Origin of the sequence: Micrococcus sp., assembly GCF_034179925.1 — a bacterium.
Taxonomy (GTDB): Bacteria; Actinomycetota; Actinomycetes; order Actinomycetales; family Micrococcaceae; genus Micrococcus.
Map to the genome: position 1 here is coordinate 1 of NZ_JAXFPG010000020.1, position 113,901 is coordinate 113,901.

Below are 113,901 nucleotides of genomic sequence, written 5' to 3' on the forward strand. Positions count from 1 at the left end.
GGGGGGGGGTCCCCCGCCCCCGGGCCCCCCCCGCCCCCCCCCCCCGGCCCCACCCCCGGCGCCCGCCCCGGTTGCACTGGCCCCGGGGCGCTGTTTTTCTGCGGCGGGTGCCTCGTGGATGCGCCCCTCTCGCGACGGGCAGGCGCGGACACGCGAGGCCCCCACCAACGACGGCGGCAGGTTGACCCACGTCACATTCCGCGCCGATACTGGCTCCCGAACGATCGGTCGGTAATCCCGCCGCACAGTCCGCCACCACACGGTCCACCACGCACCCCGCCGAACAGTCCGCCACACATCTCACCCCACACCCCACACCCCGCCCGCCCATCACACCCCACCCCACCCGTCCATCACGCAAGGAGTCCCGCATGACCGCCCAGCCCCAGGCCCTGCTCGTCGGAGGGCGCCGCACCCCGGTCGGCCGCTACGGCGGCGCGCTGTCCTCGGTGCGGCCGGACGATCTCGCCGCCCTCACCATCAGGGCCCTGCTCGAGGACACCGGCCTCGACCCCTCCGCCGTGGACGAGGTCATCCTCGGCAACGCGAACGGCGCCGGCGAGGAGAACCGCAACGTCGCCCGCATGGTCTGGTTGCTCGCCGGCTTCCCGGACACCGTCCCCGGCATCACCGTGAACCGCCTCTGCGCCTCGGGTATGTCCGCGATCGGCATGGCCACCGCGCTCGTGCGCGCGGGCATGGCCGACGTCGTGGTGGCCGGCGGCGTGGAGTCGATGTCCCGCGCCCCCTGGGTCATGGAGAAGCCGACGACGGCGTTCGCCAAGCCCGGTGCGGCGTTCGACACCTCCATCGGCTGGCGCTTCGTGAACCCCCGCTTCGGGTCGGGCGAGTTCGGCGAGAAGTTCACCTTCTCCATGCCCGAGACCGCGGAGGAAGTCGCCCGCGTGGACGGCATCACCCGGGAGGACGCCGACGCCTTCGCAGTGCGCTCCCACGAGCGGGCCCTGGCGGCAATCGAGGCCGGGCGCTTCGCCGAGGAGATCGTCCCGGTGACCGTGCGCAGCCGCAAGGGCGCCGAGACCGTCGTGGACACGGACGAGGGCCCGCGCCCGGGCACCACTGCGGAGGTCCTGGCCGGGCTGCGCCCGATCGTCACGGAGGGCGGGGTGGTCACCGCGGGCAACTCGTCGTCCCTGAACGACGGCGCCTCCGCCGTGCTGGTGGTGTCCGAGGCCGCCGCGGAGAGGTACGGGCTGACGCCGCGGGCGCGTGTCGTGGAGTCCACCTCGGCCGGGCTCGCCCCGGAGATCATGGGCCTGGGCCCGGTGCCGGCCACCGAGAAGGCCCTTGCCCGGGCCGGGTGGACCGTGGCGGACCTGGGTGCCGTGGAGCTCAACGAGGCCTTCGCCTCGCAGTCGCTGGCGTGCCTGCGGCGCCTCAACCTGGACCCGGAGACCGTCAACGCCGACGGCGGCGCGATCGCCCTCGGGCACCCGCTGGGCTCGTCCGGGTCGCGGATCGTGGTGACCCTGCTCGGCCGCATGGAGCGTGAGGGCGCGGACCGGGGCCTGGCCACGATGTGCGTGGGTGTGGGTCAGGGCACCGCGATGCTCCTGGAGCGGGTGTGATCGCCGTGGACGAGAACGTCTTCCCCGGACTGGCGGCCACGACGGCGGGCTTCACCGCCGTGCGTATCGAGGCCGACCCTGAGCGCCCGGACCGTGTGACGGCGGTGATGGACCGCCCGGAGGTCCTCAATGCGATCGACCAGACGATGGTGGACGAGTTCCATGCCCTCTGCGGGTGGCTGGAGCGGGACCCGCGGATGCTGATCCTCACCGGCACCCGGGTGGAGGATCGCCGGCGCGGCGGCACGAAGGGTGTGTTCGCTTCCGGGGCGGACATCGCCCAGCTGCGGCAGCGCCGGCGCGACGACGCCCTGCGCGGGGTGAACTCGCAGCTGTTCGACCGCATCCACCGTCTGCCGATGCCGGTGATCGCCGCGATCGACGGGGTGGCCTTGGGCGGTGGTGCGGAGCTGGCGTGGGCGGCGGACTTCCGGATCGCCACGGATGCGGTGCGGATCGGCCAACCCGAGGTGGGTCTGGGCATCACCGCGGCGGCGGGGGCCCAGTGGCGCCTCAAGGAGCTGGTGGGTGAGCCGGTGGCGTTGGAGATCCTGCTGGCCGGGCGTGTGCTCGACGCGCGGGAGGCGCTCGAGCTCCGACTGGTCACTGAGGTGCATCCGGCGGAGGAGCTGATGGACGCCGCCCACGCCCTCGCGGACCGGATCGGCCGGAACGACCCCCTGGCGGTGCGTCTGTCCAAGAGGGTCTTCCACCTGCCGAGGGAGGCCCACCCGCATGTGGACGAGATCGCCCAGGCCGTGCTGTTCGAATCCGAGGCGAAGGCAGAGCGCATGCAGGCCTTCCTGGACCGCAGGAAGAAGGGGTAGGGGGCTGGGGTCAGGAGTTCGAGTGCCACAGCCCCGGAGGCCGGGCTCCTGAACGCAGAGCACCCCCGGACCGTGATGGTCCGGGGGTGCTCTGTTCAGTGCGAGCTGACGCGCGGGGCTCGCCGCGCAGGTGTCAGCCGTGGCGCGGCGGCCGGTCGGGCCGCCGCCGGCAGATCAGGCCGCGACGCCCTCGTGGGCGCAGGTGCCGCAGGAGCAGTCCTTGCAGGTGCAGGTGGCGCAGGCGTCGTCACAGTTGGTGCAGGAGCAGGTGTCGCACTCCTCGACGTGGTCGCCGTGGATGTGGTGCAGGTGACCGTCGTGCTTGTAGTCCACGTGGTCGCCGTGCTGCACAGCCTCGTGGCCGCAGTCCGGGCCGTGGGCGTGGTCGTGCTCGGGGTGGACGGCGTGGGTGGAGTGGTCAGTGGTCGTCATGGCGGTGCTCCTCTGCTGCATGGTGGACAGCGTCCCGGATGATGTGGGACACGTGGTCGTCAGTGAGCGAGTACCTGCGGGTCCGGCCGTCGAGGTCGGAGCGCACGAGTCCGCTCATTCGGAGCACACGCAGATGCTGGGACATCAGCGTGTGCGTGACGCCGAGGTTCTCGGCCAGATCGCTGACACTGACAGGCCCCTCGGTGAGCCCCAACAGCACGGCGACGCGCACTGGAGAGGCGAGGACCTTGAACAGCTCGGCTGCCTGGACGATCTCCGGCTTCACGTTCATCACTATACCTGCACATCTGCTCATATGTCCACCCGATGGGATGGAGCGGCGGTCATGGGTCACCCGCAGTGTAGGCACCCCGGCTGCGACACCCGTGTCGACGACGTCCTGCCGGCTCCACCACCCCAGCCCTCAGGCCCAGGGCCTAGGACTCGAGGCTCCGATCTCAGAACTCAGAGCTCAGCCTGCGCCTCGTCCCAGTGACGGGAATGCGGGGGGCGGGCGACGCCGTCGAGCAGACCCTCGGCCGGGTCCACGCCCAGCTCCACGATCCGGTTCTGCTCGTCCACATGCACGACCTTCGGGGAGAAGGTGCGGGCCTCGTCGTCGTCCATCTGGGCGTAGGCGATGAGGATGACCACGTCGCCGGGGTGCACCAGGTGCGCGGCGGCCCCGTTGATGCCGACGACGCCGGTGCCACGCTCGCCCGGGATCGTGTAGGTCTCGAGGCGGGCACCGTTGGTGACGTCCACGATGGACACGAGCTCACCGGGGAGGATGCCCGCGGCGTCTAGGAGGTCCTGGTCGACGGTCACGGAGCCCACATAGTGCAGGTCTGCCTGGGTCACGGTGGCCCGATGGATCTTGGCATGGAACATGGTGCGCAGCATGCGGTCGGTCGTCTCCAGGGTGGGGTCGGGTGTCCGAGCGGACTGCACCATCCTATGCATGAGCACCGGGAGGGTGAGGAGGGCGGACCCGCCGTCGCCAGCTCAGCCCGCCCTCTTTGAGGACCGTGATCAGAAGTCGGTCATCGGGACGAGACGACGTAGGTGCCGGCGATCTTGTCGTGCCAGCCCTGCCGTCGTCCGCTGTTGTCGAAGGTGGCAGACAGGAAACAGAGGATGGTTCCCAGGAAGCCGACGAAGGGGATGAGGGAGCACAGGCCGGGGATCAGGTACCGGACGAATGCTGCGCCGATATTGGGCGTCTTGCCGTTCGACGCGCGGACCACCTTGATCTTCATGATCATCTTGCCCAGTGTCTGGCCCCACAGGCCGACCATCACCGTCTCGTAGGCATAGGCGAGCAGCATGCCCGCGACGACCGATCCGAGCATCGCCCCCATGCCGGCAAGGACGCCGCTGCCCCCGTCGCTGAACGAGCCGGAATAAGCGTCGTAAGAGCTGGTGCTGGAAGCGACGCCCGCGGCCGCCATCGCCGTGCCGATGGCGATGCAGATGCCGACAATGAGCCCGACGATGATGCCATCCAGGACACGCGCGATCGCCCTCTGACCCGTGTCCGCAAGCTTGACGGCACCCCGCCCCGCGATGTGCACGTACTCCGCCAGTCCGGCCGCGACGGAACCGGCAGCCACCATGCCGGGCGCACCCGGGGCGCCGACAGTCGCGTGCGGATCATGGCCGCTCTGGTGCTCGCTAGTGGGCTGACCTTCGGTGGGGGGGGGTGGGGGACTGAGGCGAGGACGACATAGGGGGCCTTTCTGTGGCGGTGGTGAAGACGACTGACCCCATGCTTCAACACCAGTCAGCCTGTCGAGCACGGGATGCATTAAGCGGCGGCCACCGGGAGAGGAGGGACCGCACCAGCACACATGGGGTCGCATGCGGCAGCTGGTGGGGACCCCCAAGGGCTCTGACAGAACCGTAGTGATGATTCACCCTGTGACCGTCGCCCATATCATACACACAGATTAGGGAATACCGAGACTTGGATCGCGTGCAGTCCTCGCCCGAGTCGGGCATCGGTCTCGCAGGTCGAGCCCACGCAGACACCCGGAGGAGGGCGGGCGGTGCGCGGGACGCGGGGGCCGCCAGCGGGCAGCCGGCGGGACGCGGGGGCCCCGACGACGACGCGCCCCCTCCCCTCCCGCGTGACGTGCGTCTCGGCTAGGGTGAGATCCAATAACCGACCGATCGGTCGGGACTCGTCCTCGCCCCCGACGTCAGGAGCCCCCGTGACCGCCACCGCCGAACGCCCCGGCACCGAGCAGACCGCCCCCGAGATCCTCCCGAGCTTCGTCGCCGGCTCCTGGTGGACGCCGGAGGACCCCCAGAAGGTCACCGACGTCCTCGACGCCAACACCGGCGAGCTGGTGGCGCGCGTCTCCACGGACGGCATCGACACGGCCGCCGTCATCGAGCACGGCCGCACCGTGGGCCAGCGCAGCCTCGGCGAGCTGACCATCCACGAGCGCGCGCTCAAGCTCAAGGAGCTCGCCCTCTACCTGAACTCCCGCATCCAGGAGCTCTACGACCTCTCCTTCGCCACCGGCGCCACGCAGCGTGACCACGCCTTCGACGTCGACGGCGGCATCGGCACCCTCTTCACCTTCTCCGGGAAGGGCCGCCGCGAGCTGCCGAACGCCAACGTGATCGTCGACGGCCCCGTGGAGCCGCTCTCGAAGGACGGCTCCTTCCTCGGCGAGCACATCTACCAGCGCATCCCGGGCGTGGCGGTGCAGATCAACGCGTTCAACTTCCCGGTGTGGGGCATGCTGGAGAAGTTCGCGCCCGCGTTCGTCGCCGGTGTGCCGACCGTCGTGAAGCCGGCCACCCCCACGGGCTACGTCACCGAGGCGTGCGTGCGCATGATGCTCGAGTCCGGCGTGCTGCCGGAGGGCTCCCTGCAGCTCATCTCCGGCTCCGCCCGGGACCTGCTGGACCACCTGGACTACCGGGACCACGTGGCCTTCACCGGCTCCGCCGCCACCGCGGCCACCCTCAAGCGCCACCCCCACGTCCAGGAGGGCGGGGTGCGCTTCACCGCGGAGACCGACTCGCTCAACGCCGCGATCCTCGGCCCGGACGCGGGCCCGGACACCCCCGAGTTCGAGGCGTTCGTGAAGGTCGTCTTCCAGGAGATGACCGTCAAGGCGGGCCAGAAGTGCACCGCGATCCGCCGCGTGATCGTCCCGGAGGCCATGGTCGAGGACGTCACCGCGGCCCTCACCGAGCGCCTGTCCGCGAAGGTCGTCCTCGGCGACCCGCGCACAGAGGGCACCACCATGGGCGCCCTGGCCTCCAAGGAGCAGCAGTCCGAGGTCCGCAGGGCGGTGCAGACGCTCGTCGACGCCGGCGGCCGGGTCCGCCTGGGCGGCCCGGAGGGCTCCACGGGCGACGCCGACGCCGAGGCCGGCGCGTTCTTCGCCCCCACCGTGCTCTCCTTCGCGGACGCCCGCACCCCCGCGGTGCACGAGGTCGAGGCCTTCGGCCCCGTCACCTCGGTGATCGGGTACACGGATGTGGACGACGCCGTCGCGCTCGCCGCGCTGGGCTCCGGCTCGCTGGTGGCCACGGTGGCCACGAACGACGGCGACACCGCCCGCGCGTTCGCCGCCGGGATCGGCGCGCACCACGGCCGCGTGCACTTCCTGAACCGCCAGACCGCCAAGACCACCACCGGCCACGGCGCCCCCGTGCCGGTCCTGGTGCACGGCGGTCCGGGCCGCGCCGGCGGCGGCGAGGAGCTCGGCGGCGTGCGCGCCGTCAAGCACTACATGCAGCGCACCGCCGTGCAGGGGTCGCCGGACATGCTGACGGCGGTCACCGGGGTGTGGCATGTGGGGGCGTCCGCGCAGACCGTGACCCGCGCGGAGGTGGAGTCCGGGGAGAAGGAGCACCCGTTCCGCAAGTCCCTGGAGACGCTGCGGATCGGCGACCAGTTCGTCTCCGACCTGCGGACCGTGCGGCTGGAGGACATCCTCGAGTTCGCCGAGCGGACCGGGGACACGTTCTACGCCCACACGGACGAGGAGGCTGCCTCCGCCAACCCGTTCTTCCCGCGACGGGTGGCGCACGGGTACCTGCTGGTCTCCTGGGCGGCGGGGCTGTTCGTGGAGCCTGCCCCGGGGCCGGTCCTGGCGAACTACGGGCTGGAGTCGTTGCGGTTCCTCACGCCGGTCACCTACGACGACGCGATCCGCGTGACCCTGACCGCCAAGCGGATCACCCCCCGCGTGACCGACGACTACGGCGAGGTGGCCTGGGACTGCCGGATCCACAACCAGCACGATGAGCTGTGCGCCCAGTACGAGGTGCTCACCCTCGTGGCGAAGACCCGCCCCTGACCTCCCCCAGCGCTCCCGTGTACGAAACGGGAGGTTCCTGAAGCGCTTCCGTTCGGGAAACGGGAGGTGCTGGGCTCCTTCCGGCGGGCGAAACGGAGCGCCTGAGCGCCGGCCCGTTTCACACACCGGAGCTCCCTGAGGAGCTCCCGTTTCTCGAACGGGAGCGCCCTGGGGAGCTCCCGTTTCTCGAACGGAAGTGCCAGGGGTCAGCCGCGCAGGCCGCCCAGGGCGACGCCGGTCACGGCCTCGATCATCTCCTCGGTGGTCTTGTGGCCGGGGGTGCCGTCGTCGGCCCGGTACCAGTCCACGATCGAGTTGATCATCCCGAGGGTGAGGCGGGCCAGGTTGTGGGGCGTGACGTCGTCGCGCACCGCACCGGCGGCCTGCGCCGCAGCGATCATCTCCCCCAGCCGGCGGGTGATCTCCCGGCGCCGGGCCATGGCGGCCCGCTCCACGTCCGAGTTGCCGCGCAGGCGCAGCAGCAGGGTCACCTGGGGCATGCATCGGGCGAGCACACCCAGGGTGCCGCGCACTGCCGCCTCCACCTGCGCGGCGGGCGGGGCACCCGAGGCGGCGACGTCGTCGAAGGCGGATTCGAGCGCGTCCAGGGCGTCGTCGAGGGCCTCCCCGAGGATCGCCTCCTTGGACTCCACATGGTGGTAGATCGCCGACTTCGAGATCCCCAGGTGGGCGGCCAGCATGCCCATGGAGGTGGCCTCGTAGCCGTGGCGGTTGAACAGCTCCACGCAGGCGGCCAGCAGTGTGGGCTTGTCGTAGCCGGGGCGGCCGCGACGGGGGGCGGCGGCCGTGCGGGGTGCCTCGGTCTCAGTCACGGTGTCCTCCCTGCACAGCACGGGCCCGGCGCGTGTGCACCGGGCCCGTCCACTCTATCGAGTGGTGGGCCTGACGCCTCCGGTCAGCCCTTGTCCCGGAGGTCGTAGACGCGCTTGAGCTTGCCGGAGGAGCGGGCCAGGGTGTCCGGCTCCACGACATTCACCGTGCAGGAGGAGCCGATCCGCGTCTTGATCTCCTTCTGCAGCAGCCGCGCCCCCTCCTGGGCGGTCTCGGGGGCGACGTCGGGGCGGCGCTCGATGTTCACGGCCATCTGGTCCATGCGCTCCGGGCGGGTGAGTTCCAGGGTGAAGTGCGGGGAGAGCGAGGGGATCTGCAGGGCGAGCTCCTCGATCTGCGAGGGGAACAGGTTCACGCCGCGCAGGATGATCATGTCGTCCGAGCGGCCGGTGATCCGGCCCATGCGGCGGTGCCCTGGGTGTGTGGTGCCCGGCAGCAGGCGGGTGAGGTCGTGCGTGCGGTAGCGGATGATCGGCAGCGCCTGCTTGGTGAGCGAGGTGAACACGAGTTCGCCGGGGCGGCCGGTCTCGAGCACCTCGTCCGTGAAGGGGTCGATGATCTCGGGGCGGAAGTGGTCCTCCCACACGTGGGAGCCGTCCTTGGTCTCCACGGATTCACCGGCGACGCCGGGGCCCATCACCTCGGAGAGCCCGTAGATGTCGACGGCGTCGATCTCGAAGGTCTGCTCGATCTCGCGGCGCATCTGGTCGGTCCAGGGCTCGGCGCCGAGCACGGCCCGCTGGAGGGAGGTCCGGCGGGGGTCCAGGCCGAGCTTGCGGAAGCCGTCGGCGATGGTCAACAGGTAGGTGGGGGTGGAGAGGATGGTGGTGGGCTCGAAGTCGTGGATCAGTTGGACCTGCTTCTCGGTCTGCCCGCCGGACATCGGGATGACGGCGGCGCCGAGGCGTTCGACGCCGGCGTGGGCGCCGAGGCCGCCGGTGAACAGGCCGTAGCCGTAGGCGTTGTGCACGCGGTCGCCGGGGCGCACGCCTGCGGCGCGGAGGCATCGGGCGACCAGGCCTGCCCAGGTGGAGAGGTCGTCGTCGGTGTAGCCGACGACGGTGGGCTGGCCGGTGGTGCCGGAGGAGGCGTGGATGCGACGCAGCTCGGGCCCTGTGGCGGCGAAGGCCTTGAAGGGGTAGTTCCTGCGCAGGAACTCCTTGTCCGTGTAGGGGAACTTGGCGAGGTCGGCGAGCTCGGTGAAGTCGGAGGGGTGCACGCCGTGGGCGTCGAAGTGTTCGGTGTAGGCGGGGACGTTCTCGTAGGCGTGGTGCAGGCTCCAGCGCAGGCGTTCGGTCTGCAGGGCCTCGATCTGGTCCCGGCTCATCGTCTCTTCGGGGTCCTTCGCGCCGCGGGCCTGGGGGTCGGCGGGGACGGGGGCCGGCGTGTAGGGGTTGGGGATCGAGGCCTCGAGCATGGCGTTCCTCCTGGGTCGGGCGGCCGGGGGGCGGGTGGGCCGGGGGTGTCCGCGTGCCGGCGACGACGGCGGTCGGCGGGGTGGCGACGACGGCACGGGAATTACTGAACGATCATTAGGTAACGCGCTCAATGTGATCTGCGTCAAGTCCGAGGGGCCATCGGATGCGCGCCGGACGCCCCGCCGCGGGCACAGGGGAGCCTTAACGCGTCCGCCCCTCCTGCCTAGGGTGGGGCCATGGTGAAGATCCTCGACGACGGCGCGACCACCCTGCTCAGCCCCTCCGACATCACGGCCGCCGCCACCTGCGAGTACGGCTGGTTCCGGGACCGTGTGGACCCGGCCCTGGGGCGCTCGCCCCGCCGGCCCGACGCCGAGGACGCCTTCTCCGAGCGCGTGTCCGGCCTCGGGGACACCCACGAGGCCCGGGTGCTCGAGGGCCTGGTGGCCGAGCACGGGGCGGAGCAGGTGGCCGTGCTCTCCCGGCCCGCCGCATGGACCCCGCAGGGGATCGCCGCAGCCCGCGAGGCCACGGCGCGGGCACTCGAGGCGAGGGCCGCCGTCGTCTTCCAGGCGATGCTGCACGACGGCGCCTTCGGCGGTCTGGCGGACTTCCTGGTGTGGACCGCGGACGCGGAGCACCCAGAGGGCGCCTACGAGGTGGTGGACACCAAGCTGGCCCGGCATGCCCGGGTGACGGCGCTGCTGCAGATCGCCGCCTACGCGGACCTGCTGGACGGCATGGGGGTGCCCCGGGCGCGCACGGGGGCGCTGTGGCTGGGGGACCACACCCGCCACGAGGTGGACCTCACCGAGGTGATCCCCGTGTACCGGCGGCAGCGGGCACGCCTGGAGCGGCGGCTGCACGCGCACATCGAGGCGGGGCTGCCTGTCGACTGGCAGGACCCCACGCTCACGATCTGCGGCGCCTGCGGGGCGTGCGAGGACGCGATCGCCGCCCACCGGGACGTGCTGCTCACCGCGGGGTCCACACGGACGCAGCGGGTGCGGCTGCGGGAGGCCGGGATCACCACCATCGAGCAGTTGGCCGCGTCCACGTCGAGCCCGGAGGGTATGACGGAGCGCACCTGGCGCGGCCTGCGGGATCAGGCGGCCATGCAGCTGGGCGAGCCCCTGCCGGACGGCCGGCCGCCGTTCGTGGTGGTGGACGCCGAGCCGATCCGCCGCCTACCCACCCCGGACCCCGGGGACATGTTCTTCGACTTCGAGGGCGACCCGCTGTGGACCGCCCCCTCCGGTGCCATGGAGGGGCTCGAGTACCTGTGGGGCTGGGTGGAGGCCCCGAGCGGGGACACCACGGCGACGGCGTTCGGCGAGTTCGCGTTCACCGGCCTGTGGGCGGATTCGCGGGCGGAGGAGCGGGCGGCGCTCGAGGAGTTCGTGCGCGTCGTGGAGGCCCGGCGGGCCGCCCATCCGGGCATGCGGATCTACCACTACGCCGCCTACGAGGTGACCGCGCTCAAGCGCCTGACGGTGCGGCACGGCGTCGGGGAGGCGGAGCTGGACGACTGGCTGCGGGCCGGGCTGTTCGTGGACCTGTACTCCACGGTGCGGGCCTGCCTGCGGGCCGGCGTGCCGAGCTACTCCATCAAGAAGCTCGAGCCCCTGTACATGGGTGCGGACCACCGCTCCGAGGACGGCGTGACCACCGCCGCCGACTCCGTGACCGAGTACCACCGGTACGTGGAGGCCCGGAGCGCCGGAGACGAGGACGAGGCCCGGCGGGTGCGCGCGGGCATCGAGGACTACAACCGGTACGACTGCGTCTCCACCGCCCGCCTGCGGGACTGGCTGCGGGGGCAGGCCGGTGCCGCCGCCCAGACGGTGGCCGGGCAGGAGCCGGAGCACACGGTCGGGGCCGCCGAGGGCTCCGAGGGGCCGGGTGAGGCCCCCGGGCTGGACGCCGCGGAGGCCTCGCTCGAGCAGGAGCTGCTGGCCCTGGCCGGCACCGGGTACGCGGACGCCGAGCTCGACGACGAGCACCGCGGCCTGGCCATGCTCGCCGCCGGCCTGGGGTACTACCAGCGCGAGGACAAGCCCATGTGGTGGGCTTTCTTCGACCGCGGCGTCTCTCCCGTGGACGAGTGGCAGAACCCCCGGGCCAACGTGCTGTTCGACCGGGTGGACGTCGCCGAGGACTGGCACCGTCCGACGCCCCGTGCCCGGACCCAGCAGCGGGTGCTGCGCGTCAGCGGCCGCCTGGAGCCGGGCACGGAGCTGACGCCGGAGGCGGAGGCGATGACCGTCTACGAGGACGTGCCGGCCGGGCGCCTGGAGTGCCTGCAGCCCAATGCCGTCCGGTGGGTGGGGTGCAAGGCCGTCGTGGAGGACGTCGAGGACCTCCCGGACGGGACCAGCGTGCTCACCATCCGCGAGCGCATCGCCCTGGAGGCCGAGCCCCACGGCGAGCTGCCGATGGCGGCGTTCGCCCACACGGTGATCCAGAGCGCAGCCCTGGAGGGTCGGATCCTGCAGCACGGGATGGCGGCCCGCGCGGCCGGGACCCTGCCGACGGGAGCGGCATCGGACGTGCTGGCCCGGCGTTCCCCGGCCGCCGGGGGCCGCCCGCTGGCACAGATCAGCGCCGAGGCCCGGGCCGCGGGGGCCGAGGGCGCCCGTGAGGGCTGGGAGGCGCTCGTGGAGGCCCTGGAGTCCGCGCGCGGTTCCTATGTGGCCGTGCAGGGGCCTCCCGGCACGGGCAAGACCCATGTGGGCAGCCACGCGGTGAAGGCCCTGCTGGACCGGGGATGGAGCGTGGGGGTCACGGCACAGTCCCATGCCGTGGTGGAGAACTTCCTGGGCAAACTCTCCTCGCTGGGAGTGCCGCCGGAGCGGATCGTCAAGCAGGGCAGGCGCAAGCAGCCGCAGGAGGACCCGCGCTGGACCAGCGTCGCCGGCGGCGCGGGGGCCGCCGCCTCCACCGGGCAGCCCGGCCTGGTGGTCGGGGGCACCGCGTGGGCCTTCGCCCATCAGAATGCGAACCGGTTCGACCTGCTGGTGATCGACGAGGCCGGGCAGTTCTCTCTGGCGCACACGCTGGCCGCCGCGGCCATGGCGGACACCGTGCTGCTGCTCGGGGATCCGCAGCAGCTGCCGCAGGTCAGCCAGGGCACGCATCCGCAGCCGGTGGACCAGGCCGCCCTGGGCTGGCTGGTCGAGGGCGCCCCGGTGCTGGCCCCCGAGCGCGGGTTCTTCCTGGACACCACGTGGCGGATGCACTCGGCGCTGACGGCGGCGGTCTCCGAGCTCTCCTACGGCGGGCAGCTGCGGGCGAAGGAGGACGTCACGGACACCCGCCTGCTGGAGGGTGTGGCCCCGGGCCTGCACCCGGTTCCTGTGTCCCACGCCGGCAATGCGGTGTCCTCCCCGGAGGAGGCCGCGCAGGTGGTGCGGATCCTGCGGGAGGAGCTCGGCATCGGGACCCCGACGGCGCGGATGTGGTCCGGTTCGGCCGGGAGCGCTCCGCGGCCGCTCACGGACGAGGACGTGATCGTCGTCGCGCCCTACAACGCGCAGGTGGCCACCGTGCGGAAGGCGCTCGACGCCGCCGGGTTCACGGGCACCACCGTGGGCACCGTGGACAAGTTCCAGGGCAGGGAGGCGCCGGTGGCGATCCTCACGATGGCCGCGTCCTCCCCGCAGGACGTGCCCCGCGGGCTGGACTTCCTGCTGAACCGGAACCGGCTGAACGTGTCCATCTCCCGCGGCAAGTGGGCCGCCTACCTGGTGCACTCCCCCGCCCTCGCGGACGCCCTGCCCACGAACCCGGCGGACCTGCCGATGGTCGGCGCGTTCCTGCGGCTCGTGCAGCCCGGCTGACCGGCCGGGCCGGCGCGGCCGGTCAGCCCCGACCGGGAGTCGCTGCACACTCATGTTGCCTCCGCACCTCGGCCCGCCGCCCAGGCCCCTACGAGCCCCCTCGCGCCGAGATGAACGCCTTGACCGCGTCCCCGCCTGGATTCCGGTTCCAGCGTTCATCTCGGCGGGAGTGCCAGCGCAATCCGCAGCTGCCGCAGGAACAGCTCCCGGTGAGGCTCGCGGAACACGTCCGCGGTCACCCGGATCACGGTCCAGCCCTCCGCCCGCAGACCGGCGTCCCGCTCCCGGTCCTCCCGCCACTGGCGCTGGTCCGTGCGGTGATGGTCGCCGTCATACTCCACAGCCACCCGCTCCTGTGCCCAGACAAGGTCGACCCGCAGCCGCTGCCCCGTCTCCAACCGCACGGCGGGGTTGACCTCCGGCTCGGTCAGCCCGGCCTCGTGCACCAGCAGGCGCAACCGCGTCTCCTGGGGCGAGTCCGACCCCGGGCGCACCAGTTCCGCGGCCTGCCGCGCCCGGACGACCCCTCGCGCTCCCCGCTGTGCGGCGACCCTCGCCACCAGCTCCTCCCGCCGCACGGCGCCCACCGGCTGGCGCTGCCGACGACGCCGGCCCCGGTCCCGCTCGTCCAGCAGCATCCCGTCGCCCACCACCACGAGATCCTCCAGCGATGCCCCAGCCGCCGCGAGGTCCAGGACCGCGCTGGGCCCGTCCACCACCCGCACCCCCTCCACCTCGAGAGTCACCCTCTCGCCGGCCCGCCGGTGCACGCGCACCCCCGATCGACGCGCTGCCACCGGCGCGCTGGCCGGCAGGGTCAGGTGCACGGCTTCATCGGTGTCCCACCGAGCGGGCAGCTTCACCCCGAGCACGCGCAGCGCCGTGGTGTGGGAGAACGCCGCCGTGGGGTGGATGTCCTGCAGGGCGCGGAGCCGGTCCAGCAGCTCGGGCTCCCGGTCCCTGCGCCGCCACAGGCCCCGCCCCTCGGAGACGAGGTCCGCGCGGCGCAGCCGGTGGGCGGGCACCCCCGCCCGCCGGGCCGCGACCGTGGAGAAGACGCTGGGCTCGCGCAGGAGGCCGTCGAGCCCGCAGGGCATCAGCGGCAGAGGCGACGGTGGACGAGCCATGAGGCGAGTGTGCCCGATTCGGGCACGCCGGCGTCGTCGCCTGTGGACAACCGGGCCGGACGGGCGGCCACGCGTCCAGCCCTGCTCCTCACCCAGTGCCCCCACACACACACGCGCACCCCTCCCCTCACGCTGCCCCCTCACGCCGAGTTGAACGCTGTGACCGCTACCCCGCTCGGATTCCGGTCCTGGCGTTCGTTTGGGCAGGGACGAGGCACCCGCGCCGAGGCCTTCACCTTCTACGATGCCTCCATGGAATCCAACGGGTTGCCCGACGTCGCGCTCAGACCCGTCACCGAGGATGACGAACCATTCCTCTGGCACTGGATGCACGGCACCCCCGACCCGGAGTGGAAGCGGTGGGACGCCCCCTACTTCCACGCCGCCGACGGCCCCGCCCCGGACCGGTCTCGGTTCCAGACCGCCCACGCCCGCCGCGTCGCGTCCGGGAACTCCCGCATCGTGCAGGTTGACCGCACCCCCGCGGGCCTCGTCACCCGCCATGAGGAGGACCCGACCGGGTCCGGGTGGTGGGAACTGGGGATCCTGCTGTTCGACCCGGCCGTCTGGGGTCGCGGCATCGGCACGCGGGCTCTGGATCTCTGGCTGGAGGACACCTTTGCCGCGACCGACGCTCACCTGGTCACCCTGACCACCTGGTCCGGCAACACGCGGATGACCGCCGCGGCACACCGGGCCGGCTTCCGGGAGGTCGCCCGCATCCCGGAGGCCCGACGGTGGGAAGGGCGTCAGTGGGACTCGGTCCGACTGGCGGTGCTCCGCCGTGAGCGGTGCACGACGCCGGCCGCCCCGCCGCGGGACGGGGTCGCCTACCACGAGGGGCGCCTCCCCGCACCTGGGCCGCTGCGGGATCTGTACGACTCGGTCGGCTGGTCGGCGTACACGGACGCGATGCCGGCACTGGAAGCGGGCCTCGTCGGTTCAGCGCACGTGGTCACAGCCTGGGAGGGGGACGTGCTGGTGGGGCTGGCCCGAATCGTCTCCGACGGGCACACGATCGCCTACCTGCAGGACGTGCTCGTGCGCCCGAGCCATCACCGGCGCGGCATCGCCTCCGAGCTGCTGCGCCGGGCCTTCGCGCCCTTCGCCCAGGTGCGGCAGCATGTCCTGCTCACGGACGCCGAGCCCGGGCAGCGCGCCTTCTATGAGTCGGTGGGGTTCACGGAGGTGCATGAGCTGGCCCACGGCGGCGGGCGGGCCTTCGTCCGGTTCCAGCGCTGAGCCGGACGGGCGGGCACCCGGCTCGCCCAGGGACGCACTGCGGACACCCCGTCCGCTGTTCCTTCACCACCCCGCCCCCTCACACCGAGACGAACGTTGTGACCGCTACCCCACCCGGATTCCGGTCACAGCGTTCATCTCGACGTGGGCGGGGCCGGCAGCAGGGGCCGGCGCGGGGAGGGGCCGGCGCGGAAGGCCCGTCAGCCCGCCTGGGAGGCGACGCCGGCCGCCCAGGTCCGGTAGCCGCCGTCGAGGTTGCGCACGGCCCGGCCGTGCTCGGCCAGGATCCACGCGGCGATGTGCCCGCGCACGCCCACCGCGCAGTGCACGATCAGCGCACCCTCGGGCAGCTCGTCGAGCCGGTCGCGCAGCTCGTCTACCGGGATGTTCACGGCACCCGGGATGGCGCCGGCGGCGAACTCCGCCGGGCCGCGCACGTCGATCAGCGACGCCCCGGCGGCCATCGCGTCCGCCAGCTCGTGCCACTGCACGGTCGGCGTCACGCCGGTGAGCGTGTTCTGGTCCACGTAGCCGAGCATGTTCACCGGGTCCTTGGCCGAGCCGAACGCCGGCGCGTACGCCAGCTCCAGATCCGCGAGGTCCACCGCCCGCAGCCGCTTCTCGTTCCAGCCCGTCGAGGCCACCTGCAGCCCGAACACGCCCACGATCGCAGTGCCCAGCACGGGCCGGTCCTCGCCGGGGCGCCCGGTGAGGACGTCGGCCAGCACACGCCCCTGCCGGTTGGCCGTGTTGGCCAGCGGCACCAGCGTGGTCTCCGCGGTGAGCCCGTCGACCTTCTCGACGGCGTCGCCCACCGCGTGGATGTGCGGGTCCGAGGTGCGCAGCCGCTCGTCGACCGAACCCGGCGGACCTGCCGATGATCGGCGCCTTCCTGCGGCTGATCGAGTCCCGCCCTGCCGGGTGAGGCAGCGGTACAGGGCCATGGAACCGACACCCTCCACCACCGATGCCAGAATGGACCCCATGAGCTCGCAGCCCTCCGCCACGTCCGCCGCATCCACCGCCGACCGCCGCCCGCTCGGGGCCGCAGGCCTCAGCCTCGGTCCCCTCGACGGCCGTTACCGGTCCGCCGTGGAGCCCCTCGTGGACCACCTCTCCGAGGCCGCCCTGAACCGCAACCGCGTGCACGTGGAGGTCGAGTGGTTCATCCACCTGGCTGAGCACCGCGTGTTGGCCGGCCTGGACCCGCTCACGGACGAGCAGAAGGCCGGTCTGCGCCGCATCGTCACGGACTTCGACGCCGACTCCGTGGCCGAGCTCGCCGAGACCGAGCGCGTCACCGTGCACGACGTCAAGGCTGTGGAGTACTTCATCGCCGCCCGCCTCGAGGGCCTCGGCCTGGGTCGGCTCAAGCCGCTCGTGCACTTCGCGTGCACCTCGGAGGACATCAACAACCTCGCCTACGCGGTGGGCGTGCGCGACGCCGTCGAGCTGGTGTGGCTGCCCGCCGCCCGGGCCGCGGTGGAGGCCGTCTCCGCGATGGCGCAGGCCGGGGCGGACACCCCGATGCTCTCCCGCACGCACGGCCAGCCGGCCACCCCCACCACCCTGGGCAAGGAGATGGCGGTGTTCGTGCACCGTCTGGGCCGTCAGATCCGCCGGATCGAGCAGCAGGAGTTCCTGGGCAAGATCAACGGCGCCACCGGCACCTACGCCGCGCACCTGGCCGCGGCCCCGGGGGCGGACTGGCAGCAGATCTCCCGTGACTTCGTGGAGCACCTGGGCCTGACCTGGAACCCGCTGACCACGCAGATCGAGTCCCACGACTGGCAGGCGGAGCTGTACGCCGACGTCGCCCGGTTCAACCGGATCCTGCACGGCTTCTGCGTGGACGTGTGGAGCTACATCTCCATTGGCTTCTTCGCGCAGATCCCCGTGGCCGGTGCCACCGGCTCCTCCACGATGCCGCACAAGGTGAACCCGATCCGGTTCGAGAACGCCGAGTCCAACCTGGAGCTCTCCTGCGCCCTGCTGGACTCGCTCGGTGCCACGCTGATCGAGTCCCGCTGGCAGCGGGACCTCACGGACTCCACCTCGCAGCGCAACATCGGTGTGGCCCTGGGCCACTCGGTGCTCGCACTGTCCAACGTGACCAAGGGCATGGGGCAGCTGCAGATCGCTGAGCCCGTGCTCGCGGACGACCTCGACCGCAACTGGGAGGTCCTCGGCGAGGCCGTGCAGACCGTGATGCGCGCCGAGGCCATCGCCGGGGTGCCGGGCATGGACAACCCCTATGAGCGTCTCAAGGAGCTCACCCGCGGGCACCGGGTGGACGGTGCGCGCATGCGTGAGTTCGTGCAGGGCCTGGGCCTGTCCGACGACGCCGAGGCGCGCCTTCTCGAGCTCACGCCCGCCGGGTACACGGGGCTGGCAGCGCAGCTGGCCGCCGAGTTCGGCCGCGCCTGACGGAGAACAAAAACAACAAATACGATTCGCCCATGTCCCGTGCGGGCGTCGTCGAGGTCTCCCGGCGGCGCCCGCACGGCGTTCCGAGGCAGGTCGGCGGCCCCTCCGCGGCCCGGTGCGGGGCGGCATCACGAACCGGGCACGGATCCGTGAAGGTTCTGCCATGGTGCTGGCCGGGGCATGGAAGCGGGTGGAGACTGTCAACGCGAACTGCCACCCGGCACCCCTCGCATCCGCAGTGCCCCCAGGAGAACCTGATGCCCTCTCGTCCCTCGTCCCGCCGCGCCCTGACCGCCGTCCTCCCCGCCGCCGTGCTGATCGGCGGTCTGGGCCTCGCCTCCCCTGCCCTCGCTGTGCCTGCCCCCACCGACGACGGCCAGACCGCCGGGTACTTCGTGGTCGGCGACTCCTCCACGGTCCGCTTCTACACGGAGCACGCGGTGCAGGAGGCCACCGTCACCGTGGCCCCGTACACGGTCTCCCCGGACTCCCCCGAGGGCTTCTACGCCGGCCAGGCCGGCACCCCCACCACCGTGGACTCCTCCTACGACGCCGAGCTCGAGCGGGGCGCTGTGGACCTCGTGGCCCAGCGCCGCGTCCTGGGTGAGGCGGGCACCGGGTATGTCGCCTTCTCCCTGGATGTGGACGGCCGGCCCGCCGCGCAGATCATTGTGGGCCCGGACGCGAACCTTGCCGACGCCACCGGCGGCGAGATCCTCCGCGTGATGGGTCCGCAGGAGTACAGCACCGCGGACCGTCCGACCGTGGACCACCGCACCCTGCTCGCCGCCCCGGGTTCCCGCATGGTGTACCTGCAGGGCAACGCCGAGGGTGACGCCCCCGGCAACGCCTCCCTGACGGTGGTGACCGCCCCCGTGCACGGCCGGCTGGTGTCCGTGCCTGCCCAGGGCACCCCCCAGGTCTCAGATCCGTCCGGGGGCCAGGACCGTTTCGGCTCCACCGTGTACGTGGCAGATGCCGGCTTCACGGGCACCGACCAGGCCGTCTTCCAGGTGGCTGACGACACCACGGGCCAGGTCAAGACCCTCGTGGTGACCTATGCGATCGGTGACCAGCGCGCCGACGACATGCCCCTGGACCCGGAGGCCGGCGGCCTGCCCTTCGACGAGTCCGTGGTGTGGGCGCTGCTGCCAGCCGACGCCGGCTCCTCAGCCTCCCCGACGGCCGCGCCCTCCGCGTCCGAGCCGGCCCAGCCGAGCACCACGGCCGCCCCCGCCGCGCAGCCGACCGCTCCCGCTCCGAGCGCCTCGGAGACCACGGGTGAGCACGCCGTCCCGGAGAGGGTGCAGACCGGCCCTGAGCCGGTCTCCGGCTGGACCCTCCTGCTGCTGGGGGCCGCCGGCGTCGGCCTGTTCGCGGCGGCTCGGCACCTGATTCGCCGGGCCTGAGGCTCCCCCAGCACGCCTCAGAGGCCTGCACACCGCAGAGGCCGGCACGTCTCAGCGGCCTGTGTGCCCGGCGGGCCTGGGAGAATGGCTCCGGCCCGCGCCCGGCGGGCCCTGACCCCACGGGCCGGGCAGGTGCCTGGCCCCGCAGCTGAAGGAGCCCGGTGGATCTGCAGTCGTTCCTCTCGAGCCTGGCGGACCTGCCCTGGTTCGTCACGGCATTGGACCTCGTGGGCATCTTCTTCTTCGCGGTGTCGGGGGCGCTGCTGGCCGCCCGCAAGGACTTCGACTTCGTCGGCTCGTTGACGTTGTCCGTGCTGGCCGGCCTGGGCGGGGGCTTCACCCGGGACATCCTGCTGGACCGGGGTGTGCCGGCGTCGTTGGAGAACCCGCTGTACCTGGCGCCGCCGGCGCTGGTGTCCCTGCTGGTGTACGTGAAGGCGCTGCACCCGAACCGACTGAACCTGACCATCACCGTGTTCGACGCCGCCGGGCTCGCCCTGTTCGCGGTGTCCGGTGTGATGATCGCCCACGGGATGGGGCTGCACCCGGTGTCCGTGGTGGTGGTCGCCTCGGTGGCGGCTCTGGGCGGCGGGGTGCTGCGGGACATCGTGGCGAACGAGGTGCCCTCGATCTTCGACCCCCGCGGCATCTACGTGGTGCCGGCGGTGCTGGGGGCGGCTCTGGCGGAGTTCGCGGCCACGCATGGGGGCCTCAATGCGCTCTCGGGCACGCTGATCGCCGCACTGATCTTCACGGTGCGCATGGTGGCGTACAGGCGCGGGTGGCGGTTCGTGGGCGCGGACATCTCCCAGGACGCCGAGTCCTTGGCCCGGCTGCGGCGGCTGGCCCGCCAGGCGCAGGTGGCGGCCGCGCGCCGGGCCGTGCCCATCCGTGGCAGGGGCACCCGTCTGCGGGCCGGGCGCCGGGACCGGGGCCCGGCGGCGTTCGGGCCGCGGGAGGAGTTCGAGGACCAGGTGGTGGTGGAGGACTACAACCCGGACACGCAGGCGATCACGGTGGTGGACCCGGCCTCGCACCAGTCGGTGACGCTGCACCCGGCGACGGGCGTCATGGATGTCACGGACATCCGCACCGGGCGCACCCGCTCCTTCGACGAGCCTGAGGAGGGGTGAACGGGTAGGCTGGAGGTCCATGACCGGCACCGCTGACAGCTCCCGCACCATGGCCCCCGAGAACGCCCCCGCGCCGCGGGCGAGCCGCCCGATCGGTTTCGACCGGGAGCGGTACATCGAGCTGCAGTCCCAGCACATCCAGGAGCGCCGCCGTCAGATCGGCGGCAAGCTCTACCTGGAGATGGGCGGCAAGCTCTTCGACGACTTCCATGCCTCCCGTGTGCTGCCCGGGTTCGCCCCGGACAACAAGATCGCGATGCTGGACCGCATCAAGGACGAGACCGAGATCCTGGTGTGCTTCAACGCGAAGGACCTGGAGCGGAACAAGGTCCGCGCGGATCTGGGCATCACGTACGAGGAGGACGTGCTGCGCCTCGTGGACGTGTTCCGGGAGCGCGGCTTCCTCGTGGAGCATGTGGTGGTGACCCAGCTGGAGGATTCCAACCACCTGGCCCTGGCGTTCCTGGACAAGCTTGAGCGGCTTGGCCTGCGCGTGGCCCGGCACCGGATGATCCCCGGGTACCCGCACGCGATGGCGACGATCGTCTCGGAGCAGGGCTTCGGCCGGAACGAGTGGTCGGAGACCACGCGGGACCTCGTCGTCGTGACGGCGCCGGGCCCGGGCTCCGGCAAGCTGGCCACCTGCCTGAGCCAGGTGTACCACGACCGGCAGCGGGGCATCCCGGCCGGCTACGCGAAGTTCGAGACCTTCCCCATCTGGAACCTGCCGCTCGAGCACCCCGTGAACGCCGCCTACGAGGCCGCCACGGTGGACCTGGACGACATCAACCTGATTGACCCGTTCCACCTGGCTGCCTACGGGGAGCATGTGACCTCCTACAACCGGGATGTGGAGGTGTTCCCGCTGCTGTCCGCGCTGCTGGAGAAGGTGACGGGTGAGTCTCCGTACAAGTCCCCCACGGACATGGGCGTGAACATGGCTGGCGCGGCGATTGTGGACGACGCGGTGTGCCGGCGGGCGGCCGAGCAGGAGATCGTGCGCCGTTACTACAAGGCGCAGGTGAAGGAGGCCATCGAGGGCGCGGACAGCACCGAGTCCGAGCGGGTGGCGCTGGTGATGTCCAAGCTGGGGCTGACCTCTGAGGATCGCCCCGTGGTGGGCGCGGCGCAGCTGGTGGCCGAGCGTACCGGGGAGCCGGGGGCCGCCGTCGAGCTGGCGGACGGCACCCTGGTGACGGGCAAGACCTCCGAGCTGCTGGGCTGCTCGGCGGCGATGCTGCTGAACGCGCTGAAGGTGCTGGCCGGCATCGAGGACGGGGTGCACCTGCTCTCCCCTGCGGCGATCGAGCCGATCCAGACGCTCAAGACCGTGCACCTGGGGTCGAGGAACCCGCGCCTGCACACGGACGAGGTGCTGATCGCACTGTCCGTATCCGCCGCGACCGACGCGAACGCACGCCGCGCGATGGACTCCCTGGCCGAGCTGGCCGGCTGTGACGTACACACGACGACGATCCTCGGCTCCGTGGACGAGGGCATCTTCCGCTCCCTGGGCATGCTGGTGACGAGCGACCCGGTGTTCCAGAAGAAGGGCCTGTACCGCAAGCGCTGACCCCCAGCACTTCCGTTCGAGAAACGGGAGGTGCCGGGAACACTCCCGTTCGAGAAACGGGAGATCCACCGGACGCTTCCGTTCGGGAAACGAGACGATGGGAGGGACCGCATGACGAGCGAGACCCCTCAGGCCACGTCCGCCACCGTCGCCGTGAGGAAGCGTTCGTATGCCCAGGCGAGCTTCTCGTTGTCGGGCCGGTCCCGCCGCGCCTTGGGCACCATCATGAGCGGCTTGCCGTGCAAGTCCTGGAGGCCGTGGCGCAGCATCGGGCCGTCCACCTCATCGAGAAGGTCTTGGCGAATCTCGACGACGGGCGTGCGGGCGGTCGGACGAATCCCCAGGAACCGCCGGTCGAACGCCGCATGGTGAATCTTGCACAGAGCCATGCCGTTGCCGACGGTCGGAGTACCCAGCTCGTGATTGTCGCCCACGATGTGTGCCGCATCCAGCAGCTCAGGATGCGCCAGGTTGCACACCGCGCAGTGGTTTTCGTAAGCCAGCAGCACGGTGGAGCGGAATACCGGCTGATGCAACCGCACCTTCGTCTGGCGCATGAGATAACGCTTGAGGGCAGGAACCGCCAGCCCCTCGTCAAACTCCTCCACGGCGAAATCTTCATCCGCCACCGGGGCCATGACGAACTGCTGATGCTCGGGTTCCTCAGCGAGCAGGTAGACAGGTGCCACCACCTGGTACTCCGGCGGCTTCCCACCAATGCCGATGAACCAGATGATGGGCAGTCTCAACTGCATGGCCCGCCGAAGCCCCACATTCTCGGCATGCTGCGGATTATCCCCACGCCACTTGTAGCGGATCAGTCCGTCGGCGCCGACTTCGTCCTCATAGGGACGCTTTTGCCCGGGTGCGCGATAGGTCGTCACGATGGACAACGTCGCCTCGAAGCCCCGCGGCTTCCAGATTCCCTGCATCGACGGGATCAGCCGGAACGGGCCGCCCTCCCACCGAAACTCCGCGATGTCGTCCCGCGTCAAGGGGATCTGACGGTCGAAGCTGCGCTGCTCCAACCACGTGATTGCCGCGTGCCGCAGACCCAACGGTTCGGCCATGACACCCCCTTGTTTGCTGGGGCCTCACTCACTGGCCGCCTCCTGGACCGCAGGCTATCAACACCTCACCCGTACTCCGCCCACACCCGCCGCTCCACACCGTCCACGGTCATCACCCCGCCGTGCGGGAGGATCCACTGCGGCCGGGTGTGGCCGAACGGCACCCCCACGCACACCACCGCGTCCGGGTTGTACGTCGCCACGGTCTCCACGACGACGTCCGCCTGCTCCATACGCAGGCGCGCCCGCTCGTCCGCCTCACGCGGGACTTCGAAGGAGCTCGTGGGCGGGCGGGCCGCCAGCACGGCGTCCACGGCGCCGAGCACCCCGCGCTCCCCCAGGATGCGCAGCAGCCTCCGCACCTCCCCGGCCGAGGGCAGCTCCTCGCTCGTCTCGATCAGCAGCACGCCGCCTTCCAGCGCCGCTACATCCGCAGGCCCGCGCCCGGCAGCCATCACCCACGGCAGCACCTCGAGGCACCCTCCCCACGTCCGGCCGGTCACCGCGCGCTGCGGCCCGGCCCAACGCCACGGCGAGGCGCCCTCGCCGAGGCCGCCTGCGCCGTCGTCGTGCGGGCCCGGCACCGGCTCCCGCTCGCCGAACTCGCTCAGCGCCCGCGGGTCCAGCCAATCCACGCCGTGGTCCTCGGACTCTCCGGGCTCCGTGATCTCCAGCCGCTCCCCCGTGAGCAGCGCCGCCCGCAGGGATGCGGCGTGCACCGCATCCACCGTCGGCCCTGGCCCCAGGTGCACCTGCGTGGACCCGCCGTAGAAGCTCTGCACGCCGTTGCCCCACAGCCACTGGTGCAGGTTGGTGTTGTCGCTTTAGCCCAGGAACGGCTTGGGGTCCCGTCGGACGGCGTCGGCGTCCAGGTGGCCGATCACCGTGATTTGGTCCTCCCCGCCCACGCTCGCCAGCACCGCGCGGACCTGCGGGTCCGCGAACGCCGCGTTCAGGTCCCGCGCCCGGGCCTCGGGGCTGGCCCCGAGCTGCCGCGTGGTCGGGTACTCAACCGGCACCAGTCCGGTCACCTCGGTCAGTCGGCGCATCGCCTGCTCGTGCACGGCGGGCGCAAACCCAGGGGCCGCGAACGACGGCGACACCACCGCGACCCGGTCACCGGGCCGGGCCTTGGGCGGGGAGAGGAGAGGGCGTTCCATGTCGGCACCTTACTCACCGGCCACCCTCCGCCGCCCCCGCCAGCAGGCGTTCGAAGCGCCTCTCGTCCCTCTCCTCCTTCAGGTTCACCGTCTCCACGGCCATGCCGCGATGCAGCCCTTCAACGAGCGGCAACTGGGGCCACGGCCGGCGCTGGTTGTCAGGTAGACACATGGGTGACATCATGGATACGCGTCTCTGACGCATCAGTCGTGCCCAGCACGGCGAGTCCTACGGCCACCCTTGGGTGGCCGTAGTTGTATGGAGACATGGTCCACATGTGCTTCATCGACGAGTCCGGCGACGCCGCTGTCTGCAGTCCTGAGCACCCCGACGCCCCTCCAGTCTTCGTTCTCGCAGGCGTCACCGTGCCGGCTGACAAGGCGAAGTCGTTGACCTGGGGGTTCCTCCAGCTGAAGAAGGCCTTCGAGCCGAGCCTGGCCAGAGTGCAGTTCAGCGATCTGGTGCGGCATGAGATCAAGGGAGCCACGCTCCGCAAGGACCTGCGTGCGTCGGGGCGCAAGCGCCGCCGTCGCGCCGTGGGCATCCTGGACAAGACCCTGTCGCTCCTGGAAGCGAACGACTGCCTCCTCGCCGGCAAGGTCATCGTCAAGGAGACCGGGCGGCCCGTGAACGACACCTCCGTCTACGCGAAAGCCGTCCAGCATCTGGCAACAACGCTGGAAGCTTCCCTGGCGGCTTCCGGCACCGAAGGGATCCTCGTCCTGGACTCCCGCACCAAGGTGAAGAACGAAGGCAACGTCCACTCCATCACCACCCAGCGGTTCCGCACCGGCGGGGATGCCTTCCCGCACCTGCTGGAGGCACCCGTGTTCGGCCACAGCGACACCCACGTGCCACTTCAGATCGCCGATCTCGTGGCCAGCGCGCTCATCTTCCCGCTCGCCTGCCACGTCTACTGCGCAGAGCACACCTGGTGCCGGCATGTGGACGGCGCTGAGCACTTCGGGGCTCTTCGGGAACGCTTCGGGAGCCGGTTGCAGAACCTCGAGTACCGGTACATCGATCGCACGGGCCGGCGCGTCGGCGGGTTCCACGTCGAGGACCACCATGACCATCAGCCGACCCACCTGCTGTTCCGCCCGTGAACACACGCCCGGTGCCCCACAGGCGGGGTGCTCAGCGCGCATGCCGGCACAGCCACCCCCGGCGGGCCGGACGCCGGTCACCTCACCGCGCCGTCACCGCGTCACCGCGCCGCCACGCCTCCGCTCCCACCACGCGAGCAGCGGGAACAGCACCCCTCCGGCCACGGTCCACCACCCGGGGCCGTCACCCGGGGTGACCAGCTCCACCACCAGCTTCCCCACCCAGTACACGGCCACGGCGGTCAGCAGGATCCCCTGCCAGCGCATCGCTCGGTCCCGGTCCGGGCGGAACCGGGCGGCGTAGTCCTGCAGGGTGCCGAATTCCTCGGCCAGCGGACGGCCGGAGGCGGCCGCGTGCGCCCGGGCCTCGTCGGCGATCCCCTGGGCCCGCGCGTCGCCGTAGCTCAGCCGGCTGCGCAGGAGGCCGGCCACGGAGGACGCCCAGGCGTCGTCGTCCAGCGGCGCCGCGCCTCCGGCCGTCTCCCGCCCGCTCTGCTTCACCAACGTCCAGAACCCGAGCGCACCGAGACCCAGATGGCCGGCGACGACGGCCACCCACCACAGCGCGGAGCCCTCGAAGGCCGTCTGCGCGGACAGCCACGGCAGCAGCCAGGCCAGGCCGAACACCAGGGGCAGCACCACCGCCGCCGTCGCTGCCCCGGCACGCACGGTGGTCCACCGCTCCACGAACCTCTGCCAGGAGACGACCACCGTGGACATCAGCAGGCCCAGCAGCAGCGGCACCAGCAGCACGTCCCAGCTGAAGGCCTGCCTCCACCCGTCGGTGAACCCGAACACCAGTGCGACCGGGACGGAGAGGGCCGCGGCGAAGATCAGCCCGAACCCGGGGATCCCCCGCCAGGAGTAGGTGGGGGCGACGTCCTGCACCGGCTCCCCCGCTGCGCTCGCCTCCGCCGCGCGATCCCGCGCCCACTCCACGGCCGGACCGAACAGCTCCTCCGGCCCCTGCCCCGTGCTCTCGACGACGGCCAACGCCTCGGTCAGCTCACGCACCATGATCTCCTCCCGGACATCGTCCAGCAGGAAGCGGCCCACGGCCGTCGAGGCCCACTCGGAGTCCTCCGGAACGCCTCGGGCGTCGGCGAAGCGGTCGATCAGTTCCGGCAGCGGGGGTTCACGGCGGGTCATCACTGTCTTCCTTCATCAGTCCGGCCTGCGGCCGCGCGACGCACGCCCACCCAGGCGAGGACCGCAACCGCCACGGCACCGGCGGTCACCAGCCAGTGCCACCACTGGGCCTCACCCCTCGGCACGAGGACGCCGGCCATGGCGCCCACCACCGCAGCCGCTGCGACGGTGGTGAGCGCCGCCGTCATGCGCGCCCGATGGACGCGGTCCCGCGGCACCCGCGCGGCGTAGGACGCCGGGGAGCCGAACTCCTCGGCCAGGCTCGCACCGGCCTCGGCGGCGTGCGCGCGGGCCTCGGCCACCAGCTCATCCACCCGGTGCTCGGGCACGTCCGCCCGGGAGCGGAGCAGGAACGCGAGCCGGGCCGCCCATTCCTCGTCGGTGGCCGGTGTGGCCCCCTGATCCGCGTCCCGCTCCGGGATCACCCGGGCGGCCACCCCGGACAGCACGCCGCACACCGCGGCGACGCCGAGCCACACGAAGGAGCTAACGCCCGAGGCGAGCCCGGCATCGCCGAGGCCCAGCATGAGCAGGGCCAGGGCCGCGAGCAGCGCGCCGGCCAGGCAGACCGCCGCACCGGCGGCCGCCACCATGGGCACGTGCCGCTGCAGCCGCTCCCACGCCCACAGCACGCCCATTCCACCCACGCCGACCACCAGCGGCACCAGCAGCACGCCGAGGGAGAGGTCTGTGGTGAGTCCGTCCTTCAGGATGGTGAGCACGAAGGCCAGCAACGCCCCCGCACCGGCCAGGACCAGGCCCACCGTCAGCACATCCGCGCCGGTGGTGATGCGCGCATCCGTCAGGGGCTCACCGGCCTCGGCAGCATCCGCACACGCCCGCGCGGCCCACTCCTGGGGTGCACCGAAGAGCTCATCCGGATCCTCCTGGGACTGCACGACGACGGCCCGCGCCTCCGCCAGCAGGCGGCGGCGATGGGCCGGGGCGACCTCCTCGGCGGCCAGCGCGGCGTCGGCCGCGCGGAGCCAGTCGGCCTCGGCCGCACGGGCGGCGACCAGAGCGGTGGTGTCCTTCATCGGGCGACCTCCTGGGGAACGGAAGCGGTCAGGGTCTCTGCGGCGGCGCCGTCGGCCCCTGCACCCAGCCCCGCGAGCGCGGCGCCGAGGGCCTGGAAGGAGGCGACGGCGTCGGCGTACTCGGCGCGGCCGGCGTCGGTGAGGGCGTAGTCCTTGCGGCCGGGGCCGGCCTGGCCCTCGACCCAGTGGGAGGTGATGTGCCCGGCCTCCTCGAGGCGCGCGAGCACGGGGTAGAGCGAGCCGCCGCGGAGCGTGCCGAAGCCGCGGGCGGCGAGGGTCTGGGCGATCCCGTAGCCGTGCAGCGGTCCGCCCATGAGTGCGCCGAGGATCGCCGGCTCCAGCGCGGCGCGCACCCAGGCCGAGGGCCAGGGCGCAGCGGTTGGGACGTCGTCGCTCATGTACCTAGATATAACACGTACCTAGGTACGGGGACACCCCTGAGCGGATCAATCCCCCCAGGGTCAGTACCGCAGGGTCAGTGCCCCAGGATCAGCCCTCCACAGGGCCCGGGTGGGCCGCGGTGTCCTCCGCGCCGCCCGGGATGTGCAGCCACAGGCCCAGCAGCACAGCCGTCAGGATGCCCAGGATCACCCCGCCCACGGGCGAACCCTGCGTGAACATGCCGACCAGCAGGGCCACGAGGCCACCGGCCACCACCTGGGTGAGCTTGGGGCCCTCGTACTCCGGCAGCCACGGCTTCAGCAGGGACCCGCCACCCCGCACCTGGGCCTTGAACAGGGGTGCGGCCCACACGCCGGCCAGCAGCGCCACGGACCCTATGAGCGCGGCGACGAACGCGCCCACCCCGTTGCCACCTGCGGCCACCATGCGTGCGGTCAGGGTGAGCGTGAGCACCACGAGCACCCCCAGGGAGGCGAGGCGGGCGGGCGTGGGACGGAAGAAGGAGGACTCGGACACGTCGGTCATGCCCACATCCTCACACGCGAACGGCGCGGCCGCGCCTGATCAGCGCCCGCACCCGGCGGGCCGGCACGGCGGCGCAGCGGCACCCGTCTACTCGATGCCGCGGGCGGCGAGGGCGTCGCCGACGTCGTCCGCGTGCTTGAAGGTGAGCACCATCAGCGGCAGCACCCACGCCCACGGCGCCATCTTCACCCCCCGGCTGGCCTGGGCCTGCCGGATCTGCTCGGCCAGGGCCCGCAGGTGCCCGATGGAGGAGAGCACCAGACCCATCGCCAGGCCCACCCGCTCCGGGCGGACCCCCGCCCGCGCCAGCGCCGGGCCGAGCACGGGGATCCGCACCACCGGGGTGAGGATCGCCTCGGCGACGCCGGCCATCGCCGAGATCCGCGTGGTGCGGGTGAGCACCTGCGCGGAGAGCACCAGGCCCAGCACCCGCGCCACCATCAGGGCCGCCGAGGCCAGATCCGTGAAGACCCACTGCGCCACGAACAGCAGCGCGTAGAACAGCCACAGCGCCCGCAGGTCCGCCACGAGCATCCCCGCTCCGCGGCGCAGCCCGAACCCCACAAGGTATGCCGCGAGCGCCCCGGCGACGGCGGCACCGGCCGTCCACGGGGACAGCGGCAGCACCGTCAGGGTCAGCACCCAGAGGGCGAACACGGCCGTCTTGGGGCCGGCGGGTGTGCGGTGCAGGGGTGAGTGCCCGTCCACGTAGAGGGAGAGCATCAGGCGAGCTCCTCCGCCACGGCCTCCTCGAGGAAGGCCTCGTAGGCGTCCACCACCTCCGGGGCCGGGCCGGTGCGTTCCACCTGCCCGCCGTGGATCCACACGGCCTGGTCGCAGGCCCGGGCGAGGGGGAGGTCATGGGTGACGAGCAGCAGCTGGAAGCCGTCTGCGGCCAGGAGCCGGTCCGCGATGATCCGCCGGTGGCGGCCGTCCAGCAGGGAGGTGGGTTCGTCGGCCACCACGAGCGAGGGGTTGGCGGACATCACCGCGCACATGGCCAGGCGCTGCGCCTGCCCGGAGGACAGGGACAGGCAGGCCCGGTCCGCGAGCGCGGTGAGCCGGTGCTCGGCCAGGGCGGCGTCCACGCGCGCGGTGACCTCCTGCGCGCTGAGGCGGCGGCCGGTGCCATCCTTGAGGGACCTCACGGTGAGGGCGACGTCCTCCCGGACGGTGGGCATCACGGCTTGCGCGGCCGGGTTGGCGAACACCATCCCGACGACGCGGCGCAGCCCCTTGACGTCCCGGACGGCGTCCACGCCGTGCACGGTGATCTCCCCGGTGGGCACGTCCGCGAGGCCGGCGACGGCGCGGGCGAGCGTGGACTTGCCGGAGCCGTTCTCCCCCACCACGGCCACGCGCGGGGCGGTGAGGTCCAGGTCCACGCCGTCCAGCAGCACGGCCTCCCCTGTGGGCCCGGAGGCGGTGACCTGCACTCCGCGCAGGGTCACGGCCCTCTCGGCTGTGCTCATCTCACGTCACCTCCAGCAGCATCGTCATCCCGAGTCCTCCGGCCACCGCGCAGGCGACCACGGCCCGCTCGCCGGGGGCCTGGTCCTGCAGCCGGTGCACGGCCCGCACCACCGCGGCCGCCCCCGAGGCGCCCCAGGGGTGGCCGAGGGCGAGCGCCCCGCCGGCCGCGTTCACGCGCGGGTCCACACCCCAGCGGTCCGTGTCGGCGGCCCCGCCGGCGGCCGTCAGGCCGAGCCGGTCCAGAGTGGCGAGCGCCTGCACAGCGTAGGCCTCCACCACCTCGACCACGGCCACCTCCGCGAGCGTCCAGCCCGCAGCGGCCAGGGCCCGCTGCACCGCGGCCACGGGGGCCAGGCCGGGCAGGGCCGGGTCCGCGCCGGTGATCTCCGCCCCGACGATCCGCACGGGCCGCAGGGCGGGGGTGTGGGCGGAGGGTGGTGCGGGGGCGCATGTGAGCGGGGCGGAGGGCGGTGCGGGCGGGGCACCTGAGGGCCCGGCGTCGCCGGGCAGGCCCGGCAGTCCGGGCTGGTCCGGGCGACCGGGCACCACGAGCACGGCGGCGGCCCCGTCGGCGATCCGGGCGGCGGTGCCACCCGTGACGGCGGTGGCCGGGTCGGCGTCGGGGTGGACGGGGGTGAAGCGGGCCAGGGCGCGCGCGTCGAGGCGGCGCGGGCCGTCGTCGTCGGGGGCGGGGGCGGGGTCCGCGCCCGGGCAGGCGGGCACCCGTTCGGCGCGGCGCAGCGCGGCGGCGTCCAGGGCGAGGGTGTGCGAGCGCGCGGCGAAGGCCTCCTGCCGGGGCCGGTCGATGCCGGTGAGCGCGGCCAGGGCGTCGGCGGCGGCGGTCATGCCCGGGTCCGGCCACCCGGCCGGGACCATGGGCGCCTGCGTGTAGGGCACCCCGTCCCGCGAACGGACCGGGGCCGTGGAGGGCGACTCCACCCCGCCGCCGATGCACGCCCGCCCCGTGAACGCCGCATGCTGGGCCGCCTGCAGCACCCCCGCCAGGCCCGCCCCGCACTGGGCGTCCACGGTCCAGCCGGGGGTTTGCTCCCCCAGCCCGGCCGCGAGCGCGGCGATCCGCCCCGGGTTCCCGCCCGGGCCGGTGCAGTTGCCCAGCACGACGGCGGCCACGGAGGTGGGGGCGTCCGCGGCGACGGCGGCGACGGGACCAGCCGCCAACGCGCCGACGTCCAGGTGCCCCTGGGCGCGGGAACGGCCCGTGACAGCCGTGCGGGCGGCCGCGGTGATCCACAGCGGGGGCAGGGCCGTCATCGGGCGGACTCCGTGGAGGGGCCGGTGCCCGAGTCCGGGGCGATGCCGGGAGCAGAGGCCACGCCCGCGTCCGGGGCGAGACGGCGCACCTTGCCGCTGCCGGTGCGCTCGAGCCGGTCCACCAGGTGCCAGCGGCGCGGCCTGGCGGCCGGGGGCAAGTGACGGCGGGCGTGCTCCTGCAGCACAGCGAGCACCTCCTCCCCGGACGGCCCCTGCCTTCCCGGGAACGGCTCCACGTAGGCGACCACGAGGCTGCCCAGGCGTGGGGCGGGCCGGCCGAGCACGAGCACCGCGGAGCAGGCGCCGGCCCGCAGCAGCTCGGCCTCCACCTCGGCCGGGATCACGGTGGCGCCCCCGGTGAGGATCGCATCGTCCGCGCGGCCGCGCAGGTGCAGGACGCCGCCGTCGTCGATCTCGGCGCGGTCCCCGGTGCACAGCCAGCCGTCCGGGCTCCAGCGCGGGGTGCCGCTTGCCAGGACGGTGGCGTCCGGCTCGGCCGTCTGCTCCGAGCGCACGTGCAGCACGCCCGCGCGCACCTCCAGTCGGACGTCCGGCAGCGGGCGCAGGCCCGTCCCGTCCGGGTCCACGGCCACGAAGCTGGCCTCCGCGGAACCGTAGTAGTGGACCACCCGCACCCCCAGCCCGGCCGCCCGCTCCCGCAGACCCGCCGGCAGGCGGTCCCCTCCGACGAGAGCGGCCCGCAGGGCGGGGGCTGTGGAGGTAGCCGGGGCGACGGGGTCGGGGCCTGTCTCGGCGCGGGCCTCGATGAGGTCACAGAGATCCTCGAGCTGCGAGGGCGTGCAGTGCACCGCCGTCACCGCCTCAAGGTCCTCCGCCCGCAGCCGGGCCCGGCCCGGCACCCGCAGCTCGGCCCCCGTGCGGGCGCACAGGTCCGCCGCGTTCACAGCCATCGAGGAGACCGGATGCACCGGCACCAGCAGCCGATCCCCCGGCCGCAGCCCCAGCCAGCGCGCAGCATGCCGATGCCCGACCTCCCACGAGGAGGCCGTGCGCAGCACCACCCGCGGCCGGCCGGTGGACCCGGAAGTGAACGCGGCCCAGGCCACCTGCGCCGCCCTGCCGGGGTGGTCGGCCGTCAGGTCCGCGAGCAGCTGCTCGGCATGGGCCACGGAGGCCTGCCAGTGCTCCTCGGACCAGCGCTCATCCCCCACCAGCGGCACCCGGCCCGAGGCCCGGGCCTCGAGGGCGCGGTGCAGCACCGCCGCATGGTCGCCACCGCGCAGCGGGGCCAGACGGGAGGCGAGCTGGGAGGTGGGCCGGGGCGCGGAGGCCGGGGCGCCGTCGTCGTGCCGGGTGGGGCCGGGCATGGCGGCGGCACTCACCGGAAGGCGCGCGGGTAGGCCTTCCACAGGCCGGCGGCGATCAGCGCACCGAGGACCACCTTGGTGAGGTCACCCGGCACGAAGGCCAGCATCGAGGTGGCGGCCGCACCCCAGGTCATGCCCGCGACGCCCACGAAGCCAAGGATGCCGCCGAGGTACACCACCACGATGCTGCCGACCAGGCCCGCCACGAGCGCCGCCACGAACACACGGCCGGCGGTGGTGCCCGGACGCACCCGGCCGGTCATGGCCCAGAAGATCAGACCGATGACGGCGGCCGCCACGGTGAAGCTGAGGATGAACCCCACCGAGGGGCCGGCGAACACGCCGAGACCGCCGCGGCCACCCGTGAGCAGGGGCAGGCCGAGCGCCACGAGCCCGGTGAACAGGGCCATGGACGCGGCACCGCGCCACGGGCCGAGGATGACGCCGGCCAGGATCACCGCGAGGTTCTGCAGCACGATCGGCGCCGGGATGCCCGCCACCGGGATCGGCGGGGCCATGCCCAGCACCGCCATGAAGGCGGCCATCACCGCGATCTTGGCGAGCGAGGCGCCCGGAGAGGAGCCGCGCACGGGGCGGCGGTCGCCGTCGTGGGGGGCGGGAGTGCGCGGGGCGCGGTCCTGCGAGGCGTGACCGTTGGGGGTGGGCTGGCCGACCGGCTGGCCGGCGGCGGGCTGGGGCGAGGCGGAGCTCATACGGGGTCTCCCGAGACGAGGGCACTGCGCGTGTGCGGCGCAGAGCGATTGAACAGTGTTCAGGAGTCTAGCGGAGGCGCTTCCGCGCCCGGTCATGTGTCGGCGTGCAGCCTCCCACACTGTCGAGATGCAGCGAAGAGTTCCAAAACGCGCCAATTTGATTCATACGCTGTCGAGATGCAGCGAAGATTTCTTAGACGCGCCTCTATGTTTCAACTGCCCCGCGACGCCTCGGTGTGCTAGCGTGCCGCCATGCGTTCTTGATCCGTCGCCGTCCCGTGTCCGAGGCCCCTGCCCGGCGGGAATCCCCTGGGCCCCTCTCGGCCCATGGACCGAGGATCACCATGACCGCAAAGAACTCGCTGGCCTCTGCGCACCTGCGCGTCGACGGCATCTCCCTCTCCTACGGTGACCGCCGCGTCCTCACCGACGTGAGCTTCACCGTCCCCGCCACCGGCCCCGTCGGCCTCATCGGGGAGAACGGCTCCGGCAAGTCCTCCCTGCTGCGCGTGATTGCCGGACTCACCGATCCCGACGCCGGCACCGTCACCGCGATAGCGCCCGGCGGCCCCGCCCGCATCGGCCTGCTCCACCAGGAGCCGCCGTTCCATGCCTCCGCCACCGTGGCCGAAGCGCTCGAGGATGCGATCGCCCCGACCAGGCGGGCGGCGGCCGACGTCGACCATGCTGCCGCCGCGCTGGCGGACGCCCCCGAGGACGCTGCCGCCCTGGCCGACGCCTACGCCCGCGCCCTGGACATAGCTGAACGGCTCCGGGTCTGGGACGTCGACGCCCGCGTGGACGCGATGCTCCACGGCCTGGGCCTGGCGACCCTGCCCCGTGACCGGCCCACCGGTGCACTCTCCGGCGGGCAGCGCTCCCGCCTCTCCCTTGCCTGGCTGCTGCTATCTCAGCCGGACGTGCTCCTGCTCGACGAGCCGACCAACCACCTGGACGATGCCGCCACCGCCCACCTGTGCGCGGTGCTGGCCGACTGGCACGGCCCCGTGCTGCTGGCCAGCCACGACCGCGCCTTCCTCGACGAGGCCGTCACCTCCCTCATCGACCTCGACCCCTCGCCCATCCCCCACGCGGTGACCGGACCGCTGATCGGAGACGGCACGGGCACCGGCATCGGCGTCACCCGCTTCTCCGGCACCTACACCCACTACCTGCACGCCCGCCTCGACGCCCGCGAACGCTGGGAGAGGCAATACCGCGAGGAACAGGAGGAACTGCGACGCCTCGCTGTCCAGGTCGAGCGCGACCAGAGCGTCGGCAACCCGTCCCGCGGCGCACCCAGTGAAGTGCGCAAGGCCAAGAAGTTCTACGCGGACCGCAACGCCAAGGTCATCTCCCGCCGCGTCAACAACGCCCGCAGCCGACTGGAAGAGCTCCAGCAGACGCAGATCCGCAAACCTCCCCGGGAGCTCCACTTCGCGGGACTGACCGCGGTCGCCGGTGCCGGCGCCTCCGTCTCGGACGGGTCGATGCAGCCTGCGGGACTGACTCTCGCCGCAGTTCGGGTGGCCGTCACCGGCCGGCTGGCCCCGACCTCCTTGACCGTCGGGCCCGGGGAGAAGTGGCTGATCACCGGACCGAACGGGTCCGGCAAGTCCACCCTGCTCGCGTTGCTCGCCGGGTCCCTCACCCCCGACGCTGGCACCATCACCCGACCGCGCGGCCTGCGCACCGGACTGCTCACCCAGGAAGTGGTCCTGGCTGACCCCAGACGGCGAGGTCCGGGCCGCACGGCGCGGCGGGCCTACCAGGATCTCGTCGGCCTCGACCTGGCAAACCGGGTGCCGCTCTCCACGTTCGGACTACTTGAACCCCGGGATGAGGACCGGCCGGTGGATGTTCTCAGCGTGGGCCAGCGTCGTCGCCTGGCACTGGCCGCCCTCCTCGCGGACCCGCCAGACGTGTTGTTGCTGGATGAGCCCACCAACCACCTGTCCCTCCTGCTGGCGACCCAGCTGGAAGCGATGATCCCGGACTACCCCGGCGCCGTCGTCGTCGCCTCGCACGACCGGTGGCTGCGCCGAACTTGGCACGGCGGCACGCTTGAGCTCGACGCGCCGGAAGTCGGGTCTGCCACGCCACCACCCGACGGGGGTCAGCCCCGACTCGCACGAGAGCGACGGCGGTGGCCTGGTGGGGTAGCAGGACCTGGCTGCTGAGGCAGGCTCCGATCGCCCGAGGCGCTCTCGTGTCCGGAGAAGGCCGAGGGCCAAACCCGCCGACCTCAGGGCCGAGCGCTGCTTTCCTTCGGGAGCCCTCTGATGAATGTCTGGACGACAGGCTGGATGGGCGTTGGCTCTGCAGTGACCACCTGACGGAAAAGCAAGCCGTCCACGAGAGCCAACAGCTCCCGGGCCCGTCCGGAGGCGTCGTGGATGTCGAGCCGGCCCAGCGCGTCCCCGGCCAGGCTGAGGACGGCCTCGCGGACGCCTGCCGGCCCGCTCAGCGTGGACCAGGCCGGATCTTCGGGTGAGAGCTCGAGCAGCAGTGCATACCGGGCCCGCTGGGTCGGCACATCCTCCGCCATCACCTGCGCCAGGTCTGCGACCTGTGCCGCGACGACGTCGATCGCTTCATCACGCCTCTCCGGGAGTCGGCCGGGGTCTAGGTGTACTGACCGGAAACGTTGGTGGCACCGCGGGCGGTCTAGGGCTACTTTTCGCAGACCCCGCTGAATGTCTTGCTCTGTGAAGAGTTCACCGCGTGTCCCATGAAATCTTCACTGCATCTCGACACACACGCACAGGACCGACGGTCCCTCGCAGAACCGACGCGGTTCGCGTCGGTCCCGTGAAGAAACCGTCGGTCCTGTGAGCCGGAGACGTCCCGGCGCTCAACCGTCGGTCAGGGCATCAGCCCCGATCAGTGGGTGTGGCCAGCCTCGCCCTCGTGCTCGTGACCCTCGGCCTCGTGCTCGTGCTCGTGGCCCTCGGCGCCGTCCGCGTGATCGTGGCCCTCGTGGCCGTGAGCGTCCTCGGCGGCGTGCTCACCGGCGCCCTTCGGGGCCTCCTCGTACCCGGTCACCACGGCCATCTCGACCGGGGCGAACGGAAGGTCGACCTCCTTGACGACCTTCCCAGCCTTGAGGTCCACGGTCACGAGCTTCTTGTTCTCGGCGTCCGTGACGTAGGCGGTCTCACCGGCCACCTTGAGGATCGGGCCCGGCTCCTGCCACTCGGCCTTCTCCTTCCAGGCGGCGATCGCGGGGATCTCGGCGGTGATCTTGCCGGTCTCCTCGTCGATCACGGTGACGTCGCCGTCGTAGGTCAGGACCACGGCGGAGCCGTCCTCGGCGCGCCCGAGGGAGCGGAACCAGTAGGAGGAGTCCAGCTGCACGGTGGTGATGCTGCCCTTGTGGGCGTCGATGAGGTCGACGGCGGTGGGACGCTCGGTCTCCTCGCCCTCAGCCTTCTTGCCCTCCACCTTGCGGTCACCCAGGACCACCGGGGAGGTCTCGATGCCGGCGAGGTTGCCGTTGCGGTAGTAGTCGCCCTGCACGGGGACCTTGTGGAACTTGCCGTCGCGGTAGATCACGGGGCCGTTCTCGCAGCCGAGCACCACCACGTCGGTGCCGTCGTGCGGGGCCGCGGCGGCCTCACCGTGGACGCCCGGGCACTCCTTGGTCTCCGCGAGGACCTTGCCGGAGTCGGCCTCGAGCACCTGCACGGTGTTGCGGCCCTCCTCGTTGCCCTGGGTGGTCAGCAGGTTGCCGTCGGAGAGCTCGAGGGCCACACCGTGGTGGGCCTCCTCGGTGCGGTGCTCGTCCACGACCGGCGCGAGGTCCGGCACGGCCTTGTCCAGGTGGTCGGAGGTGAAGGTGGAGATCTCGCCGGTGCCGTCCGCGAAGAGGGTGGTGCGGCCGTTGTGCACCACCACGTGGCCGGGCTTGTCGCCGGGGAAGGTCACGCCGGTCATGCCGGGGTCGGACTCGTAGTAGTGGTGGTGGTCGCCGTGGACCTGCGCGTTGATGCCGGCGCTGTAGATCTCCCAGCCGTTCTCGGTGGTGACGAACACGTCCTTGCCGCTGCCGGCGTTGTTCAGGCGCTTGAAGCCGCCGAGCTTCTGCTCGTGGATGATCTTGCCGGTGGCGGGGTCCACGAGGGAGAGGCCCTCGTCGTGGGAGAACAGCACACGCGGGCTCACGCTGGAGACCTCGGTGGTCTTGGTGGGGTCCACGCGGTCCGCCTCGGAGACCGAGGAGGCGGCGGTGGCCTCAGCACCCGAGCCCTGGGACTGCGACGCGGCGGACTCCGTGGTGGAGGCGGGGGCCGTCGTCGTGCTGGGCGCGTTCTCCGGGCCGTTGCCGGCGCAGGCGGTGAGGGCGAGGGCGGCGGCCGCGAGCGTGCCGGTGAAGCCGAGCACGGCGCGGGCGGAGCGACGCTGGGGGGCGGGATGGGGCATGGAGGGGCCTCTCTAGTGAGAATCGTGTGCGATAACCCAAACGGTAGTCGTATTGCAAACGCTTCGCAAAAGATGACGTCGGAGGCGCGATGACCTGCCGGCCTCCGCCCCCACGCGGATCCGATGCAGAAACGACCCCTCTGGAGCCCTCGGCGGGCCTCAGAAGGGTCGTTCTCGCAGTGGATCGGCAGACCTGCCCGACCTCCCACTCAGCCCGCGGGCTGCAGCTCGCTCTCCACCACCCACTTGTGGTTCCGCATCTGCATGCCGTCGGCCGTGTAGTCCACCATGTAGACGGGCTCGGTGGTCGAGGAGTCCACAGTGCCCTGCGCGCCGTGCATGCCGGCCATGTGATCGGCCTCGATGGTCACCTCCGCGCCATCGGCCAGCGCTCGCGGGGGCAGCTGCGCGCCGTCCGGGGTGCGCAGCTCCTCCTGCACCACCCACTTGTGGTCCTCCACCTCGGGGCCGCCGTCGGTGGGGGTGTAGGTCACCGCGTAGGTGACGGTGTCGAACGCGCCGACCACGGTGGCGGTGGCCCCATCCATCCCGGGCATGTGGTCCGCCGCGAGCGTGACCTCCGTGCCCACCGGGTACTCGGGCGACTCCGCCGTGCGGATGCCAGCCGGGGCAGGGCCGCCGTCGGCAGGGTGGTCCGCGTGCGCATGGCCGTGGCCCTCATGGCCCGCCGACGACGACGCCGCACCCTCCTCCGCGGACGAGGTCGCCGTGGCCGTGGGGGCGGCAGGCTCCGCAGCGGTGGTGGCCGCGGCAGTGCCCTCGGCGGGGGCGGGCGCCTCCTGCGGCGCGGCGCAGCCGGCAGCCAGCAGCACGGCCGCCGAGAGCGGGGCGAGAGCACGCAGACGGGCGCGGCGGGCGCGATCGGTGGAGCGCAGGGGGTTCTGGGTGTCGGTCGTGTCCATGTCCACGACTGTCCCCTCGGACACGCCGAGGTTCAAGGCCTGCCGCGCCGGGGACCCGTTTCCGCCCGCGGGCCGCTTGCGGCAGGATGCCTCGCAGACCCACCGCTCCGAGAGGACCCCCATGCCCCTCCTGCTCCCCGACCGCCCACCCCTGCCCCGCGCGAGAGCCGAGGCGGGCCCGCGCGTCGCCGTCGGGATCGGCAGGCCGGGCGCATGAGCGGGGCGCGCACCATCGTGGTCAGTGCTGTCGTGCTCCGGGACGACGCCGGGCGGGTCCTCACCGTGCGCAAGCGCGGCACCGAGCGGTTCATGTTCCCCGGCGGCAAGCCCGAGCCCGGGGAGAGCGCGGCGGAGGCCGCCGTGCGTGAGGCGGCCGAGGAGGTCGGGGCGGGGCTCGACGTCGGCGCGCTGCAGCTGCTCGGGGTGTTCGAGACAGCCGCGGCCAACGAGCCGGGCTACACGGTGCGGGCCACGGTGTTCGCGCACCCGCCCGTGGAGGTCGGCGCGGCGGCGGCCGAGATCGCCGAGCTGCGCTGGCTGGACCCGGCCGGCCCGCTGCCCGAGGACCTCGCCCCACTGCTGCGGGAGGCGGTGCTGCCCCGGCTCGCAGAGGGGTGAGCGCGGTGGGTGGGAGGCGGGGTGAGCGCGGCGAACCTCCCGTTTCCTGAACGGAACCGCCCCGGGAACCTCCCATTTCTCGCACCGGAGCGCCCGGCGAACCTCCCATTTCTCGAACGGAAGTTCAGGCGTCGGTGGAGAGGAGGGCGCGGATGTCGTCAGCGGTGAGGGACTCGGTGAAGGCCCCGGCACCGGAGTCGTCGGACTCGTCCACGAGCGCGCCGAACAGCTCAGCCTTGCGCCGCTGCAGCTCGAGCACCTTCTCCTCGATCGTCCCCTCGGCCACCATCCGGTAGACCATCACGGTGCGCTCCTGGCCGATCCGGTGCGCCCGGTCCACGGCCTGGGCCTCCGCCGCCGGGTTCCACCACGGGTCCATCAGGAACACGTAGTCCGCCTCGGTGAGGGTCAGCCCGAACCCGCCAGCCTTCAGCGAGATCAGGAACACGGGGGCCTCGCCCTGCCGGAACCCCTCGATCACCTCGGACCGGTTCCGGGTGGAGCCGTCCAGGTAGGCGTGCTCCACCTCCATGGCCTCCAACTCCTCGGCCACCACGCGCAGGAAGCTCGTGAACTGGCTGAACACGATCACCCGGTGCCCCTCACGCAGCACCTCCGTGAGGTCGTCCAGGAAGCGCTCCAGCTTGGAGCTGGGCACCGAGGCGTACTCCTCATCCACGATCCTCGGGGCCAGGGCGAGCATCCGCAGCAGCGTGAGGGACTTGAAGATCGTGAAGCGGTTGCCGTCCATGTCCCCGAGCAGCCCGAGCACCTTGCGCCGCTCGCGGGCGAGCACGCGGTCGTACACCTTGCGGTGGCTGGCCTCGAGCTCCACCCGCAGCACCTGTTCCTGCTTGGGCGGCAGGTCCTTGGCCACGAGCTCCTTGGACCGGCGCAGCATGAACGGGCGCACCCGCCGCCGCAGGGCCGCCATGCGCCCGGGGTCCTCCCCGTTCTCGATGGGGTTCACATAGGCCTCACGGAAGCGCCGGTGGCTGGGGAACAGCCCGGGCACCACCACATCCAGCAGGGCCCAGAGGTCCGTGAGGGAGTTCTCCAGCGGGGTGCCCGTGATGGCCAGGCGGAACGGGGCCTGCAGGTCCCGGGCCACGGTGTGCACCTTCGAGGTGCGGTTCTTCAGGAACTGGGCCTCGTCCAGCACCACACCGCCCCACTCCATGGGGCCGTGCTGGGCGGCGTCGATCCGCAGCAGCGTGTAGGAGGTGACCACCACGTCCGCGCCCGCGGCCTCCTCGGCCACCGTGGTGCCGCGGCGGCGGGTGGTGGTGTCCAGCACGCGCACGTCCAGGCCGGGGGTGAAGGTGGCCGCCTCGGAGGCCCACACGGACACCACCGACGACGGCGCCACCACCAGGAACGGCGGGGCCGCCGGGTCCTCGGCGCGGGCATGGGCGATGAGCGCGAGGGTCTGGACGGTCTTGCCCAGGCCCATGTCGTCGGCCAGGATCCCGCCGAGCCGCTGGTGGTACAGGAAGGACAGCCAGCGCAGCCCCTCCTGCTGGTAGGGGCGCAGGGTGGCCAGCAGCCCGGGCACCTCGGGGGCCGGGGGCAGGGACTCCACCCGGGCCAGGCGGCCCACGGCCTCGGTCCAGGCCGGGTCCTCGTCGACGTCGTCGGCGATCTCCTTGAGCTCCTCCCAGAAGCCCACCTGGTGACGGGAGAGCTCGGTGTTCTCCGGGGTCCACTCCTGCAGGGTGGCCGCCTCGGAGAGCAGGGCGCGCAGCCGGTCGAACGCGGGGTGGTCGAGGCCGAGCCAGGTGCCGTCGGCGAGCATCAGGGTGGTCTCCCCGCGCACGAGCGCGGTGAACAGCTCCACGAACGGCAGCACGTGCCCGTCCACGGACACCTGCACGCCGAGGTCGAACCAGTCGTTGCGGGCCGGCGTGGTGGACACCTCGATCCGGGGCGCGGCGGTGAGCTCCCGGTAGTCGGGGCGGTCGCCGTGCACGTCCACGCGCAGATGGTCCACCTGCTGCAGCCGCGGCAGCACCGACTCGGAGAACCGGGCCGCCCCCACCCCGGTGAGTTCCTGCTCCTCGGCGCGGCCGGCCCGCGGCCACACCTCGGCGGCGGCACGCAGCACGGCGTCCTCGTGGCGGGGGTCCCGGAGGGCGTCCGGGTCCGTGAGGCCGAGCTCGCGGGGCGGGTCGAAGTACAGCCAGGACCAGCGCAGCACCAGGCGGTGGTCGGGGCGGAAGTCCGCCTGCAGGCGCAGCACGGGCGGCTCGAACTCGGGCAGCTCCACGGAGCCGTCCGCGCTGGCCACCTCCAGGGTGCCGCGCAGCCTCGGGTACACCCGGCCCAGGAACTCCTCCCGGTCCGCGGCGGGCACCCGCACGGGTGCGCCGGCCAGCACCATGCGCTGCACGGCCTCCGGCACGGTCCGCGCGGAGGGCACCAGGTGCAGGGTCCAGGTGGCGTCGTCCTCCTCGACCACCCGGTAGAACCCGATGGACCCGACGGCGTGCACCCGCCCGCCCGGCTCCGCGGGGGTGAGGGAGGGGGCCACCTCGAGGGCGCCGTCCTCGGCCCGGGCCACGTCCAGGCCCACGCTCACCGGGGGGTCCAGGACGACGTCCCCGAGCACACCCAGGGGCACCAGCTCGACGCCGGCCTCCCGGGCCTCGGCCAGCAGCTGCCAGATGCGGGGCGAGTCGAAGGCGTGCAGGCCGATCCAGGCGTCCGTGGGGTAGGAGTCCTCGGCCTGCAGCTGCCGCCACACCAGGCGCAGGGCACGCTCCTGGGCGGGCTCGTACTCGGCGCGGGGGAACTGGAAGGCGCGCCAGGTGAGCCCGCCCTTGATCCAGGACCCCTTGGCGCCGCGGCGCAGGGGGCGCAGCACCACGTACAGGGGCCGCTCCTCCCGCAGGTGTTCCTCGCCGGCGGGGGCCGGGCCCCACTGCTGGTACACGTTCCGGGAGGACTCGGCCACGAGCTCCACCCCGATGGCCAGCGGCGGCGGTGAGGCCTGGCGGCGGGGGGCGTCCATGCCGGCGAGGGGTTCGAGCACGCTGCGCCAGGCGACGTCGTCCCCGGGGCCCTCGGTGCGCCCGCCCGGGCTGGGGTGCACCCCGGTGGGGCTCTGGAGGGTGTCGGCGGTGGTGACCATGTCCGCGAGGGCGCGGCGGGCGTGGTCCAGGGCACCGTCCGCGTCCCGGCGGACCACCTCGTAGAGGGCGGCGGCCACATGCTTGCAGTCCTCGCCCACGGGGCAGGTGCAGCGCCCGGCGGTGGGCTCCATGAGGGGTTCGCCCTCGGGGCCGAAGGCGTCCTGGAGGCGCACCTTCAGCCGGTACGGCTGGGGTGCGGTGCCCTGGACGGCGGCGGTCAGGCGCAAGGTGTCGGCGTTGTAGGCCAGGCGTTGCACGCCGCCGCGGGCGGCGATGTCGAAGCCGCGCTCGGCGCTTGTGGCCCCCACGAGGGCGCGGATCGCATCGGTGCGCAGATGCGGGAGTGGATCACCGGAATCGCCCATGGCCATGAGGGGCATTGTCCCACGGCGGCACGGACGGGTGGAAACCGGGGGCCGACGCCGTCCGGGTGGAGCCGATCGCCATCCGGGGCGTGCTGTAGTCCCTGGCCCAGGCGTGCGCCCTGCCTGCGCCGGTGCGGGAGGTGACCCCGCTGCTGCCGGACTTCCGTTACCGGGCGGGAGTGTCGGCGTCGTTCTGGGAGCCCTGGGCCGGGGCGTCCTGGCCGCCCTGCTCCTCGGCCATGCGGCGGACCTCCTCGATGTCCAGGCCCTTGACCTGCCCGATCAGCTGGTCCAGGGCGGGCCCGGGCAGGGCGCCGGCCTGGGAGAACACGAGCACGCCGCCACGGAACGCCATGAGCGTGGGGATCGAGGTGATCCCGGCCATCGCGGCGAGCTGCTGCTGATCCTCGGTGTCCACCTTCGCGAACACCACGTCCTCGTGCTGCTCCGAGGCGGCCTCGAACACGGGGGCGAACTGGCGGCACGGGCCGCACCAGCCAGCCCAGAAGTCCACGAGGACGGTGTCGTTCTCGGCGACGGTCTCGCCGAACTTCTCGAGGGTGAGGTCGGTGGTGGCCATGTCGGCTCCTTCAGGGGTTGGGGGCGCCGCGCCCGCGGTGCGCGGGCCGGCGTCGTTCGCCTGCCACAACGACGCCGGCCAGGCGGCTATTCCGCAGGACGCACCGCAGGGGCCGCATGGGCACGCATGCGTAGGCTGGCGGCATGAGCACCCCCCTGCCCCTGCTGGTCCTCAATGGGCCGAACCTGAACCTGCTCGGCACGCGCGAACCGGAGACCTACGGCTCGCAGACCCTCGAGGACGTCCGCGCCCTCACCGAGGCCGCCGCCGCCGAGCGTAGGCTCACCGTGGACTTCCGGCAGTCCAACCACGAGGGCGACCTCGTGGACTGGATCCAGCAGGCCCGCACCTCCCACGCCGGGATCCTCATCAACCCGGCCGCCTACACCCACACCTCCGTGGCGATCCGGGACGCCCTCGCCGCCGTGGATGTGCCGATCGTGGAGGTGCACCTGTCCAACATCCACCGGCGGGAGCCGTTCCGGCACCACTCCCACGTGTCCGCGGTGGCGGATGTGGTGATCGCCGGGGCCGGCGCCACCGGGTACGCGCTCGGTGTGGCCTGGCTGGCCGAGCGACTGTCGGCCTGACCTGGCCTGCTCCGCCGCCGGACGTTAGCGTCGAGGGCATCGGGCCCACCGTTCCCGGCGGGCACGCCCCGACCCCAGAGGAGGCCGCAGATGGCTGAGCAGGATCCCCGCACGCAGGTGCTGGAGAAGGTGGAGAAGGCCGGTGTGGTCATGCTGACCACCGCCGAGCAGGACGGCACGCTCGTCTCCCGGCCCATGGGCGTGCAGCAGGTGGAGCAGGAGACCGGCGTGATCTGGTTCCTCACCCGCGCCGCCGCCGATGCCGCCCAGGACGCCGACGGCCGCCCGGTCAACGTGACCGTGGCCGAGAAGGGCTTCTGGGCGTCCGTGGCCGGCACCGGCACGGTCATCCGGGACGAGGCCCGCAAGAAGGAGTACTGGAGCCCCGCCTCCGAGGCGTTCTTCGGCGAGGGCGCCTCGCCCGAGGACCCGCAGATCGTGTTGGTGCGGGTCCAGGCCGAGTCCGCCGAGTACTGGGCCTCCGGGGCGGCATCCACCCTGGTGGAGATCGTCAAGGCCAAGGTCACCGGCGGGACGGCCCGCCCGGGCGAGCACGAGACCGTGCAGTTCTGAGGCGTGGGCGCTCAGCGCCCCACCCCACCCACGACGGCGGCGACGCCCCCTGCGCACGGGGGCGTCGCCGTCGTCATGTACGGGGCCTCATGCCCCGGGGTGGGCCGCCAGGGCGGCCCAGCTCACTGCTCGTCCAGCTCCCAGTCCTTCACGACGCCGGTCTGGTTGCCGTCGGAGTCGTAGGTGTAGAAGCCCTGGCCGTCGGCGACGCCGGAGTGGCCGGCGTCGATGGACTCCTGCAGCATGTCCGCGAACTTCACCTGCACCGGGTCACCGGAGTTGCGATGGATGTTCGAGGCCACACCGAAGCCCACGAGGTCGAAGGCCTGGAACGGGCCGTGGTCGTTGCCGGTGGCGATGCGCCAGGTCCGGTCGATCTCCTCCGGGTTGGCCACGCCGTTCACGTAGAGGGCGGCCGCGGCGGACAGCCACGGGATGGACAGCGAGTTCAGCAGATAGCCGGGCACCTCCTTGCGCACGTGCACCGGGACCATGCCGGTCTCCTCCGCGTACTGCAGGGCGCCGTCGATGGCCTCCTGGGAGCTCTTGTCCGTGCCCATCACCTCGGCGGTGTTCCGGGACCACACGCGGTTGGCGTAGTGGAGGGTGACGAACTTCTCCGGGTGCCCGGAGGCGTCGGCGAAGTCCGAGGGCAGCAGGGAGGAGGTGTTGGTGGCGAACAGCGTCTTGTCCGCGGCCTTCTCGCCGATCTCGGCCCAGACCTTCTTCTTCAGGTCCAGGTTCTCCGGGACGGCCTCGATCACGATGTCCGCGTCCCCGACGGCCTCGGCCAGGTCCGAGGTCGGGTGGATGCGCTCAATCGCCTCGTCGAAGCGCTGGGCGTCATAGCCCTCCCCGAGATCCTCCTTGTAGCCGGCGCGGATCCACTCCCAGCGCTGGGGCAGAGCCTCGAGGGCGTCCTCCACGGCGTCGTAGGCGTAGACCTCCTTGCCGTGGTAGGCGGCCTGCATGATGATCTGGCTGCCCAGCACCCCGGTGCCCAGAACAGCGACCTTCTCGAACGTGGTGAACGCGGTCATGATGTCTTCTCTCCTTCTCGGTCCCGCCCCTTCCCGAGCGGATCGCCGTCGTCGTAGTGATATCCCGGACACTACATCCGACTGTTTGATTTTGAAATACCCTGCCGGGTGGCCGTCGGGCGCGGACCCGCGCGCCCCGGCCGCACGCGCTCAGGAGCGCAGCGTCCAGGTCTCCACGGGGCCCAGTCGGGTGCCCTCGGCGTCGTAGTGGTGGAATCCCTGCCCATCGGCCACCCCGGTGTGGCCCGCCGCGATCTGCTCGTCCAACAGGTCGGCGAAGGCGCGCAGCGTCGGGGCATCGTCCTTCGCATGCAACACGGCCGAGACCGTCCGGAACCCGATGGTGTCGATCACCTGGAACGGCCCCCGGTGGGTGTTCCACCCGGTCCGCCACGCGCGGTCGATCGCCTCCGGGGTGCTCACCCCGTTCATGTACAGCTCCACGGCGGCCCACATCAGCGGGCCCAGCATCGAGTTGTAGACGTAGCCGGGCACCTCCTTGTGGGCGATCACCGGCTCCATGCCGGTCTGCTCGGCGAAGCGTTCCGCCCCGGCCAGGGCCTCGGCGGTGCTGGCGCCGGTGGTCATGATCTCCGCGATGTTCTGCTTCCAGATGCGGTTCGCGTAGTGCAGGGTGACGAACCGCTCCGGGTGCCCGGTGTCCTCCGCGAACAGCGAGGGGCGCAGGGAGGAGGTATTGGTGGCCAGCAGCGTCCTCTCCGGCACCAGGGCGCCGACCTTCCGCCAGACCTCCCTCTTCAGCTCCAGCTGCTCCGGCACCGCCTCGATCACGAGGTCCGCGTCCCCCACCGCCTCGGCGAGGTCGGTGGTCGGATGGATCCGGGCCAGGGCCGCCTCGAAGCGCTCCGGCGTGTAGTCCGGCAGGTCCGCGCGGTACCCCTCGCGGATCCAGTCCCAGCGCGCGGCCAGGCCCTCGAGCGCCTCGGGGAAGGCGTCGTAGGCGTGGACCTCCTTGCCGTGCCAGGCGGCCTGCATGATGATCTGGCTGCCGAGCACTCCGGTACCCAGGACAGCGATCTTCTCGAACGTGGTGAATGCGGACACGGAAGGACCTCCCTCACCGCCGCCGGCGCTCCGGCGACTCCGGGGCCCGACCATGACGGCGGTCCTGTTGACGCTACGAGCACCCCACCCCGGGGGCAACGCCTGGCCCGCGGCGCGCACCTCCCCCGCACGACGACGGCGGCGCCCCCCTGCACGGGGAGACGCCGCCGTTGTCGCGGGGCCGGGCCCGGCTCAGTCCCCCTCGCCGGCGGCGAGCTGACCGCAGGCCCCGTCGATCTCCTTGCCGCGGGTATCCCGCAGGGTGGTGGGCACGCCGGCGGCGTTGAGCCGGTCCACGAACTCCCGGGTGACCTCACGCGTGGAGGAGGTCCAGATGGACCCGGGCGTGGGGTTCAGCGGGATCGGGTTCACATGCACCCAGCCCTTGCCGCGCGCGTTGAGCTTCTTGGCCAGCAGGTCCGCACGCCAGGCGTGGTCGTTCATGTCCTTGATGAGCGCGTACTCGATGGACACCCGGCGGCCAGTCGCCACGAAGTACTCGTAGGCGGCATCGATGGCCTCGTCCACCTTCCACCGCGAGTTCACCGGGATCAGCTCGTCGCGCAGCTCATCATCCGGGGCGTGCAGGGACAACGCGAAGGTCAGCGGCACACCCTCCTGCGCGAGCCTCCGGATGGCCGGCACCAGGCCCACTGTGGAGAGCGTGATGTTCCGGGCGGACATGCCCAGACCCTCCGGGGAGGGGTCCACCATGCGGTGCACGGCCGCGAGCACACGCTTGTAGTTGGCCAGCGGCTCACCCATGCCCATGAACACCACGTTGGTGACGCGTTCGGCGTCGCGCCCGTCCCCGCGCAGCCGACCGCCGAGCTCCCCGGCGACGATCACCTGGTTGGCGCGGACCACCTGCTCCACGATCTCCGCCGTGGACATGTTGCGGGTCAGCCCGCTCTGGCCCGTGGCGCAGAACGGGCAGTTCATCCCGCAACCGGCCTGACTGGACACACACAGGGTGACCCGCCCCGGGTAGCGCATGAGCACGGACTCCACGAGGGCGCCGTCGAACAGCCGCCAGAGGAACTTGATGGTGTCCCCGTTGTCGGTCCTCAACCGCTGCACCTCAGTGAGCAGCGGGGGGAAGAACGCCTCAGCGATCTCCGAACGCTTGCCCTTGGGCAGGTCCGTCATCTGCTCCGGGTCCGTGGTGTGGTGCTCGAAGTAGTGCACCGAGAGCTGCTTGGCACGGAACGCGGGCAGGCCGATCTCCTTGGCCTTGGCCTGCCGCTCGGCGAGCGTGAGGTCGGCCAGATGCGTGGGCGGCTGGGACACGCGCGGCTGCTTGAACTGCAGCAGCGGGCGCCCCTCGGCATCGGCCTGCTGCACCCAGCCCTCGGTGCGCGGCATCACCTGAGGGCGGTCGGCGCCGGTGGCCTCGCGGCGCGCCGGCGCGGACAGCGGATGCCCGACGCCGGCCCGGCGCATGCGCTCGCGGTCCTCGGCCAGGCGTTTGGCCTCGGCCTCGTCGATCATGCCGCGGCGGGGGCGGCCGAGCGCGGGCTTGCCCGCACGGTCCGTGCGGTGGTGGGGGGCGGGCGTGGAGCCGGGGCGGCGAGGGGTGTAGTCAGACATCCCCTCCAGTGTCCCATCCGCTGGCCAGGCCCCGCGGGTTGACCTGCCCACCTCCCGAGGGTTCACCCGCCCAGCCCCTGCGGGTTCACCCGGCGTTCACCGAGAATCCGCGTGATCCTGCCGACGAGCACCCCCGGGCTTGCATCCGGCCGGGAAAGGGCTACTCTGGTTAACAAGTTGTTCACCTTCCGTTCACCTAACGGAGCGGAGCGGCCCTCGCGGGCCGTCCCCCACACACCCAGAGGAGGTGCTCCCATGAGCATCCAGCACACCGACCACCACCTGCCCGCCACCCTGAGCCCCCTCATGGAGCGCCGCGTGCTCGCGCGCGTCGAGGACACCCTCGCCCGCCGCTTCGCCGGTGCCCTGTCCGCCGAGACCGTCCGCGCCACCCTGCGCGAGACCGTCGCGGACCTCAAGGCCGGCGCCCGCATGACCACCTTCCTGCCCGCCCTGGCCCAGCACCAGGCCGGCGAGCGCCTCGAGACCCTCGCCCACGGCACCCACGAGGTGCCCGCCGCGGCCTGAGTCCGCCGCACCGACGCCCCTCGACGCCGTCTCCCCGCCCACCCGGGCCAGGGAGGCGGCGTCGTCGTCTGCCCGGGCTGTCAGCCCAGGCCGAGGGCCCGGCGCATCGGCAGCAGCTTGGCTGCGACCTCCGCGACCTCCTCGGCCGCGTCCGCCCCGGGCACGATCCCGCCACCGGCCTGCAACCGCACCCCACCGGGCACCTGCTGACCGCACCGCAGCGCGAGGGCGATCTCGCCGTCGCCGGTCTCGTCCAGCCACCCCACCGGGCCTGCATACCGGCCCCGGTCCACCGGTTCGAGCTCACGGATCACCGCGAGCGCCTCCTGCCGCGGTGTGCCGCCCACCGCCGCCGTCGGGTGCAGGGCGGCGACGACGTCCAGCACCGTCCCGGCCGAGGAACGCTGCCGGCCACGCACGTCCGTGGCCAGGTGGTGGACGTTCGGCAGGGTGAGCACATGGGGGCGCGGGGCCGGGTCCTCGAGGGCGAGCACGGGAGCGAGGGCGTCCAGGACGGACCGTGCCGCCCAGGCGTGCTCGTCGCCCAGGCGCGGGTCCTCGGCGAGCCGGGCGCGCAGGCGGGCGTCCTCGGCAGGGTTCGCGCCTCGGGGCAGGGAACCGGCCAGCACCCGGGAGGAGACTTCGCCGCGGCGCCGGACGGCCAGCATCTCCGGGGTGGCGCCCAGCAGCCCGCCGACGGCGAACACCCAGGTCTGCGGGTAGGCCTCGCGCAGGGCGTCGAGGGCGGCCCACAGGGCGGGCTCGTCTGCGGGGACGGTGTCGGTGCGGCTGATGACCACCTTGCCCAGTCGTCCGCCGGAGGCCGCCATGCGTTCGAGCACCTCGCGGACGGCGCCCGCGTAGCCGGCGTCGTCCCAGGCCGCCGCACCGGGGGCGGGCAGGGGGACGTGCCCGCCGGGGGCGAGCCGGGCCTGCGGGTCCTGCGCGAGGGCGTCCGCCAGTGCGTCCAGGGGTGGGGCCAGGGGCACCCGGCGAGTGCCGGCGCCTGCGGCGGGCACCTCGACCACCCGGGCGGGCACCCGCAGGAGGGAGGGCTCGGTGGAGGAGTCGTCGAACACGGAGGACACCCAGGCCAGGGCGTGCGCGCGCGGGTCGGGGCGCCCGGCGACGGCGCGACGCCACAGCGCGGAGAGCCGGCGGAGACGGTCCGGGCCGGTCAGCAGCACGGTGGCCCCGCCCAGCCCCACACGCAGCCGGCCCCCATGGGACCACACGACGGCGTCCGTCAGCGCCGGCGCGCAGGACACGCCCGGGCGGGCACCATCTGGGCGGGCACCGTCCGGGCCGGCCACGTCCGCGCAGGCCGCCATGTCCATGCAGGCCACGCCCAGGGTGCGGCAGGGCGGCGTGCGCGCGTCGGCCGGGGAGGAAGTGGGCGCGGCGTCGGGGGCACAGCGTCGGGGGCGCGGTGCAGCGGACTCGGCGGAGGGCATGGGCTCCATTCTCCCCCAGCCCCTCCCCCGGGCCTCCCCCGGCCCGTCTTCGGGGCCGCCCGCAGGCCCGGCGCGCAGGCCTGCCCGGGCGCGGGCCGGCGTCGGGGGTTACGGTGTGGCGAACGGCACGCACGCACCGCGTGCCCAGACCTGAAGGACACCGCCATGACCCACCCGTTCCCGGACCCCGCCACCGCCACCCCTGGGGAGCCCGCCCCGCAGCCCCAGCCCCTCACCCCGGCCGGGGTGGAGGTCCCCCCGATGGCCGCCGGCGTGCTGGACCGCGCCTCCCGGACCCTGCACGAGCGCTACCCCGAGGTGGGCACCCTGGAGGAGGTGCGCGCCCTGCTCCTGGACTCCTACGCGACGCTCGCCCGCACCAGCCGCCACCCCGAGATGCTCCCGACGACGGCCGCGAACCTCGCCGGTCAGCGCCTGCGCGCCCGGGGGATCGCCCAGGGCAGCATCGAGTCCCGCCACCCGCGGGTGCTGTTCGTGTGCCACGGCAACGCCGGCCGCTCCCAGATGGCCGCCTCCCTGCTGGAGAACCGCTCCGCCGGGGCGGTGACTGCTCGCTCGGCGGGGACCTCGCCGGCCGGGGAGGTGCTGCCGCATGCGCTCGAGGCGATGCAGGAGATCGGGATCCCCCTGCACAACGCCTTCCCGAAGCCGGTGGACCAGGACATCCTCCGGGCCGCGGAGACGGTGGTGCTGTTCGACGGCGCCGAGGAGCAGGAGCTGGCAGTGCCCGCCGGAGTGGAGGTGCAGCGGTGGGCCGTGCCCTCGATCCGCGGCCTGTCCCTCGAGCAGGTGCGCGGGGTGCGCGACGCCCTGGACCTGCAGGTGCGCGGGCTGATCGCCGAGCTCGGCGAGGAGCTGGTCGGGCAGCCGGACGGGCCGGCGGCGCAGGGCTGAGCGGGGCTGAGCGGGGGCGGGCCGGCGTCGGGACGACGCCGGGCGTCACCCCTGGAAGGGATACCCCCTGGGGGTATACGGTGAGGGGCATGGAGCACGATCCGCACGCCGGCCACGGCTACTCCCCCGACCGCGAGGCCTACCTCAAGCGCCTCAAGCGCATCGAGGGACAGGTGCGCGGCATCCACCGCATGGTGGAGGAAGACGTCTACTGCATCGACATCCTCACCCAGGTGGCTGCCGCCACCAAGGCGCTGCAGCAGGTGGCCCTCGGGCTGACCTCGGACCACCTGCGCCACTGCGTGGCCGACGCCGCCGTGCAAGCCGACCGCGAGGGCCGTCAGGACCTCGTGGACGCCAAGGTGGCCGAGGCCACCGCGGCGATCGGCCGTCTCCTGCGCTGACCGCGGCCCCCGGGCCGCCCCCTCCCGAAAGGATCCCGCCATGACCACCACCTCTCTGAAGATCACCGGCATGACCTGCGGCCACTGCGTGGCCTCCGTGAAGGAGGAGATCAGCGAGGTCCCCGGAGTGACCGGCGTCGACGTCGACCTGCAGACCGGCAGCACCTCCACCGCCACCATCACCTCCGAAGGCCCCGTGGACGAGGCCGCCCTACGCGCGGCCGTGCGCGAGGCCGGCTACGAGACCGTCGAGGCCTGAGCCGATGACGGACCGCTCCCCCGCCGACACCACCACGCACAGCCCGTCCCCACAGGACCGGCACGGCCCACCCACGCGCCGCGTGGACCTGGACATCACCGGCATGACCTGCGCCTCCTGCGTGGGGCGGGTGGAGCGCAAACTCGGCAGGATCGACGGCGTCACCGCCTCCGTGAACCTGCCCCTCGAACGGGCCACCGTGCAGGTGCCCGAGGGCGTCAGCGACGAACAGATCGTGGCCACCGTCCAGAAGGCCGGGTACGGGGCCACGGTGCGCCGGCCAGCCTCGGCCCCGGCAGGCCCGGAGGGTCCGGAGAATCCGGACACCGGGCACGGCGCCGGTGACGCCCACGAGGATCACGACGGCCACGGAGCCGGAGAGCAGGACCATCTGGCGCACGGCCCCCGCGAGGCTGTGCTGCGGCCCCGGCTGATCGTGGCGGCCCTGCTGACGGTGCCGCTCGTGCTGATCTCCATGGTCCCGGCCCTGTGGTTCCCGCACTGGGGCTGGGCCGCATTCGCCCTGGCCACCCCCGTGGTGCTGTGGTGCGCATGGCCGTTCCACGCCGCCGCCGCCCGGGCCGGCCGGCACGGCTCCTCCACGATGGACACGCTCGTCTCCGTGGGCGTGCTCGTGGCCTGGGGGTACTCCGCGGTCGAGCTGATCCTGGACCCGGGCATGACCGCCCACGCCGGCATGGAGGGCATGGGCGGCATGGCGGACATGGCCGACCACAGCCTCTACTTCGAGACCGCGGCCGTCATCACCACCTTCCTGCTGCTCGGCCGGTTCCTCGAGGCCCGCGCCAAGCGCGAGGCCGGGGCCGCCCTGCGCGCCCTGCTGGACCTCGGCGCCGACCAGGCAACCCTCCACGACCCCTCCACCGGCGCCGAGCGCACGGTGCCGGCCGCCTCGCTGCAGGTGGGCGACGTCGTCGTGATCCGCCCCGGGGAGAAGGTGCCCACGGATGCTGTGGTGGTGGACGGGCGCTCCGCGGTGGACGCCTCGCTGCTCACGGGCGAGTCCGTGCCGGAGGAGGTGGGGCCCGGGGACGAGATCACCGGGGCCACGCTGAACACCTCCGGGCGGCTGATCGCGCGGGCCACCCGGGTGGGGTCGGAGACCACGCTCGCGCGAATGGGCCGGCTCGTGGCGGACGCGCAGACCGGCAAGGCCCGGGTGGCACGGCTGGCGGACCGGATCTCGGCGGTGTTCGTGCCGATCGTGCTGGTGGTGGCGGTGCTGACCTTCGTGGGCTGGATGCTGGCCACCGGCGGGGACCTGGCGGCGGCGCTGCGCGCGGGAGTGGCGGTGCTGGTGATCGCCTGCCCGTGCGCGCTGGGCCTGGCGACGCCGGTCGGGCTGCTGGCCGGCACGGGGCGGGCCTCCCAGCTGGGCATCCTGATCCGCGGGCCCGAGGTGCTGGAGGACTCCCGCACCGTGGACACGATCGTGCTGGACAAGACCGGCACCGTGACCGAGGGCCGCATGCGCCTGGCCTCCATCACTCCCGTTGACGAAACGGGAGGTGAGGCAAGCGCTCCCGTTGACGAAACGGGAGGGTCGGAGGGCGCTCCCGTGTACGAAACGGAAGGACCAGCAAGCGCTCCCGTTGACGAAACAGGAGGCTCGACCGCGGCGACCTCCCGCTTCTCGAACGAAAGCGCCCCGGAGACCTCCCGTTTCTCGAACGAAAGCACCCCGGCGACCTCCCGTTTCTCGAACGAAAGCGGTCCGCTGGTGCTGGCGGCCGCAGTCGAAGCCGGGTCGGAGCATCCGATCGCCCGGGCGATCGTCGACGCAGCCCACGAACGCGGCCTCGACGTCCCCTCGGTGCAGGACTTCTCCTCCACCGCCGGCGGTGGGGTGCGCGGCACGGTCGCCCACGACGGCCGTCCCCACCGGGTGCTCGTCGGCCGCACCTCCCTGCTCGAGGCCGAGCTCGGCCCCGACGCCCTCACCACCGCCCACCGGGCGATGCTCGCCGAGGCCGAGCAGGCCGGAGCCACCGCCGTGTGGGTCGCCGTGGACGGCGCCCCCGCCGCGATCCTCTCCGTGCAGGACACCGTCAAGCCCACCTCGACGGCGGCCATCGCCCGCCTCAAGGAGCTCGGCCTGCGCCCACTGCTGGTCACCGGGGACAACGCCGCGGTGGCCACCCAGGTGGGCGACGCCGTCGGGATCGCCCCCGAGGATGTGATCGCCGGCGTGCGCCCCGAGGACAAGGTGGACGTGGTCCGCCGCCTGCAGGGCGAGGGCGCCGTCGTCGCGATGGTGGGCGACGGCGTCAACGACGCCCCCGCGCTCGCCGCCGCGGACGTGGGGATCGCGATGGGCTCGGGCACGGACGTGGCCCGGGAGGCTGCGCAGATCACCGTGATGGGCTCGGACCTGGACCAGGTGGTGCAGGCGCTGGACCTGTCCCGGCGGACCCTGCACATCATCCGCACGAACCTGTTCTGGGCGTTCGCCTACAACACGCTCGGCATCCCGGTGGCGGCCGCCGGCCTGCTCAACCCGATGATCGCCGGCGGCGCGATGGCCGCCTCCTCCGTGCTGGTGGTGCTGAACTCGCTGCGGCTCACCCGCTACGCGCGCTGAGCCAGCCCGACGCCGGCCCCCGGTGGTTCAGTCCGCTCGGGGCCGGTGCCGGGCGGGGCGTCTCAGACCTCGTCCGAGCTGGGCCGCCGCCCGCGCGTGAGCACGTGCAGGACGAACCCGAGGATCACCGACCCTCCGAGGTGCAACCCAGCCGCCTTCTCCGGTGCGATGCCCTGCGGAATATTCGTCCACAGGAACGCCGCTGAGAGCAGCAGCCAGCATACGGACAGGCCCGCTCTCCCGCTTCGGGTCGGCAGATCGGCGTCGAGCATCCCCTTCACGCCGAACGTTCCGACGATCATCAGCACGATGATCCAGAGAATGCCTGCACCACTCACCTTCGGGATTCCCTCCTACGCATCGTTCTCTTCCCTCCGAGACAGCTCACACCCCGATGATTCGACATTGAGGGCAATGGTGCCACAGGAAGAGGCGCGTGCCGTCTCACGATGCGGCCAGCTGCACGCCCTGGCCACTCCGGCGGGCCGATGCATCCGCGCGGAACACCCGGCACCCCCACGACGACGACGCCCCCGCCGCCTTCCCGCGTCAGTCCGGGATGGCGGTGCGGGAGGCCTCGAGCCACTCCTCGAGCTCCCCGGACTCCTCCCACAGCTCGTACAGCTCGGAGGAGGCGGGCTCGCGCAGGGTGATCGCGATCAGCTCGCGCAGCTGTTGGAGGTCCTCGTCGGTGAACTGTTCGAGGAGCCCGTCGAGGTCGAGCTCGTCGGTGTCGGCGATCTCCGCGAGCGCGTCGGCCGCGGCGGCGTCCTCGTTGCGGGCCACACGCACCAGGGCGCCGAGCGCGAGCAGGCGGGCGCCGGCCTCGGCGTCGATGTAGAGCGCGTCCTCCTCGGCCCGGTACTCCTGCCGGTGCTCGTCGAGGCGGTACGTGCCCTCGAGGATCTCGTCGACGAGATCCTGCGCGGCGTCGTTCTGGAACACGTGGACTCCCCAGGTACCCATGGCCTCACCCTACGACGCGGAGGGCGCCAGGGGAATGGGCTGTGGAGGGCGGGAACGGGTCCCGGGAACAGACCGCGGGGGCCGGGCGCATCCGCACCCGGCCCCCGCGTCAAGCGGCAGGCCGCTCAGTCCTTCTTGCTGTAGTCGATGACCACGCGGCCGTCGATCTTGCCCTGACGCATCTCGTCGAAGATGTCGTTGATGTCCTCCAGCGGGCGGGTGCTGACGGTCGGGTGGATCTTCCCGGCCGCGTAGAACTCCAGCGCCTCCACCATGTCCTGGCGGGTGCCCACGATCGAGCCGCGGATGGTCAGGCCCTTGATCACGATCTCGAAGATCGGGGCGGGGAAGTCGCCGGCAGGCAGGCCGTTGAACACGATGGTGCCGCCGCGGCGGGTCATGGCGATCGCCTGGCCGAAAGCCTGGGGGTGCACGGCGGTGACGAGCACGCCGTGGGCGCCGCCGACCTCCTCCTGGATCTTGGCGACCGGGTCGGCGTCCTTGGCGTTGATGGTCAGCTCCGCGCCGTGCTCGGCGGCGAGCTTGAGCTTCTCGTCAGAGATGTCCACGGCCACCACGCGCATACCCATGGCCACGGCGTACTGCACGGCCAGGTGGCCCAGGCCGCCCACACCGGAGATCACGACCCACTGGCCGGGGCGGACCTCGGTCTCCTTCAGGCCCTTGTACACGGTGACGCCGGCGCAGAGGATGGGGGCGACCTCCATGAGGTCCACACCCTCGGGGATCACGGGAGCGTAGCGGGCGTCCACCAGCATGTACTCGCCGAAGGAGCCGTCCGCGGAGTAGCCGCCGTTGAGCTGGTCCTCGCAGAGGGTCTCCCAGCCGGTGCGGCAGTGCTCGCAGTGGCCGCAGGCGCTCCACAGCCAGGCGTTGCCGACGACGTCGCCGACCTTGACCTCCTCGACGTCCGGGCCGACCTCCTCGACGACGCCCACACCCTCGTGGCCGGGGATGAACGGCGGCTCGGGCTTGACCGGCCAGTCACCCTCCATGGCGTGCAGGTCCGTGTGGCACACACCGGTGGAGATCAGACGCACCAGGGCCTGGTGGGGGCCGGGGGTGGGGCGCTCGACCTCCTTGACCTCCGTCTTCGGACCGAACTCGTTGACGACGGCAGCCTGCATGGTGCTCATGGTGTTCCTTTCACGGGGTGGTCAGAGAGGTGCCACCGGCCGGGGGTGCCCACAGAGCGGGCCTCGCGCCTGTGCGGCCGACGCCCCATGCTGTGACCGGCTCCCTCGCCGATGTCGTTCCCGACGTTAGGGCCCGCAGGGTTGCATTAAGGTTGCACGCGCGGACCGCGCGAACCGGGCACGACGCCGGCCCTCAGCCCAGGTCGCGGTCGATCCGTTCCAGCGTGGCCACCGCGAACGCCCTCCGGGGCGAGTCGGCGGGCAGGATCCGCAGCGCGAGGGTCCAGAGGTCGCGGTCGTCGTGGGCCTCGGGCCGGGTGAGGTAGGCCCAGAGCTGGTCCGCGCCGGCGTCGGCGGCCACGGCCTCCCTCAGTCCGGCGAAGATCTCCTCCCGGATGGCCTCCACCCCCGGGGACTCAGAACGGGGCAACACCGGGCCCGTGGCCGCATGCAGGGCCCGGTCCAGGTCGCCCTCCTGGAGGGCGGTGCGGGCGCAGACCACGTCCGCGTGCACATGCTCGCTGAGCCGGTAGGGCCGGGAGAGGACCTGCACCGCAGAGCCCGATCTGTGCAGGGCCTTGCGCAGGCGGTGGACCTCCGCCCGCAGGGAGATCGCCCGGCGGGCGCAGTCGGTCTCCTCGGCGTAGAGGGCGGCCTCCAGCTCCGCGCCGCTGAGCCCCTGGGTGTGCCAGGCCAGCAGGGTGAGGATCTCAGCGTGACGGGTGGTCATGGGTGTGCCGTCCAGCGACGGCTGCTCATGGCCGGTGACCTGCAGCAGGCCGGCCCGGCCCTCGTGCCGGTGCGGGGGCCGGGGCAGCGGGGCTGCCGGCGCGGGAGCCGCCGGCGGAGAGGCCGCCGATGCTGGGGCAGGCGGTGCGGAGGCGGTCGATGCTGGGGAGACCGCCGGCGCAGGCGCCGGGGTGAGCGATGTGGGCGCGGAGACTGGCCGGGGCCCCTGCTCGATCCGACCCGCACCCTGCCCCGGGAACACCGGAGCCAGCCCCACCGGCTCCCGCAACGTCAGGGAGATCAGCTCGCGCAGCCGGTGGAGGTCCGCCTCGGAGAACTGCGACAGGAGCCAGTCGAGGTCCAGTTCGTCCTCGCCGGCGATCTCAGCGAGCGCGGCGGCCGCGGCGACGTCCTCGTTGCGGGCCACACGCACCACCGCGCCGAGGGCGAGCAGGTGCGCGCCGGCGTCGAGGGCGAGCTCGTCCTCCGGGGAACGGTGCACGCCCCGGCGGCCGTCCAGGCGATGGGTGTGGTCGAGGATCTCGTGGACGAGATCTTGGGCGGCCGCGCTCTGAAAGGCGTGGTCTTCCCAGGTATCCATGGTCCAAGCCTACGGCCCCCACGCCCCCTTGCCGGTGAGAGACGGACGAAGTCAGCGGCCGCGCGTCGGGGGTCGGCGGCGGCGCCGCACACCCCTACAGTGGGCACCATGGACACCTCTCAGCCCCGCCCCCCGCAGACGGACTCCCCCGCCACGGACGGCATGGTCTCCCCCGCGGAGGCCCTGCCCTCGGCCGCCCCGCAGGCGGCCTGGCCCGAGCGTGTGGACGCCGGGGAGCGGGCCGTGGCCTACCGGCTGCGCGTGGCCGCCCCCGCCGAGGAGCTGTGGGCGCTGCTGGCGGACCCGCACCGGCACCACGAGGTGGACGGTTCCGGCACCGTGCGGCCGCGGGTGCAGGGGCCGCACCGGCTCGAGGTGGGCGGCCGGTTCACGGTGGCCATGCGCAAGTACGGGCTGCCGTACCGCATCACGTCCACGGTGACGGCGGCGGAGCCGGGCCGTGTGGTCGAGTGGGAGCACCCGGGCGGGCACCGGTGGCGGTGGGAGTTCGCCCCCGTGGAGGGCGACCCGACGGCGACGGACGTCACCGAGGTGTTCGACTACTCCGCCGTGCGCCCGGCTCAGGCGCGCGCCTACGAGCTGCTGCGCCTGGACCGCGACAACGCCCGCGGCATCCGCGCCTCACTGACCCGCCTGGCGGCCCGCCACCTCTGACCCCCGGCGCTCCCGTTCGAGAAACGGGAGGCTCTCCGGGCACTCCCGTTCGAGAAACGGGAGGTGCGCGAGGTGCTCCCGTTCGAGAAACGGGAGCACCCGGCCCGGCTCAGCCCTGGGCGGTGACGGCCGTCCAGTGCGTCGCCTGGGGCGCCTGCGCCAGGTGCGGCGTGACGAGGACGCGCCAGGCGGGGAAGGCCTCCGACTCGCGGAAGTCCACGGTGTGCGCCTCGATGGTCGGCCAGTCCACCAGCAGCCGGTAGCGCTGGGGCTCCTCCACCTGGCGGCGCAGGATGAACGACGTCGCCCCGTGCTCACGGAACAGCGGCTCGGCCTCAGCGACGGCGGCCTCGAAGGCCTCTGCGGCGCCCTCGGCCACCTGCAGCTCGACCATCTCGGTGACGGGGCCCTCCGGGGCGGTGTGGGTGGTCATGGTGCGGTCCTCTCTGTGGTGATCTCTGTGGGGGTCGACGTTCCCGCTTCTCGAACCACAGTGTTCCAGAGACCTCCCGTTTCTCGAACGGGAGCACGCGGGGAGCCCCCCGTTTCTCGAACGGGAGCACGTGGGGGGTCAGCGTCGGGGGCTGGTGGTCTGGCCGGTCACGTAGGCAACGAGCTCGCCGTCGGCACTCACCCGCACCTCGATCACCCGGTCCCGCCCGAACGCGGCGTTCTGCCGGGCCTCTGCCGTCAGCCGCGCACCCAGGCGGGCGGGGGCGATGTAGGTGATGTCCGCGCGTCGCGTGACGGGGGTCTGCCCCAGCGTGGCCACGCAGTACGCCAGCGCCGTGTCCGCCAGGTGGAAGAGGAAGCCGCCGTGGCAGATCCCGTGGGAGTTCACCATGTCCGCGGTGACGTCGCGGTTCAGGCTCACGCGCCCCTCCGCCGCCTCGCCGAGGGTGATCCCGTGGTCGCGCACGGCCGGGTCGACGGCGTGGATCGCCTCGAGGCGGGCACGCACCTCGTCGTCGGGAAGGGAAGCATCGGATGTGGTCTGCGTCATAGCGCCAGTATGCCGGGTGACTGGCGGGCCGCGGGGCTCCGGTCTGCCGCGCGCCGCCGGTGCCCGAGGCGCTCGAGGCATCCACCGCGCGCCGTCCACCTCCCGTTTCTCACACCGGAGTGTCCGAAGAGGCTCCCGTTTCTCGAACGGAAGTGCCCGGGGAGGCTCCCGTTTCGCACACGGGAGTGCCCGGGGCGGCTCCCGTTTCCTGAACGGGAGCGCCCGGGGAAGCTCCCGTTTCTCGAACGAAAGTGGGGGGCGGGGGTCAGCTCGTGGGGGTCCGTGCCGCCCACCAGGTGCCGATCGCCTCGGCGACCGCCGGCGGGTCCTGCAGGTGCGGCCAGTGCCCGGCCCCGGCCCGCACCACCGTCAGCTCCACCCCCGGGGCGAGCAGCGGCACCACGTCCGCCGCCTCGACCTCACGCGTCGCCCGCACGTACAGCACCGGCAGCGCCGCGCCGCACCGCCCCACCCCATCCTCCTCGCACCCCTCCCCCACCGGGGGCCGCAGGCCGGCCCAGAGCGCGCGGGAGTCGGTGCGCAGCACGGATTCCCAGAGCGAGCGCATCGGCTCGTCGGCGGTGGCATCCAGATCCGCGAACACCCGCTCCCGCCACAGCGCAGGCCCGGCCCAGTCCCGCGCCAGCGCGCCGCGCATCGCCGCCCGCCAGTCCGTCCGACGCGCCAGCTGCGCCTTCCTCGCCCGCGCCGCCACAGCGTCCGGGGCCACAGGCACGTTCGAGTCCACCACCACGACGCCGGCCGGAACCCCCGCCTTCAGCCTCGCCTCCGCCCCGTCGCCCGTGCTCGCCCCAACGTCCGCCCCGTCAGCCGTTCCCGCGCCCGCAGCCGGCGCCCCGGCAGGGGCTGCAAGCAGCCCTGCCATCGCCAGGGCCAGCACACCCCCGGTGCTGTGGCCGACGAGCAGCCGCCCGGCGGTCGGGGTCCGTTCGAGCAGCCATGCGGCCGTCGAGGGCACGTCGGCCGGCAGGCCCCCTGCCGCCCCGACGGGGCCGGCGTCGTTGTGCCTTGGCAGGGCGGGAGCGGCCACCTGCGCCCGGGGCACGCCGAGGGCGTCCGCCACGGGGAGCACATGGCCTGGCCGGCCCCCGATGCCGTGCACGAGGGTCAGCGGGGGAAGCCCGGTGCTCGTCACCGTCAGTAGGCCTTGACGCGCTGCTCCACGATCAGGTGGATGAGCGCGAACCGCCCCTCCTCCTGTACGGCCTTCAGCGCACGCTCCACCGCGGCCGGCACGTCCGCGTCCTGCTCCACGCGCACGCCCACACCGCCGAAGGCCTCGGCCATGCCGGCGAAGTCCGGGTTGGCCAGCTGGGTGCCGGAGACCCGCTCGGGGTACTGGCGCTCCTGGTGGGTGCGGATGGTGCCGTATTCCTGGTTGTCCATCACGACCACCAGCGGGGTGGCCCCGTACTGGGCGGCAGTGGCCAGCTCCTGACCGTTCATGAGGAACTCGCCGTCGCCGGCGATGGTGACCACCACACGGTCCGGGAAGTTCAGGGAGGCGGCCACGGCGCCGGGCACGGAGTAGCCCATGGAGCCGTTGCGGGCGGAGATCATGGCCCGGTAGCCCTCGGTGGGGAAGTACCGGTGGGCCCAGTTGGTGTGCTCACCGGCGCCGAGGGAGATCATCGAGTCCTTCGGCAGCTGCGGCACGAGGTTCGCCATGAGGGTGTCCATGCGGGCCGGCCCGTCGGTGGGCTCGGCAGAGGGCAGGGCGGCGAAGGCCTCCTGCTCGCCACGCATGCGGGAGGTCCACTCCTCCCATTCGGGTTTGACGTCCAGCTCCATGCGCACGAGGTCGCGCACGAACACGTCCGGCTTGGCCACGATCTGGTGGGACACGGGCCCGGAGCGCCCGCGCAGGGACGGGTCGATGGTCACCAGGAAGTTCTTCTTCTCCCAGTTCTGGCGGATGGTGAAGCCGTCCGTGACGACGTCCCCGGGCACGGTGCCCACGAAGACGATCAGGTCGGTCTCCTCGAGCAGGTCGTAGGTGGGCTTGGGCCGGCCGTAGCCGATGGGGCCCACGTAGGAGGGCGAGGAGAACGGCACGGTGCCCTCGGTGCGCCATTCGGCGGCGGCCGGGAGCTTGTGCTCCTCGAGCCAGGCGGTGAGCTGCGCGGCGCCCTCGTCGGTCCAGTCGTTGCCGCCGGTGATGAACAGCGGCTTGTCCGCGGCCTTGAGCGCGGAGTGCAGGGCCTTCCAGTCGTCCACGGTCATGCCGCCGTTGGCGACGGGGATCCGGGGGTGCAGGTCGGCGTCGATCTGCTGGCAGATCACGTCCTCAGGCAGCCCGACGACGACGGGCCCGGGCCGCCCGGAGGCCGCCGCGAACATGGCCTCGGCCACGATCTCGGAGGCGCGCTCGGGGTGGTCCAGGACCATCACGCGTTTGGTCCCGGAGCCGAACCAGGCGTGGGGGTCGAACTCCTGGAACGCCTCACGGTCCCGGTGCTCGAAGGGGATGAGCCCCACGAACAGCACCATGGGGGTGGAGTCCTGCCAGGCGGTGTGCAGGCCGACGTGCGCGTTCGCCGCACCGGGGCCGCGGGTGACCATGGCGACGCCGGGCACCGGGTTCATCTTGCCGTCCGCCTCCGCCATGTAGGTGGCGCCGCCCTCGTGGCGGCAGACCACGTTCTCGATGCTGGAGCCGTGCAGGCCGTCGAGCACGTCGAGGTAGGACTCGCCCGGCACGGTGTACACGCGGCGCACCCCGTGGGCCTCGAGGGTCTTCACGATCACGTGTCCGGCGGAGAGGGTTCCGGAGGAGGAGGACTGGGACATGGGCGCTCCTGGGACGGGATGCGGTCAGGGGTGGCCCCAACCTAACGGAGGAATCCCGCCGATCCCACAGGGCACGCTGGTCCCACAGGGCACGCGGGCGAGCGCGCCCGGTCTGCTGGTGCGTGTTCACGCACCGGACACACGAAGGTGTGAAGACCGGGCGCACAGGGCTCACTCCAAGCGATCCCGAGCGTCGAGACCTCTCAGCGCCAGGAGCACTGCCCCGATGAAGGCCAGTGTGGTGCCTGCCCCCATGATGCCCACCAGGGGCCAGGGGATGTGCAGATCGACCGGGAGGTCCTTCAGCCGCGCCACGGCCAGCACGCTCAGTGCACTGCCCGCGAGTCCGGCCACGGTCGGAGCGACGACGACCCATGCGATCTGACCGGCCAGGACCGAACGCACCCACGAGCTGCGCAGACCCATGGCCTGGGCGCCGGCGAGGATGCTGCGCCCGGCCGCCCCGGCCTGGACACCATAGATGAGGGCGAGGGCCACCCCCAGTGCGGCCAGGGCGCCAGCGCCCCAGAGGATGCCCTCGGGGACGGCGAAGGTGTCCTGAGGCTTGGGCAGGTCCATCCACTCAGGGTTGAAGCCCAGGCGTTCGGGCAGGTCTGCCGCCGCGGTCCGTTGGTCAGCGTTGAGCCGAGGGAACACGTGGGCGATCTCCAGGGTGAGCGGCAGATCGGCAGAGCGGGCGGTGTCGGCGAGGATCACGGCGCCCCCGTTCACGAGGCTGCCCTGCATTCCTTCCACCGTGGTGACGGGGAGATCGATGAGGGTCTGGTCCTGTCCCAGGCTTTCCGCCTCCGGATCCAGCACGGTCAGCGGGCCGCTCGAAGCCTCCTGGCTGCGCAGTGCCCCACCCCGGTTCAGGGCGTCCACGGCCGGGGTCGGCAGTTCGCCGAGACCCATCACATCGGCGGCCTGCTGCGCGGAGGAGACCACCACGATCGGACCGTCTTGCTGGGTGGTGGAGGCCTCCACCTGGAAGAAGGCGAAGTCCCCCGTGGCGCCCAGGGCGTCCCGGACATCCTCCACGATGCTCTCCGCCACAGCCTGGTCACCGATGTTGAGTACATCGACACGGGCCTGATCCTCCGGGACGGTGGACACGAGCGAGCTGTTGAACGTTTCGGCCGCACTGGTTGTTCTCGTCACAAGACTCGTGGTGAGCACGGCCTGAAGACCGAACAGCAGCATGATCAGCCAAGCGCCGCCGGCTGAGGTGATCATCCGGGTGCGGAGCAGGGCAGCGGGACGCTGGGTGAGGCCCCGGTGGGAACGGAGCCCGAGGGCGAGGGGGACGAGGAGGACGACGGCGACTCCTATCAGCGAGCTGCTCGTGCCGATCTGGGTTCCCCGCAGTCCGTCCTGGAGGATCCAGGCGGCGGCGGCGAGGCAGAGGACGATGAGGCCGATCAGCAGTGCGGTCGAGGGCCACGGCACCCGAGACCGCCGAGCCCAGGCGAGGTCTGCCCGCGTACGGGGGCTGAGCCGCAGCAGGGCGAGCCCCGTGCCGAGCATGACCCCGAGCACGCTCGTTCCCATGATGATCGCTGCGACGGTGGGCAACCCCACCCACGGTCCGAGAGGGGCCGGCAGAAGGCCTGCGAGGACCGCACGGAGCCCCAGCCCGAGCAGTGCTCCCGCCGCTGTACCGGCCAGGGCGCCGAGGACGCTCAGGCACAAGGGCAACAGCATCACCAGACGGTGGGTGCGGTTGGGGCGCACGCCCAACGCCGTGAGGGTTCCCACCGAGCGGACGAGCAGGCGGCTGCCTCCCCAGGAGGTGATGGCGGCGGTCAGTGTGGGGACAAGGAGCAACGGGAGCAGGAAGATCCACAGGTTGGAGGACACGTTGAAACCGCGGGGCATCTCGAGCAATTCTGCGGCAGAGAGCGGATCCTCGATTGCGACCTCTCCTTGCCCCACCACGGGGTCGGCCTCAAGAGCCCCCACGAGTGCCGAGTAGACCTGTTCCTGGTCGCCCCGGGACCAATACACGCTGGCGGAGGCGGAGACGCCCAAACGGTGGAGTGCTTCGGAGGAGAGGTCCTGGCCGGCACCGGCCCATGTTCCCGGAGCGGGGAAGACGGTGATGCCGTCACGTTGGTAGTCCTCGGAGGCAGTGCAGGTGATCTCCAGGGACAGCGCACCGTCGTAGAAGGAGATCCGCGTGCGGTCACCGAGGCGTTCGGCCAGGGCTGGGGACGCACACGCCTGGCCTGGGTGCTGGGGGGCCACACCGCTGACGAGGTCCACCGCACCCACGGGGGTCGCCGTCATGTCTCGCTCGTGATAGTAGACCGGGGGGAGGGAGACTTCTTTCGCCTCTCCGAGATCGCGCACCGTGAGGCCGACCCCGACGTCCTCGGCACCGGCATCGTGGAGGGCGGAGGTCAGCGCGGGCTGATCGAGCCCGGCGCCGAGGGGGAGTTCGACGACGTTCTGACTCGCATATTCAAAACCGCCCAGGAGTTGATCCCTCTGCTGTTCTGGGCCCAGGGAGTAGCTCTGGGTGACGGCATGGAGCAGGACCATCAGGGCGGCGGCGGTGGCAGAGGCCAGGGCCGTCCACCACGAGCCTCGGGTGCGGAGGAACACGGGCAGGAGGGATGCAATGCCTGCCGTGGAGCGGCCCGTCTGCGAGGTGAGCCGACGCCCGTTCATGCGTGGCTCCCGGTGGTCAGGGCAGACGCGGAGGTGTCGGTTCCGCCACTCAGCCGACCGTCGCTCATGGTCCACACGTGATCGGCATAGTCGCGCACGACGTCGTCGTGGGTGACGACCACCACGCAGACACCGTCATCGGCGAGCGCCCGGAGCAGGGAGAGGATCTCGCGGGTGGTGACGGAGTCGAGAGCGCCGGTGGGCTCGTCGGCCAGGAGGATGCGTCGGCCGCCCGCCACGGCACGGGCAATGCCCACCCGCTGGCGCTGGCCGCCGGAGAGCTCCACCGGCCGACGGCCCTCCATGCCGGCCAACCCCACGCGCCCAAGCCAGGCGTCCGCCTCCTCGGCGGCCTGGGCGGCCGTCCATCCGCGCGCCCTCAGCGGCAGAGCGACGTTCTCCTGAGCCGTGAGCATGGGCAGGAGGTTGTCGTCCTGGAACACGAGGCCGATCTCATGGAGACGCACATCGGCCCGAGCGTTGGCCCCGAGGCCGGCCAGGTCCGCGTCCGCGACCCGGACGACCCCCGAATCCGGCACCTCAAGCCCAGCGATGACGTGCAACATGGACGTCTTGCCAGAGCCCGAGGCACCCATCACAGCGACAAACTCACCATGGCCGAAGGCCACGGACACCCCATCCAGGGCTGTCACCGCCTCAGAGCCACTGGAGAAGCGCAGACTGACGTCCTGAACATGGATGGCCGGATCAGACACTGTATCCCTAACGATAGAAGGGTTGTGAATGGAGAGACGAAATCAGGGGGCGAAACTCAGCATCCCCCATTCGTCCGCCACGAGGACATGCGGTCGTTCTTCCTGGAAAGAGACATGAGCGATGATCCTCGGTGATGGAAAATACAAACCAACGAGAAAGCACAGTATCACGTCCTGCTGCTCATGCACTTCACAGTTCGTCTCATGTAGAGCAACCGCCCAGGGCACGATGCCCCCTGCCGCCGGCACGCCCCCGCCCGTAGGCTTCCTCCATGCTCTCCCCCCGCACCCTCGGCCACCTCTCCGCCGTCTCGGCCTTCCTGGACACCGCTCCCGGGATGCGCGGCGGCCAGCCCGCCGACGAGCAGTTCACGGCCGGCGTGCAGCTGCCCTCACTCGTCCCCGCCCTCCTGGAGGAGGAGGGCCGCCTGCGGGTGGCGGCCACAGCCCTGACCCGAGGCAGGGACCTGCGCGCCCGGCTCACGCAGATCTGGGCCCTGGCCGCCGTCGACGCGCCCACCGCACTGACCGCCGTGAACACCCTGCTCGCCGAGGTGGGCCCGCTGCGGGTGGTCGAGGCTGAGGACGGCACGGCGTTCGCCGCGGCCGAGACCCCCGCGGACGCCGTCGAGCGCCTCACCGCCCTGGCCGCCCTCGCCCTGGCCGACACCGCCGTGCAGGGCGAGCTGGCCCGCCTGCGTGTCTGCGCTGGCGAGGACTGCGAGAACACCCTCGTGGACGCCTCCCGCAACCGCTCCAAGCGCTTCTGCGACGCCGCCAACTGCGCCAACCGCACCCACGTGCGCTCCTACCGGGCCCGCCTGGCAGGGGCCGCCCCCGCCGAGGCCGCGGAGTCGGCGTCGTCCGGGAAGGAGCCGAGGAACGGGAAGAAGGCGAAGAAGGCCGCCCCGGGCGACAAGGACCGGAAGAAGCACAAGAAGAAGGGCAAGGGGAAGAAGTGAGGCTGCGGCGCAGGCCTGGCAGGACGCGCACGTAACCCTGCGGAACGGTCCGGCCGGAGGCGGGCAGGCACCCTACGCTGAGGTCATGACTACTGAACAGTCTTCCGCCCCCACCACCACCCGTCGTCACAAGGTCGGCGTTGTCGGCGCCGGCGCCGTGGGCAGCGCCGTCTGCTACGCCACCATGCTGCGCGGCGTGGCCGACGAGGTCGCCCTGTACGACATCGCCACCGCCAAGGTCAACGCTGAGGTCGCCGACATCTCCCACGGCGCCCCCTTCGCCCCCACCTCCGTCATCACCGGCGGCGACGACCCGGCCGTGCTCGCCGACTCCGAGGTGGTCGTGATCACCGCCGGCGCCGCCCAGAAGCCCGGCCAGACCCGCCTGGAACTGGCCGGGAGCAACGTGCGGATCCTCTCCGCCCTGCTGCCGCAGATCCAGGCCGTCGCCCCCGACGCCCTGCTCGTGCTCGTCACCAACCCGGTGGACGTGCTCACCTACGTCGCGCAGCGCATCACCGGCCTGCCGGCCCACCGCGTGATCGGCTCCGGCACCCTGCTGGACACCGCCCGCCTGCAGTACGCGATCGCCACCGCCGCCGGCGTGCACCCCTCCTCCGTGAACGCCCAGATCCTCGGCGAGCACGGCGACTCCGAGTTCGCCGCCTGGAGCTCCGGCCTGATCGGCCCGACCCCGGTGCGCGAGTGGCCGTCCGCCGAGAACCCGATGTTCACCGAGGATGCGCTCAAGAAGATCGAGCACGGTGTGATGAACGCCGCCTACGAGGTCATCAACGGCAAGGGTGCCACCAACTACGGCATCGGCGTGTCCGCCGCCCGCCTGATCGAGGCCATCCTGAAGGACCAGCAGGTCGTCCTGCCGGTCTCCACGGTGCAGTCCGGCGTCCTCGGCCTGAACGACGTCGCCCTGTCCCTGCCCTCCATCGTGGGCGCCAACGGCGTCACCCAGGTGCTGACCCCCCGCCTCGACGAGGCCGAGATCGCCCGCCTGCACGCCTCCGCCGAGGCCCTGCGCGCCACCGCCGCCAGCCTGAACCTCTGACCGGACGGACCCGGCCGGCACTGCCCCGGCCGGTCCTTCCCTCAGAGCCGGGACCGGCCACGTGGCCGGTCCCTCCCAGAACGACAGTCGCCTTCGCCTCCCGTGTGGACGGGAGGCGAAGGCGACTGTCGTTCTGTCTGCCTCAGGAGGGGGAGGCGGCGGGTGAGCCGAGTCGGGCGGGCTGAGGCGGGTGAGCCGCAGCGGAAGGGGCCGATCAGGCGGAGGGGGCTCCGCCGTCGCGGGTGTTGCGGGCCTGCTGGGCGCGCAGCTCGGCCTGGCGGCGCTGGAACGCTTCCTCGGAGGAGCGGTTCGTGCCGGAGCCCTGCGAGAGGTGCTCGGGGTTCTCACGGGCGGCCAGCTGCAACATGGCCACCACCACCAGCGAGACCATGAAGAACACGCCGAAGGCGATGAGCCCGATGTCCACGCGCAACGGCCGGGAGGTGCCTCCGGAGGCGGTGATCGCGGCCACCACGCCGCCCACCAGGCCGAGCACGGCGGAGAACACCAGCGGGCCCTTCACGGTCTCGCGCAGGCCGCCACGGCTGCCGCGGCCGGCGTGGTCGTCGGCGGGACGGGGGGTCTGTGCGCTCACGGTGCGGCTCCTGACGGGGACTGCGGGAGGTCGGGGCGGGCCGGCACGACGCCGGACCACGGGCCCGGGGTGCCGGGCGCGCCCAGTCTACGCCGCCGCCGTCACAGGCCCCGGGCCGAGCCGCGGTCCCGCCGGACCTCATGGTGGAAGCCCAGCCCGGAGACGGCCAGCAGCACGCCCACGATCAGCGCACCACCGCCGACGATCCCCAGCTGGCCGTGCGGGTCCAGCCCCTGCAGCGCCCCCAGGGCCAGGCCCAGGCCCGAGCCCAGGCCCACCAGGCCCGTCCACAGCTGGTCCCGGGCGGGGATGAACTCCTGCCGGTGCCGGGCCCACGCCGTGAGCTCGGCGGCACCGCCGGCCACGAGGGCCACGGCCGCCGCGGCGCCCACCGCGGCCGGCGAGCCCAGGAACAGCAGCACCGCCACACCGAGCATCCAGGCGGCCGCTGCCATGGACAACGGTGCGCGCATGGCCTCGGGCACGGGGTCCCGGCGCAGGTACTCCCACATCGCGGAGCCGGAGAACACCAGGTACAGGGCCAGTGCGACCTTCATCCAGAGCAGTCCGGGCTCGGCGACGAACACGGTGGTCAGGCCGAAGATCAGCGCGACGACGGCGCGGATGAGGATGGGCTTGAACACCTCAGAGGACACGGCGAGGGGGGTCTTCACGGTGGGCACCGCCCCAGTCTAGGTGGGGTGCCCGGGAGGGCCCTCAGTATGGCCGCCCGGGGCCGGACGACGCCGGCCGGCCCCAGCCCCAGGCGGCCGGCTCAGCCCAGGCGCATCCAGGCGTCCCCGCGGGCGCGCAGCCCCAGGGTGAGCGCCCGCATCCCCAGGTACACCCCCGCGAACCCCACCCACAGCAGGGCCACCTGGGCGGGAGGCGCCACGGCCCCGCCCCGGCCGAGCCCCCCGCCGGCCGTCTGGGCCAACAGCCACAGGGCGGGCGCGTACACCGCCAGGTTCACGACGCCGGCCAGCGCCAGGTACCGGGCGTCGCCGGCGCCGATGAGCACGCCGTCGAGCACGAACACGTACCCGGCCAGCGGCTGGGCGAGCGCCAGCATCCCCAGCCCCGCCGCGGCGGCCGCCTGCACGGCCGGGTCCGGGGTGAACAGGGCCGGCAGCCACAGCGTGGACACCCCCAGCAGCGCCCCCGTGAGCACCCCGAAGCCCAACCCCCACCGCACCATCAGGTCCGTCAGGCGCCGGGCCTGGGCGGGCCGGGCCGCGCCGAGCTCCGCGCCGATCAGCGCCTGCGCGGCGATCGCGAGGGCGTCCAGGGCGAAGGCCAGGGTGGAGAACAGGGTGAACACCAGCTGGTGGGCGGCCAGGGTCAGCTCCCCCAGCCCCGTGGCCGCCACCACGGTCAGCAGGATCGCCATCCGCAGGCTCGCGGTGCGCAGCAGCAGCCAGGAACCCACCTGCGCGGTGGCCCGCATCCCCGAGGCCCGCGGCGCCATGCCGGTGCCCGCGCCTCGGAAGCGGGGCGCCAGGACGGCCAGATAGGCAGCCAGCATGCCCCACTGCACCAGCGAGGTGCCCAGCGCGGACCCGGCCACGCCCATGCCGGCCCCGTACACCAGCACCAGGTTCAGCACGATGTTCACCGCGAACCCCACCCCGGCCACCACGAGCGGGGTCACGGTGTCCTGCAGGCCCCGCAGGATGCCGGTGGCGGCGAGCACCGCCAGCAGCGCCGGCAGCCCCGGCATGGACCACCGCAGGTAGGCGACGGCGTGCGCGTGGACCTCGCCCCCGGCGCCCAGCAACCCCACCAGGCCGGGGGCCGCCGCCCAGCCGAGCAAGCCCAGCCCCGCCCCGAGCAGCAGTCCCAGCCACACCCCGTCCCGGCCGCGGGCCAGGGCGGCCGGCAGGTCCCCGGCGCCGACGAGGCGGGCGACGGCCGGCGTGGTCGCATAGGCCAGGAACACCATCAGGCCCGTGACCGTGTGCAGCACCGTGGTGCCCACCCCGACGCCGGCCAGCTCGGCCGTGCCGAGGTGCCCCACGATCGCGGTGTCCGCCATGAGGAACAGCGGCTCGGCCACGAGCGCCCCGAACGCCGGGACCGCCAAGCCCAGCACCCGGCCGGCCAGGGCGCGGCCCGAGGCGGGGGCCGGCGTCGGGCCTGGGGCCGGGGCCGGCGTCGGGCCTGAGAACCGCCGTGCCACGCTCAGGCGACCAGGCCCAGCGCGCGGGCACCGGACTCGAGCGCGGGCAGCAGCACCGCCGGGGTCACCGGCTGCGGGCCGGAGTCCTCCAGCAGCGGCCGCACCAGGTAGATCACGAGGATCGCGATGCCGTTGTTCACCATGTGCAGGGCCACCGCCCACGCCAGGGAACGGCCCAGGAGCACGTAGGACACCGTGATCGCCACCGCGAGCGTGAGGTACGGGACCATCTCCACCGGGTCGAACCGGAAGCCGGTGCCGAGGAAGTGCAGCAGCGTGAACGCCATCACGGACAGCACCGCGCACACCCACACGTTCATGTGCCGGGAGAGCTTGCCCACCAGCAGGTGCCGGAACAGGTACTCCTCCACCAGGGGCGCGCCCACCACGGTGAGCAGCGCCATGCCCACCGCCGGGACCTGGGTGGTCATCTCCTCCAGGGCGGCCTGGTTGGCGCTGGTCTGGGCCTCACCGACCAGGGAGAGCACCACCACGTTCACCACGATGCACGCGAACCACAGCCCCGGCAGGAGCAGCAGCTTCCACCAGGTGCCCGTGCGGAACACACGCAAGGAGGTCACCAGCGGACGCCAGGCGACGGCGAGCACCAGCGCCACGAGGATCGCGTAGCCCACGGCGTTCACCGTGAACTCATCCGCGGGCGTGAACGCGTCCAGGTCCGAGGGCACCAGGCCCAGGGCGGAGGCCAGGAGCAGGCCCAGCCCCACCACCATGATCGCCACGTACACGACCACCACGAGGGCGTCGGCCCAGCGGAAGGGGCCCGGGGTCCAGTCCGGCGCGGTGCGGGCGGCGGCGCGGCCCGGCCAGCCCGACGGCGGCCAGCCTGCGGGCGGCGGGCTCGCCGGCGCGGTCCCGGCGGGGGCGCCCGCCGGGATGGTCCCGACGGGGGTGCCCGCTGGCACGGTGGTCCCGACGGGGGTGCCCGCCGGCGGGGCGTCGGGGCCCCTCCGTGCGGCACGACGGTCGGCGCGGGTCGGCCAGCCCGGCGGGGGCCAGCCCTGCGGGGCCCGGTCCGAGGCCGAGGAGGGCACGGCGTCGTCCTGGGGGGCGGAGGGGGGAACGCTCATGCCGTCACCCTACCGACGGGGCTGGTCACGGCCTCTCGCGGACCCCGCCCCAGTGAGAGGTGCCTCACGCGCAACCGGGCGGCAGTGGCAGCCGGGGCGGGGGCTGGTCTACGGTGCTCCTCATGGCCCTGTTCTCCCAGCCGGTGTACATCAACCTGCCCACCACGGACGTCGACCGGCTCCGCACCTTCTGGAGCGCCGTCGGCGCTGACATCGACGAACGCTTCTCCGACGAGAACTCGGTGTGCGTGCAGCTCACCGACTCCACCTACGCGATGTACATGAGCCCGAGCTACTACACCGACTTCCTCGGTGACCGAGAGATCGCCGACTGCATCACCACCAACTCGGCGCTGCTGCAGCTCTCGGCCGGTAGCCGCGAGCACGTGGACGAGGTGCTGCGCCGGGCCGTGGAGGCCGGCGGCACCGAGGTCGAGCTGCCCGTGGAGCTCCGCGAGGACATGAACGCCTCCGGCGTGTACTCCCGCCAGGTGGTGGACCCCGACGGTCACCAGTGGGAGTTCATGGCCGCCTGACCCCCGGCGCTCCCGTGGACGAAACGGGAGGGTTCCCAGGCGCTTCCGTTCGAGAAACGGGAGCTTCCCCGAGCGCTCCGGTGCGAGAAACGGGAAGGACGTTCACGACGTCGTCACCCCGGCGCCGCTCTCGGGTCACCGCTCCTCCCTAAGGTCGGGACGCCGGGCATCCGCCCGGCGCACCCCACGCCCCTGGAGCGACCATGGCCCGCCTCGCACGCCTGCCCCTCGCCGCCGCTGCGGCCCTGACCCTGTCCCTCAGCGCGGCCACCCCGGCCCTCGCCGCCCCGCCCGCCCATGCCGCACCCCACTCCCAGGCGACCACGACCGCCCCGGCGAGCGCCGGCGTCGGGAAGGGTGCCGCGAAGGCCGAGGCCTTCAGCTTCGGCGTGATCGGCGACGTCCCCTACGGCGCCGCGCAGGTGGCCCGCTTCCCCGGGATGATCGACGAGCTCGCCGCGCAGCGCGACCTCGAGTTCCTCGCGCATGTGGGCGACATCAAGGCCGGCTCCGCCGTGTGCTCGGACGAGTACTTCCGCATGATCCGCGCCGAGGTCGACCGGCTGACCATGCCGTTCATCCTCACCCCCGGTGACAACGACTGGACCGACTGCCACCGAGCCAACAACGGCTCCTACGACCCGCTCGAGCGCCTGCAGGCCTTCCGGGACGTCTTCTACCCGCGGGCCGACCGAGCCGACGGCGGAGCAGATCGCCGAGGTGCGTGAGCGGGACGCCGCCAACGCCCTCATGCTGCGGGAGGCCTTCGCGGACGCGAAGCGCACGAACGCCCGCGGCGTGGTGCTGATGCTGCAGGCCGACATGTTCCACCCCGGCATGGTGGAGGACGGTGTGGTGCCTGCTGAGACGGCCGAGCGGTTCCAGCCGTACCGGGAGACCGTGCGGCTGATCGCCGAGCTCTCCGCCGGGTTCGACGGGCCGGTGTACCTGATCAACGGCGACTCCCACGTGTACACCGCGGACGCCCCGCTGGCCGCGGGCTCCCCGTGGCTGGACGTGTACGGGGTGGCGCCGGTGGCGAACCTGCAGCGCATCACCGTGGAGGGTGCGGCGACGTCGAACGAGTGGACCCGGTTCTCCGTGGCCCCGCAGTCCGCGGGCAGGGGGAAGAACCCGGTGCAGGAGCTGCTGACCTGGGAGCGCGTGCCGTACACCCGCTGAGCCCCACGGGGGCTTCCCCCGGCGCCTGAACGCTCCCGTGGACGAAACGGGATGTTCCGGACCCGCTCCCGTTCGAGAAACGGGAGGTTCCCCGAGCACTCCGGTGCGAGGAACAGGCGCCTCCCCCCTCCACCGCCACCGCGGGAGGGGTCAGGCGGTGCGCATCACCCGCACCGGGTCCCGGAAGGCCGCGAAGGCCGCCGGGAGCAGGCTCGCCACCACGGCGGTGAGAACTGCCAGGACAGCCACGCCCGCCACGAAGTCCAGCCCCAGAACGCTCCCCTGCGCCATGACGACGCCGTACCCCGCCCCCGCGCCCACCGCCGCCCCGAGCATCGCCGGGGCGGCGGTGCGGGCCGCCACGAGCAGCACGAGGTCCGCGCGGCCGATGCCCAGGGTGCGGCGGCGGCCGAGGTCACGGCGACGGATGAGCACGTCGGCGAGCACCACGATCGCCACGAAGAAGGCGCCCGCCCCGAGGATGAGCAGCAGCAGGGACCGGCCGAGCCCGGCCAGTTCCCCGGTGATCGTCTCGTTGCCGGCGGCCAGCGCCCGCGCGGGCTGCACCTGCGAGGAGCGCGGGTCGGGGTCGATCACAGCCAGGGCGGAATCCTGCATGGCGCGGGTGCCGGCGGTGTCCGGGGCCAGGACGCGGACCTGCTGGACCACCAGGGAGGCCGGGGTGGCGGGCACGGCGAGCGCGTACCCGTCGAGATCGTCGAACGGAGTGCGCGCCTGGAACGCGCCCACCACAGCCCACTGGCGTCCGTCTGCGGCTTCGAACGCCCCAGAGGGCTGGGCCAGGCCCAGCTCGGCTAGCTTCGCCTCGGGCACCACCACCTCCCCGGGGCCGGGCAGACGGCCGCGGGTGAGCTCGATGCCACGGTCCAGGGTGCCCACCAGGTGGGTCACCGCCACACGCGTGCCGCCCGGGCCGATGGCGCTGTTGACCGTGTCCACAGGGATGTCACGGGCCAGGGCCGCCTCAGCGGTGTCGAGACCGGCGAGGGTAGCGACGGTGGCACCCGTGAGGGATCCGGTGCCTCCCGAGTCCGTCACGGTGAGCACGCGCGCCGCCGGCCCGGAGAGCTCCGCGGCCACAGCGGCCTCCGTGGCGGCTTGCCGGCCCACCGTGGCGACGGCGGCGAAGCACATGGCGGCCACCACCAGCAGCACGAGCGCGGAGGGCACGGGTGAGGTACGGGCGGCTGTGACGGCCTCGCGCAGCAGGGTTCTCAGGTTCACGGGCGGACCTCCGGGTTCACAGTCGCACCACCTCGTCCGCGCGGGCGACGACGGCCGGATCGTGCGTGGCCACGACCACGGTGCGTCCCTCGGCGGCCGTCTCGGCCAGCGCGTCGAGCACCAGGGCGGCGTTGTCCGGATCCAGGTTGCCCGTGGGTTCGTCGGCCAGCACCACGGCCGGGGTGTTCACGAGCGCCCGGCACACCGCCACGCGCTGGGCCTGGCCGCCCGAGACCTGGCCCGGCCGGTGCTCGGCCCGGTGCCCGAGCCCGAACCGCTCCAGCAGGTTCCGAGCACGATCTTCGAGCTCGCGGCGGGGCAGGCCGGCGTAGAGTCCGGGCTCCACCACTGAGTCCAGGATGGGCCGGGACGGGTCCAGCTCGGAATCCTGGAACACGAACCCGATGGATGTGGCCCTCAGCCGCGCCCGGCCTCGGTCCGGTAGGGCGGAGGCCTCGACGTCGCCCAGGTGCACCACGCCCCCCGAGGGCGTGAGCATGAGCCCCAGCACGTACAGCAGCGTGGACTTGCCGCGCCCGGAGGGGCCGGTGAGCGCCGTGACGGCCCCGGGGGTGAACCGGTGGGTCAGGCCGTCGAAGAGCTCCTCCGCTCCGCGCGTGTACGCGAAGCGCAGGTCCGCCACGGACAGCTCCGCACTCACGGCGCGCCGTTCAGCACGCGCACAGTCTCCCCCGCGGCCACGCCGTCCACCACGGCCAGGCCGTCGGCGGAGCCACGGACGGTGACGGCGCGTTCCTCCGGGGCGCCCCCGCGCACCACGGTGACGTTGACGGAGCCATTCGGCTGGGTCCGCAGCGCGGACACAGGCACCACGGGCCCGGTGACGGGCGGAACCACGTTGACCTTCGAGAGCAGGGAGGTGGAGGCCTCGGCGGGCAGGGAGTCGCAGTCCGCGCCGCAGACCACCCCGCCGTCGGGAGAGGTCAGGGGGATGCGGATCACCCCCTGCTCGTCCGCGGTGGACTCGCCGGCCACGGCCTGCCATGTGTGCCCACCGTGGGGCACCGTCACCGCGGTACCGGCCGGGATCATGGCGGCCTGGTCCTGGTTGACCTCGATGGCGAACGTGGGCTCATCACCGGGGCGGGCGACGATGGTCTCGCCGCCGGCGAGCATCCCGCCGACGGCCGTGGCCCTCGCGTCCACGCTCAGCGCGATGGGGAGCGACTCCAGCACCACGAGCTGGCCCAGCTCCACGGTGTCCGCGGCCGGGTAACCCCGTGTGGTGAGCCAGGCGTTCCAGGCCGTGGCGGTGGCCTCGTCCCAGGTCCCGGTGGCCTTCACCGTCGTCCCCGTGGCGGCGAGCATGCGCTGGAACGCGGTGACATCGCTGCCGGTGGCGCCCTCGCCGAGGGCCCGCCACTGAGGCAGCTCACCCTGCACGGCGATCACGGGCTTCTGCGCGACGGCGTACAGCACATCCCCGGCGGCCACCTCACCGGACTGCCCGGCCCGGGTGACGACGCCGGACAGCGCGTTCACGGCGGCCGGCGCCTGCTCGCGGGTCACGGACACGCCGAGGGTGATGACGCGGCCGAGTTCCTGCTCGGCGACGGTGACGACGGCGTCCTCGGATGGACGCTGCTCGGCCTGGGCCGGCGGGGTGAGCGTGACCCGGCCAGCCCAGAAGGCGAGGGCGGCGACGAGCACCACCGCGAGGACGAGGGCGGCCCAGCGGGCGGGGCGGGTCATGGGGCCGTTCCCCAGAAGACGTCCTGTGGCGGCAGCTCGGGACAGGTCGCGGTGATCTCGGCGTAGCGGGCGTCGTCGAGGCCGACGAGGGAGTCCTGGACCGGCCACCAGCTGATCCGCCCCGAAGTGTGGAAGGCCGCCACCCAGGCCTCCTTCGACGGCTGCGTGGACCTGTCCACCGTGAGCCCATGGCCCTCGAGGCAGGGGATGGCGTACTGATCCCAGTAGTCGTATGCCAGCCGCAGCTGCGCCTCGGACCAGTCCTGTGACAGGCTCGGGTCCACGGGGAAGGTGAACGAGCAGGACCAGCTGGCCAGCTTGTACGCCTCCTCCTGGGACTCGGGTGGCGCGTCCCAGGCGATGCCGCCTCGCACCTCGTCATACGTGGCCGGCACGCCACGTTCCCTCATGCACTGGGCGACCCACCGCTCGTGCTCCTGGGTCGAGGAGGCCCACCCACGCCGGGTGACCGGCGGGGGGTCGACAAGGCCGAGGCCAGCGGCCTCACGCGCCTTGTTCGCCTCATACCAGCGCTCCCGCTCGGCCTCGTCCGTCATCCTCCGCTCGACCTTCTCGGTCGGAACCCAGGCGGCGGGGTCCCATGTGCCCTCAGACGCGTGAGGGGGAGCGGCGTTGGCGGGCGATCCTTCGAGCGCCTCGACCGCCGACGGGTCAGCGGACCCGCACGCCGTGAGGGCCAGGGCGGCCACCGCCGCCAGGGCGATTCCCGCCGCGATACGTGACGTCATGGGCGGCCGAGCCTCAGTAGGGGTAGTAGCAATAGCCATAGGTGCCCGACAGCAGGAGGGAAACCGACTCCACTGCTTCACACCCATAATGACCCTCCTCAAGCTTCTAACCTCAATGAAGCCGCCTCACACAGTAGGGGGCTACCCGATCAGGCGTCAAGAAATTTCTCAGATATTTCATATATTACGCCCGCCACCACAGGGAAGCGCATCCCGACGGTGGCCCCTCCGACGCTCCGGTGTACGAAACGAGAGGTTCTCCGGGCACTCTCGTTCGAGAAACGGGAGGTTCCCTCAGCACTCCGGTGCAAGAAACGGGCGCCTCCCCTCCCCCGCCACCGCGGGAGGGGAGGCGCCGCCACCAGGGCGGGCCCGCCGTCGTCGTGGGTCAGCGCCCCGCTGCGCCCCGGCCCCGCGGCTCCGCCGACCGCACTCGGCCTCGGCCCGGTCAGTCCTCCCCGCCGCGGAACTGGCTCATGTACAGCCGGTGATAGGCGCCGCGCGCGGCGAGCAGCTCGTCATGGGAGCCCTGCTCCACGATGTCGCCGTGCTCCATGACGAGGATGACGTCCGCGTCGCGGATGGTGGAGAGCCGGTGCGCGATCACGAAGCTGGTCCGGTCCGAGCGCAGCGCCGCCATCGCCTCCTGCACCAGCACCTCGGTGCGCGTGTCCACGGAGGAGGTCGCCTCGTCCAGGATGAGGATGGACGGCTGCGCCAGGAACGCCCGGGCGATGGTGATGAGCTGGCGTTCGCCGGCGGAGACGTTCGCGGCGTCCTGCTCGATCACCGTGTCGTAGCCGTCCGGGAGGGTGTGCACGAACCGGTCCACATAGGTGGCCCGCGCCGCCGCGAGCACCTCTTCATCCGTGGCCTCCAGGCAGCCGTAGCGGATGTTCTCGCGGATGGTCCCTCCGAACAGCACCGCGTCCTGCAGCACCATGCCCGTGGCGGCGCGCAGCTCGGCCCGCGGCACGGTGCGGGTGTCCACGCCGTCCACGAGGATCCGGCCGGCGTCGACGTCGTAGAACCGCATCACGAGGTTCACCAGCGTGGTCTTGCCGGCGCCGGTGGGGCCCACGATCGCGATGGTCTGCCCGGGCTCGGCCACCAGGTTCAGGTCGGTGATCAGCGGCCGCTCCGGGGTGTAGGAGAAGCGCACGTGCTCGAACTCCACGCGCCCGCGCACGGGCTGCGGAAGATGCCCGACGACGGCGCCCGCACCTCCCGTTTCTCGCACCGGAACGCTGGGGGAGGCTCCGGTTTCTCGAACGGGAGTGCCCGGGGTGCCTCCCGTTTCGTGCACCGGAGTGCCCGGGGCGGCTCCCGTTTCTCGAACGGGAGCGTCGGGGGTCTGTTCGGGCTCGTCGAGGAGCTCGAAGATCCGCTCGGCCGAGGCCACCCCGGAGATCAGCATGTTGGACATGCCCGCCACCTGGCCCAGCGGCTGGTTGAACTCGCGGGAGTACTGGATGAACGCCGTCACCGCGCCGAGGGTCATCTGGCCGTTGGCCACGCGCAGCCCGCCCACCACGGCGATCCCCACGTACCCCAGCCAGTTCACCCACTGCATGATCGGCATGATCATCCCGGAGTAGAACTGCGCCCTGAACGCCGCCCGGTACAGCTCCTCGTTCCGCTCATCGAAGCGCTCGGCCATGTCCGTCTGCCGGCCGAACACGGTCACCAGCTCATGCCCGGTGAAGGACTCCTCGATGTGCCCGTTGAGCCGGCCGGTCTCCCGCCACTGCGCGGTGAACAGCGCCTGGCTCCTCTTGCCGATCACCCCGACCACCACGCCCGCCACCGGCAGCGCGATCAGCGCGATCAACGCGAGCTGCCAGGACAGCCAGAACATCATCCCGACGATCCCGATGATCATCAGCACCGAGTACACGAGCGTGACGAACGCCTGCTGCAGCGCCTGCTGCACGTTGTCCACATCGTTGGTGGTGCGCGAGAGCAGGTCACCGCGCTGGCGGGTGTCGAAGTAGCTCAGCGGCAGCCGGTTCAGCTTTGCCTCGATGTCCTGGCGCAAGCGGAACACGATCCGCATGACGACGTCGTTGAGTACGCGCCCCGCCAGCAACACGAACGCCTGAGCCACCACGTACATGGCCAGCACCGTGAGGATCAGCCGGGCCAGCTCCGCGAAGTCGATCCCGGCGCCCGGGGTGAAATCCATGCCGGAGAGCATGTCCGCGGCCTGGCCCTGGCCCCCGGCGCGCAGCCCCTCGATCACCTGCTCGCGGGAGGCCCCGGCGGGCATCTGCGCGGAGATCACCCCGCCGAAGATCACGTCCATGGCCCGGCCCAGCACATGCGGGGCCCACACGTTGAGCACCACGGCCACGAGTACGAGCGCAGAGACCACCGCGAGCCCGGCCCGGTCCGCCCCGAACAGGCCCAGCAGGCGCTTGGCCGAGGGCCAGAACGCCTTCGCCCGGCGGCTCGGCCCGCCTCCCCAGTCGCCGCCGGCACCGGACTCCTGCAGCTCGACGATCTCCGCGTCGGTCAGCTGATCGCTCACGCCAGTTCCTCCTCACGGATCTGGGAGTCCACGATCTCCCGGTAGGTGCTGTTGGACGCCAGCAGCTCGGCGTGCGTGCCCCGCCCGACGACGCGGCCCGCCTCGAGCACGACGATCTGGTCGGCGTCCACGATGGTCGCCACCCGCTGAGCGACGACGATGCGCGTCACGTCCCCGGCCGAACGGTCCAGGGCGGCACGCAGGCGCGCGTCCGTGGTGACGTCCAGGGCGGAGAACGAGTCGTCGAAGAGCAGCACACGCGGGGCCGCCACGAGGGCGCGGGCGATGGACAGGCGCTGCCGCTGGCCTCTGGAGACGTCCGTACCGCCCTGGGAGAGCCGGGAGTCCAGGCCCGTGGCCGCCTCCTCGCCCTCCCCGGTGGTGCGCTCACGCACGAAGTCCGCTGCCTGGGCGGTGGTCAGGGCCGCCCAGATCTGCTCGTCCGTGGCCTCCGGGGCGCCGAAGCGCATATTCTCCCGGACGGTGCCGGAGAACAGGTAGGGCTTCTGGGGGACGATCGCCACGGCCGCGGTGAGCTCGGCACGGGCCAGCTCGGTGACGGGCACGCCGTCGATCAGCACCTGCCCGCCGGTGGCGTCGTAGAGCCGCGGGATGAGGTTCACCAGCGTGGACTTGCCCGCGCCGGTGGAGCCGATGATCGCCGTCGTGGTGCCGGGGGCCGCGGTGAAGCTGACCCCGTCCAGCACGGGCGCCTCGGCGCCGGGGTACGCGAAGGTCACGTCCCGCAGCTCCACCCGGCCCTCACGACGCGCGGGCACCACCGGGTGCACCGGCTCGGCGAGCGTGGGGACGGTGTCCAGGACCTCGCCGATGCGGCGGGCGGAGATCACTGCGCGCGGGAGCATCATCATCATGAAGGTGCCCATCATCACGGCCATGAGGATCTGCAGCAGGTACTGCATGAACGCGGTGAGGGAGCCGATCTGCACGAGCTCGGCGTCCACCCGCTGACCGCCGAACCACAGCACGGCCGCGGTGGCCAGGTGCAGGATCATGGTGATCACCGGGCCGAGCAGCACGAAGAGCCGGCCGATCCGCACGGAGGTGTCCGTCAGGGCCGCGTTCGCGTCCGTGAAGCGGGCGGCCTCGTGCTCCTCGCGCACGAACGCGCGGACCACACGGATGCCCATCACCTGCTCGCGCATCACGCCGTTGACGTCGTCGATGTTCGTCTGCATGCGCTGGAACAGGGGCATCAGGCGCGCGACGATCCAGCCGACGATCACCAACAGCACCGGCACCGAGACCCACACGAGCCAGGACAGGCCCGGGTCCTCCTGCACGGCCATGATGATGCCGCCGACGGCCATGATGGGCACCGCCACCATGAAGTTCAGGCCCATGAGGGTGACCATCTGCACCTGGTTGACGTCGTTGGTGCCGCGGGTGATGAGCGTGGACGCGCCGAAGCGGCCCAGCTCCTCCGCGGAGAACGCGTCCACCCGCGTGTAGACGGCCCGGCGCAGGTCCCGGCCCACACCCATGGCGGCCTTCGCTCCGAACCAGACGGCGGCGATCGCGGCGACCACCTGGACGAGGACCACGCCCAGCATCACCAAGCCGATCTCCCAGATCCGGGCGGTGTCCCCGAGGGCCACGCCCTCGTCGATGATCCGGGCGTTGAGGCTGGGCAGGTAGAGCATGGCCAGCGTGCTGATCAGCTGCAGCACGATGACCGCCGCCACGGCGCCGGCGGCGGGCCGGAGGTGACGGCGCAGAAGGGTCCAGAGCATGGGCTTCCTCGGAGACGGGGCGGGGATGCGCCCGACGACGGCGGGGCGCGCTCTACGAGGATACGCCCGGCCCCGGACGGGGTACCGCGCGTCGACGACGCCGCCGTCCGGCGGCCGTGAGATCACATGCGCGGGCTCAGCGTGTGGGACGGGTGGAGCTCATCTTCGGCCCGGCGACGCTGATGGAGGCGCCGGTCGTGGTGTTCGTGCAGTCGAACCCGGCGACGGTGGCGGTGCAGGTGATCCCACGGTGCGTGTGGGACTGCCCGGGAGCCAGTTCCACACTGTTCGGCTGCGGGCCCTCCAGCCCCATGGGCATGCCGGGGAAGGCGGCCTGGAGGTCCGGAATCCTGGTGGGAGCGCCCGTGGCCGGCAGGATCGCCGCGTTGTCGTGCTTCCCGAAGCACATCACCCGCTTCGCGGAGCCGATGCAGAATCCGGTGCCGCCGCTGTTGGAGAGGATGTAGAACTCGTCCTTGGAGACTCCCCCGGCAGCGCCGGTGGCCGAGGGCTGCGCCGAGGCGGAGGCACTGGCTGCGGCCATGTCCGCCCCCGGATTCCCGGACTCCACCGGGCCGCCAGCGGCAGCGTCCCAGGAGACGGTGGCGGTGGTGCGGCCCGAAGCCTCCGCGGTGGTCTCGCCCGGGAGGGAGAACACGTAGTACAGCTGCACCGTGTCCTCGTCGACCCTAGTGACCCCCGACGCCCCCTCCAGCTTCTCGGACACCTTCCCGACGTACTTGCCGTGGTGGAAGATGTGGACGTCCATCGCTGATGCCGCCGTGCCACCAAGGGGCTCCCCGATGGCGGAGAGCACAGCGCAGTCGTCGTAGGCACTGAAGTCCGCTTCCCTCTCTGAGAAGGGCCCAGAGGTCCCGGACTTCTTCCGTGCCGCCCCCAGGGCCTCCGGACCGGTGAGGCCCGAGCACTGCGGGGTGGAGGCCCCAGCCGCACCCGTCATGCCGGGTGAGGCGGACGCCGTCGACGACGGTGCCGAGGGGGTCGGCGCGGCCGACGTAGAGGGCGCAGCGGTCGGCGTTGCCGAGGTGGGGGCGGCGCTCGTGGTCGGGGCGACCGACGCGGAGGGTGTGCTCGACGTCGCGGACGCGGAGGGGCGAACGCTCGAGGAGGCCGCCGTGCTGGGCAGGGCGGAGCTGGTGGAGGGAGCGGACGTCGGAGAGACCGACGACGCGGACGTCTCGGCGGGCTCGGGGGTGTCGGTGCCGAAGCACCCGGACAGGGCCAGTGTGCCGGCGAGGGCGAGGGACAGGAGTGCGGGGCGACGAAGAGCTGCGGGTGCGATGCGCATGAGGCCATGCTAGGCCGCGCTCAGCATGCCCACTCGATGCTGTGCGGGCACATGTCATCGAAGTGTGCCGGCCACCTGCTGCACCACCTGCTGGGCCAGGAGCAGCACGCCCATGCCCAACACGAACCAGCCGAACGCGGTCTTCAGGGCGGACCCCGACACCCGGTGCGCCATCAGCACCCCGACGACGCCGGCCGCCGCCATCGCCCCCGTCACCGGCCCCAGCAGGGCCCAGTCCAGCCGCGCCGCCCCGAGGTGGCCCACCAGGCCCATGGCCGAGTTCATCGCGATGATGAGCAGGGCTGTGCCCACGGCCGTGGCCATGGGCAGCCCGAGCAGCAGCACGAGCGCCGGGACGATCAGGAACCCGCCGCCGGCCCCGACCACACCGGTGATCAGCCCCACCCCCACCCCCCGGGTGAGGACGCGGGCCAGCGGCACCGGGCCGCCGTCGTCGGCGTCGTCGGCCTCACCCCGGGAGGCCGCTCGCCGGCCGGAGCGGATCATCTTCACCGCACTGACCAGCATGACGGCGGCGAACCCGACCATGAGCACCGGCCCGGGCAGGCGCCCGCCCAGCAGCCCGCCGGCCAGCGCCCCCACCATGGACGCGGCCCCGAACGTGAGCCCGATGCGCCAGGCCACGGCCCCGCGCGCGGCGTGCACGAGGGCCGCCACCAGGGAGGAGGCCCCGACCATCACCAGGGAGCCGGGCACGGCCTCCTTCGGGTCCATGCCGGCCACGAGAGTCAGCAGCGGCACGGTGAGGATGGACCCGCCGCCGCCCATCAGGCCCAGCAGCAGGCCCACCACCACCGCCAGACCCACGACGGCGGCGCTCACCGCCGCCGCCCCCGGCCCGGGCCCCGGTCTCGGCCCCGGGGGCTCACAGCAGCGGGCGCAGGGGGCGCAGCATGGTCTCCACCACGCGTGCCAGCCCGTGCCGGTCCTGCCAACGGGGGGAGCAGAGCACCTCGGACACGGCCGAGTCGGCCTCGAAGATCTCCTCCATCCGGGCGGCGAAGTCCCGGTCCACCACGGAGAGGTTCGTCTCGTAGTTGAAGCTGAGGGAGAGGCGGTCGATGTTCGCGGTGCCCACCGTGGACCACTCACCGTCGATTGTGGCGGTCTTGGCGTGGATCATGCCGGCGGCGTAGAGCACCACCGTGATCCCAGCCTCCGCCATCTCCGCGTAGAACCCGCGGGACACCCAGTCGGCCACCACATGGTTGGAGTCCTTCGGGATCATCACACGCACGTCCACCCCACGGCCGGCGGCGTCCTTGAGGGCATCGAGCACCTGGCGGTCCGGGATGAAGTAGGGGGTGGAGATGTAGATGTGGCGCTGGGCGCGGTCGATCGCATTGAGGTAGACGGTGCGGATCGGGTAGGTCAGCCGCAGCGGCAGGTTCGCGGACACCGTCACCACCGGCTCCCAGGAGAGCGGCTCGATCCACTGCATCCGCTCCTCGCCCCGGTGCGCGGAGTTCCACACCTGGCTGATGGAGTGGTCCAGGCCCCACACGGCCGGGCCCTCCTCCTTCACATGGGTGTCGCGCCACTCGCAGGCGTACTCGTCGCCGATGTTGTAGCCGCCCACGTAGCCGACCCGGCCGTCCACCACGAGGATCTTCGAGTGGTTGAACCCGCTGTGCCGCACCAGGCCCCGCCAGAAGGGGCGCGCGAACGCCGGGAGCCGGTACACGCGCACCTCGGGGTGGAACTGCCGGTAGAAGCGGCGCGGGACCACGAGGTTCCCGAAGCCGTCATAGCTGACCCACACCTGCACGCCGCGCGCAGCCGCCCGGTTGATGGCGTCCAGGAACCGCTGCCCGGTGGCGTCGGCCTTCCAGATGTACGTCTCGAGCTTCACGCTCTCCTGGGCCGCGTCGATCGAGGCGATCATGTCGTCGAAGACGTCCGAGCCGGAGGTGAAGATCGTCAGGGTGGAGGCGCCCACGGTGGCCTCGAAGGTGCCGGGCCGCTGCGCGGGGCGACGCCGGCGCCCACGCCGCTTGACGACGTCGTACGCGGTAACACCGACCGCGGCGACCACCGGGGCCGCACCCACGCAGAGCCCGTACGCCACGGCGGCACGGGTGGCGATGGCGCGCAGGGGGACGGCGGGGACAGAGGTGCGCAGACGGCCCAGGCGGTTCATCCTGCGATTCTACTGAGGCCCATCCCGGCCGTCGCGGCCCCGCACCGTGGGCGGCACGCTGGTCCAGGCGGCGCCCACCTGGGAGCGCAGCCGGACGAGGTCCATGGCGGCGGCCTGCAGCTGCCGCGCCTCGGGGCCGGCCGGGGTCCAGGGGCGCACGGGTTCGGCGTGGCCGTCCTCACCGCGGGCCACCATGACGGCGATCGAGTGGGCCACCCGCTCGGGGTGCCGGCTGCTGCGGGGGCCGGCGTGGACGCGCAGGGCCACATGCATGGAGCGGTCGGTGGTGTTCACCAGCAGGGCGTCCACCCGCACGAGGTCCCCCACGTGCACGGGGCGGTCCAGGCGCACACCGCCGGCGAACACGGCCACCACGTTCTCCTCACCGGTCCAGCGGGCGGCGCACACGCCGGCGGCCTCGTCCAGCCAGCGCAGCACGACACCGGCGCTCACCGTGCCGCCGGCGGTCGCCTCGGCGGCGGGGGCCAGGAAGGAGAGGGTGGTCATCTCCTCGTGCTGCTCCCCCGGCTCGGGGAAGGGCAGGCGGTTCATGGCGCGCTCCACGGTGCGGCGGGCGACGCTGGAGCGGCGGGCCTGGCGGTCCCGCTCGACCTGCCCAGCGGTGGAGGGCATCCAGGCGGGCACGTCCCTGGGCTGCCCGCCCACCTCTGCCCCGTACACGGTGATGGAGGCGGTGGCGACGAGGGGGGCGCCGTCGTCGTCGAGGAGCTCGGGCAGCAGAACGCGGGTCTGCACGTGGATGGAGGAGCCGTGGGTGCGCACCACCCGGCCCTGCACCGTGACGCGGGTGTCCACCGGCACGGGGTGGGAGAACTGCATGGTGCCGATGTAGCGGGCGCGCACGTAGGTGCCGGACCACGAGGCGGCCACGGCGTAGCCGACCTTGTCGATCCATCCGACCACGGTGCCGGCGTCCACGAGGCCGGAGGGGTGGTCGAAGTGGTCCGCCCGGATGTCGAGGGACAGGGATCCGGTGCGGTTCATGCTTCCGAACGTATCACCGGAAGCAGCCTTCATGTGTTCTAAGTCACGCGCTGCCTATGACTCTGCCAGCTCCCTCTCAGACAGTGCACGGACAGGCTCCCGGCCGGTGCACCCGGCCCCTGCGGAGACGGGAGAATGGGGGGCATGAGCCGCCCAGACCCCCTCCCCCTGCCCGCGGAGCGGCAGACCCCGCACACCCGCCTGGCCCGCCGTGTGGACGAGGCCGTCGCCGAGCGCGGGCGTGCCGCCGTCGCGCAGGTGGCCGCACGGCTGCTGCGGGGCACGGCCACGCCCCAGGACGTCACCTCCGGGGCGGCACGGCAGATCCTCGGCGACGACGGCGAGCTCGCCCCCGCCGCGGCCGGCGCCCTGACGCTCGGGCTGGTGTGGGACCGCCGGGCCGGCGAGGCCCTCGTGGCAGCTCTGGACGACCCCGACCCCGAGGTCCGCGCCGCTGCCCTGCTGGTGCTGGCCGGCCACGCCGAGACCCTGCGTGCCGACGCCGCCGTGGACCGGCCGCTCGTGGACCGGCTCCGCCGCGCCGTCGGGGACCCGGACCCGCAGGTCAGGGAGGCGGCGGCCGCCGCCCTGGGCGCCCTGGCCCGCACCGAGGACCTCGAGTCCGCCCTGCCCGTGCTCAACGCCCTCGTGACGGACGTGGACCCGGAGCTCGCGGCTGCCGGCGAGCTCGCCCTGGCCCAGCTGGCCGAGCGCCTGGGCCGCCCGGACCTCGTCGCGGACCCCCGAGGCTGAGGGGACCGCCGTGCAGTGCCCCCACTTCGACGCCGGCGAGTGCCGCTCCTGCCCTCTCATGGGCGTGCCCTACGAGCGGCAGACCGCCGACATGCAGGCCGCCGTGCTGGCGGCGCTGGCAGACGTGCTGGACCCGGACACCCGCGTGGAGGAGCCCTTCACCGGGCCCGAGTCCGGGTTCCGGAACAAGGCCAAGCTGGTGGCCACGGGCACGGCGGTCGCCCCCCGGCTGGGGATCCTGGACCCGCGCCAGCACCCCAGGCACCACGACGGCACGGGCGTGGACCTGCGCGACTGCGGCCTCTACCTGGACGGCATGGAGGGCGTGTTCCACGCGTGCGCGGCGGCGGTGACGGCGGCCGGGCTGGAGCCCTACGACGTCGCCGCGCGCACCGGGGAGCTCAAGAGCGTGATCGTGACCCTCTCCCCGGGCCGGGAGGCGATGGTGCGGTTCGTGCTGCGTTCGACCGTGCAGCTGGATGCGCTGCGCGGCGCGGTGCCGGGGCTACTGGCGGACCTGGCGGCACGCGGGACGCCGGCGGCGGTGGTGTCCGCGAATCTGCTGCCCGAGCATGTGGCCCTGCCCGAGGGGGACGAGGAGATCCTGCTGGCCGGCGGGCCGACCCTGCGGATGGAGCTGAACGGGATCGGCCTGCGCCTGCGCCCGCAGGGGTTCTTCCAGACGAACACGCAGGTCACCGAGGGCCTGTACGCCACCGCCGCGGACTGGGTGACGGGCCGTCGCCGGCTCGAGGACGCGGGAGCGGAGGGCGGCGGCGGCGCGGGCGAGGACGCCGGGATTGAGGGCGGCATGGGCGACGGCGGTGGGGCGCCGGCGTCGGCGTGGGACCTGTACTGCGGGGTGGGCGGGTTCGCGTTCCACCTGGCCCGCGCGGGGGTGCACGAGGTGTGGGGCATGGAGTCCTCGGCGGAGGCGGTGGCGGCCGCGCAGGAGACGGCCCGGGAGCTGGGGCTGGCCGACCGCGCCCACTTCTCCCCCGGCGACGCCACCCAGGCGCTTTCGTTCGAGAAACGGGAGCTTCCCCAAGCGCTCCCGTGTGAGAAACGGGAGGTGCCCGACGTCGTCGTCGTGAACCCGCCGCGGCGCGGCATCGGACCGGAGCTGGCCACGGCCCTGGACGCCTCCGGCGTGCCGACCGTGCTCTACTCGAGCTGCAACCCGACCACGCTGGCCCACGACCTCGCCGCCATGCCCGCCTACCGGGTGGACCGACTGCAGGTGTTCGACATGTTCCCCCAGACCCGGCACGCCGAGGTGCTCACACTGCTGCGCCGGCGGTGAGGGGCCTCCACCCACCGCCCCCGACCTGCCCTGCCCTGCTCTGCCCCGCCCCCGCCCTGCTCCGCCGCAGGATCGACCGTTCTCCGCGAAATCGACCGTTCTCCGTTCGAGATGCCGGAGAACTGTCGAGGCGGAGGGCAGAACACCACCCCCTCCCGACCGGGCACCCCGGCCCCGTAGGCTGGTCCCGAACGCGCCCCGCCTGCGGCCCCGGCCGCCCCGCCGCCCCGCACGCAGCGCCGCCGGCCCACCGCACCGACGCGGCACGGCCCGGCCCCCTCCACCGTCTCCCCGAAGCGAAGGCATGCCACCCGTGACCCAGACCCTCACCCCCGCCGAGCAGCAGGACCGCAACGCCCGCCGCCACCGCCTGCGCCGCTACCGCGCCGTGATCTTCGACATGGACGGCGTCATCACGGACACCGCCGGGGTACATGCGGCGGCGTGGAAGGAGTTGTTCGACGAGGCCCTCCCGCAGGTGGGTGCCCTGCCGGTCAACGCGGCCGCTGTCGTCGCGGACCCGGAGGCGCTGCGCCCCTTCGACGCGCGCATCGACTACCTGCACCACGTGGACGGCCGCCCCCGGGAGGACGGCGTGCGCTCCTTCTTCGCCTCGCGCGGGCTCGCAGTGCCCGAGGCCGACGACGACGCCGCCTCCACCCGCCCCGAGCTGACCGTCCTCGCACTGGCCGAGCGCAAGCAGGGGTACTTCGAGCGGGTGCTCGCCCGCGATGGCGTGCGCGTGTTCCCGGAGGCCCTGGACCTGCTGGAGAAGCTGCGCGACAAGGGGGTGCCGGTGGCGCTGGTGACCTCCTCGAAGAACTCCCGCCCCGTGCTCTCCGCCGGCGGGGTGCTGGACTTCTTCCCGGTGATCGTGGACGGCCACACCGCCCTTGAGCGCGGTCTGCCCGGCAAGCCGGACCCGGCGATGTTCTGGGAGGCGGCCCGCGAGCTCGGGGTGGATGTGGCGGACGCGATGGTCCTCGAGGACGCGGTCTCAGGTGTGCAGGCGGCCGCGGCCGGACGGTTCGGCCTGGTGATCGGCGTGAACCGGGAGCCGGAGCACGGCAAGGCCCGCCTGAAGGACGCCGGCGCGCACATCGTGGTGGAGGACTTCGGCACGCTCGCTCTGGACAAGCGCACCACCACCCCGTTCGACGCCGCCTGGGTGCTGCGTTGGGACTCGTTCGACCCCGCGGAGGAGGGCACCCGTGAGGTGCTGTGCACCCTGGCCAACGGGTACTGGGGCACGCGCGGGTCGATCCCCGGCTCCGTGATCACGGACGTGCACTACCCGGGCACGTACCTGGCCGGCGTCTTCAACCGCCTGACCTCCATGGTCCAGGGCCGGCAGGTGGAGACCGAGCACATGGTCAACATCCAGGACTGGACGCCGCTGGTGGTGATCCCGCGGGGCGGGCGCCCGCTGCTGCCCAGTGATGAGAACCTCGTGGACTTCGTGCAGGAGATGGACCTGCGCCGCGGCGTGCTCTCGCGCACCATGACGTTCGAGGACGAGCAAGGCCGGCGCACCTCGCTGTCCACACGCCAGTTCCAGTCCCTGGCCAACCGGCACCTGGCGGCGATCGAGCTGACCGTGGTGGCGGAGAACTGGTCGGGGGACCTGACCGTCCGGTCGATGATTGAGGGGCGGGTGGCGAACCTCAACGTCTCGGACGACCGCTCCCTGGCCAACCGCCACCTCGAGCCCGTGCGGGCCACGGCGGTGGATGGGGAGACGGTGGTGCTGGAGACCGTCACCTCGCAGTCCGGGGTGCACATCGCCGTCGCCACCCGCACCCGGCAGATGGCCCCGGTGGGCCACAGCGAGCCGATCCGCCGCCCCGTGGACGAGTCCGACCTCGTGGCCGGCCAGGACATCCGCCTCCACATCGAGGAGGGGGTGCCGCTCGTGCTGGAGAAGACCGCCGCGGTGGCCACCACGCACGACCACGCCCAGGCGTCCGTGTGGGAGTCGGCGGTGAAGACCGTCCAGCGGGCGCAGAACTTCCGCAACCTTCTCACCCTGCACGAGCAGCGGTGGGGCATGAACTGGGACCGGTTCAGTGTGCGGATCGACCTGGCCGAGCAGCACCGGAACCAGCGGCGTTCCTCGGCGGTCCTGGCGGAGGATGAGGAGTTCGTCTCCCCCCGGTTCGACGCCGGCCGCTCGGCGTCGGTGGGCTCCGCCGTCACCGAGGGCAAGGACGGCGCGTCCCTGCGCCAGCAGCTGGCCCTGAACCTGCACACGTTCCACGTGCTGCAGACCGCGTTCGGCAAGCGCCGCGACCTGGACGCCTCCATCGGCGCCCGCGGCCTGCACGGCGAGGGCTACCGTGGGCACATCTTCTGGGACGAGATCTTCGTGTATCCGATGCTGACGCTGCGCCGCCCGGAGATCACCCGCGGCCTGCTGATGTACCGGTTCCGCCGCCTCAACGAGGCCCGCGCCAATGCGCAGGCCGAGGGCTGGGCCGGGGCCATGTACCCGTGGCAGGCCGGTTCGGACGGCCGCGAGGAGACGCCCACGGAGCTGTGGAACCCGCGCAGCCGCATGTGGATGCCGGACAACTCGCACAACCAGCGGCACGTCTCCCTGGACATCGCGTACTCGGTGCTGCGGTACATCGAGATCGCCAAGGATGCGAGCTTCATCTCGGACTACGCCGCGGAGATGCTCGTGGAGATCTCCCGGTTCTTCACGTCCATGACCCTGTTCAACTCGGAGACCGGCCGGTACGAGATCCACGGTGTGATGGGCCCGGACGAGTTCCACGACGGCTACCCGGAGACCCCGGGGTCGGGCCTGCGGAACAACACGTACACCAATGTGCTGACGTCCTGGGTGCTCTCGGAGACGGCCCGCCTGATCCGCTGGTTGGACACCCTGGACGACGGCCTGGTGGAGGTCATGGAGATCTCCGAGGAGGAGATCGAGCGCTGGGAGGAGATCTCGGCGAAGCTCACGGTGCCGTTCTTCACGGAGGGCCCGGAGGCGGGCATCCTGGCGCAGTTCGAGGGGTACCAGGACCTGCTGGAGTTCGACTGGGACGCGTACCGGGCGAAGTACGGGAACATCGGCCGCATGGACCTGATCCTGCAGTCCGAGGGCGATGCGACCAACCGGTACAAGCTCTCCAAGCAGGCGGACACGCTCATGCTCCCGTACCTGTTCTCCGGGTCGGAGCTGGAGGCGATCCTGGGCCGCATGGGGTACGAGCTGCCGCAGGAGGCGCTCGAGCGCACCGTGGAGTACTACGAGGCGCGTTCCACGCACGGCTCCACGCTGTCCCGTCTGGTGCATGCGTGGGTGGCCGCGCGCACGGACCCGGACCGCTCCTGGGACCTGTTCACGGAGGCGCTGGAGTCGGACCTGTCGGACACGCAGGGCGGCACCACCCGCGAGGGCATCCACCTGGGCCTGATGGCCGGCACCGTGGACACGGTGATCCGCTGCTACTCGGGCCTGGAGACGCGCGACGACGTCGTCCGCTTGGACCCGCGGCTGCCCTCCCAGCTGCCGGGGGCCCGATTCACCATCCGGTACCACCAGCAGCCGGTGGTGATCCACATGACCCAGGAGAACGTGACGGTCACCGCGGGCGAGGGCATGTGGCACGAGGTGCCGATGGTGGTGGCCGGCCAGGAGCGCACGCTGCACCCGGGCGAGGAGTTCACGGTGGCGCTGCAGCGCTGAGCGCTGGCCCCCCACCCGCGCAGATCCGCGGCGAGAACGCCCCCTCTGCCCTCGTGTTCGGCGGCCGGTGGGGTCGTTCTCGCAGCGGATCCGTGCAGCGGTTCCCGACGGCGGCGCGCTCAGCGGGTGGGCAGGGTCGCCTCGAGCGCCCAGCGGTCCCCGTCCGGACCCACGGAGATGGACCCGCCGAACAGGCTCACCCGCTCGGCCATCCCGGCCAGGCCGAACCCGGAGGCCGGCAGCGCACGACGCCGCCCCGCACCTTCCCTGCCTGCGCCTTCCCGGGCCTCGGGGCCGGCGCCCCGGGTCTCGCGGCCTGCCTCCCGGGCCTCGCGCACCCCGTCCCGGCCACCGTGCCCGGCCCCCGCGGGGATGCGGCCGGTCTCACCGGCGGTCGGGCTGACCAGGCGCAGCCGGAGCCGGCCGCGCCCGTCCACCCGGCTGGACATCTCCACCTCGCCGGCGCCGGGGCCGTGCTTGAGGATGTTCGTGGTGCCCTCCTGGGCCACGCGCAGCACGGTCAGCCGCAGGGACTCGGGCAGCTCCTCCAGCCCGGCCAGCTCCCCGGACACGGTGTACCCGGCGGCCCGGAGCCGGCCGCGGAACTCGGCCACCCTTGCGGGCAGGTCCGTGACGTCGTCGGGCTCTCCGGTGCCCTCGTTGCGGGAGGTACCCCGCAGCGCGGTGAGCATGCGGCGCAGGTCCACGAGGGACTGCCGGGCGGCCCCCTCGATGGCCTCCTCCGCCCCGCGGCGCCGCGCCGGGTCCGTGAGGGTGGGGAGCATGGCCGCCTGCATGGAGATCACGGTGAGCCCGTGCGCCACGACGTCGTGCAGCTCCGTGGCGATCCGCTGCCGCTCCGCCTCGGCGGCCTGGCGGGCCCGCCGCGCTGCGGCCTCGAGGGCGGCCACCCGGTCCCGGGCCTGGTGCCGGGCACGGCGGACCAGCAGGGCCGGCAGGGCGAGCAGCGCAGCGATCACGGCCATCGTCGAAGCGGCCCAGGTCAGATCCACGGAGCCCGCGGACGGGGTGACGAGCAGTTCCGCGGCCACCACCAGCACCACGAGCGCCGCGGCGGCCGTCCACACGAAGCGCCGGCGGGCGTAGCGAGCCACCATGGGCGCGCCGAGCACCCAGCCGCCGCTGAAGGAGAGCGGGTGGAGCTGCGGGTGGTCCGGCCCCACCAGTCCCAGGAGCGCCACGGCGCTGGCACCGAGCACCAGGGCGGCGGTCACGGCGGGCTGCCACGCGAACAGCAGCGTGGCCACCACCCCCACCACCACGAGGCCCACCCGGATCACCAGACCCACCCCGGTGCGGGGCTCCAGGGAGGTCAGATCGGCGGCCGCGGGGTCGGCCTGCACCGCCGGGTCCTCCGCGAACCAAGCGGCCAAGGCGGGCTCGAACACGAAGATGACGATCTCAAGCACCAGCATCAGCCCGGCCAGCACCCACAGGACGATCCGGGTGTGGCGGCTGACGGGTTCGGCCTGCAGCAGGCGGGGCAGGCGCGCCCCCTCGGAGACCTCAGCGCCGACGACGCCGTCTCCGCGGGTGCGGGTCCCAGCCCCGCCGGTCGCGGGGGTCACCCGATCTCCACGAGCCCGTGACGGGCGGCCTTGATGAGCACCTGCACGCGGTCCCGCACCTGCCACTTCTCCATGATCCGTCCCATGTGGGTCTTCACGGTGGCCTCGGTGACGAACAGGGCCGCGCCGATCTCCGCGTTGGAGCAGCCGTGGGCGAGCTCGCGCACCACGTCCCGCTCCCGCTCGGTGAGCTGCTCGTGCTCGGGCAGCGGGGCGGGGCCGGTGCGCCGCTCCTCCCCGCCGGTGGCGGCGTCGATGAGGTCCCGGGCCACCTGCGGGGAGAACACCACGTCCCCGGCGTGGACCCGGCGGATGGCCTCCGTCACCTCGGCCGGCGGGGCGTCCTTGACGAGGTAGCCGGAGGCCCCGGCCTGCAGGGCGGGCACCAGGTACTGCTCGGAGGAGAACGTGGTGATCGCCAGCACCCGGGTGTCGGGCAGCTCCGCGGTGATGGCCGCCGTCGCCCCCACCCCGTCCAGGCGGGGCATCTGCATGTCCATGAGCACGACGTCGGGCCGCACCCGGCGGGCCACGCGCACCGCCTCCTCGCCGTCGGCGGCGCTGCCGGCCACCTCGAGGTCCTCCGCGGTGGAGACGAAGTGTTCAAGGGCGGTGCGCATCAGCTGCTGGTCGTCGGCGACGAGGACGCGGATCATGCCCTCAGGCTAATCCTCGCCCCCAGGGCAGCGGTTCCCCCGAAGGTCGGGGATCGCCGGCCCACTACGCTGGCCGCGGGGGCAGTGAGCACACAGAGCTGCACCATGTGTGCGAGAATCGCACACATGGTGCAGCTGACCCCCCAGATGCTCGGCACACGCATACGCTCCGCTCGGGAACGGCAAGGACTCAGCCAGCAGGCCCTGGCCGAGGCCGTTGGACTCGATCGGACCATGATCAACCGCGTCGAGACAGGCCAGCGGAAGCTCACCGCACTCGAACTCGCTGCCATCGCCGACACTCTGAACACCCGGATGCAGGCCTTCTTCTCTGCGGAGATCCCTTCACTGGCGTCGCACCGTTCTGCTCAGGGTCTGGACACTGCCGACTCCGCCGTCGACCACCTCCTGGCCGCTGTGGCCGCCGACGTCGAGTTCCTCCACCGGCTCCGTCCGTTCGACGCGTTCACGGACAGGGAGGCATGGCAGCGTCCGGAGACAGAGGACGACGCCGAAACCATGGCGATGTCGGCGCGCCGAGAGCTGGGCTATCGGGAGGGCGAGCCCGCAAGGGATCTGCAGGACCGCATGGCGACCATCGGCCTTTTGGTGTTCTCGCAGGACTTCGGTGCGGATTCGGCGGACGCCGGCACCATGCTCCTGCGTCGAGGGGGCATATCCATCGTCAACTCGGCCTCGAAAGTCGGGCGACGACGCCTCTCGGCCCTGCACGAGCTGGGCCACTACCTCATCGCAGACGACTACACCGTGGACTGGCGCACCGCCCGTTCCGGGAGGGACGTTGAAGGCACCCTGGACAGGTTCGCACGGGCCGTGCTCCTGCCCAGCCAGACCCTGGTGCAGGGATGGCAGGAGGAGACCCGCACCGGGAGCGTTCGGGATGCCGCCGTGAAGATCACCGGAGAGTTCCATGTGGACATGTCGACCCTCGCGCGGCGCCTGCAGGAGCTGGACCTCGTCAATCCCTCGACAGCCAATGAGGTCCGCTCCACCCAGACCACACGGGCGGATATGATCGAGCACGACCTCTACCCCTCCGATGAGATGGAGGGGACCACCCAGCCACGGATGTATCAGAAGCATGTGCTCCGCCTCTACAAGGAGGAGCTCCTCTCTGCAGAGCGGGCTCTCGGCCTGCTCGGCGGGACACTCGATCACGCAGACCTCCCGCCCCTGCCTGCGCGCCAGGAGCATGCGCTCTGGGAGTACGTGTCGTGAAAGAGGAGGAGGTCACCTATGTCTTCGACACCGGTCCCCTCCGACACTTCACCCTGAACAACTGGCTGGGGGTGTTGAAGTTCCTGACGCGCGGGAGGGTGGTCATTCCCGAGAGCGTCGAGCGCGAACTGAAGGACCAGAGCCACCAGCACCAGGTCCTCCAGCAGGTGCTGACCGCCGAATGGATCGTTGTGGACCGCAGCGACGACCTGGAATACCTGGCCGCCTTCGCCGCCTATGAGGAGCACCTGGTGGAGGACGGCAGGAACAGAGGGGAATGCGGAGTCCTCGCACTGGGGAGAGTGCGAGGCCACCGGATCGTCATCGACGACAACGTCCCTCGCCGCCTCGCCAAGGAGGAGCACCTCGACTGCACGGGCACCCTCGGTCTACTCTGCCACGCGATCCGGGAAGGCCAGCTCACTGTCCCGCTGGTGGAGAGTCTCGCCGACGACCTCATCATGGGGGAGTATCGCCTCCCCTTCCCACGCGGCGGATTCCGCCGGTGGGCGGAGGAACAGGGGCTGCTCACCTCCCGACCTCGCTGAGCCGGAGGCAGTCCGGCCGAGTACGCCTAGTCTGAACGCATGAACCCCCTGCACCGCCTGGACGAGGCACTGCGCCGGCACCCGGTGCGCACGGACGTCGTCGTCGCCCTGATGCTGTGCGTGGCGCTGGTGGGCGGCCCCTGGCTCGTGTTCGGTGGGATGGTCACCCCGACGCCCCTGACCTCCTCCCCCGTGCAGAGCCTCGGGACAGTCACCGCGCAGCTGCTGCTCGCCGGCTCCTGGGCGGGCCGGCGCCGCGCCCCCGTGGCTGCGGCCGCAGTGGCTGTGCTCGGCGGGGTGCTGCACCTGCTCTTCGGCCCCGAGCTCAGCCCCGCCCTGGTGATGGTCCCGGCCACGGTCTACAACCTCGCGGCCCTCGCCCCGCGGTGGGCGTCCCTGGCCGGGCTGCTCGCCGGGCTCGCCGGGGGTGCCCTCAACGGTCTGAAGGTGTGGCTGTTCCCGGTGGAGGTCCTCACCCCGGACGGGCTGGGCATCCGCTCCCCCGCGGACCCGCTGGCGAGCACGATCATGGCCGTCACCTGCGGGCTTGCGACGCTCACCGCCTGGGCCTTCGGGGACATGGTCCGCAACCGGCGCCTGGCCGTACAGGCCCTCGCGGACCGGGCCCGCCGTCTCGAGGTGCAGGCCCGCCAGGAGCGGGAGCTGGCCGCCGCGGACGAGCGCAGCCACATCGCCCGCGAGATGCACGACATCGTGGCCCACTCCCTGCAGGTGATCATCAGCCAGGCCGACGGCGCCCGGTACGCGGGCGCTGTCCGCCCGGAGTCCGCGGTGGAGGCCCTGGGCACGATCGGCAGCACGGGGCGTTCGGCGCTCGCGGACATGCGGCAGCTGCTGGGGGTGCTGCGGGGGCCTGCGGAGCCGGTGGGCGGCTCGGATCGGGGCCGTCGGGACCCGGCCCGGCGGGAGGGCCCGCGCCCTGCCCCGAGTCTGGCGGATCTGCCGGATCTGGTGGCCACGCTGCGGCTGTCCGGGCTGGAGATCTCCCTGTTGGAGCAGGGCACCGCCCGCCGGCGGCTGCCGCAGGGCGGGGAGTTGACGGCGTACCGGGTGGTGCAGGAGGCGTTGACCAACACGCTGCGCCATGCCGGCCCGAGGGCGCAGGCGTTCGTGACGCTCGAGTGGACGGGCCGGGGCCTGCGCATCCAGGTGGACGACGACGGCGGCGGCCCCCGCCGCACCCCCGCGCCGGTGGGCGCGGGGCAGGGTCTGCGCGGCATGGCCGAGCGCGTCGGCCTGTTCGGCGGTACGGTGCAGTCGGGTCCGCGTGTGGGCGCCGGGTGGCGGGTGACCGCCCACCTGCCCTACTCCGAGGCCTGAACCGCACCGCCTGGACCGGCCCACCGAGAGGATCCCATGAACTCCGAGGAGACCCCCATCCGCGTCGCCCTCGTGGACGACCAGGCCCTGATCCGCTCGGGGCTGGCGATGCTCGTGGGCTCCCAGCCGGACCTCACCGTGGTGGCCGAGGCCGCCACCGGCCGGGAGGCGGCCGGGTCCGTGGCGGTGGCGGGGGCCGACGTCGTTCTGATGGATGTGCGCATGCCGGAGATGGACGGGATCGAGGCCACGCGTGCGCTGCTGGCCCGCCCGAACGCCCCGAAGGTGGTGGTGCTGACCACCTTCGACCTCGATGAGTACGCGCTGGACGCGATCGAGGCAGGGGCGAGCGGGTTCCTGCTCAAGGACGCCCCGCCGGAGGAGCTGCTCACGGCGATCCGCACGGTGCATCGCGGGGACGCGGTGATCGCCCCCTCCACCACCCGCCGGCTGCTGGCCCACATGGCGCCCCGGCTCCGCCCGGACGCCGGCCGCTGCCCGGAGGAGCGGGCCGCCGTGGACTCCCTGACGCCCCGGGAGCGGGAGGTGCTCACCCTCATGGGCCAGGGGGAGTCGAACCTGGAGATCGCCGCGCACCTGGTGCTGTCCGAGGCGACCGTGAAGACCCATGTGGGGCGGGTGCTGGCGAAGCTGGGCGCCCGTGACCGGGTGCAGGCGGTGCTCACGGCGCACCGCACCGGGCTCGTGCAGTTCTGAGCTGGGCGGCATCCGCGGACGGCAGGCCGCACCGCCGGACGGCACCATCGGGCAGCCGCCCTCATCCCTGGGTATGACCTGACCGCGTGGAGGTTCATCCTCAGGAGGCTCCCAGCCGGAGCGCGTGCACGGGATGCTGGTGGTGTCGGGTCTGGAGGCGCCCTGAAGGGAAGAGCAGGGCGCCTCCGCCTCCCCCGACGGACGACGTTCCCCTGACCCGCCGAGGAGGCCCCATGTCCACCGTCACGCCGCCACAGACCTTCCCAGCACCCGCCTCCCCGGCTGCGGAGCAGGCCGCCCAGGACGTCGAGTGCCTCACATTCTTCGCCGGCCTGGTGACTGCGGCGCTCACCATGCTCGTGCTCGCCCTGGGTACAGACCTGACGGCGATGCCCCGGCTGCTGCTGGCCCTCGCCGCCACCGTGCTGGTGTGCGTGGTGGTCCACACGGTGGCGGCCCCCGCCGGGACCCGGGGCTGAAGCCTCAGCGGGAGTCGGCCCGCAGGCCCCGGAGGAAGACCTCCAGCAGCCACTCCCGGTCTGCCCGGTTCCGGCCCTCGATCGAGAGCGGGAACGGCCGGGTGACCGTGAGCACCCCGGCCAGGTACTGCTCCCCGCTCACTCCGGCGGCCACGAGTCCGGCCCGCGCGGCACGGTCCACGGCGGCCTGCGCCCGGGCGAGCACCCGCTCCTCCACGGCGTCCACCTGCTCCGGCGGCGGGCACTCCTCGGGGCTCATGTCGTCCCGGGCGGCGAGCAGGGCCAGAAGGTTCTCCGCGCCGAGCTCCCGGGCCATCGCATGCCAGTGGGCCGCGACGTCGTCGCCTCCGTGGGCGTCCTCCGCAGCCGGGGTGTCGGCGCTGTCGAGGAAGCGCTGGACGATTGCCTCCAGGCGGGCCTCCACATGGTCCATCACCGCGGTCACGAGGTCCCGGCGGGTGGGGAAGTGCCGGTAGAGCGTGCCCACGCCCACGCCGGCTGCCTGCGCCACGGCGCGCAGGGACATGGCCGACCCCTGCTCGCCCATCAGCCGGGCGGCCGCCGCCACGAGGTCCTGCCGGTTGGCCCGCGCGTCCGCTCTCATGCGGGCCATTGTCCCACTCCGGTCCCATCCGCCCGCCGTGGGGCTCCTCCCCCGGGATGATCCCCGCCGCCACAGGTTCACCCCCCGGGCCGATCCGCTGCGGGCGTGCTCCGGCCAGGCTGAAGCCATGGACACCACCCCGACTCCCGCCGGCGCGCACTCCGCCGCTGCCCCCACCCCTGCCGAGCACGCTCGCACGGCCCCGCCCGCCGCCTCCGCCCGCGGCCTCGTCCAGGTGTACGGCACCGGAGAGGCCGCCGTGCACGCCCTGCGTGGGGTGGACGTGGACTTCGAGGCCGGCCGGTTCACCGCGATCATGGGCCCCTCCGGTTCGGGCAAGTCCACCCTCATGCACTGCCTGGCCGGCCTGGACACCCCCACGGAGGGCACCGTGACCCTCGGGGACACCGTGATCACCGGCCTGGACGACGCCGCCCTCACCCGTGTGCGCCGGGACAGGGTGGGCTTCGTGTTCCAGGCGTTCAACCTGGTACCCACACTCACCGCCGAGCAGAACATCCTGCTGCCCCTGGAACTGGCCGGCCGCACCCCGGACCGCGCGTGGCTCGCGGAGATCGTCGCCGCCCTGGGCCTGGAGGACCGGCTCACCCACCGCCCGCACGAGCTCTCCGGCGGCCAGCAGCAGCGCGTGGCCGTGGCCCGCGCCCTGCTCACCCGCCCCGAGGTGGTGTTCGGGGACGAGCCCACCGGCAATCTGGATTCGGCCACCGGGGCCGAGGTGCTGGGCCTGCTGCGCCGCGCGACACGGGAGATGGGCCAGACCGTCATCATGGTCACCCATGACCCGGTGGCCGCCGCCTCCGCCGACCGCGTGGTGCTGCTGGCCGACGGCCGCCTCGCCGGGGAGCTGCACGCCCCCACGGCCGAGCGTGTGGCCACCGCCCTGGCCGCCCTGTCCGGACGGGAGGCCTGAGCCGTGCTGACCGTCGCCCTGTCCCAGCTGCGCACGCAGCCTCGACGCTACCTCGCAGTGGTGCTGGCGGTGCTGATCGGCACCGGCTTCCTGGCCGCTGCCTCCCTGGTCGGCTCGACGGCGCAGGCCACTCTGCGCACCACGCTCGGCGCCGTCTACGCCTCCTCGGACCTCGTGGTGCTGCCCCGCTCGACCGACTCGTCCAGCACCGAGCCGGCTGAGGGCCCGGACCCCTGGCAGGCGCTCGGGTCCCTCGCCGGCACCCCGGCGGCCCCCGGCCCCCTGGGCCGCGTCGACGGCGTCGCCGAGGCCTGGGCGGTCGCCCCCACCTCCGTGGACCTCACCACCGCCGACGGGCGTGCGGAGGGGGGCTTCGCCCTCGCTCTGGCCGTCCCGCAGGATCCCGGCCTGGCCGGGGTGCACGTGCGGGAGGGCGCCCTGCCCTCCCCCGAGGACGGCTCCGGCGTCGCCGTGGACGAGAAGACCGCCGACCGGCTGGGCCTGCACCTCGGGGACCGCCTGAGCCTCAGCGCCGGCGAGGCGGGCACGGCCCAGGCCACCGTGGCCGGCGTCGTCTCCGCATCCCCGGACCCCTCCCTCTCCGCCGGCACCCAGCTCTGGGCCGGTGCCGCCCTGGTCGAGGGGCTGCACCCGGCGGATCTGCCCCCGTACGCCTCCGCCGTCCTGCTGCGCTTGGACCCCGGGGCGGACGTGCAGGCCGTGCAGGAGCGCGTGTCGGCCGCCGTGGGATCTGTCCCCGCGGATGTGAGCACCCCGGACGAGGCCGTGCGTGCCCGGCTCGCGGAGCTCTCCGGCGGCACGGACCTGTTCGGCTGGGTGCTCGGCGGGTTCGCGGTGCTCGCCCTGCTGGTGACCGGGCTGGTCATCGCCAACACCTTCCAGGTGCTGGTGGCCCAGCGCACCCGGGACCTCGCCCTGCTGCGTGCGGTGGGGGCCTCCTCCGGCCAGGTCCACCGGTCCGTGCTGGTCGAGGCGCTGGCCGCCGGACTGCTCGGGGCGGTCCTGGGCGTGGGGACGGCCCTCGGTCTGCTGGCCGCGGTCGCCGCCCTGGCCCGCGCGGCCCTCGGCGTGGACAGCCTCACCTTCGCCGCGGACCCGCTGGCGCTGGTGCTGATCACCCTGGTCGGCACCGCCGTGGCCGTGGTGGCCGCCGTGGGCCCGGCCCGCGCGGCCACCCGCGTGGCGCCGCTGCAGGCGCTGCGTCCCCGCACCGAGACCGAGGTGCGCTCGCGCGCCGGCCGGCTGCGGACCGCCGTCGGGGCCGTGCTGGCCGCCGGAGGCACCGCCCTGATGGTGTGGGGCGCCCTGGAGGGCGAGTTCCTGGCGGCGATGGGCGGCGGGGTGCTCTCCTTCCTGGGGGTGCTGATGCTGGCCACACTGTTCGTGCCGGCGGCGGTGCGGGGCGCGGCCGTGCTGGCCCGGCCCGTGGGCGTGCCGGGCCGGCTGGCCGGGCTCAACGCCACCCGCCACCGCTCCCGCACCGCCGCCACGGCCGCGGCCCTGCTGATCGGCACCACCCTGGTGGCGCTGTTCATCACCGGCGGCCGGACCACCCAGCAGCTCACCGGCGAGGCCCTGGCCGAGAGCTACCCCGTGGACCTCGTGGTCTCCCTACCGACCGGGTCCGACGCCCGCCAGGCCGTGGCCGCGGTGACCGACCTGGCGGAGGTGGACGCCGCCGTCGCCGCCTCCCCCGTGGGCACCACCGCCTCCGGCACCCCCGTCTACGAGGTCAGCCCGGAGGGGCTGCGCGCCGTGGTCGCCGCCGCCCCGCAGGGCCAGGGGGACGCCCTCGGCGCGGACGGCACCGTGTACACCCCCTCCTGGTCCGACCCGCAGACCACCGTGGTGGTGGACGGCCGGGTGCAGGACCTCACCTCCGTGCGCGGCTCCGGCCTGAGCGATGGCGTGTTCCTCAGCCCCGCCACCGCCGAGCACGTGCGCACCGCCGGCGTCCCGGCGGCCGAGCGCCGCGCCGAGCTCGAGCCCGTCCTCGGCCCCGAGCTGGACGTCTCCGCCGTGCGGGACACACCCGCCCTGCTGCTGGTCTCCGCGGCGGGCGAGGTCTCCCTGGACGGACTGCAGGGGTTCGTGGACCGGGTGTCCACGGCCGCCGGCCCGGGCTCCGAGATGATCGGCGGCGGCGCCCCGGAGCGGCTGATGTACGCGCAGGTCATCGACTCCCTGCTGTGGATCGTGGTGGCGCTGCTGGCCGCGTCTGTGCTGATCGCGCTGATCGGCGTGGCCAACACGCTGAACCTGTCCGTGATCGAGCGGACCCGAGAGAACGCGCTGCTGCGGGCCCTCGGGCTGACGCGGGGCGGGCTGCGCGGGATGATCGCGATCGAGGCGGTGCTGATCGCGGCCGTGGCCGCCGCCCTGGGCTGTGCGCTCGGCGTGTTCTACGGCTGGGCCGGTTCCCAGCTGGTCCTCGGGACCCTCATGGAGGGCCTCGGCCGGGAGGCCCTGGTCCCGGTGACCGTGCCCTGGGCCGAGCTGGCCCTGATCGTGGCGGTGGCGGCCGGGGCGGGCCTGCTGGCCTCCCTGCTCCCGGCCCGGCGCGCCGCCCGCCTCAGCCCCGTGCGCGGGCTGGCCTCCCTCTGAGGCCGGCGGCCTTCGAGGCCCACGCCGAACCGGGCCCGCCGCTCCCCGCAGCGGCGGGCCCGGGGTGCGGGGGTGTCCGGGCCCAGCGCGCGAGGGGCGCGGGACGTCTGAGCCCCCGACCCGACCTCAGCGCGAGGCGCCGCGGGTGAACACGGCGTCGCGGACGTCGTCGTCGTCCTCGAGGCCCGCGCCCAGGGCCGAGCCGATGGTGGCCAGACCGCCCACGAACCAGGCCAGCTTCACGTACTGCACCCACGTGGCCGGCTCCCCCGTGACCTCCGCGAACACGTCCGCGTCCACCAGCAGCAGCGCCCCGCCGAGCGAGACGAGCATGAGCAGCACGTGCAGCACCCCCACCCCGATCAGCACCGTCAGCAGCGTGGCGATGTTGAACACCGTCACCTGCTGCCGCTCCGACGCCCGCCGCGGCCGCTCCCACAGGTGCGCGCCCACCACAAGGCTCACCGTCACCGCAGCGACCGCCACCAACCCCACCAGTCCCATCTGCGTGGGCGAGTACTCCGCGGACAGCAGCCAGAGGTCCGTGGTGATCAGGGTCAGCGCCCCCGTGGCCAGCGCCGTGGACATCGACCGGGTCAAGGTCAACGCCACCGTCCACGGGCGGTTGGCCCGCACCGTCCCCAGGATCAGCCGCGCACTGGACGCGGCCACCCGCGCCGCGTAGGAGGCCCCGGACTCGCCGGCACGGGTCTCGACGTCGGCGGCGAGCTGGCGGGCCCAGCGCGCCGCGTCCGCGCGGTCCGCGGAGGAGGGGACGGCGTCGTCCGGGTCGAGCCCGAGGATCCAGCCGACCACCCGGTCCACAGCGTCCAGCGCGGACTCGTCCGCGTGGTCCAGGGACACGACGCCGGCCGCATGCCCCGGGGAGACCTGCTCCGCTCGCGTGTGCCGGCCCTGGACGAGCGGCCGCTCCGTGACGGCGACGGCCAGGTCCCAGTCCTCGTCCAGCATGCGGTCCCGGGTGACCTCGAGGAGGTCGAGGGCGTCGTCGTCCGGGTCCCCGAGGCGCTCCTCACGCAGATCCACCTCCCAGTCCAGGCCGGGGTACTCGGCATGAAGCCGATCGGCGAGGGCGGCGGTGTCGAGCCGGGCCGCGAGCGCTGCGGGGCCGAGCGGAGCGACCGGGTCGAGCGGGGCGGCCGACGCGTCGAGGAGGAGACCGAGGCGCACCCGGGTGGTGGGAGCGGAGGCGGTGCCGGCGAGGGAGGAGGCGGGGCGGGAGGTCACCGCACCATTCTCGGCCCTCGTGCTGCACCGCGATCCGCCCGCCCTCCGCGCTATGCCCACCCCGCCCACCGATCCGCTGCGGAAACGGCCCTTCTGGGCTCACCTGAGGCCGCCAGAGGGGTCGTTTCTGCAGCAGATCTCACCAGGGCTGCGCGGGGGCGTACGCCTGCCGCTGCGCGATGGCCCGCCGCACGAGCTCCACGGTCTCCACGAACCCCCGCGCCCGGTCCGGGCCGGCCACCCGGATCACGATCCACCCCGCCCGCTGGAACACCGCGTCCCGGCGCGTGTCCTTGCCCACCTGCGCGGCGCCGTCGTGCCCCTTGCCCTCGTACTGCACAGCGATCTTCCACCTCCAGTACCCCAGGTCCGCGCTGGCCGGGTGGAAGATCGAGTAGTCGGCGTCCCACAGCTCGATCTGCAGGTCCGGTTCCGGCAGTCCCGCGGCCACGAGCGCCAACCGAAGCTCCGTCTCCGGCGGCGAGTCCGAGCCCTCCCGGACCACCGCGAGCGCCTGCCGGGCCCGCCGGGCACCCGTCTCCCCGCGGTGGCGTTCCAGGGCGCGGTGCAGGTCCTCCCGCCCGGCCAGGGCGCGGATACCGCGGGTGTCCGAGCGGCGGGCCAGGTGGTCGCCCACGGTCACGAGCCAGCCGGGCTCCAGCACCGGCGCCAGGTGGAACCACGCGTCTGGGAAGGAGGCCTCCGGGACGCTGTGGGGCCGGGGACGCCGCACGATCACGCGGGACGGGTCCACGGTGCGGGTCACGACGTCCTCGTCCGGCACCGCCCGGCGGCCGCGGGGGCGCAGCACGGTGGGACGCACCCGGGTGGCGACGTCGGCCGGCAGAGGCCAGCGCTGAAGTCTCGCCACCGATTCCCCCGTGACGACGGCGTCCGGGTACCGCGTGCAGATCTCCTGGAGTCGGGCGATCTCCTCGGCGCGGGCGGCCTCCACGGCGGAGGCGACGAGGGGTGGGATGCTGCGTGGGGTGAGGCCCACCCATCGGTACCAGCCGTGCCGCACCCGCCGGACGTCCCGGCTGCGCAGCCGCGAGGCGGAGAGCCCTGCGGCCGCCGCCTGGGCGCGTGAGAACACACGGCCCTTGAGGTGCTCGGGGAAGGGTCCTGGTCTGCGCATGTCCCCCAGCGTGCCGTGAGTGAGGCGGCCCCGCTCCGCGTGTCCACAGGCGGGGGCCTGTGCAGGAGTCACCGCGCGGTGGGGCGAGCGGACTCGTGCTGATCCGCGAGACGTGACGTTGCCCGGCGATCCGCCGCAGAAACGACCCCTCTGACCGCCGTCAGAACCGTCAGAGGAGTCATTCCTGCAACAGATTCACCAGCGCCCTCCCGGATCGGTGATACTGGGGGCACCCCCGCCCCTCGCGCGCGCCCCGGGCCCACCCCTGCCCATCTGCCGTGCGGTCGATCGTCCTCCGTCTGCGCCACCCCCGCTCCTCGACGGACGTCGTCTCCGTCCGTTCCCTCTCGGAGTCTCCTGATGCCCACGACTGTGGCCGGGCCCGTCGCGCCCGCTTCCTCTGCCTCCTCCGTCCCGCCGGGCCCCGCCCCGGAGCACACCCCCGAGGCCCTGATCGCCGCGGAGGACCGCGGCCTCCACAAGGATCTCTCCCCCCGCCACCTGCAGATGATCGCCATCGGCTCGGCGATCGGCACGGGCCTGTTCCTCGGTGCCGGCGGCCGTCTGCACACGGCAGGCCCCTCCCTGGTGCTCCTCTACGCGATCTGCGGGTTCTTCGGCTACCTGATCCTGCGCTCCCTGGGCGAGCTGGTGGTCCGCCGCCCCTCGGCCGGCTCGTTCGTCTCCTACGCGCGTGAGTTCTTCGGTGAGAAGGCCGCGTTCGTCTCCGGCTGGCTGTCCTGGCTGAACTGGGCGATGGTGGCGGTGGCCGAGGCCACCGCGCTGGCGCTGTACGTGGCCTGGTTCGGGCGGTACACGTCCCTCTCGTTCCTCGGGGAGATCCCGCAGTGGATCGTGGCGCTGGCCATGGTGGTGCTCGTGGTGTCCCTGAACCTGATCTCCGTGAAGATCTTCGGCGAGATGGAGTTCTGGTTCGCGCTGGTCAAGGTGCTGGCCCTGGTGGCGTTCCTGGTGATCGGCACGGTGATGGTCCTCGTGGGCACCCCCACGGGCACACCCACCGGGTTCGCGCTGATCTCGGACAACGGCGGCTGGTTCCCGAACGGGGTGCTGCCAGCGGTGATCATGACCCAGGGTGTGGTGTTCGCGTACATGGGCATCGAGCTGGTCGGCACCGCCGCCGGCGAGACCAAGGACGCCGCCGCCGTCGTGCCGCGGGCGATCAACTCGATCCTGTTCCGCGTGGTCCTGTTCTACTGCGGCTCGGTGCTGCTGCTGTCCCTGCTGATGCCGGCGAGTGCGTACTCGGCGGGCGAGTCCCCGTTCGTCACGTTCTTCGACTCGATCGGCGTGGACTACGCGGCCCCGATCATGCAGTTGGTGCTGATCACCGCGGCGATGTCCTCGATGAACGCGGGCATCTACTCGACGGGGCGCATCATCCACTCGATGGCGGTGGCGGGGTCCGCGCCGAAGTTCGCCCGCTCCGTGACCCGTTCGGGTGTGCCGTGGGGCGGGATCGCCATGACCGCGGCCGTGGCCATGGTGGGTGTGATGGTGAACCTCGTGGTGCCGGAGCTGGCGTTCGAGATCATGCTGAATGTGGTGGCAATCGGTGTGGTGGCCACGTGGGGCACGATCTGCGCCAGCCATCTGAAGTTCCTGCTGCTGTGCCGGCGCGGGGAGATGGAGCGCCCCTCGTACCGGGCACCGGGTGGGATCGCTGCGGATGTGGCGGTGCTGGTGTTCCTCGCGGCGGTGCTGGTGCTGACGGCGCTGGACTACCCGGTGGGCACGTTCACGCTCGCCTCGCTCGTGGTGGTGGTGCCGGCGCTGATCGGCGGCTGGTTCCTGGTGCGGGACCGCGTGGCGGAGATCGCGGCGGTGGCCGCTGCCGCCGAGAGCCGCTGATGTTCCGCTGACCGCCCGCTGCACGAACATCCGCTGCAGAGACGACCCCTCTGAGCCCTTTGCGAGGCCTCAGAGGGGTCGTTCTCGCAGCGGATCCCCGCGATCCACTCCCCCACATGGGTGCGTGTACCCTTCCGTCTTACTGATACTGATTCTCATGTGAGATGGAGACGTTCCATGCATCCCCGCACCATCGCATCCGCAGCCACCGCCGCCCTGGCCCTCACCACCCTGCTGAACGCCGGCGTCGCCTCGGCCGCCCCCTCCAGCCACGCCGCCGGCCGCGGCCCGTCCGCCACCTCGGCTGCGGCCTCGGCCTCCGCCCCCAGGCTCTCCCTCGCAGGGCAGGCCATGTGCCGCTCCGGGTACACGGCCGAGCAGGTCGGCGACGCCGGAGGCCGCACCTCCCGCCCCACCGCACTGACCGATTCGGGCATCGTCGGCGGCACCGCCTCGACCGGGCCGGACTTCCGCCCGCAGCTGCCCTACACCTCCCGCCACGGGGTGGACGCACTGCTCGCGGTGCCCGCTGGCAGCACCTTCGGCCGGGTCCTGGGCATGAACAACGCCGGCGTGGCTGTGGGCGAGGTGTTCGCCGCCTCCCCGGAGCGCAGCCAGCCGGCCGTCTGGGATCGCTCGGGCCGGCTGCGGTTGCTCGGTGACTCCGGCGTGGCCAATGACGTCAACGCCCGCGGGGACGTGGTCGGCTCCCAGCGCAACGCCGCCGGTGAGACCGCCGCCACCCGCTGGTCGAAGAAGGGCACCGTGCACCTGCCGCACCTGTCGGCGAGCGAGGGGACGTTCACCGCCACTTCCGTCGCCTTCGCCGTGGACGCCCGCGGCACCGTGGTGGGCCACAGCCGCGTCCTCCACGAGGAAGAGGGCCACGACGGCGACCACGGCGGCCATCGCCATGCCCACGCCCACCGTCACGCGGCCCTCTGGGACAAGGCCGGCCGCGCCCATGACCTCGGCGCGCTGTTCGACCACGGCACCTCCGACGCCGCCGCCGTGCACGGCTCCCACGTGGTCGGCGAGGCCAGCACCGAGGACGGCCGCGCCACCGCGGTGTCCTTCACCGCCGCCGGACCGCAGGCCCTGGCGGACACCGGCTGGAGGTTCTCGGACGCCCACGGCGTCAACGCCCGCGGCGAGGTGGTCGGCCACGGGGCGAAGTTCCGCGGCAACACCTCGTTCGGCGGGGCGGCCACCGTCTGGTGCGAGGGCGTCGCCGTGGACCTGAACACCGTGGTGGGCGGGCTTCCGGCGGGGTGGACGCTCCTGGATGCCACCGCCGTGAACGCCCGCGGGCAGATCACCGCCTCCGGCAAGGATGCGGACGGCCGCGGCGTCTCTGTGCTGCTGACCCCGCGCGACTGATCCGGCAGGGGCGGGGCCGTCTGCACCCGCTGACGATCCGCTGCAGAAACGACCCTTCTGACGGCTCTGGAGGCCCTCAGAAGGGTCGTTCTCGTAGCAGATCCCTCGAGTGGCAGCCACCCTCGCCCTCATCCTGCGATGCCGTACTCCTTGAGCAGCTTCTTGGCCTCCTTCGTCCCGGCCTGCTGCAGCCGGAGCAGCTGGGCGTAGATCCCGCCGGTCTGCGCCAGCTCGGCCGGGGTGCCAACCTCGTCCACGCGCCCGCCGCGCAGGGTGACGATCCGGTCCACCGCGGCGATGGTGGAGAGCCGGTGCGCCACGATCAGGCTGGACCGGCCCACCATGAGCTCATCCAACGCGGCCTGCACGAGCCGTTCGGACTTGGTGTCCAGGCTCGAGGTGGCCTCGTCCAGGATCAGGATGGGCGCGTCCTTGAGCACGGCCCGCGCCACCGCGATCCGCTGCCGCTGCCCGCCGGACAGGCGCAGCCCCCGCTCGCCGATCAGCTGCTCGTAGCCGTCCGGGAAGCCCTCCACGAACCCGTCCGCGAACGCCGCCCGCGCCGCCGCGCGCACCCGCTCGTCCGAGGCATCCGGGTCCGCGTAGGCGATGTTCTCCCGCACGGTGCCGGAGAACAGGTTGGGCTCCTGGAACACGGTGGCGATCTGCTCACGCAGCACACGCAGGTCCATGGCGGCGGCGTCCTGCCCGAACACCTCGATCCGCCCCTCGGACACCGGGTACAGGCCCATGAGCAGGTTCGTCACGGTGGACTTGCCACCGCCGGACTCACCCACGAGCGCCACCTTCTCCCCGCGGCCGATCTCGAAGTCCACCCCGCGCAGCACGTCCTCGCCCCCGGGCTCGTACGCGAAGCGCACGCCCTGGAAGCGCACGGCCGGTGCGGTGCCGCCGTCGTCGTGGGGGGTGGGGCCCCGGCGGGGCACGACGACGGCGCCGGCCACCTCCGCCTGCCCGTGCACCGCCTGCCCACGCACCGCGTCCCCGCGCGCCTGCTCCTCGCGCTCCTCGGCCAGCACGGCGAAGTAGTCCTTCGAGCCGGCGACCGCCCGCTGGGCGGAGTCCACGAGGTAGCTCATGGAGAAGATGGGCTCGCGGGCCATGGTCATCAGCTGCAGGAGGATCACCATGTCGCCCACGGAGAAGTGCCCCTGGGCGGTGCGCACGAACACGATCAGGTACAGCCCGGCGAACACCAGGTTCAGCGCCACGCGCCGGGCGGCGTCCATCGAGTGCCACCACCGCGACTGCGCCCGCGTGATGCCGATGGTCCGCCCGAAGCGCTCCCGGAACCCGCTCAGCTCGGTGTCCTGCCGGTTGTAGGCGCGCACCACGGGCATCTGCGCCACGACCTCCGTGAACCGGCCGGAGGCGATGTCCACCTCGGTGTTCTTCTCCCCTTCCCACACCTGCCAGCGGGCGGAGGTCTTGGCGGTGAGCCACATGTACACGGGGAACACCACGGCCAGCAGCACCGCCAGCGGCCACCAGTAGAACCCGGTGATCACGAGCACCGCGGCGGTGGTCAGCAGCATGGTGAACGCGTTGTTCGCGAAGAAGTTCAGGAACTGGGTGAGCTCGGTGATGGACCGGTTCAGCCGGTTGGTGATGCGCCCGGTGACCTCGGTGTCGAAGTACCGCTGCGGCAGGTGCAGCAGGTGGTCGAAGTACCGGGAGGAGAGAATGGTGCGCATGCGGGCGGCCATGAGGTCGCCCCAGTAGCCGCCCACGGACACCACCGCGGTGGAGGCCAGCTCGACGGCGAGGAACACCGCCGCCAGCCAGGTCACCGCGCGCACGGTGTCTGCCACGGTGGCGCGTCCGGCGACGGCCTCCACGATGTGGTCTGCGGCCGCGCCGATGAGGAACGGGGTGACCAGGGCGAACGCGGCCATGAGCACGCCGCTGGCGGCGATGCCGAGGTAGAGGGGCCGGAGGTCGGGGACGAAGCGCAGGATGCGCAGCAGGGAGCTCACCGATTCAGCCTAGTGAGCGCGGCGGCCCCTCCCGGATCACGACGCCGGCCGGCACCCGGCAGGGTCGCTCCCGGCAGGGTCGCACCCGGCCGGGGCGGGTTCAGAGCAGCCCGAGGCCGAGCTTCACGGCGAGGGCGAGCATGAGCACGCCCACCACGGCGTCCACGGCCCGCCACACGCGAGGGGAGTCCATGAGCGGGGCGAGCTTCTCCCCGCCCCAGCCGAGGGCGCCGAACCAGACCGCGGAGGCGGCCATCGCACCGGCGGCGTAGCTCCACGTGGCTTCCCCGAAGGACTGGGCGAAGGTGCCCATCATCACCACGGCGTCCAGGATCGCGTGCGGGTTCAGCAGGGACACGGACAGCGCCAGCAGCACCACGCGCACCTTCGAGGCCTGCGGGCGGGCCACGACGCCGGCCGCCGGGCGCACCCGGGTGAGGGTCGCCGTCGTGCCCCGGGAGGGGCGCGCCGCGGCCGCTGGCCGCACCGGACCCCCGGCGGGGGTGCGCGGGCCGCGGGAGGGGGTGCCGCCGTCGCGCCCGGGGAGGCGGCCGGTGGCCGGGTCGATCACGGGCAGGCGACCGGTGAGTGCCACGACGTCCGCCTCGGACGGGCCGATCTCCGGGTTCTCCGCGGCCGCGGCCGAGGAGAGTGATCGCCCGCCGCGCACCGCCGAGCGCAGGGTGCCCGCCGCGAACAGCACGAGGTACACGACGCCGGCGGCGGTCATGGCCGTGACCAGCCAGGGCGCGGACTCGGCGGCCACCCCCAGGCCCGCGGCCCCCACCGCCAGCAGCACGATGTCCGCCACGAAGCACACGCCCAGGGCGGTCCACGCATGCTCACGGCGCACCACCTGGCGCAGCAGGAACAGCGTCTGGGCGCCGATGGCTACCACGAGGGCCAGGTAGGTGAGGAAGCCGGCGGAGAAGGCGGAGGTCAATGCGGTCACGGGCACCGAGGCTAGGGCTGCGGGCGGATCCGTTCCAGCGCAGTTTCCTTCAGGATCTGAAGCCTTCCTTCAGACCGCAGGTAGGCTCGCCCCCGTGAACTCGGACCACCTGCGTGCCCTGGCCGCCGCCGTCGACCACGGCACCTTCGACGCCGCCGCGGACACCCTGCAGATCTCCGGCTCCGCGTTCTCCCAGCGCATCAAGGCTCTCGAACGGCAGGTCGGGCAGGTGCTGCTCAGCCGCACCGTGCCCGTGCGCCCCACCGCTGCAGGGGAGCGGATGCTCCGCCTGGCCCGGCAGACCCTCGCCCTCGAGGACGAGGCGCTCTCCGCATTCGGCCGGGGCGCGGGTGGGCGGATGAGCCTGGCCGTCGCCGTGAACGCCGACTCCCTGGAGACCTGGTGGACGCCGGTGCTGCGCGAGGCGGCCACCTGGGACGACGTCGTGCTCCACCTGCAGGTGGAGGATCAGCGGCACACCGCGGACCTCGTCCGCTGCGGGGCCGTGGCGGCGGCCGTCACCGAGGACCCCACCCCCGTGACCGGCTGCACCGTGCAGCCGCTGGGGACCATGCGCTACCACGCCGTGGCCACACGCTTCCTGCTGGACACCTACCGGGACGGGCAGGGCCGCCTCCGCCTGGGCTCGCTGCCGGTGGTGGACTACGGGATGCGCGATGGCCTGCAGCACCAGGTGCTGGCACGGGCCTCCCGAGGGCAGGACGCCGTCCCCTCGCCCCCGCACCACCACGTCCCCTCCGTGGGGGCCTACGCGACGGCGGTCCGCTGCGGGCTGGGCTGGGGGATGCTCCCGACGGCGCAGGTGCCCGCCCGGGTGCTCGAAGGCACCCACCCGGACCTCGCCCTGGTGCCGGAGCTCGGCTCAGCCGAGGTGCCCCTGCACTGGCTGCGCTGGACGGCCGGCCCCGCCGCCCTCGACCGGCTCACCCGGCTGGTGCAGCGCCGAGCCCCCGCAGACTGACGCGGGGGCCCGGGTGGGGGGGGGTGGGGGGGGGGGGGGCGGGGGGGGGGGGGGGGGCGCCCCCCCGGGGGGGCCGGCCGCCCGACCCCTCAGGAGGTGGCCAGAGCCTCAGGAGACGTCCGGCGTCTCAGACGGCCGGGCGGATCACGTAGCCGGCGCCGCGCACGGTGTGGATCATCGGCTCCCGGCCGGCGTCGACGCGCTTGCGCAGGTAGGAGATGTAGAGCTCCACGATGTTCGCGCGGCCGCCGAAGTCGTAGCCCCAGACGTCCTGCAGGATGCGCTCCTTGGAGAGCACCGTGCGCACGTTCGCCATGAGGAACTTCAGCAGGTTGAACTGGGTGGCGGTCAACTCGATCAGGTCCCCGCCGCGGCGCACCTCGTGGGTGCGGGTGTTCATCACGAGGTCCCCCACCACAAGCTCCTCGCCGGCGGCGGCGGTCATGCCGGAGCGCTGCACCAGGCGGTGGGCCCGCAGCAGCACCTCCTCCAGCGCGAACGGCTTGGCCACGAAGTCGTCGGCCCCGGCGGCCAGGCCGGCGATGCGGTCCTGGGGCTCGGCCTGCGCCGAGAGGATCAGCACCGGCAGCTCGGGCCAGTGGGCGCGCAGGCGGGCCATCACCTCCAGGCCGTCGGACTCCGGCAGGTCGGTGTCGAGGACGGCGAGGTCCGGGCGGCGCTGGGTGCCCATCTGGACGGCGGCGGCGCCGTCGTGCGCGAGCTGGGCCTCCCAGCCGCACAGGGAGAAGCCCATGGAGAGCAGGTCGCCGACCATGGACTCGGCGTCCGCCACGAGCACGCGCACGGGGGCGCCGTCCGGGTGGGTGAGGCGGGGAAGGGCCTCACGCAGCTCGCTCATGGAGGTGGGGGAGACAGTGTTCTGGATGGAGGTCACGGGATCAGGGTCCTCACAGACGGTCGGTCAGGGTCAAGCGCAGACTCGCGCCCTCCGTCAGGGCTGGTCAGGTGGGCTTTCGGAGCCCGAACCCTCACGGCCCTTGTGGAGCACCCCCGGGCAGCCTGTGGTGGGATGCGACTCCCCGGGGAGACGGTCCGCGCGTCGTGCACCGTGGCACACTGTGCGATGAACCATGCTGCAGGAATGGTACGCCCATGTCAGCCTAGGTCAACTCAGGACACCCTGGGGCGGCATGCAGGACAAGCCCAGGAGAGGTCAGCTGTGAGCCAGGAAGGTCCTCACAGAGGCTACCGCTGGGTACTCATTCCACCGGCCGCATGGCCCAGTGAATGGCCAGGGTGCCGGCCATGTGCAGCTCGTGGCCCACGTTCACGAACCCGGCCTCGGCGAACAGATCCGCCACCTCCACGGGGGTGCGGAACGCCCGAGTGGAGGAGGAGAGGTACTCGTAGGCGGCGGGCTCGTCCGCGATCAGCCGGGCCAGGCGGGGCATCACCCGGTGGATGTAGAAGCTCGTGAAGGGCTTGCGGAAGTCGTCCGGGGCCGGGGAGGTCTCCAGGGCCGCCACCCAGCCGCCCGGGCGCAGCACGCGGAACTGCTCGGCCAGCGCCGTGGGGATGTCCGAGACGTTGCGTAGCAGGTAGCCGTGCGTCACCGAGTCGAAGGAGGCGTCCTCGAAGGGGAGGTCGAGGGCGTCGGCCTCCACCCACTCCACCCGGTCCCCGCCCGGCCGGGCGCGCCCGACCTCCATCATCTGGGGGGCGAAGTCCGCGCCCACCACCGTGGCGTCCGGGTGCTGGCGCAGGATCTCCAGGGCGATGTCCCCGGTGCCGGTGGCCAGGTCCAGCACGCGCCCGCGCGTCGGGATGTTGGCCCGGGCCACCGTGTGGCGCACCAGCCGCGGTTCCTGGCCCCAGGTCATCACCGCGTTCATGAGGTCGTACCGGCCGGCGATCGCGTCGAACATCGAGGAGACGCGGGCGCCGTGGTCGGCGTCGCCGGCGACGGCCGGGCGGGGCATGGGGGATGAGGAGG

General features: G+C 72.8%; 98 protein-coding genes and 1 pseudogene (1 of these 99 only partly in view). 38 read left to right on the forward strand and 61 right to left on the reverse strand.

Going from position 1 to position 113,901, the window contains the following annotated elements; all coding sequences use genetic code 11:
- The first annotated feature begins 371 nt into the window (after positions 1-371).
- Both SPI96_RS03555 and SPI96_RS03560 read left to right on the forward strand, forming a co-directional pair.
- Positions 372-1,589, forward strand: coding sequence for an acetyl-CoA C-acyltransferase (locus tag SPI96_RS03555; RefSeq protein WP_321080993.1), 1,218 nt, complete (start codon positions 372-374; stop codon positions 1,587-1,589).
- A 29-nt stretch (positions 1,590-1,618) separates the two neighbouring features.
- A complete protein-coding gene (locus tag SPI96_RS03560; RefSeq protein WP_414601901.1) occupies positions 1,619-2,416 on the forward strand; it encodes an enoyl-CoA hydratase/isomerase family protein in 798 nt (265 codons plus the stop codon).
- Between the two features lie 174 nt (positions 2,417-2,590).
- Here SPI96_RS03560 and SPI96_RS03565 read toward each other — a convergent pair whose 3' ends face one another.
- From SPI96_RS03565 to SPI96_RS03580, 4 genes are all read right to left on the reverse strand, one after another.
- Positions 2,591-2,848 carry a hypothetical protein gene (locus tag SPI96_RS03565; protein WP_321080995.1) on the reverse strand — a complete coding sequence of 86 codons (258 nt, stop codon included), beginning with the start codon at positions 2,846-2,848 and terminating at the stop codon, positions 2,591-2,593.
- The gene (locus SPI96_RS03570; protein ID WP_321080996.1) at positions 2,835-3,134 is read right to left on the reverse strand and encodes a metalloregulator ArsR/SmtB family transcription factor; all 300 of its coding nucleotides are present in this window, start codon (positions 3,132-3,134) and stop codon (positions 2,835-2,837) included. The genes SPI96_RS03565 and SPI96_RS03570 overlap by 14 nt, the downstream gene beginning before the upstream one ends.
- Before the next feature lie 179 nt (positions 3,135-3,313).
- A complete protein-coding gene (gene panD, locus SPI96_RS03575) occupies positions 3,314-3,751 on the reverse strand; it encodes an aspartate 1-decarboxylase (RefSeq protein WP_321081104.1) in 438 nt (145 codons plus the stop codon).
- Positions 3,752-3,891: 140 nt separating this feature from the next.
- Complete coding sequence (locus SPI96_RS03580; protein ID WP_321080997.1) at positions 3,892-4,464, reverse strand: RDD family protein; 573 nt, start codon at positions 4,462-4,464, stop codon at positions 3,892-3,894.
- Between the two features lie 597 nt (positions 4,465-5,061).
- Here SPI96_RS03580 and paaZ point away from each other — a divergent pair.
- Positions 5,062-7,173 (forward strand): phenylacetic acid degradation bifunctional protein PaaZ, encoded by a 2,112-nt coding sequence (gene paaZ / locus SPI96_RS03585; RefSeq protein WP_321080998.1) that lies wholly within the window; start codon positions 5,062-5,064, stop codon positions 7,171-7,173.
- A gap of 206 nt (positions 7,174-7,379) precedes the next feature.
- Here paaZ and SPI96_RS03590 read toward each other — a convergent pair whose 3' ends face one another.
- Together SPI96_RS03590 and SPI96_RS03595 are read right to left on the reverse strand one after the other, a co-directional pair.
- Complete coding sequence (locus tag SPI96_RS03590) at positions 7,380-8,006, reverse strand: TetR/AcrR family transcriptional regulator (RefSeq protein ID WP_321080999.1); 627 nt, start codon at positions 8,004-8,006, stop codon at positions 7,380-7,382.
- An 83-nt stretch (positions 8,007-8,089) separates the two neighbouring features.
- Positions 8,090-9,442 carry a phenylacetate--CoA ligase family protein gene (locus tag SPI96_RS03595; RefSeq protein WP_321081000.1) on the reverse strand — a complete coding sequence of 451 codons (1,353 nt, stop codon included), beginning with the start codon at positions 9,440-9,442 and terminating at the stop codon, positions 8,090-8,092.
- A 237-nt stretch (positions 9,443-9,679) separates the two neighbouring features.
- Here SPI96_RS03595 and SPI96_RS03600 point away from each other — a divergent pair, with 237 nt between their 5' ends.
- A complete protein-coding gene (locus SPI96_RS03600) occupies positions 9,680-13,282 on the forward strand; it encodes a TM0106 family RecB-like putative nuclease (RefSeq protein WP_321081001.1) in 3,603 nt (1,200 codons plus the stop codon).
- Between the two features lie 155 nt (positions 13,283-13,437).
- Here SPI96_RS03600 and SPI96_RS03605 read toward each other — a convergent pair whose 3' ends face one another.
- A complete protein-coding gene (locus SPI96_RS03605; protein WP_321081002.1) occupies positions 13,438-14,409 on the reverse strand; it encodes a DUF559 domain-containing protein in 972 nt (323 codons plus the stop codon).
- A 252-nt stretch (positions 14,410-14,661) separates the two neighbouring features.
- Here SPI96_RS03605 and SPI96_RS03610 point away from each other — a divergent pair, with 252 nt between their 5' ends.
- Complete coding sequence (locus SPI96_RS03610) at positions 14,662-15,651, forward strand: GNAT family N-acetyltransferase (RefSeq protein WP_321081003.1); 990 nt, start codon at positions 14,662-14,664, stop codon at positions 15,649-15,651.
- A 200-nt stretch (positions 15,652-15,851) separates the two neighbouring features.
- Here the strand turns inward: SPI96_RS03610 and SPI96_RS03615 are convergent, their stop codons facing one another.
- Positions 15,852-16,637 (reverse strand): rhodanese-like domain-containing protein, encoded by a 786-nt coding sequence (locus tag SPI96_RS03615; RefSeq protein WP_321081004.1) that lies wholly within the window; start codon positions 16,635-16,637, stop codon positions 15,852-15,854.
- Here SPI96_RS03615 and purB point away from each other — a divergent pair.
- The 4 genes from purB (at position 16,636) to SPI96_RS03635 (ending at position 22,193) form a co-directional block, all read left to right on the forward strand.
- Positions 16,636-18,078 (forward strand): adenylosuccinate lyase, encoded by a 1,443-nt coding sequence (gene purB / locus SPI96_RS03620; RefSeq protein WP_321081005.1) that lies wholly within the window; start codon positions 16,636-16,638, stop codon positions 18,076-18,078. The genes SPI96_RS03615 and purB overlap by 2 nt on opposite strands.
- Before the next feature lie 257 nt (positions 18,079-18,335).
- The gene (locus tag SPI96_RS03625) at positions 18,336-19,487 is read left to right on the forward strand and encodes a hypothetical protein (protein WP_321081006.1); all 1,152 of its coding nucleotides are present in this window, start codon (positions 18,336-18,338) and stop codon (positions 19,485-19,487) included.
- Positions 19,488-19,648: 161 nt separating this feature from the next.
- Positions 19,649-20,620: a trimeric intracellular cation channel family protein gene (locus tag SPI96_RS03630; RefSeq protein ID WP_321081007.1), complete on the forward strand. Its 972-nt coding sequence runs from the start codon at positions 19,649-19,651 to the stop codon at positions 20,618-20,620.
- 19 nt (positions 20,621-20,639) lie between these two features.
- Positions 20,640-22,193: a DUF1846 domain-containing protein gene (locus SPI96_RS03635; protein ID WP_321081008.1), complete on the forward strand. Its 1,554-nt coding sequence runs from the start codon at positions 20,640-20,642 to the stop codon at positions 22,191-22,193.
- Between the two features lie 128 nt (positions 22,194-22,321).
- Here SPI96_RS03635 and SPI96_RS03640 read toward each other — a convergent pair whose 3' ends face one another.
- Both SPI96_RS03640 and SPI96_RS03645 read right to left on the reverse strand, forming a co-directional pair.
- Positions 22,322-23,263: an HNH endonuclease gene (locus SPI96_RS03640; RefSeq protein WP_321081009.1), complete on the reverse strand. Its 942-nt coding sequence runs from the start codon at positions 23,261-23,263 to the stop codon at positions 22,322-22,324.
- 65 nt (positions 23,264-23,328) lie between these two features.
- Positions 23,329-24,423, reverse strand: a pseudogene (locus tag SPI96_RS03645) (S66 family peptidase).
- 267 nt (positions 24,424-24,690) lie between these two features.
- On the opposite strand from SPI96_RS03645, the gene SPI96_RS03650 reads away from it, so the two are divergent.
- Positions 24,691-25,530, forward strand: coding sequence for a DUF3800 domain-containing protein (locus tag SPI96_RS03650; RefSeq protein ID WP_321081010.1), 840 nt, complete (start codon positions 24,691-24,693; stop codon positions 25,528-25,530).
- A gap of 93 nt (positions 25,531-25,623) precedes the next feature.
- On the opposite strand, the gene SPI96_RS03655 is transcribed toward SPI96_RS03650, so the two are convergent.
- The 9 genes from SPI96_RS03655 to SPI96_RS03695 all read right to left on the reverse strand — a co-directional run bounded on the left by SPI96_RS03655 (position 25,624) and on the right by SPI96_RS03695 (position 33,429).
- On the reverse strand, positions 25,624-26,679 hold the full coding sequence (locus SPI96_RS03655) for a hypothetical protein (protein WP_321081011.1): 1,056 nt from the start codon (positions 26,677-26,679) through the stop codon (positions 25,624-25,626).
- On the reverse strand, positions 26,679-27,716 hold the full coding sequence (locus SPI96_RS03660; RefSeq protein ID WP_321081012.1) for a hypothetical protein: 1,038 nt from the start codon (positions 27,714-27,716) through the stop codon (positions 26,679-26,681). Before SPI96_RS03660 ends, SPI96_RS03655 begins: the two co-directional genes overlap by 1 nt.
- Positions 27,713-28,114, reverse strand: a complete 402-nt coding sequence (locus SPI96_RS03665; protein ID WP_321081013.1) for a PadR family transcriptional regulator — start codon at positions 28,112-28,114, stop codon at positions 27,713-27,715. The genes SPI96_RS03660 and SPI96_RS03665 overlap by 4 nt, the downstream gene beginning before the upstream one ends.
- A gap of 91 nt (positions 28,115-28,205) precedes the next feature.
- Positions 28,206-28,643 carry a hypothetical protein gene (locus SPI96_RS03670; protein ID WP_321081014.1) on the reverse strand — a complete coding sequence of 146 codons (438 nt, stop codon included), beginning with the start codon at positions 28,641-28,643 and terminating at the stop codon, positions 28,206-28,208.
- 87 nt (positions 28,644-28,730) lie between these two features.
- Positions 28,731-29,366 (reverse strand): energy-coupling factor transporter transmembrane component T, encoded by a 636-nt coding sequence (locus SPI96_RS03675; protein WP_321081015.1) that lies wholly within the window; start codon positions 29,364-29,366, stop codon positions 28,731-28,733.
- Positions 29,366-30,115, reverse strand: a complete 750-nt coding sequence (locus SPI96_RS03680; protein WP_321081016.1) for an ABC transporter ATP-binding protein — start codon at positions 30,113-30,115, stop codon at positions 29,366-29,368. Before SPI96_RS03680 ends, SPI96_RS03675 begins: the two co-directional genes overlap by 1 nt.
- 1 nt (position 30,116) lies before the next feature.
- Positions 30,117-31,388 carry a thiolase C-terminal domain-containing protein gene (locus SPI96_RS03685; protein ID WP_321081017.1) on the reverse strand — a complete coding sequence of 424 codons (1,272 nt, stop codon included), beginning with the start codon at positions 31,386-31,388 and terminating at the stop codon, positions 30,117-30,119.
- On the reverse strand, positions 31,385-32,716 hold the full coding sequence (locus SPI96_RS03690) for a fatty acid--CoA ligase family protein (RefSeq protein WP_321081018.1): 1,332 nt from the start codon (positions 32,714-32,716) through the stop codon (positions 31,385-31,387). Before SPI96_RS03690 ends, SPI96_RS03685 begins: the two co-directional genes overlap by 4 nt.
- 11 nt (positions 32,717-32,727) lie before the next feature.
- Positions 32,728-33,429 carry a biotin transporter BioY gene (locus tag SPI96_RS03695; protein WP_321081019.1) on the reverse strand — a complete coding sequence of 234 codons (702 nt, stop codon included), beginning with the start codon at positions 33,427-33,429 and terminating at the stop codon, positions 32,728-32,730.
- A 344-nt stretch (positions 33,430-33,773) separates the two neighbouring features.
- Between SPI96_RS03695 and SPI96_RS03700 the strand changes: the two genes are divergently transcribed.
- On the forward strand, positions 33,774-35,609 hold the full coding sequence (locus SPI96_RS03700) for an ABC-F family ATP-binding cassette domain-containing protein (protein ID WP_321081020.1): 1,836 nt from the start codon (positions 33,774-33,776) through the stop codon (positions 35,607-35,609).
- A gap of 65 nt (positions 35,610-35,674) precedes the next feature.
- Here the strand turns inward: SPI96_RS03700 and SPI96_RS03705 are convergent, their stop codons facing one another.
- The 3 genes from SPI96_RS03705 to SPI96_RS03715 all read right to left on the reverse strand — a co-directional run bounded on the left by SPI96_RS03705 (position 35,675) and on the right by SPI96_RS03715 (position 38,774).
- Positions 35,675-36,127 carry a hypothetical protein gene (locus SPI96_RS03705; RefSeq protein WP_414601902.1) on the reverse strand — a complete coding sequence of 151 codons (453 nt, stop codon included), beginning with the start codon at positions 36,125-36,127 and terminating at the stop codon, positions 35,675-35,677.
- 185 nt (positions 36,128-36,312) lie between these two features.
- Entirely contained in the window at positions 36,313-37,851 is a 1,539-nt protein-coding gene (locus SPI96_RS03710) for a hypothetical protein (RefSeq protein WP_321081022.1), read from the reverse strand.
- Between the two features lie 209 nt (positions 37,852-38,060).
- The gene (locus tag SPI96_RS03715) at positions 38,061-38,774 is read right to left on the reverse strand and encodes a YdhK family protein (protein WP_321081023.1); all 714 of its coding nucleotides are present in this window, start codon (positions 38,772-38,774) and stop codon (positions 38,061-38,063) included.
- 213 nt (positions 38,775-38,987) lie between these two features.
- Here SPI96_RS03715 and SPI96_RS03720 point away from each other — a divergent pair, with 213 nt between their 5' ends.
- Positions 38,988-39,392 carry an NUDIX domain-containing protein gene (locus tag SPI96_RS03720; RefSeq protein ID WP_321081024.1) on the forward strand — a complete coding sequence of 135 codons (405 nt, stop codon included), beginning with the start codon at positions 38,988-38,990 and terminating at the stop codon, positions 39,390-39,392.
- 124 nt (positions 39,393-39,516) lie between these two features.
- Here SPI96_RS03720 and SPI96_RS03725 read toward each other — a convergent pair whose 3' ends face one another.
- Together SPI96_RS03725 and trxA are read right to left on the reverse strand one after the other, a co-directional pair.
- Positions 39,517-42,894: a DEAD/DEAH box helicase gene (locus SPI96_RS03725; protein WP_321081025.1), complete on the reverse strand. Its 3,378-nt coding sequence runs from the start codon at positions 42,892-42,894 to the stop codon at positions 39,517-39,519.
- 160 nt (positions 42,895-43,054) lie between these two features.
- Positions 43,055-43,468 carry a thioredoxin gene (gene trxA / locus SPI96_RS03730; RefSeq protein WP_321081026.1) on the reverse strand — a complete coding sequence of 138 codons (414 nt, stop codon included), beginning with the start codon at positions 43,466-43,468 and terminating at the stop codon, positions 43,055-43,057.
- A gap of 143 nt (positions 43,469-43,611) precedes the next feature.
- Between trxA and aroQ the strand changes: the two genes are divergently transcribed.
- Positions 43,612-44,058 (forward strand): type II 3-dehydroquinate dehydratase, encoded by a 447-nt coding sequence (gene aroQ, locus SPI96_RS03735; protein ID WP_321081027.1) that lies wholly within the window; start codon positions 43,612-43,614, stop codon positions 44,056-44,058.
- A gap of 90 nt (positions 44,059-44,148) precedes the next feature.
- Complete coding sequence (locus SPI96_RS03740) at positions 44,149-44,631, forward strand: pyridoxamine 5'-phosphate oxidase family protein (protein ID WP_321081028.1); 483 nt, start codon at positions 44,149-44,151, stop codon at positions 44,629-44,631.
- Between the two features lie 122 nt (positions 44,632-44,753).
- Here SPI96_RS03740 and SPI96_RS03745 read toward each other — a convergent pair whose 3' ends face one another.
- The 3 genes from SPI96_RS03745 to rlmN form a co-directional block, all read right to left on the reverse strand.
- Entirely contained in the window at positions 44,754-45,671 is a 918-nt protein-coding gene (locus tag SPI96_RS03745) for a 3-hydroxyacyl-CoA dehydrogenase (protein ID WP_321081029.1), read from the reverse strand.
- 150 nt (positions 45,672-45,821) lie between these two features.
- Positions 45,822-46,736 (reverse strand): 3-hydroxyacyl-CoA dehydrogenase NAD-binding domain-containing protein, encoded by a 915-nt coding sequence (locus SPI96_RS03750; RefSeq protein WP_321081030.1) that lies wholly within the window; start codon positions 46,734-46,736, stop codon positions 45,822-45,824.
- A 192-nt stretch (positions 46,737-46,928) separates the two neighbouring features.
- Positions 46,929-48,326 carry a 23S rRNA (adenine(2503)-C(2))-methyltransferase RlmN gene (gene rlmN / locus SPI96_RS03755; protein WP_321081031.1) on the reverse strand — a complete coding sequence of 466 codons (1,398 nt, stop codon included), beginning with the start codon at positions 48,324-48,326 and terminating at the stop codon, positions 46,929-46,931.
- Positions 48,327-48,581: 255 nt separating this feature from the next.
- Here rlmN and SPI96_RS03760 point away from each other — a divergent pair, with 255 nt between their 5' ends.
- Entirely contained in the window at positions 48,582-48,854 is a 273-nt protein-coding gene (locus SPI96_RS03760; protein ID WP_321081032.1) for a three-helix bundle dimerization domain-containing protein, read from the forward strand.
- 80 nt (positions 48,855-48,934) lie between these two features.
- On the opposite strand, the gene SPI96_RS03765 is transcribed toward SPI96_RS03760, so the two are convergent.
- Positions 48,935-50,308 carry a chorismate-binding protein gene (locus SPI96_RS03765; RefSeq protein ID WP_321081033.1) on the reverse strand — a complete coding sequence of 458 codons (1,374 nt, stop codon included), beginning with the start codon at positions 50,306-50,308 and terminating at the stop codon, positions 48,935-48,937.
- Positions 50,309-50,473: 165 nt separating this feature from the next.
- Here SPI96_RS03765 and SPI96_RS03770 point away from each other — a divergent pair, with 165 nt between their 5' ends.
- The 4 genes from SPI96_RS03770 (at position 50,474) to SPI96_RS03785 (ending at position 54,488) form a co-directional block, all read left to right on the forward strand.
- Positions 50,474-51,223, forward strand: a complete 750-nt coding sequence (locus tag SPI96_RS03770) for a protein-tyrosine-phosphatase (protein ID WP_321081034.1) — start codon at positions 50,474-50,476, stop codon at positions 51,221-51,223.
- A gap of 89 nt (positions 51,224-51,312) precedes the next feature.
- On the forward strand, positions 51,313-51,627 hold the full coding sequence (locus SPI96_RS03775) for a metal-sensitive transcriptional regulator (protein ID WP_321081035.1): 315 nt from the start codon (positions 51,313-51,315) through the stop codon (positions 51,625-51,627).
- A 40-nt stretch (positions 51,628-51,667) separates the two neighbouring features.
- The gene (locus tag SPI96_RS03780) at positions 51,668-51,886 is read left to right on the forward strand and encodes a heavy-metal-associated domain-containing protein (RefSeq protein ID WP_321081036.1); all 219 of its coding nucleotides are present in this window, start codon (positions 51,668-51,670) and stop codon (positions 51,884-51,886) included.
- A gap of 4 nt (positions 51,887-51,890) precedes the next feature.
- Positions 51,891-54,488: a heavy metal translocating P-type ATPase gene (locus SPI96_RS03785; RefSeq protein ID WP_414601898.1), complete on the forward strand. Its 2,598-nt coding sequence runs from the start codon at positions 51,891-51,893 to the stop codon at positions 54,486-54,488.
- A gap of 62 nt (positions 54,489-54,550) precedes the next feature.
- On the opposite strand, the gene SPI96_RS03790 is transcribed toward SPI96_RS03785, so the two are convergent.
- The 4 genes from SPI96_RS03790 to SPI96_RS03805 form a co-directional block, all read right to left on the reverse strand.
- Positions 54,551-54,796, reverse strand: a complete 246-nt coding sequence (locus SPI96_RS03790; protein WP_321081037.1) for a hypothetical protein — start codon at positions 54,794-54,796, stop codon at positions 54,551-54,553.
- Positions 54,797-55,037: 241 nt separating this feature from the next.
- Entirely contained in the window at positions 55,038-55,454 is a 417-nt protein-coding gene (locus SPI96_RS03795; protein ID WP_321081038.1) for a DUF4259 domain-containing protein, read from the reverse strand.
- 125 nt (positions 55,455-55,579) lie between these two features.
- The gene (gene adhP, locus SPI96_RS03800) at positions 55,580-56,611 is read right to left on the reverse strand and encodes an alcohol dehydrogenase AdhP (RefSeq protein ID WP_321081039.1); all 1,032 of its coding nucleotides are present in this window, start codon (positions 56,609-56,611) and stop codon (positions 55,580-55,582) included.
- Between the two features lie 193 nt (positions 56,612-56,804).
- Positions 56,805-57,941: a helix-turn-helix domain-containing protein gene (locus SPI96_RS03805; RefSeq protein WP_321081040.1), complete on the reverse strand. Its 1,137-nt coding sequence runs from the start codon at positions 57,939-57,941 to the stop codon at positions 56,805-56,807.
- A gap of 108 nt (positions 57,942-58,049) precedes the next feature.
- Here SPI96_RS03805 and SPI96_RS03810 point away from each other — a divergent pair, with 108 nt between their 5' ends.
- A complete protein-coding gene (locus tag SPI96_RS03810) occupies positions 58,050-58,616 on the forward strand; it encodes an SRPBCC family protein (protein ID WP_321081041.1) in 567 nt (188 codons plus the stop codon).
- Between the two features lie 109 nt (positions 58,617-58,725).
- On the opposite strand, the gene SPI96_RS03815 is transcribed toward SPI96_RS03810, so the two are convergent.
- From SPI96_RS03815 to SPI96_RS03840, 6 genes are all read right to left on the reverse strand, one after another.
- Positions 58,726-59,049, reverse strand: coding sequence for an antibiotic biosynthesis monooxygenase (locus SPI96_RS03815; RefSeq protein ID WP_321081042.1), 324 nt, complete (start codon positions 59,047-59,049; stop codon positions 58,726-58,728).
- Positions 59,050-59,187: 138 nt separating this feature from the next.
- Positions 59,188-59,619 carry a hotdog domain-containing protein gene (locus SPI96_RS03820; RefSeq protein ID WP_321081043.1) on the reverse strand — a complete coding sequence of 144 codons (432 nt, stop codon included), beginning with the start codon at positions 59,617-59,619 and terminating at the stop codon, positions 59,188-59,190.
- 265 nt (positions 59,620-59,884) lie between these two features.
- Positions 59,885-60,775 carry an alpha/beta hydrolase gene (locus tag SPI96_RS03825; RefSeq protein WP_321081044.1) on the reverse strand — a complete coding sequence of 297 codons (891 nt, stop codon included), beginning with the start codon at positions 60,773-60,775 and terminating at the stop codon, positions 59,885-59,887.
- Between the two features lie 2 nt (positions 60,776-60,777).
- Positions 60,778-62,430, reverse strand: a complete 1,653-nt coding sequence (locus SPI96_RS03830) for a thiamine pyrophosphate-dependent enzyme (RefSeq protein WP_321081045.1) — start codon at positions 62,428-62,430, stop codon at positions 60,778-60,780.
- A gap of 171 nt (positions 62,431-62,601) precedes the next feature.
- Positions 62,602-65,103 (reverse strand): hypothetical protein, encoded by a 2,502-nt coding sequence (locus SPI96_RS03835; protein ID WP_321081046.1) that lies wholly within the window; start codon positions 65,101-65,103, stop codon positions 62,602-62,604.
- Positions 65,100-65,819 (reverse strand): ABC transporter ATP-binding protein, encoded by a 720-nt coding sequence (locus tag SPI96_RS03840; RefSeq protein ID WP_321081047.1) that lies wholly within the window; start codon positions 65,817-65,819, stop codon positions 65,100-65,102. The genes SPI96_RS03835 and SPI96_RS03840 overlap by 4 nt, the downstream gene beginning before the upstream one ends.
- 272 nt (positions 65,820-66,091) lie before the next feature.
- On the opposite strand from SPI96_RS03840, the gene SPI96_RS03845 reads away from it, so the two are divergent.
- Both SPI96_RS03845 and SPI96_RS03850 read left to right on the forward strand, forming a co-directional pair.
- A complete protein-coding gene (locus SPI96_RS03845; protein WP_321081048.1) occupies positions 66,092-66,781 on the forward strand; it encodes a CGNR zinc finger domain-containing protein in 690 nt (229 codons plus the stop codon).
- Positions 66,782-66,866: 85 nt separating this feature from the next.
- Positions 66,867-67,844 carry an L-lactate dehydrogenase gene (locus SPI96_RS03850; protein ID WP_321081049.1) on the forward strand — a complete coding sequence of 326 codons (978 nt, stop codon included), beginning with the start codon at positions 66,867-66,869 and terminating at the stop codon, positions 67,842-67,844.
- 214 nt (positions 67,845-68,058) lie between these two features.
- Here the strand turns inward: SPI96_RS03850 and SPI96_RS03855 are convergent, their stop codons facing one another.
- From SPI96_RS03855 to SPI96_RS03870, 4 genes are all read right to left on the reverse strand, one after another.
- A complete protein-coding gene (locus SPI96_RS03855) occupies positions 68,059-68,439 on the reverse strand; it encodes a hypothetical protein (protein ID WP_321081050.1) in 381 nt (126 codons plus the stop codon).
- 101 nt (positions 68,440-68,540) lie between these two features.
- Positions 68,541-69,122, reverse strand: a complete 582-nt coding sequence (locus SPI96_RS03860) for a hypothetical protein (protein WP_321081051.1) — start codon at positions 69,120-69,122, stop codon at positions 68,541-68,543.
- Between the two features lie 92 nt (positions 69,123-69,214).
- A complete protein-coding gene (locus SPI96_RS03865; RefSeq protein WP_414601899.1) occupies positions 69,215-70,618 on the reverse strand; it encodes an MATE family efflux transporter in 1,404 nt (467 codons plus the stop codon).
- A 2-nt stretch (positions 70,619-70,620) separates the two neighbouring features.
- Positions 70,621-71,709, reverse strand: a complete 1,089-nt coding sequence (locus tag SPI96_RS03870; RefSeq protein ID WP_321081052.1) for a lysostaphin resistance A-like protein — start codon at positions 71,707-71,709, stop codon at positions 70,621-70,623.
- Positions 71,710-71,831: 122 nt separating this feature from the next.
- On the opposite strand from SPI96_RS03870, the gene SPI96_RS03875 reads away from it, so the two are divergent.
- From SPI96_RS03875 to SPI96_RS03885, 3 genes are all read left to right on the forward strand, one after another.
- A complete protein-coding gene (locus tag SPI96_RS03875) occupies positions 71,832-72,245 on the forward strand; it encodes a VOC family protein (RefSeq protein ID WP_321081053.1) in 414 nt (137 codons plus the stop codon).
- A gap of 203 nt (positions 72,246-72,448) precedes the next feature.
- The gene (locus SPI96_RS03880) at positions 72,449-72,973 is read left to right on the forward strand and encodes a hypothetical protein (RefSeq protein ID WP_321081054.1); all 525 of its coding nucleotides are present in this window, start codon (positions 72,449-72,451) and stop codon (positions 72,971-72,973) included.
- The gene (locus SPI96_RS03885) at positions 72,966-73,427 is read left to right on the forward strand and encodes a hypothetical protein (RefSeq protein ID WP_321081055.1); all 462 of its coding nucleotides are present in this window, start codon (positions 72,966-72,968) and stop codon (positions 73,425-73,427) included. Before SPI96_RS03880 ends, SPI96_RS03885 begins: the two co-directional genes overlap by 8 nt.
- Positions 73,428-73,577: 150 nt before the next feature.
- Here the strand turns inward: SPI96_RS03885 and SPI96_RS03890 are convergent, their stop codons facing one another.
- The 10 genes from SPI96_RS03890 to SPI96_RS03935 all read right to left on the reverse strand — a co-directional run bounded on the left by SPI96_RS03890 (position 73,578) and on the right by SPI96_RS03935 (position 85,893).
- The gene (locus SPI96_RS03890; RefSeq protein WP_321081056.1) at positions 73,578-74,672 is read right to left on the reverse strand and encodes a permease; all 1,095 of its coding nucleotides are present in this window, start codon (positions 74,670-74,672) and stop codon (positions 73,578-73,580) included.
- Between the two features lie 16 nt (positions 74,673-74,688).
- Positions 74,689-75,333 (reverse strand): ABC transporter ATP-binding protein, encoded by a 645-nt coding sequence (locus SPI96_RS03895; protein WP_255843448.1) that lies wholly within the window; start codon positions 75,331-75,333, stop codon positions 74,689-74,691.
- Entirely contained in the window at positions 75,330-76,385 is a 1,056-nt protein-coding gene (locus SPI96_RS03900; protein WP_321081057.1) for a hypothetical protein, read from the reverse strand. The genes SPI96_RS03895 and SPI96_RS03900 overlap by 4 nt, the downstream gene beginning before the upstream one ends.
- Positions 76,382-77,134 (reverse strand): hypothetical protein, encoded by a 753-nt coding sequence (locus SPI96_RS03905; protein ID WP_321081058.1) that lies wholly within the window; start codon positions 77,132-77,134, stop codon positions 76,382-76,384. Before SPI96_RS03905 ends, SPI96_RS03900 begins: the two co-directional genes overlap by 4 nt.
- A gap of 448 nt (positions 77,135-77,582) precedes the next feature.
- Positions 77,583-79,664, reverse strand: a complete 2,082-nt coding sequence (locus SPI96_RS03910) for an ABC transporter ATP-binding protein (protein ID WP_321081059.1) — start codon at positions 79,662-79,664, stop codon at positions 77,583-77,585.
- Positions 79,661-81,418, reverse strand: coding sequence for an ABC transporter ATP-binding protein (locus SPI96_RS03915; RefSeq protein WP_321081060.1), 1,758 nt, complete (start codon positions 81,416-81,418; stop codon positions 79,661-79,663). Before SPI96_RS03915 ends, SPI96_RS03910 begins: the two co-directional genes overlap by 4 nt.
- A gap of 136 nt (positions 81,419-81,554) precedes the next feature.
- A complete protein-coding gene (locus SPI96_RS03920) occupies positions 81,555-82,727 on the reverse strand; it encodes an LppP/LprE family lipoprotein (RefSeq protein ID WP_321081061.1) in 1,173 nt (390 codons plus the stop codon).
- Between the two features lie 54 nt (positions 82,728-82,781).
- Positions 82,782-83,570, reverse strand: coding sequence for a sulfite exporter TauE/SafE family protein (locus SPI96_RS03925; RefSeq protein ID WP_321081062.1), 789 nt, complete (start codon positions 83,568-83,570; stop codon positions 82,782-82,784).
- 43 nt (positions 83,571-83,613) lie between these two features.
- Entirely contained in the window at positions 83,614-84,888 is a 1,275-nt protein-coding gene (locus tag SPI96_RS03930; protein ID WP_321081063.1) for a phospholipase D-like domain-containing protein, read from the reverse strand.
- Positions 84,889-84,897: 9 nt separating this feature from the next.
- Positions 84,898-85,893 carry an acyl-CoA thioesterase gene (locus SPI96_RS03935; RefSeq protein WP_321081064.1) on the reverse strand — a complete coding sequence of 332 codons (996 nt, stop codon included), beginning with the start codon at positions 85,891-85,893 and terminating at the stop codon, positions 84,898-84,900.
- A 144-nt stretch (positions 85,894-86,037) separates the two neighbouring features.
- Here SPI96_RS03935 and SPI96_RS03940 point away from each other — a divergent pair, with 144 nt between their 5' ends.
- From SPI96_RS03940 to SPI96_RS03950, 3 genes are all read left to right on the forward strand, one after another.
- On the forward strand, positions 86,038-86,646 hold the full coding sequence (locus tag SPI96_RS03940; RefSeq protein WP_321081065.1) for a HEAT repeat domain-containing protein: 609 nt from the start codon (positions 86,038-86,040) through the stop codon (positions 86,644-86,646).
- Positions 86,647-86,656: 10 nt separating this feature from the next.
- Entirely contained in the window at positions 86,657-87,949 is a 1,293-nt protein-coding gene (locus SPI96_RS03945) for a methyltransferase domain-containing protein (protein ID WP_321081066.1), read from the forward strand.
- A gap of 304 nt (positions 87,950-88,253) precedes the next feature.
- The gene (locus tag SPI96_RS03950; RefSeq protein ID WP_321081067.1) at positions 88,254-91,646 is read left to right on the forward strand and encodes a beta-phosphoglucomutase family hydrolase; all 3,393 of its coding nucleotides are present in this window, start codon (positions 88,254-88,256) and stop codon (positions 91,644-91,646) included.
- A gap of 119 nt (positions 91,647-91,765) precedes the next feature.
- On the opposite strand, the gene SPI96_RS03955 is transcribed toward SPI96_RS03950, so the two are convergent.
- On the reverse strand, positions 91,766-93,235 hold the full coding sequence (locus SPI96_RS03955; protein ID WP_321081068.1) for a sensor histidine kinase: 1,470 nt from the start codon (positions 93,233-93,235) through the stop codon (positions 91,766-91,768).
- Complete coding sequence (locus tag SPI96_RS03960) at positions 93,232-93,891, reverse strand: response regulator transcription factor (RefSeq protein WP_321081069.1); 660 nt, start codon at positions 93,889-93,891, stop codon at positions 93,232-93,234. Before SPI96_RS03960 ends, SPI96_RS03955 begins: the two co-directional genes overlap by 4 nt.
- Positions 93,892-94,017: 126 nt before the next feature.
- Here SPI96_RS03960 and SPI96_RS03965 point away from each other — a divergent pair, with 126 nt between their 5' ends.
- The 5 genes from SPI96_RS03965 (at position 94,018) to SPI96_RS03985 (ending at position 98,215) form a co-directional block, all read left to right on the forward strand.
- Positions 94,018-95,130 (forward strand): XRE family transcriptional regulator, encoded by a 1,113-nt coding sequence (locus SPI96_RS03965; protein ID WP_321081070.1) that lies wholly within the window; start codon positions 94,018-94,020, stop codon positions 95,128-95,130.
- Positions 95,127-95,678 carry a nucleotide-binding protein gene (locus SPI96_RS03970; protein WP_321081071.1) on the forward strand — a complete coding sequence of 184 codons (552 nt, stop codon included), beginning with the start codon at positions 95,127-95,129 and terminating at the stop codon, positions 95,676-95,678. Before SPI96_RS03965 ends, SPI96_RS03970 begins: the two co-directional genes overlap by 4 nt.
- Before the next feature lie 39 nt (positions 95,679-95,717).
- On the forward strand, positions 95,718-97,019 hold the full coding sequence (locus tag SPI96_RS03975) for a sensor histidine kinase (RefSeq protein WP_321081072.1): 1,302 nt from the start codon (positions 95,718-95,720) through the stop codon (positions 97,017-97,019).
- Positions 97,020-97,055: 36 nt separating this feature from the next.
- Positions 97,056-97,736: a response regulator transcription factor gene (locus SPI96_RS03980; protein WP_321081073.1), complete on the forward strand. Its 681-nt coding sequence runs from the start codon at positions 97,056-97,058 to the stop codon at positions 97,734-97,736.
- Positions 97,737-97,969: 233 nt separating this feature from the next.
- Positions 97,970-98,215 (forward strand): hypothetical protein, encoded by a 246-nt coding sequence (locus tag SPI96_RS03985; protein ID WP_321081074.1) that lies wholly within the window; start codon positions 97,970-97,972, stop codon positions 98,213-98,215.
- Between the two features lie 4 nt (positions 98,216-98,219).
- Here the strand turns inward: SPI96_RS03985 and SPI96_RS03990 are convergent, their stop codons facing one another.
- On the reverse strand, positions 98,220-98,819 hold the full coding sequence (locus SPI96_RS03990) for a helix-turn-helix domain-containing protein (protein WP_321081075.1): 600 nt from the start codon (positions 98,817-98,819) through the stop codon (positions 98,220-98,222).
- 127 nt (positions 98,820-98,946) lie between these two features.
- Between SPI96_RS03990 and SPI96_RS03995 the strand changes: the two genes are divergently transcribed.
- Positions 98,947-99,753, forward strand: coding sequence for an ABC transporter ATP-binding protein (locus SPI96_RS03995; protein WP_321081076.1), 807 nt, complete (start codon positions 98,947-98,949; stop codon positions 99,751-99,753).
- Positions 99,754-99,756: 3 nt separating this feature from the next.
- Entirely contained in the window at positions 99,757-102,378 is a 2,622-nt protein-coding gene (locus SPI96_RS04000) for an ABC transporter permease (protein WP_321081077.1), read from the forward strand.
- Between the two features lie 126 nt (positions 102,379-102,504).
- Here SPI96_RS04000 and SPI96_RS04005 read toward each other — a convergent pair whose 3' ends face one another.
- A complete protein-coding gene (locus tag SPI96_RS04005; RefSeq protein ID WP_321081078.1) occupies positions 102,505-103,626 on the reverse strand; it encodes a hypothetical protein in 1,122 nt (373 codons plus the stop codon).
- Positions 103,627-103,765: 139 nt separating this feature from the next.
- Complete coding sequence (locus tag SPI96_RS04010; protein WP_321081079.1) at positions 103,766-104,764, reverse strand: hypothetical protein; 999 nt, start codon at positions 104,762-104,764, stop codon at positions 103,766-103,768.
- A gap of 360 nt (positions 104,765-105,124) precedes the next feature.
- Between SPI96_RS04010 and SPI96_RS04015 the strand changes: the two genes are divergently transcribed.
- Complete coding sequence (locus SPI96_RS04015) at positions 105,125-106,636, forward strand: amino acid permease (protein ID WP_321081080.1); 1,512 nt, start codon at positions 105,125-105,127, stop codon at positions 106,634-106,636.
- 177 nt (positions 106,637-106,813) lie between these two features.
- The gene (locus SPI96_RS04020) at positions 106,814-108,016 is read left to right on the forward strand and encodes a hypothetical protein (RefSeq protein WP_321081081.1); all 1,203 of its coding nucleotides are present in this window, start codon (positions 106,814-106,816) and stop codon (positions 108,014-108,016) included.
- A 128-nt stretch (positions 108,017-108,144) separates the two neighbouring features.
- Here SPI96_RS04020 and SPI96_RS04025 read toward each other — a convergent pair whose 3' ends face one another.
- Positions 108,145-110,013 carry an ABC transporter ATP-binding protein gene (locus tag SPI96_RS04025; protein ID WP_321081082.1) on the reverse strand — a complete coding sequence of 623 codons (1,869 nt, stop codon included), beginning with the start codon at positions 110,011-110,013 and terminating at the stop codon, positions 108,145-108,147.
- 100 nt (positions 110,014-110,113) lie between these two features.
- A complete protein-coding gene (locus tag SPI96_RS04030) occupies positions 110,114-110,965 on the reverse strand; it encodes a LysE/ArgO family amino acid transporter (protein WP_321081083.1) in 852 nt (283 codons plus the stop codon).
- A gap of 94 nt (positions 110,966-111,059) precedes the next feature.
- On the opposite strand from SPI96_RS04030, the gene SPI96_RS04035 reads away from it, so the two are divergent.
- A complete protein-coding gene (locus SPI96_RS04035; RefSeq protein ID WP_321081084.1) occupies positions 111,060-111,947 on the forward strand; it encodes an ArgP/LysG family DNA-binding transcriptional regulator in 888 nt (295 codons plus the stop codon).
- 127 nt (positions 111,948-112,074) lie between these two features.
- Here SPI96_RS04035 and SPI96_RS04040 read toward each other — a convergent pair whose 3' ends face one another.
- Positions 112,075-112,806, reverse strand: coding sequence for a response regulator transcription factor (locus SPI96_RS04040; RefSeq protein WP_321081107.1), 732 nt, complete (start codon positions 112,804-112,806; stop codon positions 112,075-112,077).
- 361 nt (positions 112,807-113,167) lie between these two features.
- Positions 113,168-113,901, reverse strand: partial view of a ubiquinone/menaquinone biosynthesis methyltransferase gene (locus tag SPI96_RS04045; protein WP_321081085.1) — the 3' portion only. 22 nt of this gene lie beyond the right edge of the window; 734 of the gene's 756 nt are visible here — the last part of the coding sequence; the start codon falls outside the window, past its right edge — the gene reads right to left on this strand; the stop codon is at positions 113,168-113,170.

Excerpts from the sequence above, each read along its gene's own strand:
- SPI96_RS04010 (WP_321081079.1), bottom strand. The coding sequence starts at position 104,764 with ATGCGCAGACCAGGACCCTTCCCCGAGCACCTCAAGGGCCGTGTGTTC.
- SPI96_RS03765 (WP_321081033.1), bottom strand. The coding sequence starts at position 50,308 with ATGCCCTCCGCCGAGTCCGCTGCACCGCGCCCCCGACGCTGTGCCCCC.
- SPI96_RS03820 (WP_321081043.1), bottom strand. The coding sequence starts at position 59,619 with ATGACGCAGACCACATCCGATGCTTCCCTTCCCGACGACGAGGTGCGT.
- aroQ (WP_321081027.1), top strand. The coding sequence starts at position 43,612 with ATGAGCACCCCCCTGCCCCTGCTGGTCCTCAATGGGCCGAACCTGAAC.
- SPI96_RS03805 (WP_321081040.1), bottom strand. The coding sequence starts at position 57,941 with ATGGATACCTGGGAAGACCACGCCTTTCAGAGCGCGGCCGCCCAAGAT.
- adhP (WP_321081039.1), bottom strand. The coding sequence starts at position 56,611 with ATGAGCACCATGCAGGCTGCCGTCGTCAACGAGTTCGGTCCGAAGACG.
- SPI96_RS03995 (WP_321081076.1), top strand. The coding sequence starts at position 98,947 with ATGGACACCACCCCGACTCCCGCCGGCGCGCACTCCGCCGCTGCCCCC.
- SPI96_RS03555 (WP_321080993.1), top strand. The coding sequence starts at position 372 with ATGACCGCCCAGCCCCAGGCCCTGCTCGTCGGAGGGCGCCGCACCCCG.
- SPI96_RS03690 (WP_321081018.1), bottom strand. The coding sequence starts at position 32,716 with ATGCCCGGCCCCACCCGGCACGACGACGGCGCCCCGGCCTCCGCGCCC.
- purB (WP_321081005.1), top strand. The coding sequence starts at position 16,636 with ATGAGCTCGCAGCCCTCCGCCACGTCCGCCGCATCCACCGCCGACCGC.
- SPI96_RS03810 (WP_321081041.1), top strand. The coding sequence starts at position 58,050 with ATGGACACCTCTCAGCCCCGCCCCCCGCAGACGGACTCCCCCGCCACG.
- SPI96_RS03940 (WP_321081065.1), top strand. The coding sequence starts at position 86,038 with ATGAGCCGCCCAGACCCCCTCCCCCTGCCCGCGGAGCGGCAGACCCCG.
- SPI96_RS03600 (WP_321081001.1), top strand. The coding sequence starts at position 9,680 with ATGGTGAAGATCCTCGACGACGGCGCGACCACCCTGCTCAGCCCCTCC.
- SPI96_RS03985 (WP_321081074.1), top strand. The coding sequence starts at position 97,970 with ATGTCCACCGTCACGCCGCCACAGACCTTCCCAGCACCCGCCTCCCCG.
- SPI96_RS03580 (WP_321080997.1), bottom strand. The coding sequence starts at position 4,464 with ATGGTGGCTGCCGGTTCCGTCGCGGCCGGACTGGCGGAGTACGTGCAC.
- SPI96_RS03605 (WP_321081002.1), bottom strand. The coding sequence starts at position 14,409 with ATGGCTCGTCCACCGTCGCCTCTGCCGCTGATGCCCTGCGGGCTCGAC.
- SPI96_RS03935 (WP_321081064.1), bottom strand. The coding sequence starts at position 85,893 with ATGAACCGCACCGGATCCCTGTCCCTCGACATCCGGGCGGACCACTTC.
- SPI96_RS03785 (WP_414601898.1), top strand. The coding sequence starts at position 51,891 with ATGACGGACCGCTCCCCCGCCGACACCACCACGCACAGCCCGTCCCCA.
- SPI96_RS03685 (WP_321081017.1), bottom strand. The coding sequence starts at position 31,388 with ATGACGGCCCTGCCCCCGCTGTGGATCACCGCGGCCGCCCGCACGGCT.
- SPI96_RS03565 (WP_321080995.1), bottom strand. The coding sequence starts at position 2,848 with ATGACGACCACTGACCACTCCACCCACGCCGTCCACCCCGAGCACGAC.
- SPI96_RS03960 (WP_321081069.1), bottom strand. The coding sequence starts at position 93,891 with ATGATCCGCGTCCTCGTCGCCGACGACCAGCAGCTGATGCGCACCGCC.
- SPI96_RS04040 (WP_321081107.1), bottom strand. The coding sequence starts at position 112,806 with ATGAGCGAGCTGCGTGAGGCCCTTCCCCGCCTCACCCACCCGGACGGC.
- SPI96_RS03975 (WP_321081072.1), top strand. The coding sequence starts at position 95,718 with ATGAACCCCCTGCACCGCCTGGACGAGGCACTGCGCCGGCACCCGGTG.
- SPI96_RS03725 (WP_321081025.1), bottom strand. The coding sequence starts at position 42,894 with ATGGCCATGGGCGATTCCGGTGATCCACTCCCGCATCTGCGCACCGAT.
- SPI96_RS03615 (WP_321081004.1), bottom strand. The coding sequence starts at position 16,637 with ATGGGGTCCATTCTGGCATCGGTGGTGGAGGGTGTCGGTTCCATGGCC.
- SPI96_RS03695 (WP_321081019.1), bottom strand. The coding sequence starts at position 33,429 with ATGAGCTCCGCCTCGCCCCAGCCCGCCGCCGGCCAGCCGGTCGGCCAG.
- SPI96_RS03640 (WP_321081009.1), bottom strand. The coding sequence starts at position 23,263 with ATGGCCGAACCGTTGGGTCTGCGGCACGCGGCAATCACGTGGTTGGAG.
- rlmN (WP_321081031.1), bottom strand. The coding sequence starts at position 48,326 with ATGTCTGACTACACCCCTCGCCGCCCCGGCTCCACGCCCGCCCCCCAC.
- SPI96_RS03660 (WP_321081012.1), bottom strand. The coding sequence starts at position 27,716 with ATGAAGGACACCACCGCTCTGGTCGCCGCCCGTGCGGCCGAGGCCGAC.
- SPI96_RS03680 (WP_321081016.1), bottom strand. The coding sequence starts at position 30,115 with ATGAGCACAGCCGAGAGGGCCGTGACCCTGCGCGGAGTGCAGGTCACC.
- SPI96_RS03635 (WP_321081008.1), top strand. The coding sequence starts at position 20,640 with ATGACCGGCACCGCTGACAGCTCCCGCACCATGGCCCCCGAGAACGCC.
- SPI96_RS03980 (WP_321081073.1), top strand. The coding sequence starts at position 97,056 with ATGAACTCCGAGGAGACCCCCATCCGCGTCGCCCTCGTGGACGACCAG.
- SPI96_RS03845 (WP_321081048.1), top strand. The coding sequence starts at position 66,092 with ATGCTCTCCCCCCGCACCCTCGGCCACCTCTCCGCCGTCTCGGCCTTC.
- SPI96_RS03930 (WP_321081063.1), bottom strand. The coding sequence starts at position 84,888 with ATGAACCGCCTGGGCCGTCTGCGCACCTCTGTCCCCGCCGTCCCCCTG.
- SPI96_RS03950 (WP_321081067.1), top strand. The coding sequence starts at position 88,254 with ATGCCACCCGTGACCCAGACCCTCACCCCCGCCGAGCAGCAGGACCGC.
- SPI96_RS03795 (WP_321081038.1), bottom strand. The coding sequence starts at position 55,454 with ATGGGTACCTGGGGAGTCCACGTGTTCCAGAACGACGCCGCGCAGGAT.
- SPI96_RS03905 (WP_321081058.1), bottom strand. The coding sequence starts at position 77,134 with ATGACGTCACGTATCGCGGCGGGAATCGCCCTGGCGGCGGTGGCCGCC.
- SPI96_RS03965 (WP_321081070.1), top strand. The coding sequence starts at position 94,018 with ATGGTGCAGCTGACCCCCCAGATGCTCGGCACACGCATACGCTCCGCT.
- trxA (WP_321081026.1), bottom strand. The coding sequence starts at position 43,468 with ATGGCCACCACCGACCTCACCCTCGAGAAGTTCGGCGAGACCGTCGCC.
- SPI96_RS03870 (WP_321081052.1), bottom strand. The coding sequence starts at position 71,709 with ATGAGCGTTCCCCCCTCCGCCCCCCAGGACGACGCCGTGCCCTCCTCG.
- SPI96_RS03745 (WP_321081029.1), bottom strand. The coding sequence starts at position 45,671 with ATGACCGCGTTCACCACGTTCGAGAAGGTCGCTGTTCTGGGCACCGGG.
- SPI96_RS03715 (WP_321081023.1), bottom strand. The coding sequence starts at position 38,774 with ATGGACACGACCGACACCCAGAACCCCCTGCGCTCCACCGATCGCGCC.
- SPI96_RS03655 (WP_321081011.1), bottom strand. The coding sequence starts at position 26,679 with ATGACCCGCCGTGAACCCCCGCTGCCGGAACTGATCGACCGCTTCGCC.
- SPI96_RS03665 (WP_321081013.1), bottom strand. The coding sequence starts at position 28,114 with ATGAGCGACGACGTCCCAACCGCTGCGCCCTGGCCCTCGGCCTGGGTG.
- SPI96_RS03835 (WP_321081046.1), bottom strand. The coding sequence starts at position 65,103 with ATGAACGGGCGTCGGCTCACCTCGCAGACGGGCCGCTCCACGGCAGGC.
- SPI96_RS03900 (WP_321081057.1), bottom strand. The coding sequence starts at position 76,385 with ATGACCCGCCCCGCCCGCTGGGCCGCCCTCGTCCTCGCGGTGGTGCTC.
- SPI96_RS03700 (WP_321081020.1), top strand. The coding sequence starts at position 33,774 with ATGACCGCAAAGAACTCGCTGGCCTCTGCGCACCTGCGCGTCGACGGC.
- SPI96_RS03780 (WP_321081036.1), top strand. The coding sequence starts at position 51,668 with ATGACCACCACCTCTCTGAAGATCACCGGCATGACCTGCGGCCACTGC.
- SPI96_RS03625 (WP_321081006.1), top strand. The coding sequence starts at position 18,336 with ATGCCCTCTCGTCCCTCGTCCCGCCGCGCCCTGACCGCCGTCCTCCCC.
- SPI96_RS03670 (WP_321081014.1), bottom strand. The coding sequence starts at position 28,643 with ATGACCGACGTGTCCGAGTCCTCCTTCTTCCGTCCCACGCCCGCCCGC.
- SPI96_RS04015 (WP_321081080.1), top strand. The coding sequence starts at position 105,125 with ATGCCCACGACTGTGGCCGGGCCCGTCGCGCCCGCTTCCTCTGCCTCC.
- SPI96_RS03770 (WP_321081034.1), top strand. The coding sequence starts at position 50,474 with ATGACCCACCCGTTCCCGGACCCCGCCACCGCCACCCCTGGGGAGCCC.
- SPI96_RS03880 (WP_321081054.1), top strand. The coding sequence starts at position 72,449 with ATGGCCCGCCTCGCACGCCTGCCCCTCGCCGCCGCTGCGGCCCTGACC.
- SPI96_RS03815 (WP_321081042.1), bottom strand. The coding sequence starts at position 59,049 with ATGACCACCCACACCGCCCCGGAGGGCCCCGTCACCGAGATGGTCGAG.
- SPI96_RS03850 (WP_321081049.1), top strand. The coding sequence starts at position 66,867 with ATGACTACTGAACAGTCTTCCGCCCCCACCACCACCCGTCGTCACAAG.
- SPI96_RS03830 (WP_321081045.1), bottom strand. The coding sequence starts at position 62,430 with ATGTCCCAGTCCTCCTCCTCCGGAACCCTCTCCGCCGGACACGTGATC.
- SPI96_RS03875 (WP_321081053.1), top strand. The coding sequence starts at position 71,832 with ATGGCCCTGTTCTCCCAGCCGGTGTACATCAACCTGCCCACCACGGAC.
- SPI96_RS03710 (WP_321081022.1), bottom strand. The coding sequence starts at position 37,851 with ATGCCCCATCCCGCCCCCCAGCGTCGCTCCGCCCGCGCCGTGCTCGGC.
- SPI96_RS03675 (WP_321081015.1), bottom strand. The coding sequence starts at position 29,366 with ATGCTCTCCCTCTACGTGGACGGGCACTCACCCCTGCACCGCACACCC.
- SPI96_RS03610 (WP_321081003.1), top strand. The coding sequence starts at position 14,662 with ATGGAATCCAACGGGTTGCCCGACGTCGCGCTCAGACCCGTCACCGAG.
- SPI96_RS03595 (WP_321081000.1), bottom strand. The coding sequence starts at position 9,442 with ATGCTCGAGGCCTCGATCCCCAACCCCTACACGCCGGCCCCCGTCCCC.
- SPI96_RS03915 (WP_321081060.1), bottom strand. The coding sequence starts at position 81,418 with ATGCTCTGGACCCTTCTGCGCCGTCACCTCCGGCCCGCCGCCGGCGCC.
- SPI96_RS03920 (WP_321081061.1), bottom strand. The coding sequence starts at position 82,727 with ATGCGCATCGCACCCGCAGCTCTTCGTCGCCCCGCACTCCTGTCCCTC.
- SPI96_RS03720 (WP_321081024.1), top strand. The coding sequence starts at position 38,988 with ATGAGCGGGGCGCGCACCATCGTGGTCAGTGCTGTCGTGCTCCGGGAC.
- panD (WP_321081104.1), bottom strand. The coding sequence starts at position 3,751 with ATGCTGCGCACCATGTTCCATGCCAAGATCCATCGGGCCACCGTGACC.
- SPI96_RS03990 (WP_321081075.1), bottom strand. The coding sequence starts at position 98,819 with ATGAGAGCGGACGCGCGGGCCAACCGGCAGGACCTCGTGGCGGCGGCC.
- SPI96_RS03760 (WP_321081032.1), top strand. The coding sequence starts at position 48,582 with ATGAGCATCCAGCACACCGACCACCACCTGCCCGCCACCCTGAGCCCC.
- SPI96_RS04020 (WP_321081081.1), top strand. The coding sequence starts at position 106,814 with ATGCATCCCCGCACCATCGCATCCGCAGCCACCGCCGCCCTGGCCCTC.
- SPI96_RS03650 (WP_321081010.1), top strand. The coding sequence starts at position 24,691 with ATGGTCCACATGTGCTTCATCGACGAGTCCGGCGACGCCGCTGTCTGC.
- SPI96_RS03740 (WP_321081028.1), top strand. The coding sequence starts at position 44,149 with ATGGCTGAGCAGGATCCCCGCACGCAGGTGCTGGAGAAGGTGGAGAAG.
- SPI96_RS03775 (WP_321081035.1), top strand. The coding sequence starts at position 51,313 with ATGGAGCACGATCCGCACGCCGGCCACGGCTACTCCCCCGACCGCGAG.